We start from the raw sequence: 114,380 nt of genomic DNA, 5'->3' as shown, positions 1-114,380 counted from the left end.
CTGGCCCAGCTCGCGCACGTGAGCGTCGACTACGTCGTCCGGCTGGAACAGGGCCGCACCAACCGGGTGTCCCGCACCGTCCTCGACGCACTGGCCGACGCGCTCCAGCTCGCCGCGGACGAACGCGACTACCTGTTCACGCTCGCGGACGTCACCCCGGCCAGGCAGCCCGCCGCTCCCGAGGTAGCCGGGCGGTTGCAGCAGTTGCTGGACGGCATGCCGGACATTCCGGCGATGGTCCTGCACCGCCGCATGGACGTGCTCGCCTGGAACACCGCGGCGTCCGCGCTGCTGACGGATTTCGGCGCTCTTGAGGCGCCGGAACGCAACCTGATCCGGCTGACGTTCCTCGACCCGGCGTTCCGCGCCCTGTACGGCGACTGGGAACGCTCGGCGCAGGAATGCGTTGCGGTGCTTCGGATGGAGGCGGGTCGCACCCCGCACGATCGCGCTCTCGCGGCACTCGTCGGCGAGCTGAGCGTGAAGGACCTCGACTTCCGCACGTGGTGGGCGACGCATCAGGTGCGCGGGCCGCGTCAGCTCGTGAAGACCTACCACCACCCGGTGGCGGGCACGCTGACCCTCGACGTGCAGCAGTTCACTGTGGACACTCACCCGGACCAGCTGCTCGTCGCCTACACGGCGGCGGATGACGCGTCACGGGAGGGCCTGCGCTTCCTTCTGCTGTCGGCGCAGGCCCTCCCGTCAGATCACTTGCCGGCGCGGTAGGCCGTCCAGGCGCTCTGCATGCGGGTGTTCTGACCAGGGATCCGCATAGTCGTGGATCGGGTCCAGCCCCGTCGCCACGAAAGAGTCACGGCCGGTCGGGCAGCCGACGCGGAGGCGGCCTGCGGTCGCGGCGAGGGGAACCGCCGAGCAGGGTGCTCGCACCGGCCGCACGGTCCTTTGTGGATCTTGACGTATTCACACAGTACGAACGTCGTGGGCCGGAAGGCCGCTCCACCACCGTGCGTAACGTTTGTAGACCTGAGGTTCCCGATCACCGAGGAGCTTGCGCAGCGCTGCGGCCTCCTCCGCCAGTCCGGCCCATTGTTCCTCGTCCAGGGCGTGGAACGCGGTCGCTTCAACGCCTCCGTCCTCGGTGGGACGCCACACTCCGGCCACGTGGCCGTCGACGAGAAGTGTCGGCAGCGTGTCACCGTTGTTGCGGATGACGAGCTTGCGGTATTCGTCCGGAATGATCCGGCTGCGGTCGGCGTAGGCGAGCAACGTGCTGTCCCACATGGCCATCAGCCGCGGCGGTGCCGGGGTGTCTTCGTCCGGGATCGTCCGATCGGGAATGTCGTAGAGGTCGCCGTGCTGAACGAGGTCCAGCAACGCCAGCGCTTCCCGGATCGTGGTGCGCGGCAGCATGCTGAACTGGTTCATGTCGAGGACGGTCGCGGGCCCGAAGCCGGCGAGGTAGCGGCGCAGCATCTCGGCGACGGCCGCCATCCGTTCGCGGGGCTCGGCCGCCACGGCCTGATAGGACGGTCGCAGCCCGAACGACCACGGCCCGCCCGTCGGCGCGTGCACGAGGCCGCCGTAGGTCCGCAGCGCCCACCAGACGCCGGGTTCACCGACGTCGCCGACGTGCGAGTGCAGCAGTTCCTCGATCTCCGGCTTCTGCCGGGGTGTCGCCGCGAACTCCAGCAGGTGTTCCAGCAGTGCGTCGGCCTGCTCGATCGTGACGTTCATGGACTTGAACCGCTTGTCGTACAGCCGTGACGCCCTCAACGCGGGCAGCATCGCGTGGTGGAACACCTCGTGGTCCGCGGCCGTGACGGCGTGCAGGGTGATCCGCATCAGCGATGCCTTGCGGACCACCCCGCTCGTGAACGCCTCGTCCAGATCAGCGGGGTCGAAGCCCTCGATCCGGTTCCACAGCGCGATGTACGGCGACGCGGGTTCCTGCGCCTGGATCGCCACGACCCGCTCCACGGCCGTCAGCAGGTCGACCGGTTCGCGCCGCAGCAGCATCTGCCGGTCGAGCGTGGCGCGGTTGAGCTGACGTGCCGTGAAGGTCATGCCGGGAATCCTGACTCACCGCAGCTTCGACGGCCACCAGATTCGCCCGCCGATGTCCACCGACAGCGCCGGCACGAGCAACGACCGCACCAGCAACGTGTCCAGCAGCACGCCGAACGCCACGATGAACGCGATCTGCGTCAGGAACAGGATCGGCAGCACGGCGAGCGCCGCGAACGTGGCCGCCAGCACCACACCCGCCGACGTGATCACGCCACCGGTCAGGCTGAGTCCTCTGAGCGTGCCTTCGACCGTCCCGAGTTGCTGGGTCTCTTCACGGACGCGGGTCATCAGGAAGATGTTGTAGTCGATGCCCAGCGCCACGAGGAACACGAACCCGAACAGCGGCACCACGGGATCAGCGCCCGGGAAGTCGAAGACGTGGTTGAACACCAGCGCCGACACGCCCATCGTGGCCGCGAACGACAGCACGACCGTCGCGATCAGCAGCAACGGCGCCAGCAGCGACCGCAGCAGCAGGGCCAGGATCAGGAAGATCACGAGCAGCACGATCGGGATGATCAGCGCTCGGTCGTGCTCGGACGTGGTCCTGGTGTCGAGCAACGTCGCCGTCGGCCCGCCCACCTTCGTGCCGTCGATGCCGTCCACGGCCGCACGAAGCCGTTGCACGGTCTCGACCGCGGCGTCGGAGTCCGGCGCGTCCTTCAGCGTGGCCTCGATCCGCACGAGCCCGTCGGCCGTTCCGGACGGTCGCACGTCCGCGACACCGTCCACCTTGGACTTCTGCACGACCTCGGCGGTCTGGCTCTCGGCCGTGATGATCACGGTCGGCGAGCCGGTGCCGCCGGGGAAGTGCCGCGACAGCACCTCCTGTCCCGCAACGGACTCGACCGGCGTCAGGAACACGTCGGACTGCGCGGTGCCGGAGGCCTTGAGCTGCGGCAGGAACGCGGCGCCGGCGAGCAGCACCAGCGACGTGACAATCCAGATCGCGCGAGGCTTGCGGCGCACGAGGTTCGCGACGCGGCCCCAGAGCCCGCTGGTCTCGGGGTGCTTCGAGCCGAACTTCGGTGCGAACGGCCAGAAAGCGCCCCGTCCGAGCAGTGCCAGCGTCGCCGGCAGGAACGTCATCGTGGTCAGCAGCGCGGCGCCGATGCCGATGGCCGCGACCGGCCCGAGGCCCTTGTTCGAGTCGAGGTCGCTGAACAGCAGGCACAGCACGCCGAGGATCACCGTGCCGGCCGAGGCCGCGATGGGTTCGATCGTGCCGCGCCAGGCCAGGCGGATGGACTCGTACTTGTCCTGCGTGTCGCGCAGTTGCTCGCGGAACCTGGACACGAGCAGCAACGCGTAGTCCGTCGCGGCGCCGAAGACCAGGATCGAGAGGATGCCCTGGCTTTGCCCGTTCAACGCCAGCACGTCATTCTTCGCGAGCAGGTACACGACGAAACTGGCCAGGCCGAGCGCGAACACCGCCGACACGAGCACGACGAGCGGCAGCAGCGGACTTCGGTAGACCACCAGCAGGATCAACGCGACCACGGCGCCCGCGACGATCAGCAGCAGCCCGTCGATCCCGCCGAACGCCTCGACGAGGTCCGCCACCTGCGCGGCTGGGCCCGTGACCAGCACCGTCAGCCCCTGCGGAGCGCCACGCGTGCCGTCGCGGAGCTGGAAGACCGAGTCCTTGACGTCGTTGCCCGGGTCGAGCAGCACGACGATCTGGGCGGCGTCCTTGTCGTTCGGCGCGGAGATGACCGGCGACGCCTGGAAGCCCTTGGCCTGGTCGGCGAGGTACTTCCGGTCCTCTTCGGTCAGTCCGCCGGACCGTTCGATCACGACGATCGCCGGGATCGCGGTCTCGCGCTGGAACTTCTTCTGCAGCTCGGCGACCTGAGTGGACTCGGCGGAGTTCGGGAGGAACGCACTGCTGTCGTTCTCCGCGACCTCCGACAGCTTGCCCGCGTACGGCCCGGTGAAGCCGCCCAGGGCCAACCAGACGACGAGCAGTACCCCGGCGAGGACTCGCATCACGCATTCCTTCGATCGTCGAACGTTTCGATGGCCGAAACAGTAAGCTGTGACCGTGAGCGACGCAAGTGACTACGACCTGAGCATGATGCTGCGCGCTTTGGTGATGGAGTCGAACCGATTCCTGGAGATCTTCAGCGCCGCGCACGCCCTGCACCCGACGGACATGACAGCGCTGAACCTCATCATGACGGGTCCCATGACACCCGGCACGCTGGCGAAGGCCCTGAACCTGAGCGCGTCGGCCACGACGTCCGTGCTGGACCGGTTGGAGAAGGCCGGTCACGTGACGCGCGAGCGCGACCCGGACGACCGCCGCCGGGTCGAACTCCAGGTGCTCGACCGGGCGACGGCGCTGGCGGCGACGTTCTTCCAGCCGCTGGCCCGCGAGTACGCGGCGGTGTGGGGCGAGATGAGCGACGCGGACCGTCAGGTCGTTCTTCGGTTCCTCGTGGCCACGACCGAGGCGACGGCCCGCGTGCGCGACGCGGTCAGCTGAGTCGTCCCGGCGGCAGCGTCCGTCCGCAGACCAGCAGCAACAGGTCCTGGGCCAGCCCTCGGACGGGTTCTCCCCCGCCGAACGTCCAGTCCAGGTCGGTGGCCTCCAGCCGTTTGCCGTCCAGGTCGGCGCCGAAGTACTTGACGTTGCCGGGCTTCATGCCGTCCAGGACGATTTTCAGCCGTTCGTGCGGGACTTTGCGGTCGATGCCCAGCGCGGTGGTGATGTCGAGGCCGTGGATGACGTCGTGCGAGAGCGCGCCTGCCGGACCGCCGCCCGGTGGCGTCCACGGGTGGTCGATGTTGTTCTTCAGCGCGCCGAGCAACTCCGCGGTGGGGAGCTGAGCGTCCTTGCGGGCCATGCGGTCGGAGGCGTGGTTGAAGCGGCCGGCGGACTTCAGGATTTCCAGGACCACTCGCGTGCCGGAGGAGCGGAACGGCAGTGTCGTGTGCGCGACGACGTGCTTGACGGTCCAGCCTTCGCACAGGCTCGGCGCGTTCCACTGGTCCTCGGTGAGGCCGCTCAGAAGTTCGGCCTGATCTCGTCGTTCCGCCGCCACCGCGGCGCGGATGTCTTCAGTCATGCCTGTTGTACGCACCGGCCGCCGGGAACTCATCGGTGGCGGCTGAACGGTCCGGTGAGAACAAGACTGTTACTGCGCGAATCCGCCGTGCACCCTCGTCGTCACCGATCGCCGAACAGCTGGGAGTTCTGGGGTGCCGACCAGCAACGAGGACGAGCTCGTCGCCGAGCAGGAGTACGTGACCGCGCTGTACGCCAGGCTGGACGCCCTGCGCGAGCAGGCCCGGCGGTCGACCGGCGAGGCGGGGGTCTGGCGGAGAGAACTGGCCCGCCTGGATGCCGCGGAGGACGGACTGTGCTTCGGGCGGCTGGATCTGCGGGACGGGCGCCGCGTCTACATCGGCAGGCTGGGGATGTTCGAGGACGACGAGCCGCTGCTGCTCGACTGGCGCGCACCGGCGGCCCAGCCGTTCTACACCGCGACCATGGCCGACTCGCAGGACGTGCGACGGCGGCGGCGCATCACGACGCGTGGCAGGACCGTCCTGGCGCTGGACGACGACCTGCTCGATGCCGACACTGCCGACCAAGCCGGCCTGGTCGGCGAGGCCGCGTTGCTGGCGGTGCTGACGGCGGAGCGGACCGGGCGGATGCGCGACGTCGTGACGACGCTGCAGGCGGAGCAGGACCGGATCGTCCGCGACGGGCACGGCGGGGTGCTGGTGGTGCAGGGCGGTCCGGGGACGGGCAAGACGGCGGTCGCGCTGCTGCGGCTGGCGTTCCTGCTGTACACGCGTCCGCACCTGCGCACTCGGGGCGTGCTGGTCGTCGGGCCCAGCGAGGTCTTCCTGGACTACATCGGGCAGGTGCTGCCCGGCCTGGGCGAGCACGCCGTGGTGACGGCGACCATCGGCCTGCTGCGCCCGGAGATCCAGGTCGGCCGCACGGACTCGCCCGACGTCGCCGAACGCAAGGGCCGCGCCGGCATGGCGGCCCGGATCGCCGCCGCGGTGCGGGCTTCGGTGCCTGCTCCCGGCGAGCCGGTCGAGGTGGAGTTCGAGCAGCAGGTGGTGCGGCTGGATCCGTCAGGCCACCAGGACGCCCTGGACGTGGCCTTCCGCAGCGGGTTGCCGCACAACCAGGCCAGGCTGGTGTTCCAGCGGCGGGTCGTCGACCTGCTCGCGCGCCGCCTGATCGACGAGATGGAGAACGTGGTGTTCACCGACACCGGCGAGGCCATCGACGGCGGCGATGCCGACGGCCGGCTCAGCGCGGCCGAACTGCGCGCGCTGGCCGCCGCTGGGGTGGTGCTCGGCCAGGACGAGGACCCGGACGGTCCGCGGCACCTGCTCGACGAGGTCGACGCCACCCGGCTGTGCGGCGCGTTGTCGGCGGACGCCGGGGTGGCCCGCGTGCTGGACGGGCTGTGGCCGCCGCTGACCGCGAGGGACGTGGTGACCGGGTTGGTCGGCGGGGCCGGTCGCTGGAGTGCGGCGGACGTCCCGCTGCTGGACGAGGCCGCCGCGCTGATCGGGGAGAACGGCCGGGCGACGTTCGGGCACGTCGTCGTCGACGAGGCGCAGGAGCTGTCCGAGATGGCCTGGCGGATGGTGATGAGGCGGTGTCCCAGCAGGTCGATGACGATCGTCGGCGATCTCGCGCAGACCAGCGACCCGGCCGGTGCGTCGTCGTGGGATCGCGTGCTGCGGCCGCACGTGGACGATCGCTGGCGGCTCGCCCAGCTCACGGTCAACTACCGGACCCCGGCGGAGATCATGGACGCCACCGCCGACCTGTTCGCCGCGCACCACCCCGGCCTGCTCCCTCCCCGTTCCGTACGCGCCACCGGTGAACCGCCCTGGCGCCGAGGCGTCGCGCTCGCCGAACTTCCGGGGGTCGTCGCGGGTCTCGCGGCCGCGTCGGCGGGCGGCCAGTGCGCGATCATCACCCCTGCGGCCCACGTCGCCGTGCTCGGCCAGGCGCTGCGCTTCACCACGCCACCCGCGATCACCGATCCGGTCGTTCTGCTGACGCCGGCGGAGGCCAAGGGACTGGAGTTCGACTCCGTGCTGGTCGTCGACCCGGCCGCGATCCTCGCCGCACCGTTGGGGCACAACGATCTCTACGTCGCCATGACGCGGGCCACCCGGCGGCTCGGGATCGTGCACCCCGGCCCGGTGCCGGACGAACTGGCGCGGATCCGCGTAGGGTCCGGTGCGTGATCGAGACGCTGGAGCCGTTCCGGGTCGAGCTGACCGGCTACTGCTACCGCATGCTCGGCTCGGGCTTCGAGGCCGAGGACGCCGCGCAGGAGACACTCGTGCGCGCGTGGAAGGCGTTCGACAGCTACGACTCCGCACGCGCGTCACTGCGGACCTGGCTCTACCGGATCGCCACGAACATCTGCATCGACATGCAGCGCAGCGCCCAACGCCGCGCCCTGGCCGTCGACCTGGGACCGTCCGGCGGAGATCTCGGGGCTCCCCTGCTGGAGAACGTCTTCGTACAGCCCGTTCCCGACGCGCTGGTGCTGCCGGAAGACCAGGCGATCCGCCGCGAGACCGTGCGGCTGGCGTTCGTGGCGGCGTTGCAGCACCTGCCCGCGCGCCAGCGAGCCGTGCTGATCCTGCGCGATGTGCTGGCGTGGCAGGCATCCGAGGTCGCCGCGCTGCTGGACATCTCGGTGGCGGCGGCGAACAGCGCGTTGCAACGGGCACGCGCGACATTGCCGGTCGTGGACGCCGGCGAGCCTTTCCTGCCCTCCGATCCCGCGCAGAAGTCGCTGCTGAGCCGCTACTGCGAGGCGTTCGAACGGCACGACGTGAAGACGCTTGTGGCTTTGTTGCACGAGGACGCGACGATGTCGATGCCGCCGTTCAGCTGGTGGCTGCGAGGGCGTGGGCCGATCTCGGTGGCGTTGAGCGATCCTGGCGCTGCCTGTGTGGGTGCTTGGCTGGTGCCGGTGCGGGCCAACGGGTCGCCCGCGTACTGGCAGATGCGGCCGGGGATCTCGCAGCCGTTCGGGCTGGTGTTCCTGGACGTGCGGGGTGGGCTGGTGACCGGTTGCACGACGTTCTTGAACGTGGAGGAGTTGCTGCCTTTGTTCGGCGCACCTCCGATGAGTTCCGGGCAGTCGTCCCGTATCCCTGTGGACGACTAGGAGGATTTCATGGCCATCCAGCCCATCATCGTGACGCCCGGCCTCGACCGGATGCAGGCGTTCTACGAGCAGGTCCTCGGAGCGCGCGAGGTGTATTCGTACCCGCCGGACGGTCCGGTGTTCTACCGAACGCTGAAGATCGGCGACGCGGAGCTCGGGCTCGTCGCCGAGCCCGCTGACCTGTCCGCGCCGCCGCGCATCGCGCTGAGCATCGGAGTGGCCGACGTCGATGCGTTGCTGCCGTTGGTCGAGGCCGCGGGCGGGCGCGTGCAGGGGCCGCCGAACGACATGCCCTGGGGGCAGCGTGTGGCGCACGTGTTCGATCCGGACGGGAACCCGGTCAACCTGACCCAGGAGCTCTAGGGACGTTGACCCTGCTGCAGGCGTGGCCTCTGCCTGCGGGTGTGGCCTCTGCTGCAGGCGTGGCTCCTTCTTCAAGCGTGGTCCAGAACGGTGCCGGACACGTCCGGGGTATCGCGCCGTGGTTGTCGCGGTCACCGTGGTTGTCGCGGCATCTGCAAGCACCACCGACACAGATCGAATCTTCTGCGACCACGCCCCTGCCGAGTGGCTCAAGATCTCAAGTTGTCCACAGGCTTGCGGTTCGCTGACCTGCGTCTTCGCTGATCACGGTAGCCTGTGGACAGAGCGGGAACCGGAATCGCGATCTGTTCGTTCCGCATAAGAGGAAGCGCGGGGGGCGAGGAGTCAGGTCGGGCCGGGCCGCCGGGATGGGACCTCGTCATCGGTCGGGTCAGGCCTCGTCGCCGGTCGGGTCAGGCCACACCGCCGGTCGGATCAGGCCTCGTCATCGGTCGGGTAGGGCCGGGCCGCCGGGATGGGACCTCGTCATCGGTCGGGTCGGGCCACCGGATCGGCCAAGTCGGGACAGTGCCCGTCACGACCGCCCGATCGTTCTAGTCTGGCTGACATGATCCGGATCGTGCCGTCGGACGAGGTGCCGTGGGAGGACGTCGAGGCGATCTTCGACAGCTCCGAGCCCGGCAAGTGCCACTGCCAGCGGTACAAGGTGAAGGGCTGGGCGTGGCGCGACTCGACGCTCGACGAACGCGTCGCCGCGCACGAGGAGCAGTCCGCGCGTGGCAGCGGCCTCGTGGCCTATGTGGACGAACAGCCCGCCGGGTGGGTGGCGGTCGAGCCGCGGTGTGACTACGCGAAGCTGCTCGACATGCCCATTCCGTGGAAGGGCCGCGCCGAGGACAAGGACGACGACGGCGTGTGGGCCGTGACGTGTTTTGTGGTGCGCAAAGGGTTCCGCAAGCAAGGGCTCACCTACGAGCTGGCGGCGGCGACCGTGGAGCACGCGCGCAAGCACGGGGCCCGGGCCGTCGAGGCGTATCCGATGGTCGCCGCGCCTGGGCAGAACGTCACGTGGGGCGAGTTGCACGTCGGTGCGCGGCAGGTGTTCGAGGAGGCCGGGTTCGCGCAGGTGACGCACCCGACGAAGCGGCGGTTCGTGATGAGGGTGGACTTCTGATGCGGTTCGACGAGATCGTCATCCAGACTGAGCGGGGCGATGTTCCGGCGCTGGCCGCGGGCGATGGGCCGGTCGTCGTGTGCTGGCATGGGTTCCCAGACCACCCGGCGTCGTTCGGGCCTCTCGCCGAACGGCTGGTCGCCGCCGGGCGCCGGGTGGTCGCGCCCTTCCTGCGCGGGCATCACCCGTCGACGGTGGACCGACTGACGTTCAGCGACGGGCTGACGCTGGCCGCGGACGCCGCCGCGGTGAACTCGGCGCTGGGTGGGGCGGTCGACGTGATCGGGCACGACATCGGGGCCGGAGTGGCCGGGCGGCTCGCGGCCGTCAGGCCCGACCTGGTTCGGCGGGTGGTCACCATGTCGGTGCCGCCGCCGGCGACGCTGGGGCGGATCTTCGACGAACCCGCGCAGCAGCAACGGTTCTTCTACCTGTTCCTGTTCCAGGTGCCCAGGGTCGGTGAGGCGCTGCTGAACGACAAGTTGATCGACTACCTGTGGCGCACCTGGTCACCGGGTCTGGACGTGCCGGACTACGTCAGCGACATGTACGCGGATCCGGCGATCCGGGCCAACGCGCTGAAGCTGTACCGGGCCAACTTCGACCGGTCGTTGCACGATCCCGAGCTCGCCGATCTGGCCAAGCGAGCCGAGAAGCCCGCGGAGGTCCCGATGCTGGTGCTGGCCGGCGCCCAGGACGGGTGCATCACGCCGGACAACTACGCCGACGCCGCCACGGGTCTCGCGCCCGGTTCGCGGGTCGAGATCGTGGCGGGCGGCGGGCACTTCCTGCAGTTAGACAGCACCGACGAGGTCGCGGCGCTGGCCCTTGACTGGCTGGGCTGACTTGCGGATCCGGCCCCACGGCTTGAATACCGACAGGACGTAGGCGAACAGCAGCAGGGTGGGCGCGACTACTACCGGGTGGATGAGTCCCGAAGGGATCACGGCGGTCGGGTCGCCCGCCAGCATGCGCCGGCCGATCCGGGCGGCCTCCGCCACGCCGGGACGGAGTGCGAACGCGATCAGCAGGGACATGCCTACGTTCAGCACCAGCTTGATCGCGACCCACCAGTACCTGACCAGGCCGTACTTGCTGCCGACGCCGAGCACGACGCCGGAGATCATGCAGACGACGCTGGCACCGAACATCGGCCAGATCGCGAAGAGGTCCACCGCCTGGATCGCGACGCCCGCGATGCCGGCGTCCTCAGTGGACAGTGCGATCACGACGAGGATCCCCAGCGCGAGGTCGATGCCGAGCCACGCCGCCGCCGACAGGACGTGCACGAGCAGCACGGCCTTGCGGGCGCGGCCACTGAGCTTGCGGGTGGTAGCCATTGCTCTCCCTCTCTCGTGGTGTCGAGATCCATGCTCGTCACCACGAGGGGCGGCATCATCCGCTCACGTTCTGATCTCGCCTACGTCAGATTGCGTACGAAGAGCATCAGGCCAGGCCGAACTTCTCGGCGTGCACCTGGCCGCGAGGCACGTTCAACTGACGCAATCCGCTCAGCACGGCCGCGGTCATCGCCGGCGGGCCGCAGACGTACACGTCGCGGAGCACGACGTCGGGCACCAGCTGGTGCAGGGCGCCCGGTTCGAACGGCCGGGCTCCCTGGCCGGTGCGGCCGGTGAGCAGGTGCAGCCGGCCTCGGCGGGCCGCGACGAGTTGGCGCAACTCGTTCAGCAGCACGGCCTCGCGCTCGTCACGCACCCGGTAGAGCACGACGAAGTCGCCGGGGACGTGCTCCTGCAGCAGAGCGCGGATAGGGGTGACGCCGACGCCGCCCGCGATCAGCAGCACGCCCGGCCGGGTTCGGTGCAGTGACGTGAACGCCCCGTACGGGCCTTCGACGAACACGCGCGTCCCGACCTGGAGGGTGCGCATGCCCGCGCTGCCCTTGCCGACGGACTTGGCGGTCAGCCGCAGCGTGCGGCCGTCGGGCTCGGCCGACAGCGAGAACGGGTTCGCGAGCCACCAGTGGCGGTGTCCGGGGAACCGCCAGATGCAGAACTGGCCGGACTTCGCGGCCAGCCGGTCGAGGTGTTGTCCGGTCACGTACACCGACACCGCGTCGGGCGACTCCGGCACGACGGCCGCGACCCGGAACCGGTGGCGGGAGTTGAGGATCAGCGGCGTCACGATCCGGCCCGCGACCAGCGAGCCGAAGGCGAACAGCCACAGCGCCCACCAGTAGACCATCGCGAACACCGACGACTTGAACGTCGTGGTCTCCAGCAACTGGTGGACGAACGCGAGCCCGAGCGCCAGGTACAGCAGCAGGTGCAGGCCGTGCCAGGTCTCGTACTGCAGTCGCCGCCGGATCGCCCGCGTCGAGACGACCCCGATCACCACGATGGTCGTCGCCGCGAGCATGCCGAGCAGCGAGGCGGGAACGCCAGCCAGCGCGAGGAACGTCTTCCCCATCGACGCGTCGTCCAGCGTCGCGTAGCCCAACACGACGATCGTGGCATGCGTGAGCACGGTCCACAGAAGAAGAAAACCGGTCCACCGGTGCCACACCGTCAGGCGGTCCATGCCGATGCGCCGGTCCAGCCACGGCAGCCGGGCGACCAGCAGCAACTGGAACATCATGATCAGCGCGGCGTGCAGGCCGAAGAACTTCGCGACGGTGAGAACCTCGTTCTTGCCCGCGCCCGCGGTCAGGAAGAGGAACTCGACGATCGCCAGGTTCACGACGACGAACGTCCACAGCGCCAATCGCGCCCAGGTGACCGGGGCCAGACCGTTGCGGCGCGAGTTCGTCGTCACCAAGCCCACCTCTCACGGCGATGTGAAGCCGGGACAGTATGAGTTCCCGACGGCTTCAGCCGCCAGGCGTGACGATCCCTCTCTCGTAGGCGAACACGACGGCGTGCGTGCGGTCGCGCAGACCGAGCTTGGTCAGCACGCGGGAGACGTGCGTCTTCACGGTGGTCTCCCCCAGGAACAACGTCGCGGCGATCTCCGCGTTGGACGCGCCCTTGGCCAGTTCCACCAGCACCTCGAACTCACGGTCGGTGAGCTCCGGCGGGCGCGTGCGTTCCCTTGGCGCCGTGCTGAAGCGGGCGATCACCCGTCGTGTCACCTCGGGCGAGAGCAACGCGTCCCCGCGCGCGACGACCCGCACGGACTCCACGAGGTCTTCCGGCGAGGCGTTCTTCAGCAGGAACCCGCTCGCGCCCGCCTGCAGCGCCTCGAAGAGGTAGTCCTCGCGGTCGAACGTGGTCAGGATGACGACTCGGGTGCCTTGACCCGCGGAAAGGATGTGGCGGGTGGCTTCCAGGCCGTCCATGCGCGGCATCTGGACGTCCATCAGGACGACGTCGGGGCGCAGCGACGCGACGAGTTCCACGGCCTGGGCGCCGTCGCCCGCCTCGCCGACGACCTCGATGCCGGGCTCGGTGCCGAGGATGACCCGGAATCCGGCGCGGACCAGGTCCTGGTCGTCGGCCAGCACGACTCGCAAACTCACGCCTTCTCCTCCACCACGGTCGGCAGTGACGCACGGACCAGATAGCCCGCGTCACGCCGTGGACCTACTTCCAGCGAACCGCCGTGCACGGCAAGACGTTCGCGCATACCGACGAGCCCGAATCCCGGATTCGTGGACGCGCCACGGCCACGGCCGTCGTCCGCGATCTCCAGTTCCAGAGCGCTGTCCAGGAACCGCATCCGCACGTCGACGTGGTGCGCGCCGGCGTGCTTGACCACGTTCGTGAGTGCTTCCTGCACGACGCGATAAGCCGACAACGCAACACCGGGTGGCACGTCGCGAGGTGCGCCATAGACGCCGTGCGAGACATCAAGACCGGCCGCGCGGGCGCTGTCGAACAGTTCCGGCAGGTCGTCCAGGCCGGGCGCCGCCTTCAGATCGGGCTCCGCGTCGGCCCGCAGCACTCCCAGCAGGCCGCGCAGTTCGCTGATCGCGGTCCGGGCGGTCTGTTCGACGGTCTGCAACGCGTCGCGGGCCATGACGGGATCGGAGTCGAGGACCCGGCGCGCGGCACCGGCCTGGATGCCCATCACGGACACGTGGTGCGCCACGACGTCGTGCAGGTCGCGGGCGATGCGCATGCGTTCGGCGGCGATGGCGCCGCGGGTGTTCTGTTCCTGCGAGCGGCGCAGCTCCTCGGCCTGGAACTCCAGCTGGGCCCGGCGCCGGGCTCCCGACCAGGCCATCTCCCCCACCACGTAGGCGAGCATGAAGAAGAAGATGTTGAACTCCAGTCCGTAGAGGACGGAGGCGAGCACCGGGTCCATCGGCCCGGCGGCGTCCTTGAAGTCGCCCTTGGGGCCGAGCAGGGACCGCACGAGGTTGAACCCGAGCCACAGGAACATCGCGCCGATCACGCCGATGCGGGACCAGCGGGCGAGACGGCGGTTCCGCTCCCACGCGCCGACCGTGTAGATCGCGAGGAACAGGATCGCGGAGGGCACCAGGGTGTCGCCGGCGCGGTTGATCTGCGCCGCGATGAACAGGGCCGACACCACGAGCATCACGGCCAGCGGGTAGCGGCGGCGCACGACCAGCGGCACGGACAACGCGAGCACCCAGGCGAGCTGCGCGGCCAGACCGGGCGGGTCCCGGAAGACGTACGCACCCATGCTGTTGACCAGCGTGGTGACCTCGACGGCGCACAGCAGCACGATCACGGCGATGCCGATGTCGCGCCGCCGTTGCGCGGGCGTCGGGCCTGGCCGCCGCCACTCGTTCCACACGGGCTCTTCCACCCGATCACGGTACCCGGCACGCGTTTTGCATCGGAAATCGAAGCAGTTCACCCCGCGGGGGTGTTCCGGGCCACAAAATTGGACGACCCCCGTCCCCCTGTTCAATACTGCGGCCCCGCCGCTGATTCATTTCTCCTGCGACAAGGCCTGGAATGTCCATTCGTCAGCTGTTCTTGCCCACTGTCCTCCTACTGGCGGCGCTCACCGGCTGCGCGGGGAATGACCAGATGAATCAGCCGGTCAGGACCGGCCCTGGCATCACCGACGAGGCAATCTCACTCGGCGTCCTGACCGACATGACCGGTCCCTTCAAAGGGACTTCAGTTCTCCGGATTCGCGGATATGAACTTTATCTGGACCAGGTCAACAAACGCGGCGGCGTGTGCGGACGGCGTATCGAACTGAAGCAGAAGGACCACGCCTACGACGTTCAGAAGGCACTGGACGGCTATTTCGAGCTCGAGCCGCAGGTGCTGGGATTCATCGACGTGACCGGCCAGCCGATGACGGCGGCGATCGAGCCCGACCTGATGCAGACGCGGGCGCTCACCGTGCCCGGCTCGTGGGCCGCCTCCCTGCTGGGCAACCCGCACATGATGATCGTCGGCACCACCTACGACCTCGACATCATCAACGGCCTCGACCACCACAAGCGCAAGGGCTCGCTGAAGGACGGCGACACGATCGGTCACCTTCACCTCAAGGGCAGCTTCGGTGAGAACGCGCTGGAGGGCAGCCGGTTCGTCGCAGAGAACTGGGGCATGAAGATCTCGGAGCAGGCGGTCACCGAGACGACGGCGAACCTCACCACCCAGATCGCCGCGCTGAAGGCCGCCGACGCCAAGGTCCTGGTGCTCAGCCTGACGCCGCCGCAGACCGCCGCGGCCGTCGGGATCGCCGCACAACTCGGCTGGACCGTGCCGATCCTGTCGAGCGCGGTCAGCTACGACCCGGCGATCATGGAGTCGCCGGTGGCCGCGGTGTTCGCCAAGCAGGTCCTGCTCACGGCACCGGTCGCGCCGTGGAGCGGCGAGGCGCGGGGCGTCCGGGAGCTACGCGACGCCTACGGGCAACGATGGCCGGGCGAACCGGGTTCGCTCAACACCGTGCACGGCTACACGGTCGCGTTGGCGTACGTCGCGGTGCTGGAGAAGGCGTGTGAGAAGAAGGACCTCACGCGTGACGGCGTGCTGCGGGCGTTCCACGAGACCAACTCCATCGACACCCTGGGACTCACCGGCGAGCTGCGCTTCTCGTTGGTGGGACGGCCTTCCGCGACGCAGTCGTACATGAGCAGGCCGGACGCGGCCGTGCCCGGCACCTTGAAGGTCGAGCAGAACCTGTTCGAGTCGGACCTGGTGAAGCTCAAGGGAACACGGGCCCGTTGATCTACGGTTGACCGATGGACCTCAGCCTGACCGTGCTCGGGTGCGCGACGCCGTACCCGAGCACGGACAACCCGTGTTCGGGCTATCTGGTGTCGCACGGCGACACTCGCGTGTGGATGGACGCCGGCACCGGCACGCTCGGCCCGTTGCAGCGCCACACGCGGCTGGAGGACCTGGACGCGATCTGGATCTCGCACCTGCACGCCGACCACAGCGCGGACCTGCTCACCACCTACTACGCCCTGCTGTTCGCGGACGTCGAACGCGAGCCGGTCCCCCTGTACGGCCCGCCCGGCATCGCCGACCGCCTCGCCGGGTTCCTCACCAACGGACCGGTGCGCAGCCCGATCGAGGACGCGTTCGCGATCACCGAACTGCACGACGGCCACCAGGCCGCGGTCGGCTCGCTGCGGCTGACCACGGCGGCGGTCGAGCACGGCATCCCCGCGTTCGGCGTCCGGATCGAGTCCGAGAGCCGCTCGCTGACCTACTCCGGCGACACCGCGGCGTGCCGGAGCCTCGTCGAACTGGCCCGCGGCACCGACGTGCTGCTGTGCGAGGCCGAGAGCGCGGAGAAGACGCCGGACATGGCCCATCACACGCCGGAAGACGCAGGTGAGACGGCATCCCGGGCGGGTGCGGGACGGTTGGTCGTCACGCACGTGGGCCGCTTCCTGACCCCTCAGGAAGCGGTCGCCCGTGCCTCGGCCCGGTACGCGGGGCAGGTCGACCACGCCGCGCCGGGCACCACGTTCAGAGTTGGTTGACGCGGACCAGGTTGCCGGCCGGGTCGCGGAACGCGCAGTCCCGAACGCCCCACGGCTGGTCCTCGGGCTCCTGCAGCACTTCGCCCGCACCCGACGATTCGACCCATGCGCGCGCACGGTCGAACGTGCCCTGTAGGTCCTTGGTGGCGAGCGAAACCGCCGTGTAGACGCCCTTCGCCATGAGAACGGCGATGGTGCGGCGTTCCTCGTCGCTCACGCCGGGGTCGGCGGCGGGCGGGTGCAGCACGATGCCGGTCCCCGGCTGGTCGGGCGGACCGACGGTGATCCAGCGCATGGTGCCCTGGCCGACGTCCTGGCGGACCTCGAAGCCGAGCGCGTCGCGGAAGAAGCCGAGTGACTTCTCGGGGTCGTCTGCGGGCAGGAAGGCCGCGGCGATGATGACTGACATGCCGGTCAACCTAATCGGACGGACCGGTCGCCGCTTCTCGATTCCTGATCGGCCTCATCACGGCCTTGGCCAGGCAGTTCGGGATGCCCTGCCCGTCCTCTCCGGCGACCTTCTTGTACTGACTCGGCGACATGCCGACCAGTTCGGAGAAGCGGGTGCTGAACGTGCCGAGCGACGTGCAGCCGACCTCGAAGCAGACGTCCGTGACGGACATGTCGCCCCGGCGCAGCAACGTCATGGCCCGCTCGATGCGGCGGGTCATCAGGTAGCTGTAGGGCGACTCGCCGAACGCCGCGCGGAACGCCCGCGAGAGATGCCCCGCGGACAGGTGCACCCCGCGAGCCAGCGCCGCGACGTCCAGCGGTTGCCGGTACTCGCGGTCGATCCGGTCGCGGACCTTGCGGAGCAGCAGGAGTTCCTGCAGGCGCGGGTCTTGGGCGGTCACGATGAACAGCCTAAGCCCCGCGCCTGACAGTTTCCTGACTAGTCAGCAGGCACCCTGGTCACGCCAGACGCCCCACTCGCCGGTGGTTCCGGGCTCCTCGCCGGTCGTCCACCACTGGGCACGCCACTTGCGACCGTTGTGCGCCACCTCGTTGCCACCGGTGTAGACCTTGCCGCGCTCCCACGCGGGCAGCGAGCAGGCCGGCGGGTTCGTGGTGGTCGTGGTCGTGGTGGTCGTCGTAGTAGTGGTGGTCGTGGACGTAGTAGTGGACGTCGGCGGGTTGCCGCCGCCGATGCGCGGGTAGTCCGCGGTGATCGCGTACGACTGGCCGCCGAACGTGAACACGAAGTTCGACGGCGTCGAGATCGGCAGCTGGTAGCTGACGGTCACGTCGATCGACGCGCCCGGTGCCAGCGACTGCCACGACGGCAGCGTGAGCTCCGCCTTCTGGAAGTCACCCTTCAGGCCGCCGACGTTGGACCCGCTGTGTCCCTTCGACACGATCTTCAGCCCGAAGCCGGACTGGTCGGCCATGCTGCCCGGCGCGCTGGTGCCGTAGTCGAACGCGATCTTCGTGCCACCGGGGATGGTGACGGTCGAGCGGTTCGTGAACTTGATCTTCGGCGTGATCGGGTAGTTGTTGTCGCCCAACGCGAAGCCGTAGACGTCCACGTCGACCGCGAGGGACTGGGTCTGCTGCGTCGTGGCCTTCTGGGCGCCGTAGGGAGCGGCGCCGTTCAGGCCGGTGTTGATGGTCGACAGCAGCGTGTCGCCGATGAAGTACTCCTTCTTCACGGAGTCGTACTTGTAGTCGCCGGCGAGCTCCCAGATCATGATGCCGCCGAGGCCCTTGTCCTTGACGTACTTGGCCTTCTCCGCGATCGACTGCTCGGTCTCGGTGGAGAGGAACACCTTCTTGTCGTCGTTCCACAGCCACGGCGACTTCAACGTCGAGTCGTAGTACGGCGCGTACGTGCCGGTGAGGCGGTCGGTCGGGTCGTTGACCGGGTCAAGGCCGTACTGCGAGGAGTACGAACCGGTGATCTTGGCTTCCAGGTTCTTGGTGTGCCACAACGGGTTCACACCGGACGGAACCTCGGCGCCACCCGCGGTGACGTCGTGCCAGATGTTGTCGATGCCGGCCGCGCCGTTACCGCACGGCGTGGTCGAGCCGACCGACGAACCGGTGCCGGGCGGGCACTGCGACTGGTTCGGCAGCGGAGCCTTGCCCCACAACCCGTTCGTGCCACCGGTGACGCCCTGCCAGCCGCGCGAGTAGAACGGCACGCCGATGTTGATGCGTCCGGCCTGCATGGAGCCGCGGAAGTAGTGGTACGCCCAGTCGGTGTTCAGGTATCCCATGCCCTCGTACTGACCCGCGCCGTACACGCCGCCGGCCGCGAGCTCCGCGTCCTTGCCGTCGTCGTAGAGAGCCGCGTTCGGGCCGACGAACTGGTTCCACGAACCGTGCAGGTCGTAGCTCATGACGTTGAGGTAGTCGAGGTACTTGGTGACCTGGTACGCCTCCTGGCCGCGCAGCAGCCAGCCGGACGCGGGCACGGCGGCGGTCAGCATGTAGTGCTTGCCGTCGGCGGCACCGGCGCGGTCGAGCTTCTCGCGCAGCGTCTTCATGATCTTGTCGTAGCCGGCCCACAGCGTGCCGCGGTTGGCGTTGGAGATCCAGAAGTCGTCCGGGTTGCCGGCGTGGTTGTTCGACGTCGCGTACTCGTAGTCGATGTCGGCGCCGTTGAAGCCGTACTTGCGCAGGAACTCCACGGTGCTGTCGGCGAACGTGTCGATCGCCGCCTGGTTCTGGCCGAGCTTGTAGAAGCCGCCCGACGCGTTGCGCGTGCCGTCGGCGTTGAAGAAGCCGCCGGTCTCCGCCCAGCCGCCGACCGAGATCAGCGTCTTGACGTTCGGGTACTGCTTCTTGAACTTCGTGAGCTGGTTGAAGTTCCCCTTGTAGGGCAGCGACGGGTCCATCTCGGCGCCGGCGACGCCCGGCCACTCCATGCCGATGGACGAGTTGTTCGCGTTGCTGTCACCGACCGAGATCTTGTTCTGGCCGTCGATGTGCGCGAACGCGTAGTTCAGGTGCGTGACCTTGTTCCAGGGGATGTCCTTGGCGAGGTACCCCGGCTGACCGTTCTTGCCGGTCCGCCAGCTGGTGAAGTACCCGATGACACGTCTGGACTTGTCCCCCATGTTCTCGCGGCCGGCGGTGTCGTAGACCGTGCAGTACGGCGATTCGACACCCGGCGTCTTGTACAGCCCGTCCGGCCGGCAGTCCTCGTGGGCTGCGGCTGCGGTGGGCGCGTTGGTCACGGCTATCACGGTCCCGGCTAGCAGAGCTAGCACCGGGACCACTCTGGCGAGCAGTCGCAAGGGAAAGGACCTCCTGGCTAGGGCGGCGGCCACTGGCAGGAACGGTAAAATGGTCCAGACCTTTGCGTCAATAGTCGATCACTGACAAAAGGTGTCAGTGAATCGGTTTAGCGTCTTTTCCATGAGTGAGAACGATTTCAACTTCCTGCACGGCCACTGGCGGGTCGCCAACCGCAAGATCGCCGACATCGTCGGGCGCGGCACCGAGTGGGTCGAGTTCGAGACGCGGGCCGAGGCCAGACCCCTGCTGGGCGGCGCGGCGATCATCGACAGCGTCTTCGCGGACGACTGGGAGGGCATGACCCTGCGCCAGTACGACCCGGCCGGCGACGTCTGGCGCATCTGGTGGGCCTCCACCCGCGCCCCAGGGCACCTCGACCCGCCGATGGAGGGGCGGTTCGACGACGGCCACGGGGTGTTCTTCGGTGACGACGTGGTCGGCGGACACGCGGTGAAGGTGCGGTTCGACTGGACGGTGGCCGCCGAACCCGTCTGGCAGCAGCAGTTCTCCTACGACAGCGGCGAGACCTGGGAGACGAACTGGGTGATGACGTTCAGCCGCGCCTGACCAGCACGTTCAAGGTTCCGCCATGACCACGTCGGCATCCTGGGACCTCACGCCGAACTGGGGAGGTTCCATGGTGGGCAGGAAGACCGCGGGCGCACTCGCGCTCGCAGCGGTCGCGCTCGTGCTGGGCATAGGCGCGGCGGCGGCCGCGGAGGACAACCGCGACCTCGGCACGACGGCACGCGGGTGACGTCGGAGCACGCCGACGCCACCAAGCCGCCGACGCTGGTCGCGCAGCCCGAAGGCAAGGGGCAGTGACGGGAAGGCCGGGGCACCCGCCCCGGCCTTTCTCTCAGTGGTGGTGCTGGTGGACGACCGCGTGGCCCTTGCCGCGCGCGATCATCCAGCGGTTCACCGGCACCGTCACCACGAACGCGACGGCGAGCGAGAACACCAGCGCCGCCCAGAACACCCAGTTCGCGAGGCCGGCGTTCATCGCGCCGGGCACGAGCAGCATCACCGCGTTGTCGACGACCTCCATGACCGCGATCGACACGGTGTCCGCGGCCAGCGCCACCCCGAGGGCCGCCTTGAACGCGAGACCCGAGCGCAGCACCGGGCGGATCGTCAGCGAGTAGCCGAACACGAACGCGAGCACCACGGACAGCACGACCGTGGCGAGGTTGCCCCAGCCCAGCGCCGTGCCGATGACCATGCCGAGCACCTCGCCGATCGCGCAGCCGGTGAGGCAGTGCAGCGTCGCGGAGATCGCCTGCCTGGTAAGACTCATGACGGGGAGAATACCCCTAGGGGGTACCCGTATCAAGCCCGGTCGTCGTAGGGTGTGCCCCATGACGAGGCGCCGGTTCACCCAATGGGTGCTGCTGTGCGCGCTCGTCTTCTCCGTCGTGGGAATGCACCACGTCGCGGCGGCGGAGACTCCCCACGCCGCGCACACGATGTCCCACCAACAGGAACAGCCCCACGAGCACGACCTGACGCACCTTTGCCTCGCGGTCCTGGTCGCCGCGGCCGTCGTGCTGCTGGGCTGGTTCCTGGTCCAGACGGCACTCCCCCGGCTCGCCGAGCCCGTGGGCGAAACGCCGCCGAGCACCCCTCAACGTCCGCCTCCGGGCGGAAGACAGCTCCTCACGACTCTCTGCGTGCTGCGGAACTGAGTTCGTCAGTCCACCCAGCACTGTCCACAAACGCAGAGAGAAGAATCCCTTGAAGAAGTCCCTCATCGGGGCTGTCGTCGGCATGCTCATCTTGAGCGCCTGCGGCGGTCCCGCGAACACGGCTGCCGACGTCACGTTCGCGCAAGGCATGGTCCCGCACCACGAGCAGGCGCTGGAGATGGCGAAGCTCGTGCCGTCGCGCAGCAGCGACGACAAGGTCCGCTCCCTCGCCTCCCGCATCGAGAAGGCGCAGGGCCCGGAGATCGCTCAGATGAACGAGTGGCTCCAGCAGTGGGGCGCCGAGCAGGACCACGCCGGCCACGACATGACCGGGATGATGAGCCAGGACGACATGGCGAAGCTGGAGAGGTCCAGCGGCGCCGAGTTCGACCGGCTGTGGCTCGACATGATGATCAAGCACCACGAAGGTGCCGTCAAGATGGCGAAGACCGAGCTCGCCCAGGGCGAGGACGACAAAGCGAAGAAGCTCGCTCAGGCGATCATCGACGGCCAGCAGCAGGAGATCACCGAGATGAAGGCTCTCCTCGGCTAGCCGATCTGGGTCAGCGCGAGCCCGCCGGCCATCAGCACGGCGCACGCCAGGCCGTGCACGACGGGGTTGCGGACCAGGAGCGCCACGAACTCCCGCAGGAACGCGCTCGGCACGAAGTACCAGGCCGTGGGCGCGCCGATGACCTGCAGCCGCAGGCCCTGCTTGCGGGAGAGCACGGCGGTGCGGAACACGTGGTAGTTGTTCGTGACCGCGACGACCCGGCCGTTGAGACCTCGTTCGGCGAGCAAAGCCTTGCTGTAGCGCAGGTTCTCCTCGGTCGTGGTCGCCTGGTCCTCCATCACGACGTCGGCGTCGGGCACGCCGTGCTCGAGGAGGTACTCGCGCATGGCGAAGGCCTCGGAGACCTCCTCGTCAGCACCCTGCCCACCGGACACGACGAGCACGGGTGACCGGCCGGCCTCGCGGTCGCGGTGGTAGAGCCGCATCGCGCGGTCGAGCCGGTTCGCCAGCAGCTTCGGCACGCGGGACCCGATCAGGCCCGCGCCGAGCACCACGATGCCGTCGAACCCGTGGCGGCGGCCCGTGCGGCCGTAGATCACCGAGTACAGCAGGAGGCTCACGAACAAGAACGCGATGTACGCCGACATGAGGAACAGGCCGATGGCGGTGCCGCGGATCCAGTCGTTGGGCTGGGCGATGCCCCAGAAGAAGTAGATCATCTCGCCGAGCAGGGCGATGCCCGCGAGCAACGACAGGAGGTTGCCCAGCGACCGGCCCTCGCGGCGGACCATCACCATGCCGTTGGCCAGCAGGGCGAGCGGGAGCAGCAGCAGGCCGAGCACGGCCAGCATGAACACCAGCAGCAACGGCAGGCTCAGCACCGGGTTGTCCCGCCCGGCCTCCGCCAGCAACAGCAGCAGCATCACCAGCGAGATGCCGAGCCAGACGGCGTTGCTCAGCCTGCGGCGGTCACGCACCATCCCGATGACGAAGAAAAGAGCGGGGATGAGGAAGAGCAGGCCTGCTAGCACCGGCCAAGGGTAGTACCGGTGATCACTCGTCGCTCTCGGGCGCCGGAACCGGCTTCGGGCGCGGCCTCAGACGCACCGCGCCCGCCGTCAGGTCGAGCGGCCCGGTCTCCTCGTAGTCCTCACCGGTGCCCGCGTCCGTCGCCTCGCGGCGGACCTTGGGGCCCGGGAACAACTCACCCAACTGTCCCATGCCTTCGACACTACCCTCAGAACAAGGCGATGAGCAGCACGATCACGGCGATCGCGACGACGATCGGAATCCACATCGAACCCTGCGGCCTGCGGTAGTGGCTGCGGACCGTGGTGCTGCGGAAGAAGCTGTACGGGGCGCTGCGGCGGTGGCGGCGAACCCAAGGCATGTCGTCCTCCTCGATCGGGGCTGTCCGCCACCGGTTACCCGGTTCTCAGCCGTTCGAGTACTCCAGCCAGCCCAACCTTCGTCATTTCCGCGTCGTCGGTGTCGTTGCCGCGCAGGACCTCGTGCCAAGGGCCGAGCCGGTGCCAGAACAACGCACGCTCGCGCAGTTCCGGCGTGACCCCGTAGGTCTCGGCGACGGCCTGGGCGAACTCGGGGGACGTGGAGTGCAGCGCCCACGCGAGGTCGATCGCCGCGTCACCGATGTGCAGGTCGCCGAAGTCGATCACGCCGGTCAGCACGCCGTCGGCGCCGAGCACGTGTTCGGTGCCGAGGTCGCCGTGCACCAGCGTGTCAGCGGGCAACCCGTCGATCCTGGCGAGCAACTCCTCGCCACCGGGCACCCGCACCTCGGCCCGGAAGCGGTCGACGGGCAACGGCATGAGGCCGACGCCTCGCCGCTCCGCCTCCACCACGGGTACCGCGTGCAACGCCAGCAGGAACTCCCCCAGCTGCCGGCCCTGAACGGCGTTGAGGCGGGTCAGCTCCTCGCCCCGCACCAGCTCGTGCCGCACCACCAGCGGCTCCTGCGACACGATCTCCGGCACCGGGACGGGCAGCGGCAGCACGGGCGCGAGCCACGGCATCACCACCGTCTCGCGCACGAGTTGCGGCTCGATCTCGGGACGGCGCGGCCGTCGTTCCACCCAGCGCCCGCCGACCAGGAACGCGGTGCTGTCCCAGCCTTCACCGAGGTACGTCACGTGCCCAGTTCTACCGGAGCGTGCAGAATCCTGGCGTGGCCGCCACCGTCTCCTCCAAGCTGCTGTCGCTGCTCGGCACGTTCGACGGCCGGCATCGCCGCCAGACCCTGAGCGGCATCGCGCGGCGCTGCGGACTGCCGATCAGCACCACGCACCGGCTGCTGGCCGAGCTCACCGAGTGGGGCGCGGTCCGGCGGCTGGACTCAGGCGAGTACGTGATCGGGCGGCGGATCTGGCGGCTCGGGTTGCTGGCGTCCGGCGAGGTGGAGCTGAGCCGGGTCGCCGAGCCGTTCCTGCACGACATCCACGCGGCGACGCGGGCGGTGGTGCACCTGGCCGTGCGGGAGGGCACCGAGGTGCTGTACCTCGATCGGGTGTCGGGGCACGCGTCCGTGCCGATCGTGAGCTCCACCGGCAGCCGGTTGCCGTTGCACTCGACGGGGGTCGGGAAGGTGTTGCTCGCGCACGCGCCCGCGGAGGTGCAGGACGAGGTGCTCGCGCACGGGCTGACGCGGATCACGGCGTTCACGGTCACGGAACCCGGCCGGATGCGGGCGCAGCTGCACCGGATCCGGCGCGACGGGTACGCGCAGACGTTCGAGGAGATGACGCTCGGGGCGTGCAGCGTGGCGGTGCCGGTCGAGGTGGAGGGGCACGTCGTCGCGGCGCTCGGGATCGTGGTGCCGGACCTGCGCAACGTGCGGGCGCGGCTGGTGGCCGCGTTGCAGGTGGCGGCACGGGGCATCGCCCGGATGCTGGAGCCCAGTTTCCATCCACCGGAAGCCGGGCTTGGATGATCACCCCGTTAGACGGTTGAATCGTCAACTGTGGCAAGCGACATGCGTGAGCTCCTCATCGGCGGCGAAAGCGTTCCTGCGCTGGACGGCCGCACCACCGACGATCTCAACCCCTTCACCGGCGAGGTGTACGCCGTGGTGGCCGCGGGTGGGCCCGCGGACGTCACGCGGGCCGTCGACGCGGCCTCGGAGGCTTTCGCGGGCTGGGCGGCGACGGCTCCGTCCGTGAAGCGCGGGATCCTGCTGCGGGCGGCGGACGTGCTGGAGACCAGGACCGCCGAGGTCGTGGCGCTGATGGCCGCCGAGGTCGGTGGTGTCGGCGGGTGGGCCGGGTTCAACGTCATGCTGGCGGCCAACATCCTGCGCGAGGCCGCCGCTGCCGTCACCCAGCCCATCGGCGAGGTCCTGACGACGGACGTGCCCGGTCAGCTGTCGCTCGCCGTCCGGGAACCGCTCGGCGTGGTGGCGGCGTTCGCGCCGTGGAACGCGCCGGTCATCCTGAGCGCACGGGCCGTCGCGGCGCCGCTCGCCGCCGGGAACACCGTGGTGCTCAAGCCCAGCGAGGACGCGCCGATCGCGGCCGGGCTGTTCATCGCCGACGTGCTGCGCGAGGCCGGGTTGCCGGCGGGCGTGCTCAACGTCGTGACGAACGCTCCGGCCGACGCCGCCGCAGTCGCCGAGGCGTTGATCACCGACTCGCGGGTGCGCGCCGTGAACTTCACCGGCTCGACCGAGGTCGGCCGGATCGTCGGAACCCTTGCCGCACAACACCTCAAGCCCGCCGTGCTGGAGCTCGGCGGCAAGAACTCGTTGCTCGTGCTCGACGACGCCGACCTCGACCACGCGGTCGACGCGGCGACGTTCGGCGCGTTCCACAACGCCGGCCAGATCTGCATGTCGACCGACCGCATCCTGGTGCACCGGTCGGTCGCCGAGGAGTTCACCGCGAAGCTCGCGGCCAAGGTCGGGTCGCTGCCGCACGGTGATCCCGCCGACCCAGGCACCGTGATCGGCCCGGTGATCAACCCGCAGTCCGCCTCCCGCGTAGCCGCACTGGTGGCTGATGCGGTCGAGGCCGGTGCCACGGTGCGTGCCGGTGGCAACGGCGGTGCGACCGTGCTGGACGGCGTGACCCCGTCGATGCGCGTGTTCCAGGAGGAGATCTTCGGCCCAGCCGTCATCGTCGTGCCCGTCGCCGACGACGACGAGGCCGTGGCCGTCGCGAACGACACCGAGCACGGCCTCACCGCGGGCATCCTCACCGAGGACTCGCGGCGTGGTCTCGCTCTGGCGCAACGGATCCGGACCGGCATCGTGCACGTCGGCAACCAGACGGTGGACGACGAGCCGCAGGCGCCGTTCGGTGGCGTGAAGTCCAGTGGCTACGGCAGGTTCGGTGGCCGGTGGGGTCTCGAGGCGTTCTCCGCGACCCGCTGGGTCACCGTAGCCAGCCAGCACGGCCACTTCCCGTTCTAGAGGCCCGCTTCGTGGGCCACGATCGCCGCCTGGACCCGGTTCTCCGCGCCCAGGCGGCTCAGGATCGCGCTCACGTGCCCCTTCACCGTGCCCTCGACCAGGTCGAGGCGGCGGGCGATCTGCGCGTTCGACAGGCCCTGGCCGAGCAGCGCGAGCACGTCGCGTTCCCGCACGGTCAGCGACTCGACCTGGGCCCGTGCCTGCCCGATCCGGCCGCCGCGGAACCGGCTGATCATCCTGGCCGCGACCTTCGGCGCCAGGTAGGCGCCGCCGGACGCGAGCGCGTGCACGCCCGCGATCAGTTCGCGCGGATCGCCTGACTTCAGCAGGAATCCCCGCGCGCCGGCGTCCAGCGCCCGTTCCAGGTAGCCGTCGTCGTTGAACGTCGTGAGCATCGCGACGCCGAAACCGTGGCGCACCAGTTCTTTGGCCGCTTCCAGCCCGTCGAGGCGGGGCATGCGGATGTCCAGCAGCACGACGTCGGGCCGGTGCTTCAACGCGAGGTCGATCGCCTCACGTCCGTCCGACGCCTCCGCGACGACCTCCAGTTCGGGGTCGGCGCCGAGGATGGCGCGCACGCCCGCGCGCACCATCGTCTCGTCGTCGGCGAGCAGTACGCGAATCACGAGTCCCCCGAGTGCGGTAGCACGGCGACCAGCTCGAACCGGCCGCCGCCACGACTGACGCGCAGGCTACCCCCGGCGAGCCGCACCCGTTCGCGCAACGCGACCAGCCCCAACCGGCTGCCCGCACCGCGCCGCCGTCCGGCGTCGTTGCCCGCCTCGACCACCGTCGTGGCTTCGCCGGTGGTGATGTTCAGTCGCAGCAACGACTTCGGCGCGTGCTTGGCGGCGTTCGTCAGCGCCTCCTGCACGACCCTGTGCACCGTCCGTTCCACTGTGGACGGGATCGGGCCGTCGGTGGAGAACTCGACGCGCATGCCGGCCTTCGTGGCGCGGTCGACGAGGTCGTGGAGGTCGTGGTCGGGCGGCGGATCGCCGTCGCGCAGCAGGAAGACCAGTTCCGAGAGACGTTCCGTGGCGTCGGCCGCCGTCTCCCGGAGCTGCGCGGCGGCACCCTGGTGTTCGGCGGGCAACGTCATCTCCAGCGCGCCCGCCCGCAGCGCGAGCAGGCTCAGTTCGTGCCCGAGCGAGTCGTGCACCTCATGCGCGATCCGGGTGCGCTCGCGCAGGTGAGCGGCTTCGACGGAGGCAGCGGCCAGCGCGGCCTGCTGGTGCGCGACCCGCCCGAGGAACCACGGCAACGCGACCGACAGCCCCACCACGGCCAACGCCATCAGCCCGCCGGCGACCGCTCCCAGGAGCACCAGCGCCGTCCACCCGGACTCGGTGCGGCGCCCGAGCAGGAACGAGATCACGAACAACGGCCCCCACACCGCGACCGTCCACGGTGGAACGCTGGTCTGCATGGCGAACGACACCGCGACCGCCGCCGCCACACACCCCGCGAGCGCCGCCGTCCTCATCGCCGCCACCTCGCGACCGCGACACTCAGGTTCATCACGCTGGACACGCCCAACCACACCACAAGCGGCAGCGAATAGTGCGCCAGTTGGAAGAACGTGATGTCGCGCCCGCCGCCGTACAGCAGCCCGAGCAACGTGGGCAACGCCAGCAGCACGGCCAGCGGCACGAACCTGAGCACCTGCCACGCCTTGTGGAACCTCCGGGGCCTCCTCAGCGCTCGAATGCCCAGTCCTACGGAGAGGAGCGTCAGCGCGGCCAGCACGAGATCGGTCAGCAGCCGGTACGACTCCGGCTCCGGCGGCGTCCTGCCTTCGAGGACGTCGGCGATCCCGTTCTCCAGCCCGTACGTCCCCTCGTTGCCGAGGGTGATCCCGCTGTTGGCCATGACCGCGATCCCGTACCCGGACGACGTCAGCAGCTGCCCTGCCGTGCCGGTGAACCAGATGCCGCTGTGCCGCAAGCGTCCCTGCTGGTCGGCCTCCCAGCCCATGCCGTCCTTGGGGGCGAGCTTCTTCTGGGCGGACAGCCACTTCGCCATGTCCGCCGCCGTCGTGATGACGCCGTCCGAACCGGTGACGAACCGGTCCGGTTCGGTCAGTGGGATCGAGAACCCGTAGGCGTAGCCGTAGCCCTTGCGGTAGTCCGGTGGCAGATCGCGCGGCGTCACGTCGATCGCCACGGTGTCCTTCATGTTCAGCGGCTCGAAGACGTGGTGGCGCAGGTAGGCGTTGAAGTTCTCGCCCGACGCCAGCTCGACCAGCCGCGCGGCCAGGTGGTAGTTGGTGTTGGTGTAGCGGAACTCGTTGTCCGGCACGGCTTGCTGGAGCGCTTCCCGCGCCCGTTCCACCGCCTCTGCCGGACTGCCGGGCTGCTTGAGGCTCTTCTCCGGCAACGTCCGGTCGCTGATCCCCGACTTGTGCGCCAGCAGTTGCCTCGGGGTCACGCGCGAATCGAACACCGGCCGGTCGAGGTCGATCTTGCCGGCGTCCGCGAGCTGCCGGACCGCCAGCGCCGTGAACGACTTGCTGACCGAGGCGATGGCCATCTTCGTGTTCTCGGTGATCGGGGCGCCGGCCGAGTCGTGCCCGAAGCCCTGGACCGCGACCACCTGGTCGCCCTTGGTGATCGCGACGGCGACGCCCGGATAGGCGGCCTCGCCCATGTACGTGGAAACGAGCAGCGTGAGCGCCGCACCCCAGATGTTCATGGGAGAGAACGTATGGAGCCACGAGAGCGGAGGCCCGACCTGAAAGTCAGAGCGGACCCCCGACGAAAGTAAGGGATCACCTGTCGGACCGAACCGCCGGTCGCGTCACTCCACGTCCTCCAAGGCGGCGAGCTCCCCAACGAGTTCATCTGCCGCCAGTCCGGAACGTCTGACAGGCGGGCGAGGACGACCCCTGGGACGGCTACGCCTCCGACGGCGACGAGCGGTGGACACCGGACGCCGTCCGCGCCTGGTGGAACAACCGAGCCGAGGTCGTGAAGCACGTCAACGACCTGATCGCCGAGTGGTCCGCCTCGTCCAGCACAGAAGTCCTGGACGCCGCCGAAGGCGGCCGCGACTTCCTCTCCTACCTGGCCGGCGACCTCGAATCCGACCTGCGCGCCTACCTCTTCCGCCTCGAACACGGCCGCTACCCCGACGCCCACGATCAGCTCCCGGAGCTCTGAACGCGTCGAGGCCCCCGATCACGAAGGTCGGGGGCCTCGGCAGATCGAGCGAATCAGTGACCCGCGGCCATCTCCGCAGCCAGCCGGTCGTCGCCACTCGTCTCCTTGAGCGGCTTCTCCTTGATGAACGCCACCGCCAGCAGCGCGAGCACCGCGAACGGTGCGCCCACCAGGAAGATCTCCGCGGTCGCCGTCGCGTAGATGTCGGCGATCACGGCCTTGATCTCCGGCGGCAGCACCGAGATGTCCGGCACCTTGTTCTCGCCGCCGGTGCCGCCCATCGCGCCGAACTTCTCGGCGGCCAGGGACGAGACCTTGCTGGCCAGCACGGCACCCAGCGCCGAGACGCCGATCGCGCCGCCCAGCGAGCGGAAGAACGTCAGGGTCGACGTGGTGGCGCCGAGGTCGCGAGCCGGCACGTCGTTCTGCGCGGCCAGGACGAGGTTCTGCATCATCAGGCCGACGCCGACGCCGAGCACGAACATGTGCACGGACACCATGAACACGGTGGTCTGCGCGGTGATCGTGGACAGCAGCAGCATGCCGCCGACCATGAACACGCCACCGGCGACCAGGAACGCCTTCCACTTGCCGAACTTCGTGATCAGCTGGCCGGCCACGGTGGACGAGACGAGCAGGCCGAAGATCAGCGGCAGACCCAGCAGACCGGCCTGGGTCGGCGTCTTGCCCAGCGAGAGCTGGAAGTACTGCGAGAGGAACACCGTGCCGCCGAACATCGCGATGCCGACCAGGGCGCTGGCGACGGTCGCGAGAGACACCGTCCGGTTGCGGAAGATCGACAGCGGCACGATCGGGTCGTGCGCGGTGGCCTCTACGCGGACGGCGGCCACGAGCAGCAGCACGCCCAGCGTCACGAGGCCCGCGGTCCAGCCCGACGCCCACTCGAACTTCTGGCCGGCCAGCGAGGACCAGATCAGCAGCGTCGAGACGCCGGACACGATCAGGAACGCGCCCAGGTAGTCGATCTTCGTCTCGGCCTTGCGCACGACCGGCAGGTGCAGGGTGCGCTGGAGCATGTAGATCGCGGCCAGGGTGAACGGGATGCCGATGAAGAAGCACCAGCGCCAGCCGAGCCACGAGGTGTCGACCAGGACGCCGCCGATCAGCGGGCCCGCGACGGTGCCGACGCCGAAGACCGCGCCGAACATGCCGGAGTACTTGCCGAGCTCGCGCGGCGGGATCATCGCGGCCATCACGATCGTCGCGAGTGCCGTGACGCCACCGGCGCCCAGGCCCTGCACCACGCGGCTGACGATGAGCATCTCGATGTTCTGCGAGAAGCCCGCGATCAGCGAGCCGACGACGAACAGGCTCAGCGACGCCTGGATCAGCAGCTTGCGGCTGTACAGGTCGGCGAGCTTGCCCCACAACGGCACGGTCGCGGTCATCGCGAGGAGTTCGGTCGTCACGATCCACGCGAAGATCGACTGCGAGCCTTCGAGCTCGGAGACGATGCGCGGCAACGCGTTCGAGACGACGGTGCCGGCGAGGATGGCCACGAACATGCCGAGCATCAGGCCCCACATGGCCTGGACGACTTCCCGTTTGCTGTGGACCGGTGTTGCTTCTGCCTCGGTGCTCATGATCCCCCTTCGTGGTGGTGCGGTACGTGGGCCAGCCCGGTGCCGAACAGGCCGAGCGCCTCACCGACGAGTTCGCCCAGCGCGACGCTGTCGTCCAGGGCCCACCTCGTGACGGCGCAACGGAAAGCGGCGCTCCCGGCGGCGACCAGCAGCCGCGGGTACACGTGGGACTCGGGCAGCCCCGCCCGCTGTCCCACCGCGTTCGCGAGCAGCTGCTCGGACTCGGCGCTGTTGGCGAACGCGCGGACCAGCAGGTCCGGCCGCTGCATCAGGACTTCCTTGCGCAGCAGCCACAGGTCACGCGCGTTGTTCAGCTCGTCGGTGATCTCCGCGAGGATCGAGAGGCGGTACGCGTCGAACGGCGAGACGTCCTCGGGAAAGGCGAGGATGCGCTCGGCGATGCGCGGGCCCGCCTCGGGGTCCGCGCCGATGAGCGCCTCGTCCTTGCTCGCGAAGTAGTTGAAGAACGTGCGCACCGAGACGTCGGCCTCGGCGGCGATCTCCTCCACGGTGACGTGGTCGTAGCCCCTCTCGGCGGCGAGACGCACGGTCGCCCGCTCGAGCGCGGCACGCGTGCGGCGCTTCTTGCGGTCGCGCAGGCTCTCCCCCGGCTGGTTCACGAGGGCAAGAGTACGGATTGTTTTGCAGTCACTGCAAGTTTGCAGTGTGTGAACTAAGTCTCGCGGACAGTAGCTATGACCAGGGCGTCTTCGGCTTCTCCTGGAGCTCGCCGTCGACGAAGAGGTCGACCTTCTCGCTGAAGAAGCACGCCATCCCCGCGACCTTCTGGCTCTCCGGCAGCGTCTCCCGGTAGATCCAGACCAGGTCCTCGTGGGTCACGCCGTTCACCTCGACCGACCAGTACGCGGCGGTCCCCTTGTACGGGCACTGCGTCCGCGTGTCCGACGGCCTGAGCAGATCGAATCGAACGTCGCTCAACGGCAGGTAGTAGCGCGGTGGAAGGCTCGTCTCGAACAGGATCCGCGGCTGCGACGACGCCGCCAGCGTCACCCCGTCCACCGCGACCCGCACGTGCCGCGAGCTGCTCAGGACGTCGACCCGCTTGTACGGGTCACGCGGGTGGACGTAGATCGGCTCGTCCTCCTCGAGCCACTCGTCCATGGCCGCGAACTCGAACCGGACGAGGTCCCGCAGCTCCTCGATCGGCGAGTCCGGATAGGTCAGCACCGCACCCGAGGCCGTGCCACCAGCCGTGACGACGTCGTGCAGCACGCCCTCGCCCCTGCTCGGCGAGTGCTTCGTCTCCCCCGTCGGCTTCAGCTCGACGCGCACGGAGGACAGCGGCAGGTAGTAGGCCGGGTAGTACGGGACCTCCCAGACCAGGCGCGGCGCGGTCGCGTCCACGACCAGTTCGCCACCGAAGTACGCACGGACCCGCTTCGCCGACTGCTCGACCCGCACCCGGCCACGCTCGTTGTCGCCCATGCCCCATACCAACACGGGACGGCGGCGCGAGCTTCCCGAAAGTCAGGCGTTGCCGTCGAACAACGAAGTCACGGAGCCGTCCTCGAAGACCTCGCCGATCGCCCGCGCCAGCAGCGGCGCGATGCTCAGCACGGTCAGGCCGGGGAACCGCTTCTCGTACGGGATCGGCAGCGTGTCGGTGAGGATCACCTCGCGGGCCTTGCTCGCGATGAGCCGGTCGTGGGCATCGCCGGACAACACGCCGTGCGTGGCCACCAGGACGACGTCCTTCGCGCCCTGTTCCAGCAACTGCCGGGCGGCCGTCGTGCTCGTCATCGCCGTGTCGATCATGTCGTCGACCACGACGCAGGTGCGGCCCTCGACGTCGCCGACGACGCGGTTGGACGTGATCTCGTTGGGACGCAACGGGTCGCGGGTCTTGTGGATGAACGCGATCGGGCAGCCGCCGAGCAGGTCGGCCCACTTCTCGGCGAGCCTGGTGCGGCCGGCGTCCGGGGAGACGATCGTCAGGTCCTCGCCCTGGTAGCGGCCGCGGACGTGCTCGCAGAGCAGCCACATCGCGTGCAGGTGGTCGACCGGGCCGTCGAAGAAGCCCTGGGCCTGCGCGGTGTGCAGGTCGACCGTCACGATCCGGTCGGCGCCCGCGGTCTTGAACATGTCCGCGACCAGGCGGGCCGACACGGGTTCGCGTCCGGCGTACTTGCGGTCCTGGCGCGCGTACGGGTACGACGGCACGACGGCGGTGATGCGCTTGGCAGAGGCGCGTTTCAGCGCGTCCACCATCAGCAACTGCTCCATCAGCCAGTCGTTGACCGGCGCGCTGTGGCTCTGCATGACGAACGCGTCCGCGCCGCGCACCGACTCCTCGAAGCGCACGAAGATCTCGCCGTTGGCGAAGTCGTAGGCGGCCTGCGGGGTGATGGCGACGCCGAGGTGCTTGGCCACGGCGTCCGCCAGCTCCGGGTGCGCCCTGCCGGTGAGCAGGATGAGCTGCCTCTTGGCGACGCCCGGCTTACCGCTGACCATCGCCCACGCTCCACGCTCGCCCGACTCTGAACCCGATCGTTCAGCATCGTCGCGAGATCACGCAAACCCCGTGTCCGGCCGATGAGATTCCACGTTGCTGGGCAATTCGGGTTAACCCGATCGGAGGCACCCACAGGGGGTCCGATACCAGGGATCGGGTTGCACGCTGGGTATAGATCGGGCGAACCGGATTCACCTCTTGGTGTACGACCATGGTGATTTCTTGATCAGCGTCCTTGAGGCGTCAATGACCATGCTTACGCTCCCCGCATGCCGGAGACCCAGGAAGCACCTGGAACGACAACAACGCAGGCTCCGCCGACGAATCCGATCGTGATGAGCACGCCCATCCACGATCAGATCGCGGACCACCTGGGAGTTCGCCAAAAGCATCGACGCCCTGACTGAGCCCGGTTATGAACGCCCCATGCGTCTCTCCGTGCTCGGCGCCGTGGTGGCGCTCGTCGTCACCCTCACCCCGGCGGCCCAGGCCGCGCCACCCGCTCCGCCGATCGCCTGGGCGGCGTGCGCACCCGCGCGCCCCGGTTTCGAGTGCGCGACGATCACCGTGCCGCTCGACCACGACGATCCGCGCGGCGCGACCACGACGGTGGCGCTGACCCGCAAACCCGCCACCGACCAGGCCGGACGCATCGGCTCCCTGCTCTTCAACCCCGGCGGGCCCGGCGCGTCGGGGATCGACTACGTCTGGGCGTGGGGCGAGAAGATGTCGGCCGGGACGCAGGGCCGTTTCGACGTCGTCGGCTTCGACCCGCGTGGCATCGGCCGGTCGAACCCGCTGCGCTGCTTCGCGTCCGAGCAGGAGCGAGCGGAGTTCCTGGCCGCGGGCCCGATCTTCCCGTACGAACGGGCGCAGGAACGGCCCTTCTTCGACCGCTACCGCTCGCTGGCGGCCAAGTGCGACCAGCCGATCGCACGGCACATGAGCACCGCCGACGTCGTGCGCGACCTCGACCTGCTGCGACGCGCGCTGGGCGACCGCAAGCTCACCTACTTCGGCACCTCGTACGGCTCGTACATCGGCACGACCTACGCGAACATGTTCCCCGGCAACGTCCGTGCCCTCGCGATCGACGGCGTGCTGAACCCCGAGCTCTGGTCGAGCGGGCGGCAGATCGAGTCCGACCGGATCGCCACCGCAGAGGTGCTCGACGAGTTCTTCCGGCTCTGCGACGAGGCCTCCTGCGCGTTCGGGCCGCGGTCGAAGCAGCGGTGGCAGGCGCTGCTGGATTCGGTGCGCGCCAAGCCGATCACGCTCGGCACCGAGGTGTGGACCTACGACGTGGTGATCCAGTGGGCGTTGTTCGCCGGGTTCGCCTCGGAGAGCTGGACGGACGTCGCCGCGGTGCTGGACCAGCTCTCCGACGCGTCCGCGAGCCTGACGACGGCGTCGGCTCCGGTCTACGACAACTTCTTCGACGCCAACCTGGGCACGATGTGCGCGGACACCGAGTTCCCGCGCACGTTCGGCGAGTACCGGGCGGTGTCGCGCTACGCGGAGGCGGGGTCGGAGTTCGGGCCCTACTGGTGGTGGAGCACCAGCGCCTGCGCGGACTGGCCGGCCAACCCCGACCGCTACACCGGGCCGTGGCGAGCCCGCACGTCCGCGCCGGTTCTGGTGGTGGGCAACCGGTTCGACGGCTCCACGGACCTCCGGGGCGCGCAGGCGGTGGCGAGGCAGCTGCCGAACAGCCGGCTGCTGGAGTACGCGGGCTGGGGGCACATCGCGTACCGGCGCAGTCAGTGCGCGATCGACCACATCCACTCGTATCTGCTCAGCGGCACGTTGCCCGCCGTGGGAACGGTGTGCCCGGCGAACCGGAACCCGTTCCTCGACACCGCGTCCCAACTGGCCGGTCACGACTTTCGGCGGTCGACGGGGCCGGTCGTGAGCCGGTAGGAAGAGCCCTTCTTCGGACAGGAGGGGAGCTTGTCGATGCGATTCACCGTGCTGGCCGCCGCGGCCGCACTCATGATCACCGGCACACCCGCCGTGCAGGCCTCGGGAGGTGGCGCGCAGGTCCCGAAGATCGACTGGGCGGCCTGCGGACCCGAGCACCCCGGCTTCGAGTGCGCCTCCGTGAAGGTGCCACTGGACTACGACAACCCGCGCGGCGCCAAGACCAGCATCGCGCTGGCGCGCAAGCCCGCGACGGACAAGGCCCGCCGGATCGGGTCGCTGTTCCTCAACCCCGGCGGGCCCGGCGGGTCGGGCGTGGACTTCGCGCTCGGCGCCGGGAACAAGCTGTCGGCGAACCTGCAGGGCCGGTTCGACATCGTCGGGTTCGACCCGCGCGGCATCGGCAAGTCCGATCCGCTGCACTGCTTCAAGAGCGAGGAGGACCTGGGCAAGTTCTTCGAGGGCATCCCCGGCTTCCCCTACCAGGCGGCGCAGGAGCGGCCGTACTTCGACCGCTACCGCTCGCTCGGCCCGGAGTGCCTCGACGACCAGCCGATCGCGCGGCACATGAGCACCGCCGACGTGGCGCGGGACATGGACCTGCTGCGCCGCGCCGTCGGTGACCGCAAGATCAGCTACCTGGGCTTCTCGTACGGCTCGTTCCTCGGCGCGACCTACGCGAACCTGTTCCCGAACAACATCCGCGCGCTCGTCATCGACGGCGTGCTGAACCCCGCGCTGTGGTCGAGCGGGCAGCAGATCAAGTCTGACCGGATCGCGACCAAGGAGGAGTTCCGCGAGTTCCTGCGCACCTGCGACGAGGCCCAGTGCGTCTTCGGGCCGCAGTCGGAGAAGCGCTGGGACGCGTTGCTGAAGTCGGTGCGCGCCAAGCCGATCGAGCTGGGCGGCCAGGTGTTCACCTACGACGCGGTGATCAACTCCGCGCTCGGCGCGATGTACTCGCCGAGCGACTGGCCGGACGCCGCCGCGCTGTTCGACCAGCTGTCCGACGCGGCCGCCGGTCTGTCGGTCACCTCTGTCACCGCGGAACCGGACTACGACAACGGGTTCGACGCCTACAACGGCAACGTGTGCGCGGACATCGAGTTCCCGCGCGACTTCAACTCCTACCGGTCGACCGCCCGTTACGCCGAGGCCGGTTCGGAGTTCGGCCCTGCCTGGTGGTGGGGCAACGCGGCGTGCGCGAACTGGCCGACCAACCCCGACCGCTTCACCGGGCCGTGGCGCACCCGCACCAACGCTCCGGTTCTGGTGGTGGGCAACTACTTCGACGGTGTCACGGACTTCCGCGGCGCCCAGGCGGCCAACCGCCAGATCGGCGGCAGCCGCTTGCTGGCGTACGCGGGTTGGGGTCACACGGCGTACCAGGTGAGCAAGTGCGCGACCGACCACACGAACGCGTACCTGCTGAACGGCACGTTGCCGCCGGTCGGGACGGTGTGCCCGGCGAACCCGAACCCGTTCCTGCCGTCGGTCGCGTCAGCGGAGCCGTTGTTCAAGCCCAGCCGCAGGTAGTTCCTGGGCCAGCTCGACAGCGGCGCGGGCCGGGTCGTCACCGAACCGGCTGCCGAACGCGTCGTGCACGCGCCACCCCGCGTGGGTGAGCGCACGCCAGCGGGCGAGATGTGCCCGTACCCCTTCCGGGTGCGGGCGCGTCTCCACCGCGACGGCGTCGTCCTTCTCCCCCACCACCAGGTCGACTCGCCACTGCCCCACCGGATAACCGGTGCGCACGGTCAGTCCGGCGGTGCGCAGTTCGGTCGCGAGGTTCGCGGTCCAGGCGTCCTCGGGTTCGGCACCGGCGGTCTCGGTCGGCGCGACGTCCGCGTGCCGCAGGTACTCGCCGATCAGGCCGGGCGGTTCGGCCGCCGACGTGATCACGTGCACCTGACGGCGGGCACGGGTGGTGAGAACGGCCAGCAGGTTGCGGTCGTTCACGAACCGCCACGCGCCCGGTTTCTCGTCGGCGGCGAGGCTGATCACGACCTCGTCGAACTCGCTGCCCTGCACGCCGTGGACGGTGCCCGCCCGGACGCCGCCGGTGGTGATCTCGTCCAGCGTCAGCTCGCTGAGCAGGGCCTCCTCCAGGGCGTCCGCCTGGGCGCGGAACGGGGTCACGACACCGATCGAGCGCACGCCGGCGGCCACCCGTTTGCGGACGTGGGCGAGCACCGCGTCCACCTCGGCCTGGTTGGCGCCCTTCGTGGTGCGCTCGCCGGAGACGTGTTCGGTGTCGATGCAGTCGACGTCGGCGATCGACGGGTGTGTGGTGAGCAGGGCGATCTTGCCGTCGTAGAACTTGTCCGCCGCGAACCCGATCAGGTGCGGCGCGCAGCGGTGGTGCTCGTCCAGCCAGTGCACGCCCGCCGTCGCGGCACCCGCGTCGAACAGGCTCACCTTCGGCACGTCCAGGCGGTCGCGCAGGTCCTGCGTCCCCTCCGCGTCGACCGCCGCCTGCACGGCCTGGTCGCTGACGAACGAAACGTGCCGCAGCTGCCGGGGATCGCCGCCGATCACCGCGGAACGGCCGCGCAGCAACGCGGGCGCGGCCAGCGGCTGGTCGACGTGGCTCGCCTCGTCGATGATCACCAGGTCGAACATGCCGGGCACCGGCGGGAGGATGTCCTCCACATCGGACAGCGTGCCGACCCACAACGGCAACGCCGCCACCAGGTCCGCGCTGTCGATCTCGGCCAGTCCACGTCTGCGCGCGGCCCGCCCGGACCGCAACGCCTTCGCCAGCGCCGCCACCGCACGGTGCGCGCCCGCTCCTCTGCGGCTGACCGAGTACTCCTTGAGCCAGGCGGCCGTAGCGGTCCGGCTCGCGGCGTCCTGCTCGGCCAGCAACGGCCGCAACTCACCGAACGCCGTGCCGCCGCTCGTCCCGATCCGGATGGACGCCGCGGTCTGCTCGGCCGCCTCGATCGCCGCGGTCAGGTCCTCGACCGAGACCTCGTCGGCACCGGCCAGGCCGCGTGCCTTCCTCAGCGCCCATCCGGTGCGCAGACCGCCGAGGAAGCCGGTGCGCGGCCGGAGAAGGCCGTGCAGTGCGGCGAAGTCCACGCCCGCGTCGAACACCTTCGGCGCCACCGCGCGGTGTGCCGGCATCAACGCCTGGTGCTTCTTGCCTTCTGCCGCAAGCTTTTCGTCCGTGAGCGAGCCATCCGCCGTGCGTTCGACCCGCTGCACCGCCGCGGCGGCCGCGCGCCGGACCCGGTCGAGCTCGCCGAGCCGGCCGGGATCGCTCGTCGCGGACAGCCCGTCGCTCAGTTCGCGCGCCATCTCCTGCCGCAGTTCGGAGTCGCCGAACAGCACCGGCACCGGCCCGCCCGCCTTGCGCAGCGCGGCACCGAGCACGTCGGCGGCGTTGCGGGTGCGGCTCGCGAGAAGCACGGACTTGCCCGCCGCCACGGCATCCAACGCCAGTGCCGCGAGAGTGTGCGTCTTGCCTGCGCCAGGAGGCCCGCCCACGACCGTGATCCGGGCACGGCGTGCGTGCTCGACGGCGCGCATCTGGCTGTGACTGAGCGGCAACGCCGAACTGATCGGCTCGTCGTGCGCGTCCGGTTCGGTGGCGGCCCCGTAGAGCGCCGCGAACGCCGTGCCGTCGAGGCCCTTCTTGCCCGCCCAGTCGAACAACGCCGTGCCTTGCTCGGTCTTCACGACGGGCTCGCCCGCGTGCAGTCCGGCACCCATCGCCACGACGAGTTCGTTGCCGGAGATGAACCGCTTGGGGTCGTCGTGCACGATCGGCACGTTCTCGAACCCTGCCTGCCGCAGCGTCTCGGCGATCCACTCCTCGGTGGGCGCGAGCGAGGCCTCCCGTTCGGCGGTTTTCGCCCAGTCGTCGATCAGCGGGAACACCCCGGCGTCACCGGCGACGTGATAGGCGTAGCCGAGCCCGATCCCGTGGTGCAGCCGAACCGGGCGAGACACCAGCGGCAGGCAGACGCGCCGCCGTTGCCCACCTATCTGCGCCGGTCCGACGAGGAACGCCCAGCCCAGTCGCAGCAGGCGGTCTTCCTGGTGCAGCGCGTCGTACGCGGCCAGGTGCGTGACCTCGGCGCGGGCCTGCTTCGGCGCGGTCCACGAGACCGGCGTCCAATGCGGCCCCTCCTGCACCAGCGTGATCGCCTGCCACGACGGCCGGTGGTCACCGAGCCACAGCAGACCGGCCGCCTTGGTGAGGTCGAGCACGAGCTTCTGCGGCTGCTCAGCGGCACTCAACCGGGCCAGGGTGCGCAACACAGCCGAAACGTTCACGCGGGACATCGTGCCATTCGGGACGGTAGCTTCGTCGACCGTGGAAGATCTTCCGGCTGGATTGCCCGACCACGACCTGCGCACCGGCCTGGCCAGGTTCGGCATCACCGGCCCGGTGGCCTACGCCCCGGTCGGCTTCGGCGACTACCACTGGACCGTCTACGACCGGTGGTTCACATCGGTGTCCGACCTGACGACCAAGCCGCTGGCCGGACTGCGTCAGGCGATGGAGACGGCGGCGAGCCTGGGCGAGCAACTGCCGTTCGTGGTGGCGCCGGTGCGGGCGGACGACGGTGACACCGTGGTCCTGCTGAACGACCGCTACGCGCTGAGCGTCTTCCCCTACGTCACGGGGAAGTCCGGCTCCTTCGGCGATCCGGTCCACGCCGGGGTGCGCGAACTGCTGGCCGCGCTGCACCGCTGCGACCCACCGGCGGGCTGCCCGGTGGCGGCGATCGACGTGCCTGGCCGGGACACGCTGACGGCGTTGCTCGACGAGCCCGGCGAGTGGTTCTCGGCCGACGCCCGCGAGGTCTTCGTGGCGCACACCGACGTCGTTCGCGCCGCACTGACCGAACTGGACGAGCTCGCCCTGCTGCTCCCCGACGAACGAGTCGTCACCCACGGAGAACCCCACGCGGGCAACGTGATCCACACTCCGCAGGGCCTGGTCCTGGTCGACTGGGACACGGTCGGACTGGCCCCGCCGGAACGCGATCTCTGGCTGCTCGACGACGAGCGCGGCTTCTACTCGCTGCGCTGGGCGATCAACGACATCGCGGATTTCAGCGAGAAGCTCCGCGCCCCGCACGAACAGTCGCGGGACGCGGAGCTCACGTTGCACTACTTCACTGAGACGCTCAGAAGTCTTTAGAGCGTCAGGCTCCACGTGTCGATGGTGCCGATGTCGGCGGTGGCCGCGTCACGGACCCGGAGAGTCCAGGTGCCGTTGCGCGTCTCCGACGACAGGTTCGTCGTGAAGGTCTGGTCGATGTTGTCGGCGCTGCCGCCCGCACGGTTGTGCAGGTTGTAGACCGAACCGTCCGGCGCGACCAGGTCGACGATCAGGTCACCCTTGTAGGTGTGCTTGATGTGCACCTCGACCTGGCTGGTCGCCGACGCCGTGCCGGTGCAGCCGCTGAACACGAGCGTGCTGGTCACGGTCGTGTTGTCCGGGATCGCGACGTCCGTGCCGTTGGTCTGCTTGGCACAGGTGGCCGTGCCGACCGTCCAGGTGAAGGAGGTGCTGCCCGAACCGCCCGCGGACGCCGTGGCCGTGGCGGTCACGTTGTACGTGCCCGCGACCGTGGCCGTGCCCGAGATGAGACCGGACGACGAACCGATCGACAGCCCGGTCGGCAGGCCGGTGGCCGACCACGTGTACGGCGCGGTGCCGCCCGACGCGGACAGCTGCAGGTTCGCCGTGCCGTTCAGCGCGGTGGTCTGGTTGCCCGGGTTGGTCACCGAGACGCCGGGAACGCCGCCGGTGTTGGTGCGCAGCAACAGGTTCGCCGAACCGGTACCGGGGTTGGTGATCTTGCCAGGAGTGGCCTGCGCGAGGATCGCCGCGTGCACCTCGGCCGGGGTCTTCGACGGGTTGTCCGCGAGGTACAGCGCCGCCGCGCCCGCGACGTGCGGGGACGCCATGGACGTGCCGCTCATCGTGGCCGAGCCGGTGTTGTTGTTGTACGAGGCGGAGATGATGTTCTCGCCGGGTGCGAACAAGTCGCTGCACGTGCCGTAGGACGAGAACGACGCGCGGGCGTCAGTGCGACCCGACGCCATCACGTTGATGGTCTCCGTGACGCGCTGCGGCGAGTACTTGCAGGAGTCGTCGTTGAAGTTGCCTGCTGCCACAACGTACGTGACGCCGCGGCCGATCGACGCACGCACGGCGTCGTCGAGCACGCGGCTCGGCTCGTTCGCCGTGCCGGTGTAGAGGCTCATGTTCGCGACGGCCGGAAGGACGGCGTTCGCGGTGACCCAGTCGACGCCCGCCGCCTCGGTCGCGACGGAGCCGCCACCGGCGCAGTTGAGCACGCGGACGGCCTTGAGCTTGACTTCCTTCGCCACGCCGTAGGTCGCGCCGCCGACGGTGCCGGACACGTGCGTGCCGTGGCCCTGGCAGTCCTTGCCGTTCTGACCGTCGGTGAACGCGTCGAAGCCGAACGACGCGCGGCCGCCGAAGTCGGCGTGGTTGTAGTTGATGCCGGTGTCGATCACGTACGCCGTCACGTTCGACGCGCCCGTGCTGTAGCTGTACTTGCTGTCCAGCGGCAGGCTCGCCTGGTCGACGCGGTCGATGCCCCACGACGGCGGGTTGAGTTGGTCGGTCAGCACCTGCACGGTGCGGTCCTGCTCCACGTAGGACACGGCCGGGTCGGCGGCCAGGCGCTTGGCCTGCTGCTTCGACAGCGTGGCCGAGAAGCCCTTGAACGCGGCCTTGTAGGTGAAGCCGATCTTGGCACCGTAGCGGGACGCCAGGCCGTCAGCGCGGCCGCTGACCTCCGAGCGCGCCATGCCGTTGTCCCTCAGGACCACGATGTAGCTGTCCTGGACCGCGTTCGGCGCGCTTTCCGCGACGATCGGGCCCTCCGGCTGCGCGGCCGCAGCCTGTGGGAGCGCCAGCACGGTTCCAGCGACGGCAATGGCCGCCACACCGAACGTGCGCAGGGTGTGTTGTCTCATCACTGCTCCTCATTCGCAGGGAACCGCGTGCGAACGCTGGGCCGGCCCTCGACGGCCCTACAGATGCGTTCACACGCGGTTGCGAAACAGCTTCAGTCCGTTATCGGACGTGATGAGTCTTTAGTTGCGACAAGGAGTAGAACAAGCGACTTTCGTACGATTGTCAGCCCGCGAGCGCGAAAAGATCGTCCCGGTCGCCCGACTGCTTGAGCTGGGCGAGCGACTGCTTCTCGAGCTGACGGATCCGCTCACGGGTCAGGCCGAGCTCCTCCGCGACCTCCTGAAGGGTGCGGGCACGCCCGTCCTCCAGGCCGAAGCGCAGGCGCATGATCCGGCCCTGCCGTTCGGGCAGGACGTTCAGCAGAGAACGCACGCCCTCGGTGAACTCCTGCTGTTCCAACAGATCCGGAGCCGACACACCATCGGTGTCCTGGATCAGGTCGCCCAGCACCGAGTCGCCCTCGTCGCCGACCGGCGTCTCCAGCGACACGCAGGTGCGGGCCGCGTCGCGCAGGTCCTGCACGCGCGCGGGCGAGCACTTGGCCTCGGCGGCGATCTCCTCGATCGTCGCCTCGCGGCCGAGCGCCGTGGACAGCTTCTGCCCGATCTTCTTGAGCTTGTTGACCTCTTCCACCACGTGCACCGGCAGGCGGACAGTGCGGGTCTGCTCGGCGAGTCCCCGTTCGATCGCCTGGCGGATCCACCACATGGCGTAGGTGGAGAACTTGTAGCCCTTGGCGTAGTCGAACTTCTCGACCGCGCGGATCAGGCCGAGGTTGCCCTCCTGGATCACGTCCCCGAACGGCAGTCCGCGGAACGAGTGCTTCTTCGCGACCGACACGACCAGGCGCAGGTTCGCGCGGATCATGTGGTCCTTGGCGCGCTCGCCCTCGGCGACGATCCGGCGCAGCAGCCGCGGCTCCCGCGTCTTGTCGCCGGTCTGGAGCAGGTGAGCGGCGTAGACACCGGCCTCGATGCGCCGGGACAGGTCGACCTCCTCGGAGGCGGTGAGCAGCGGTGTGCGCCCGACCTCACGCAGGTACTGGCCCACCAGGTCCGCGTCCTGCTGCCCGGACGCGCGGTTCTTCAGATCTGCAGGCATGACAAATCCCCCCGTTTCCGTCGGCAGGTGTGACAGCCAGAAGTGGCTGCACTCGTGTGTAACGGTTCAGAGGTCCACTTCATTCCGCGGTTTCGCCTGTGACCTCAGCCTCACCTGCGTGATCGCGTGATGGTCGACCTCCAGAACCTCGATCTTCCAGCCGGAGACTTCCACCACGTCACCGGGTTCTTCAGGGATGCGGCCGAGGATCTGGAGCACCAACCCGGCGATCGTCGCGTACTGGCCCGCGGGTGCGTCCCGCAGTTCGACGCCGACGTCCACCAGGTCGTGCACCGGGAACGTGCCGGGCAGCTCGATCGAGCCGTCCGCCTCGGTGCGCACCGCGACCACGTCCGAGTCGGTCTCGTCGTAGATCTCGCCGACGATCTCCTCGAGGAGGTCCTCCAGCGTCACGATGCCGTCGACGGCGCCGTGCTCGTCCACCACCAGCGCCAGTTGCTCGTGCTCTGCCTTCATGCGCCGCAACGCGTCGGTGACGCGCAGCGAGTCCGGCAGCACCATCGGAGCTCGTGCCACGTCCGCGAGGGACTTGGTGTCGTCGAGCAGGTCGCGCAGGTGCACCACGCCGACCACGTCATCCAGGTGACCGTCCTTGGTCACTGGCGCCCGGGAGTGTCCGGACCTAGCGAGGACTTCCCTCGCGGCGGCCATGCTCAAACCTGACTCGAGGATCGTCACCTGCCGCCGGGGTACCAGGACCTCGCGCAGCCGCCGTTCGTGGATCTCCAGTGCGCCGGTCATGATCGTGCGCTGCTCCTGGTTCAAATGCTGTTGCACCTCAACGAGATCACGCAGCTCCTCGGCCGACATCTGCTCCTCGTCGGCGTTCGGGTCGCCGCCGAAGACCCGCACCACGAGGTCGGTCGACTTGCTGAGCAGCCACACCGCGGGCCGGGAGATGGTCGAGAGCAGGTCGAGCGTGCCGGCGACGATCTTCGACCAGCGGACGGCGTACTGCATCGCGAGGCGTTTGGGCGCCAGTTCCCCGAAGACCAGTGTGACGAACGTCAGCACCACGGTCACGAGGGCGATCGCCACACCGTTCGCGGCGCCTCCCAGGAAGCTCAGCAGCGGCACGATCGGCGCGGCGAGAGAGACCGCGGCGGTCGCTGACGCCAGGAATCCCGACAGCGTGATGCCGATCTGGACGGTCGCGAAATACCTGTTCGGATCGCGTGCCAGCCGGACGAGCCGGTGGTACCCCTCGCGTTCCAGCGAGCGCAGTTGACCTTCGCGCAGCGACACGAACGCCATCTCGCTGCCCGCGAAAGCCGCGTTGAGCAACACCAGTACCGCGACCAGGGCGAGGTTGAAGCCATAACCGTCCACGCGTTTGGGGTAGCACGCGCGGTGGTATTTCGCACCCTGACGGCCGTCTTGAGCAGCCAGGAAGGCTTCAGCCGAACGAGGTGGGATGAGATGGACACCCCAGAGGTGCTGAGCGCCTCCGCGAGGACCTTGCACACCCTGCCGGAGGACGAGCCCGATCTCGCCGCGATGCGCACGTGGATCGGGAGTCTGTTGGGAGACCTGCCGGAGGACGTCAGGCTCGACGTTCTCCTCGTGTGCACTGAACTTGCCAGCAACGCGTACGAACACGCGGAAGGTCCGCGTGCCGTACGGGTACAACGACATACCGACTTCGTCCGGGTGGAGGTCGACGACCACACACCGGCCGAGCTTCCGAACCTGGGTACCTCACGGCTCGGCGACACAAGAGGCCGTGGACTGATCTTGATCGCCCAGCTCTCCCGCTGCTGGGGCACGATGGAGTTCGCCGGCGGGAAGACCATCTGGGCCGAGGTGGACGCATAGGTCGTCCGTGCGTTTCGCACAGACAAGTCGTGACATCGCACGGATGGGGCTTGCGCCGAGTTTCTTCGACTCTCGATGCATGACTACTGCGGTTTCGCCGGCGGTTCGGCCGCTGTTGCGCCACGGAGCAGAGATGCTCGTGGCGATGCTGGTGGGGATGGCCCTGCTCGGGCCGCTGTGGACGCCGGAACGGGTCGACCTGGCCGCCCTGTGGATGGCGGCGTCGATGTCCGTGCCGATGGCGTTGTGGATGCGCTACCGGGGTCACGACCGGATCTTCGAGATGTGCGCGGCGATGTTCGTGCCGTATCTCGTGCTGCTGGTGCCGTACTGGCTGGGTGTGCTGGACGGCGGCGTGGTCGAGATGGGCGGGCACCTGCTGATGCTGCCCGCGATGGCGCTCGTGCTGGTCCTGGGGCGGCACGAGCACGGAACGCCCAGCACGAACCCGGTGCTCCGGGCGCTGGGTGACCGTTGGCCCGCGGTGATCGCGCTGGCGATCTCGTTCGACTTCTGGCAGGCGCACGTGGTGCCTCCCGTGTGGACCCTGCTGCTGTGCCAGGCCGCGTATCTCTTCTGGGGACGGCGGGCGCCTCGGGTGCAGCTCGCGGTGTTCAGCCTGTACGCGGTGCTGGCCGTGGTGGTGATCATGGTGTCGCCGTCGGCCGGGGTGCTGCTGATCGCGTCCGGGTGGGGCGCGCACGCCGTCTGGGATCTCGTGCACCACGTGCGCAACGCGGTCGTGCCGCGCTGGTGGTCGGAGTTCTGCGGCGTATTCGACCTGGTCATCGCCGTCACGATCCTGATCGCGTGGTTCTAGGCTGATGGCGATGAACGACCTTCCGCACACCGCGTTGCGCGGCACCCTCCACCTGTTGTGGATGGGGTCGCTCGTCGTGCCGCTGATCTCGGTGCTGCGTGAACCGTCCGCGATGCGCTGGCTCGGCGTGCTGGGGCTGCTGGTGCTGGCCGTGGCCTACGCGGTGACGTTGCGGGGCGGGCCGCTGTGGGTGCTCGTGGTCGCGACCGTGGTGACGATTCCGCTGGTGGCGCCGGTCGGACCGGACGAGCTGTCGACGTGGGCGTGGATCGGCGGCGCGGCGGCCGGGTTCGCGCCGCTGCTGCTCACCGGTCCGTGGCGGTGGCTGGCGGGCATCGGCGCCGTGGTGGCCGCGGGCCTGGTCGGGTTCTTCGTCACCCGCGACCAGACGACATACCAGATGATCGCGGTCTCGGTCGGGCTGACGATCCTCGCGATGGCCGGGCTGCCGATGTGGTTCGCCGGGCTGCTGGGGCAGGCGCGGGCGGGGCGTGAGGCGCAGGCGGAGCTCGCGGTGAGCGAGGAGCGGCTGCGGTTCGCCCGCGACGTGCACGACCTGCTGGGACACCGGCTGACGGTGATCGCGCTGAAGTCCGAACTGGCCGGACGGCTCGCGTCGACCGATCCCGAGCGCTCGGCCGCGGAGGCGTTCGAGGCGCAACGGCTGGCGTCCTCGGCGTTGGAAGAGGTGCGTGACGCCGTGCACGGCTATCGCGCCGTGAGCCTGCCCGAACAGCTTGAGGCCGTGCGGAACGTGTTGCAGGAAGCCGGTATTCGCTGCACGGTCTCGGACGTTGTGGTGGAGGGCGAACACGCGACGCAGCTCGCACTGGCGTTGCGGGAGGCCTGCACCAACGTGCTGCGGCACAGCCACGCGACGTGGTGCATGATCGACGTCGCTGTCGCCGAGGAGGAGGTGCGGATGACCGTCACGAACGACGGCGCCGAGAAGCCTTCGAGCGAGGGCAACGGGCTTCGAGGTCTGCGCGAACGACTCGCGGCCGTGGGCGGTCAGGTGTCGGTGGAGAAGTCGGGCGACGTGTTCACGTTGCAGGTCGTGGTGCCCGCGTGATCAGAGTGCTGCTGGCCGACGACGAGGAGCTGATCCGCGACGCCCTCGCGGCGCTCCTCGACCTGGAGCCGGACCTGGAGGTGGTGGCCCGCGCGGGGGACGGCCGGGCCGCCGTCGAGGCCGCGCGGGCGCACCGCCCGGACGTGGCCGTGGTGGACCTGCAGATGCCCGAACTGGACGGTCTGGAGGTCACCGAGGAACTGGCGCGCGTGCTGCCGTCGTGCGCTGTCGTGATCCTGACCGGCCGTGGCCGCCCGCCGCACCTGCAGCAGGCCCTGCACGCGGGTGCGAAGGGCTTCCTGCCCAAGGGATCGCCCGGCGGCACGCTCGCGGACGTGATCCGCCGCGTGCACGCCGGTTCGCGCTGGGTCGACCCCGCGCTGGCCGCCGACGCGCTCGCCGCTCCCCCGTGCCCGCTGACGCAGCGCGAGCTGGAAGTGTTGCGGCTCAGCGAGTTCGGCACCCCGGTCGCCGAGATCGCCTCGCGCACGTCGTTGTCCGCCGGGACGGTGCGCAACCACCTGTCGGCCGCGGTCGCGAAGCTCGGGGTGGGGAGCCGCACCGAGGCTTTTCAGCTCGCCCACGAGCACGGCTGGCTTTAGGTCCGCAGGCACGCGGGCACGGTGAGGGTGGTCGGCTGACCGTCCCTGAGGGTGCGGACGCTCGCGCCGAGCAGCAGGTCACCGGCCTTGTCGAGCACTGCCCGTGCGACCCGGCTGCGGTCCTCGCCGCGTTCGAACACGCGCATGACCCTGGCGCCGGCGTTGACCGTCCGCGTCCAGCCTCTCGAGTGCGGCACCTCCAGCCAGTCCGCGACCTCGGCGTCGACGACCTGCCGCACCATCGCCGCGACCACACCGTCGAACGCCTTGCCGGGCACGAACTTCTCGTACAGCCCGACCAGGTTCCTGGTCAGTTCGACGCCTTCGGCCGACGGCGCGTAGGACGCCCGGACCATCGTGTTGCTGAGTTCTTCGGCTTCCTGCAACGTTTCCGGCATCGCGTCAGGGCGGATGCCGAGCACCGCGCCCGCGACGCGCCAGACGTGGTAGTAGTCCTCGGCCTCCGTGCCGGTGACCGAGACACCGATGCGGCGCATGCCGTCGATCACCTGCACCGAGAAGATCAGCAGGGCGCCGAGCAGATCCTGCTGGCACACCGGAACGCCGTCCTTCTCGTGGTCCCACTCCGGTGAGCGGCCGACGAAGTAGCGCACAGCCGCGTGGATGAGCCGGGTCTTCTGGATCGTCGGCACGAACGAGCCACCCGTCCCGAAAGCGTTGGGCTCCATCATGTTCAGCACGAACTGCGACGTCTCCGACAACCTGCGGTGCGGCTGGTTGAGCCGGTGCGTGAGCGTGAGGACCTTCGACGGCCGGGGTTGCGCGTAGCAGTTGACCATCGCGCCGAACGACAGCACCGACGCCACGTGCACGCCGTCGTCGATGAAGAAGTCGTGCGCGCGGGCGACGCGTTTCTCGTCCATCCACTCCGGCGGGTCGTCGGTGGCGACGAGGTAGTCGCGGACCACGGGCGGCAGGTGCTCCGGGATCGGCTCGTCGTTGCCCCGGAACTCCGCGAGGACCTGGTTGACCTCGTCCAGGCTGCCGCTCTCGACCAGGTGCGCGATCACGGCGTCGGCGAGCGGGTCGCCCTCGTACTTCAGCGCGTGCAGATCCACATCGGCGAGCGTATGGGCCCGTTCGGGCCGCAGATCGCCGTCTTCACCTCTTCGGCCCAGTGAATCCACGCGTTCGTGCGGGAGTCTGGGCAACGTCCTGGCTGTGGCCGCGCTCCCTGCGGGTCAGAAACGAGTTCCGCGTTGCCTGACCAGGTCCCGCGGTCAGGGACCTGAGGTGAGCACGTCGAACGCGTGCCTGCGGTGCTCCGCGAACAGCTTCAGCGCCCCTTCCACGTTCCCCAGCCGCAGCGCCGCCACCAGATCCCGGTGCTCCTCCCGGATCTGCTCCAGGTACCCGTCCGTGCTCAGCCGCACCCGCGTGATCAGGAACAGGTGCACCTGCGACCGGATCGCCTCCCAGGCCTGGGTCAGTCGCGAGTGGCCGGCGGCCGCGTACACGGCGTCGTGGAACGCGATGTCGCACCGCACCATCTCGTGCGGCGTCGAGGCGCGCTCCATCTCCACCGCCGCCGCGGCGATCTCGTCCAGCGAAGCGCCCGTGGCCACCACGCGCTGGACGGCCAGCACTTCCAGGGCACCGCGCAGACTGTCCAGTTCGGCCACGTCCTGAAGGGACAGTTCGGCCACCGTGGCGCCCCGGTGCCACTCGGCGCGCACGAGGCCCTCGCGTTCCAGCGAACGCAGCGCGTCGCGGACCGGACCGCGGCTCACCCGCAGCGCCTCGGACAGCTCCACCTCGCGCAGGGCGCTGCCCGGCGGATAGCCGCCGTCGAAGATGGCCTCGCGGATCATGTCCGCGACCTCGCTGCCCAGACCTCGGCGTCGTGCCGGACCCACTGTCATGTGAGCAATGTTAACAAGGAGACATCTTGTCGGAATGTTAACATCTGGACATGCCGAACATCCCTCGTTTCCACCTCGCCATGCCCGTCGACGACCTCGCCGCCGCCCGCCGCTTCTACGGCGAGACGCTCGGCCTGGAGCAGGGCCGCAGCTCCGACACCTGGGTCGACTGGAACCTGCACGGCCACCAGTTCGTCACCCACCTGGCGCCGCGGACCGAGCGCGTCAGCAACCCGGTCGACGGCCACGACGTGCCGGTCCCCCACTTCGGCCTGGTCCTGACCGTCGACGAGTTCCAGATGCTCGCCGGCAGGCTCACCGACGCCGGCACGAAGTTCGTCATCGAGCCGTACGTGCGGTTCAAGGGCGAGCCTGGCGAGCAGTGGACGATGTTCCTGCTGGACCCGGCGGGCAACGCGCTCGAGTTCAAGGCGTTCGCGGACGACGCGCAGGTGTTCGCCGTCTAAAGAACTCCAAAAAATCTTGCACAACGCGCAAGTTTCGGTAGCGTGGGAGTGACGCCGAGCCACGACCCGGTCACACCGGGTCAGACAGGGAGAGGCCATGACCACGGCCGAGCGGCAGCGCAGCGCTCAACAGCTCATCCGCCCTCAGTTGCCCGCCGAACTCACTCAACGCGACGGGTGCCCGTTCGACCCGTCGAAGGGGCTGACCGAGCTCAGCGAGCAGGGGCGGATCCACAAGGTCGAGCACAACGGCGACACCGTCTGGCTCGTCACCGGGCACGACGAGGCACGGGCGGTGCTCGCCGCGCCGGAGATGAGCTCCGACCGGATCAACAGCCCGCGGGCGAGGGCCCTGATCTCGCCGGAACTGCACGCGGAGCTGTTCCCGCCGGAGCGCCAGGCCGGGTCGTTCATCTTCATGGACGCCCCCGAGCACACCCGCTTCCGCAGGCTGCTCACCGGGCAGTTCACCGTGCGCAGGATGCGCGACCTCACGCCGCGCATCCACGAGATCGTCACCGACCGGCTCGACGCGATGATCGAGAAGGGACCGCCGGCCGATCTCGTGCACGACTTCGCGCTGCCGGTGCCGTCGCTCGTGATCTGCGAACTGCTGGGCGTCGACTACGGCGACCGCGACGAGTTCCAGCGCCGCACGGCCAAGCTGCTCAGCCTGAACACCACGATCGACGAGCAGATCAAGAACACGGTCGAGCTGCGCAGGTTCATGCGCGGGCTGGTCGACGCCAAGCGGCTCAGCCCCGGCGACGACCTGCTGTCCGGGCTGGTCAAGGACACCGACCTGAGCGACGACGAGCTCACCGGCATCGCGAACCTGCTGCTCATCGCGGGCCACGAGACGACGGCGAACATGCTGGCGCTCGGCACGTTCGCGCTGCTGGAGCACCCCGACCAGTTCGCGAAGCTGCGCGACAACCCGGAGCTGACCGAGAACGCGGTCGAGGAGCTGCTGCGGTACCTGTCGATCATCAGCATGGGCGTCTCCCGGCACGCCAAGGAGGACGTCGTGATCGGCGGCGCCACCATCCGCGCCGGCGAGACCGTCGTGGTGTCGGTGCCGGCGGTCAACCGGGACGACAGCCAGTACGACGACCCGCACGCCCTGCTGGTCGACCGGCCGCGCGGCCACCACGTCGCGTTCGGACACGGCATCCACCAGTGCCTCGGTCAGCAGCTGGCGCGCGTGGAGATGATGGTCGGCTTCACCGAGCTGCTGAAGAGGTTCCCGACCTTGAAGCTCGCGGTTCCGGCCGACGAGGTGCCGTTGCGGACCGACATGTCGATCTACGGCGTGCACTCGCTCCCGGTCACCTGGTGAACCCGGCACCGAGCTGGTCGATCATCTGACCGACCAGCTCGGTGACCTCGAACCTGTCCGTGGCCTGGGGGGTGTCGAGCCACCACTGCACGACCGCGCGCATCGACGCGAGGATCGTCGACGCCGTCACCGCCGGATAGGGGTCCGTCTGGGGGTCCACCCCGCAGCGCACCGCGATCGCCGCCGTCAACGCCTGTTCACGGGCGGAGTAGGCGGCGAAGACGTGCGGCAGCAGCGCGGGGTCCTGCCGGAGCTGCCGCAACTGGCGAAGCCGGTCGAGGTCGACGTAGCGCGGGTAGATCGACCGCAGCGCCTCGCGCAACGCGACCAGCACCAGTTCGCTCGCGGGCCGTGCGGCGAACTCCTCCACCAGCGCGAGCGCCGTGGCCGTGTCGCCGGCGACGACCGCTTCCTCCTTCGAGGAGAAGTAGTTGAAGAACGTCCGCAGGGACACCCCGGCGGCCCGCGCGATCTGCTCCACGGTGACCCGGTCGAGGCCGTGCTCCACGCACAGGCTCCAGGCGGCGTCACCCAGCGCTTCCCTGGTCGCCGCCTTCTTGCGTTCACGCAGGCCCGTCATGGCGCAAAGATTAAAGCGTCCCGGAAATTGGTGTAGACCTTGTCACCCAGGTGAGCACCTCACTACGGTCCGTGAGATCGCTCTCACAAGACCTTCGGAGGACCAGGTGCGCCTACTCGGAGTCGTCGTACTGGCCGGGGCCCTGCTCACCGCGGGCCAGGCCCATGCCTCTCCCCCACGCGCCTCGTCGTCGGCGCCGACCGTCACGCTGATCACCGGGGACCAGGTCCTCACCGGGCAACGGGCGATCAGACCGGCGCCCGGCCGTGAACGCGTCCTGTTCACCAACTACACCGCGCAGGGCCACGAGTACGTGGTGCCGCACGACGCCATTCCGATGATCGCGGACGGCCGTCTCGACGAACGGCTCTTCGACGTCACCGAGCTCGCCACGTACGGCGGCGCCCTGCCGGTGATCGCCACCTACCCCGAAGGCACCCTGAGCGCGCAGTCCGGCGTTCAGCTGCGCAGCATCAACGGCGTGGCGTTCGACGCGGCCAAGACGCCGCTCGTCGGCACCCTGTCCACGTCCGGCGCGAAGAAGATCTGGCTCGACGCCAGGCGCAAGGCGAACCTCGACCGCAGCGTCGCCCAGATCAACGCCCCCGCGGCCTACGCGGCGGGCCTCACCGGCAAGGGCACCACGGTCGCCGTCCTCGACACGGGCGTCGACAACACGCACCCGGACCTCGCCGACCGCGAGATCGGGGAGCGCAACTTCTCGAACTCCGCGGACAACGGCGACCACTACGGCCACGGCACGCACGTCGCGTCGATCATCGCGGGCACCGGTGCGAAGAGCGGCGGGAAGTACCACGGTGTGGCACCGGACGCGAGCATCCTCGACGTGAAGGTGCTGGGCGACAACGGTTCCGGCCAGGACAGCGGGATCATCGCCGGCATGGAGTGGGCGGTCGAGCAGGGCGCCCAGATCATCAACATGAGCCTCGGCGGCTACGACACGCCCGAGATCGAGCCCCTCGAAGAGGCCGTGAACCGCCTCAGCGCCGACAAGGGCACGCTGTTCGTGATCGCCGCCGGCAACAGCGGCCCCAACGCGCGCACGGTCGGCTCACCCGGCACCGCCGACGCGGCACTGACCGTCGGCGCGGTCGACGACCAGAACGAGATCGCGGAGTTCTCGAGCCGCGGCCCGACGCAGGCCGGAACGTTGAAGCCCGACCTCACCGCGCCCGGCGTCGGCATCGTCGCCGCCCTGCACTCCGACGGCAGGATCGGCGCCCCCGTCGTCGACGGCTACACCTCGCTCGACGGCACCTCGATGGCCACCCCGCACGTCGCAGGCGCGGCGGCACTCCTGCGCCAGCAGCACCCGGAACTGGGCGGCGCCGCGCTGAAGGCCCGTCTCACCGGCACCACCACGCCCACCGCGAAGCTGACCCCGTTCGAACAGGGCTCCGGCCGGGTCGACGTCGCCAAGCTGATCAAGCAGAACGTGACGTCCAGCCCGACCAGCATCAGCTTCGGCACGCACCAGTGGCCGCACACCGGCGAACCCGTGCTGTCCAAGGAGGTCACCTACTCCAACGCGGGCTCCGAGCCGGTCACGCTCGACCTGACCACGGACACGACCGGCACCCTGTTCAGCGTCTCCCCCGCCAAGCTCACGGTTCCGGCGGGCGGCACCGCGACGGCCACGGTCACCGCGGACATCGCGAAGCAGCCCGCGGGCGGCGTGTTCGGCGGCGCGATCGTCGCGAGCGGCGTGCGCACGGCCGTCGTCGCCGACCTGGAGGTGGAGAGCTACGACGTCAAGGTCACCGGCGTCGAGCGGACCGGCGTCACGACGGCGTCGACCTTCGCGTTCCTGATCAACGTCGACACCGGCGCCCGCGTCTGGCCGGACAGCACGACCGGCGTCGCACGCGTGGCCAAGGGCCGCTACATCCTGTCCGGCAGCGTGCTGTCGTCCAGCGGCGCCTGGACCCACGACGTCATCAACTACCCGAACCTGACCGTCTCCGGCGCCACGACGATCAACCTCGACGCCCGCCAGGCTAAGCCCGTCAAGGTGACGCTGCCCGTCACCGCGCAACTCTCGTTGCTGCAGACCGGTTTCGAACGGGTCGTCAACGGCACCGCCTACACCATCGGCAACTTCTCGGTCGGCGGTTCCATCGACCACCTCGGCGTCGCGAGCCTCGGCCCGGACTCGAACGAGGTCACCGGCAAGATCGCCACGTTCTGGAACGCGGGCCAGGACTTCTACGGACTCGCCTGGTACCAGAAGGGACACGCTCCCAACGGCCTGACCAGGACGGTCGTCAAGAAGGACCTCGCGACGGTCAAGGTCGACATGCCCGCGTTGAAGCCGGGCCAGAGCGCCTCGATCGGCCACACGTCCTCCCCCGAGGGCCGCGCCGACTGGACCTACGGCTCGCTGGACAACTTCACCTCCGGCCCGCGCACCGAGTACTACGGCGGTGAAGGCGGCGACTGGTCGCACAGGTTCAACCTGTTCGACGAGACCGGCAACATCGGCGCGCTGGTCACCCCGCTGCGGCACTACCGGCCGGGCTGCACCTACGTGGAACCGTTCAACCGCCCGGTGTTCGGCCCGGCGCTGCCCGAGACGCGGGACATCCCGCACTCGTTCCGCACGGGCGACTTCGTCCGCGTCACCATCCCGCTCTACGGCGACAACGCGGGCAACGAGGGCTACAGCCCTGTGACCGAAGCACGCACGACCGTCTACCGCGACAACGTCAAGGCCGCGGAAACGGCCGAGGCGGGCTGGGCGATGCTCGACGTCCAGCCGGGCGCCGCGAGCTACCGCGTGGAGACCTCCGCCGTGCGAGACACCGCCCTGAGCTCCAAGGTGTCCGGCGTGTGGACGTTCCGCAGCAACACCACCGCGAAGCAGACCGCGCTCCCCCTGTCGGTCGTCCGCTTCACCCCACAGCTGGACGACGACGGCTACGGCCGGGCCGGCCAGATGCTCGCCGTGCCGATCTCGACCCAGTCGCAGGTGGACTCGGTGCGCGTGACGTCCGTCGAGGTCTCCTACGACGGTGGCACCACGTGGAAGCGCACGCAGATCACGGCCAACCGCGTCCTGCTGGCCCACCCGAAGGACGCCAAGTCGGTCTCCTTGCGCGCCAAGGCGTCCGGCAGCGGCCAGACCGTCGAGCAGACCATCATCGACGCGTACCTGCTGCGCTAGCGAACGCGCCAGTAGGCTGGAAACCGTGCGGGAACTGACCGACGAGATCGTGGCCGGCCACAGCCCGCCGCCTGCCAAGGCCGTGCCGACCGGGGTGAGCATCCCCGGTCGGCACGTCGCCGAGGTCGCGCGACACCCGGACGGCCGGCTCGCGGTCATCACCTGGTCGTCGCCGAAGATCGACCCCGGTCTGCTCAACCCGGCGCTGCACGTCGTGGAGACCGACGGCACCGTCACGGACCTGGGCGCGACACCCGCGGACGCCGGTTCGCCGGTCTGGTGGGGCGACGAGGTCTGCTACCTGGCGCTGACGCCGCCGCACCTGCAGGCCGGCAACGCCGTCTTCGACCAGCGCCACCGCAACCTCACCGAAGGCATGCGCGCCTGCCCGATCGATCTCGTCCAGGACGACGGCGCAGCGCCGGTCATGATCGTCGCGACCGGCCTCGACACCGAGTTCCGCCGCCTCGACGGCACTTTCCTCGCCCACATCAGGGGATCGCACCTACCGCCGCGCTACCGCGACCTCGACGGCATCCTCTGGGGCGCTCAGGAACGCCTCCACTACCAGGCCCGCGACGGGCTCGACCTCGACGGCCTGCTGGTGCTGCCGCCGGGCAAGACCAGGCGGGACGGACCGTTCAGGCTGGTCACGATCGTCCACGGCGGTCCGTACGACCGCTGGACCGACGACCTGCAACTGCACTGGGTGCCGTCGGCGCAGTGGTTCGCACACCTCGGGATCGCGACCTTCCTGCCCAACCCCCGGGGCGGGCAGGGGCACGGCCACGAGTTCGCCAACGCCGTCGCGCACGAGGTCGGCCAGGAGGAGTGGCACGACGTCGAGACCGGCATCGATCTCCTCGTCGGCCAGGGGATCGCCGACCCCGACCGGCTCGGCATCGCGGGCTGGAGCCACGGCGGGTTCATGGCCGCCTGGGCCACCACCAGGACCGACCGGTTCAAGGCGGCGCTGGTCGGCGCGGGCATCTCGGACTGGCCGCGCCTCGTCGCCACCGGCGAGTGGGGCGCGTTCGAAGCCGCTTTGAGCGACAGCGCCGAACACAGCCCTCTCACGTACGCGGACCGGATCCGCACGCCGATGTTGATCGTGCACGGCGCGGACGACACCAACGTGCCGGTGGAGCAAGCCGAGCTCCTGCACCGCGCGGTGCGGCACTCCGAACTCGTCGTCTATCCAGGCGAGGGGCACTCGCTGCGGAAGCGTGAGCACAGGCTGGATCTGCTGAACCGAACCAGAAGGTTGTTCGCCAAGCTCTGAGACTTGCGCAAACCTTACGCAACATCCGCAAGGCCGAAGCAAACCCGCGCAAGCGCGCGTATCGAGATCAAATCAATTTCTCCGGCAGGTTCGGGCCCGAACCTCCCAAGACGCCGGATCTCCTGCCGCTGGTGATCGCCCTTGCGCACGCTGAGAGACCGGCCGGATACTGGAACGAGCACTCGTCTTTCCTGTTCAGAGCGCTATGTCGCAAATTTGCGCAATCACGTCGAGATATTGCGGTAATCTGCTGGACACTTCTACGGTGAGGCGCGCCACACCCCCTCGCGTCCCCACCGAGAAGGGCCAAGCACGCCATGCACGCCTTGTCACTGACGACACGCCGCCGCTCCCTGCTAGCCCCGCTGACAGCTTTGATCACCGCCGCGGCCACCCTGACGTTCTCCCCCGCCGCGCAGGCCGCGCCGGTCAGCCTGGACCTCGCCAAGCAGACCCGCATCGACCAGGTCACCCTCACGGCTCCCAAGAACGGCACGGAAACCTTCGCCCTGCAGACGAGTCTCGACGGCAGAGGCTGGTCGACGCTGGTCGCGGAACAGCCGCACACGTTCAAGGACCGCAAGGTCACCTTCACAGTCGACCCGACGCTGGTCCGGCACGTCCGCGCCACCAAGACCACGGCGAAGCTCGAGGTCCACGAGGCAGCCGCCAGCGCGCTGCTCCAGGCCACCTACAGCGCGAGCAGCACGAACCAGAACTACGGCCCGGGCAACGCCGGCGACGGCAACCAGGGGACGTACTGGGAGAGCGCGAACAACGCGTTCCCGCAATGGATCCAGGCCGATCTCGGCGCCGCGCTGAAGGCCGACCGGGTCGTGCTGAAGCTCCCGACGGACGGCTGGGGCGCCCGCACCCAGACCCTCTCGGTCCAGGGCAGCACGGACGGGAGCAACTTCACCGATCTCGTGGCGTCCAGGGGATACGACTTCAACCCCTCCGCGGCCAACACCGTCACCATCGACTTCACCGCGGCCACCACGCGGTACGTCCGGTTGCGGATCACCGGGAACACCGGCTGGCCGGCGGCCCAGCTCAGCGAGTTCGAGGTGCAGGGTCCGACCGGCGGTGACACGCAGGCTCCGGCGGCTCCGTCGAACCTCGCCTTCACCCAGCCGCAGGCCGGGCAGATCCGGCTCACCTGGAACGCGAGCACGGACAACGTCGGCGTCACCGGCTACGACGTCTACGCCAACGGCACCCTGCGCACCACGGTGACCGCGACGAACTACACCGACAGCCAGCCCGACGGCCTGCGCGTGACCTACCACGTGATCGCGAAGGACGCGGCCGGCAACCAGTCCCCCGCCAGCAACACCGTGACGCGCGAAGGCGCCACCGGCACGAACCTGGCGCAGGGCAAGCCCGTCACGGCGAACAACAACGTGCACAACTTCGTCGCCGCCAACGCGAACGACGGAAACCTGGCCACCTACTGGGAGTCCAACGGGTTCCCCGGCACGCTGACCGTCCAGCTGGGATCGAACGCGGACGTCAGCTCGGTCGCGGTCAAGCTCAACCCCGACAGCGCGTGGGGTGCTCGCACGCAGAACATCGAGGTCCTCGGCCGCGAACAGAACGCCACCGGCTTCACCAGCCTCGTCGCCGGACGGGACTACCGCTTCGACCCGGCGTCCGGCAACAGCATCACCATCAACGCCGCCGGACGGGTCGCGGACCTGCAGTTGCGCGGCACGACCAACACCGGTGCCCCCGGCACCCAGGTGGCGGAGATCCAGGTGTTCGGCACCCCTGCCCCGAACCCCGACCTCACCGTCACCGCGACGTCGTTCACGCCGGCGAGCCCCGTCGAGACCGACCAGATCACGCTGAACGCGACCGTCCGCAACGCCGGAACCGCGGCGTCCGTCGCCACCGACGTGACGTTCTTCCTCGGCACCACCAGCGTCGGCACCGCCACCGTCGGCGCGCTGGCCGCCGGTGCGCAGGCGAACGTCAGCACGACGATCGCCGCCCGCCCGTCGGGCAGCTACGAATACACCGCCAAGGTCGACGAGACCAAGAAGGTGGCGGAGCAGAACGAGACCAACAACGCCCGCATCCACCCGGACCCGCTGGTCGTGACGCCGGTCCCGAGCTCCGACCTGGTCGCCGTGCCGTCCTGGTCGCCGAGCAACCCCAGCAACGGCCAGAGCACCACGTTCTCCGTCGCGATCAAGAACCAGGGCACCATCGCGTCCGCGGCAGGCGCCCACGGCATCACGGTCACGATCCTGAACAGCAGCGGTGCCACGGTCCGCACGCTGACCGGCAGCCACAACGGCACGATCAACGCCGGTGCGACGACCGCCGCGGTCAACCTGGGCACGTGGCCCGCCGCCGACGGCCGCTACACCGTCCGCACGGTGATCGCCAACGACGGCAACGAGATCCCCGCCAAGCAGGGCAACAACACCAGCGAGCAGTCGCTGTTCATCGGCCGCGGCGCGAGCGTTCCGTGGCAGCACGTCGAGGCCGAGGACGCGACCGTCGGCGGCGGCGCGCAGGTCCTCAGTCCGAACAGGACGATCGGCGACCTCGCCGGTGAGGCGTCCGGCCGTCGTGCCGTCACGCTGAACGGCAACGGCCAGTCGGTCGAGTTCACGACGTCCGGACCGACCAACACCCTCGTCACCCGGTTCTCCATCCCGGACAGCTCCGGTGGCGGCGGCATCACCTCGAACCTCAACGTCTACGTCAACGGCCAGTTCCACAAGGCGATCGACCTGACGTCGAAGTACATGTGGCTCTACGGCAACGAAGCCGGTCCCGGCAACTCCCCGGGAGCGGGCGGGCCGCGCCACATCTACGACGAGGCGAACGTGATGCTCAACTCGACGTTCCCGGCGGGCACGAAGATCAAGCTGCAGAAGGACGCGGCCAACACCACGAACTACGCGATCGACTTCGTGAACTTCGAACAGGTGACGGCTGCCGGAAACCCTGACGCAGCACGCTATGCCGTGCCCGCCGGGTTCACCCACCAGGACGTGCAGAACGCGCTCGACCGCGTCCGGATGGACACGACCGGCACCCTGACCGGCGTCTACCTGCCCGCGGGCACCTACCAGACGCAGCAGAAGTTCAACGTCTACGGCAAGGCGATCCGGGTGGTCGGCGCCGGTCCCTGGTTCACCAGGTTCCAGGCCCCGCTCACGCAGGAGAACACCGACATCGGCTTCGACGCGCAGTCGTCCGCGAGCGGCTCGACGTTCAGCGGGTTCGCCGTGTTCGGCAACTACACGCAGCGCAACGACGGGCCGGGCAAGGTGTTCAACTTCGCCGGCGTCCAGAACATGACCATCGAGAACATCTGGGTCGAGCACATGATGTGCCTGTTCTGGGGCAACAACGTCGACAACAACGTCATCAAGGACAGCCGCATCCGCGACATGTACGCGGACGGCCTCAACATGACGAACGGCTCGTCGGGCAACCGGATCTCCAACATCGAGGCCCGGTCGACCGGTGACGACGCGTTCGCGTTGTTCGCCGCCACCGACAACGGCGGCAGCGGCCAGCAGAACAACGTCTTCGAGAACCTGAGCGTCACGACGCCTTGGCGTGCGGCGGGTCTCGCGGTCTACGGCGGCAAGCTCAACACGTTCCGCAACATCTACATCGCGGACACGCTCACCTACTCCGCCGTGACGATCAGCTCGCTCGACTTCGGTTACCCGATGGAGGACTTCGGGCCCGAGCCGACGACGTTCAGCGGCCTCACCCTGGTGCGCTCCGGCGGCCACTTCTGGGGCGAGCAGACGTTCGGCGCGATCTGGATGTTCTCCGCCTCCAAGAAGTACACGGGGATCCGGGTGAGCGACGTCGAGATCATCGATCCGACGTACAGCGGAATCATGTTCCAGACCAAGTACAACGGTGCGGCCGAGAACAGCTTCCAGGACACGGTGCTGTCCAACGTGAGCATCTCGGGTGCGCGCAAGAGCGGCGACGCCTTCGACGCCAAGTCCGGGTTCGGCTTGTGGGCCAACGAGATGCCCGAACCGAACCAGGGCCCGCCCGTGGGTTCCGTGACGTTCAACGGCCTGCGGTTCAGCAACAACTTCCAGGACATCAAGAACACGACGTCCACCTTCACGATCAACATCAACTGATATCCCTGCCGCGAAGGACAATTCAATGAAAAACACGCTATTGAGGCGTGCGGTGAGTGCTGCCCTTGTCAGCGCCCTCGCACTGTTCGGATTGACACCCACGGCGGGAGCAGCGGTCGTCAGGCTGTCCGCGAACCTGACCGCGTCCAGCACCAACGGCCCGTACCGCGCCGGAAACGCCGGTGACGGCAACCAGGGCAGCTACTGGGAGAGCACGAACGGCGTGTTCCCGCAGTGGATCCAGGCCGACCTGGGGGCCGAGAAGAGCGTCAGCAAGGTCGTGCTGCGCCTGCCCTCGACCTGGGAGCAGCGCACGCAAACGCTTGCTGTGCAAGGAAGTGCGAACGGCTCGCAGTTCAGCGACATCGTCGGCTCCGGCGGCCGGGTGTTCGCGCCCGGCTCCAACAACACGGTGACGCTGGACTTCACGGCGACCAGCGCCCGGTACGTGCGCGTCACGATCACCGCGAACAACGGCTGGGCCGCGGCCCAGCTCGGCGAGTTCGAGGTGCACGGCGAGTCCGGGCCGGTCGACCCGCCGCCCGCCGGGGACAACCTGGCGGCAGGCAAACCGGTCGAGGAATCCGGGCACGTGCACAACTTCGTCGCCGCCAACGCGGTCGACGGCAACACCGGCACGTACTGGGAGTCCAACGGCCTGCCCGGTCACCTGACCGCGAAGCTGGGCTCCAACGCGGACGTCACGTCGGTCGTCGTCAAACTCAACCCCGGCGGCGACTGGGGTGCCAGGACGCAGAACTTCGAGGTGCTGGGCCGGGAAGCGAGCGCCACGGCGTTCGCGACCCTGAAGGCGCGTGCCGACTACCGGTTCGACCCGGCCACCGGCAACACCGTCACCATCGCGGTCTCCGGCCGCGCGTCGGACGTGCGGCTGCACTTCTACTCGAACACCGGCGCGCCCGGCGGCCAGGTCGCCGAGTTCCAGGTGTTCGGCGCCGCCGCACCGGCTCCGGACCTGACCGTCACGAACCTGACGTGGACGCCGGCCAGCCCGAGCGAGGCCGACGCGATCAGGCTCACCGCCACCGTGCGCAACGGCGGCACCGTGGCGTCCGGCGCGACCACGCTGAACGTCACGCTCGGCGGCACCGTCGCGGGTTCCGCCGCGGTCGGCGCGCTCGCCCCTGGAGCCACGGCCACCGTCAACGTCGACGCGGGCCGTCGTGGCGCCGGGTCCTACGCGGCCGCGGCCACGGTGGACCCGGCCAACCAGGTCGCGGAGACCAACGAGGGCAACAACACCTTCACCTCCGGCTCTCCCCTGGTCGTCGGCCAGGCACCGGGACCGGACCTGCAGATCACCGGCGTCACGCCCAACCCGTCGTCTCCGGCCGCGGGCCAGCAGGTGACGTTCGCCGTCCAGGTCAACAACCGCGGCACGTCGGCGGCGGCCGCTTCGGTGACCCGCGTGGTCGTCGGCGGCAGCACGCTGAACGCCAACACCGGCGCGATCAACGCCGGTCAGACCGTCACGGTCAACGTCGGCTCCTGGACCGCCACCAACGGCGGCGCCACGGCCACGGCGACCGCGGACGCGACGAACGTGGTCGCGGAGACCAACGAGACCAACAACACCGCGACCCAGTCCATTGTGGTCGGACGCGGTGCCTCGGTGCCGTTCACCTCGTACGAAGCCGAAGCGGGCCGCTACCAGGGCACGCTGGTGCAGGCCGACGCGGAGCGCACGTTCGGGCACACCAACTTCGGCTCCGAGTCCTCGGGCCGCAAGTCGGTGCGACTGGACGCGCAGGGCCAGTTCGTGGAGGTCACGTCGACGGTCAGCACGAACTCGATCGTCGTGCGCAACTCGATCCCGGACGCCGCCGCGGGCGGTGGCCAGGAGGCGACGATCAGCCTCTACGCGAACGACCAGTTCGTGCAGAAGCTGACCCTGTCCTCGCGGCACAGCTGGCTCTACGGCACGACGGACGACCCCGAGGGCCTCACGAACCGTCCTGGCGGCGACGCCCGCAGGCTGTTCGACGAGACCTCGCAACTGCTCGCCAACTCCTACCCGGCGGGCACGAAGTTCAAGCTGCAGCGCGACTCCGGTGACAACGCCCAGTTCTACTACATCGACCTGATCGACCTGGAGCAGGTCGCGCCGGCCGCGCAGAAGCCCGCCGACTGCGTGTCGATCACGCAGTACGGCGCCACCGCGAACGACCAGACGGACGACACGGACGCCTTGCAGCGCGCCGTGACGGCCGACCAGAACGGGGAGATCCCCTGCGTCTGGATCCCGGAGGGCAAGTTCCGCCAGGAGAAGAAGATCCTCACCGTGTTCAACAGCGGCGGGGACAACCAGGTCGGCATCCGCAACGTCACGATCCGCGGCGCCGGGATGTGGCACTCGCAGCTGTTCTCGCTGATCCAGCCGCAGGACGCCGACACGATCAACCACCCGCACGAGGGCAACTTCGGGTTCGACATCGACGACAACACGCAGATCTCCGACATCGCGATCTTCGGCTCCGGCCGGATCCGCGGCGGTGACGGCGGCGCGGAGGGCGGCGTCGGGCTCAACGGCCGGTTCGGCAAGAACACCAAGGTCACCAACGTGTGGATCGAGCACGCCAACGTCGGTGTCTGGGTCGGCCGCGACTACACCAACCTGCCCGACCGCTGGAACCCCGGTGACGGCCTGCAGTTCAACGGCATGCGCATCCGCGACACCTACGCCGACGGCATCAACTTCACCAACGGCACGCGCAACTCCACGGTGTTCAACTCGTCGTTCCGCACCACGGGCGACGACGCGCTGGCGGTGTGGGCGTCGAAGTACGTGAAGGACCAGAACGTGGATGTCGGCAGCGGCAACGCGTTCCTCAACAACACGATCGCACTCCCGTGGCGTGCCAACGGAATCGCGATCTACGGTGGTTCGAACAACCGTGCGGAGAACAACATCATCTCCGACACGGCGAACTACCCGGGCATCATGCTGGCGACCGACCACGACCCGCTGCCGTTCGGTGGCACGACGTTGCTCGCCAACAACGCCCTGTACCGCACGGGCGGCGCGTTCTGGGGTGAGGCGCAGGAGTTCGGCGCCATCACGTTGTTCTCCCAGAACCTGGCGATCCCCGGCGTCGTCATCCGCGACACCGAGATCCTGGACTCCACCTACGACGGAATCCAGTTCAAGGGCGGCGGCAGCGGCATGCCGGACGTGCAGATCACCAACGTCCGCATCGACAAGTCGAACAACGGCTCCGGCATCCTCGCGATGGCCCAGGCCCGCGGTTCGGCGAAGCTGACGAACGTGACGATCACCAACTCGAGGGACGGCAACATCACCATCGAGCCGGGTTCGCAGTTCGTCATCAACTAGATCTGGATCACCTTTAGAACCACCTCCGATCGGGTATGTCCCGGTCGGAGGTGGTTTTTCATGTCCACGGTCGTTGTGGGATTCGACGGTTCAGACCTGGCGCGGCGCGCGGTGCTCTTCGGTGCCGAGGAAGCTTTCCGGTGCGGCGCCGACTTGCAGGTCGTCCACGCCGTGCGCGCTCCCCTGCCCGAGCCCGTGTTCACGCCGATGTCCATCCCGGTGCCGGAGTTCGTCACCGAGGAGACGATGTCCCGCGCGGCCGAGGACCACCTCGCCGAACTGGCCGCCGAACTCAGGGAGGGCTGGCCCGACCTCCAGGTCGCCACCCACGTGCGCATCGGCCGCCCGGTCGACGTCCTCGCCGCAGAACCCGGCGACCTGCTCGTGCTCGGCTCGTCGGGCCGCACCGGCATCGCGGAGATGTTCCTGGGCTCCACCGCCGTAGAACTCGTGTCGACCGGCGGCCGCCCGGTGATCGTGACGCGGTCCGGCCCTGTCGACGGCCGCGTGGTCGTCGGCGTGGACGGCTCGGACACCTCCACGGACGCGATCGCGTTCGCCTTCGAGTACGCCGCCCGCCACGGCCGCGACCTGCTGGCCATCTACGCGTGGAACGACGTCGGCTGGGCCGAACTCCCGGAGCAGGACTTCGACCACGTCCGCGCAGACCTCTCCAAGGTGCTGGACGAACAACTGGCACCCCACGCCGCGCGGTGGCCGGACGTCCACGTCGCACAGGAGGTCGCGTTCGAAGCACCCGCACGCGCGTTGCTCCAGGCAGCCGATGGCGCGGCCCTCATCGCCGTCGGCAGTCACGGCCGTGGAGCGGTGACGCGTGCAATTCTGGGTTCAGTGAGCCACGCTGTGCTCCACCACGCGCCGTGCCCGGTCGCCGTGGTCCATCGGAGGTGACGCGAGATGCGCGGGTTAGCGGCCGTGTTGCTGTGTCTGATGCTCGCTTCGTGCGGCCAGGTGCCGCCAGCGCAGGTTCCTGCGTCCAGCACGCCCACCACCGACTCGGTCACCACAGGCACGACCACGCCGAGCGTCCCGGCGCCGCTGCCCCCGTCGTCCGCTCCGCCGCCACCCACGCTGCCCACTCCCTCGCGGGCCCTCGACCCGAGCCTGACGACGGTCCGGGGCACGGTGTCGGGCGGCGTCGAGTCCGGCTGCACGATCCTCACCGCACCCGGTGAGCAGTACCTGCTGCTCGGCGCCGACCCCGCGATCGCGGTGGCCGGCGCCGTGGTGGAGGTGAGCGGGAAGGCTGATCCCGGTGCGATGACCACATGCCAGCAGGGCACGCCTTTCCACGTCAGCAGCACCAAGCGGGGTTAGCTCTCCAAAGCCTTGCGCAGGAACGCGATCGCCTGGCTGATCGCGCCCTCGGCGGCGTGCGTGCCGCGCAGCGCGTTCAGCATCACGAAGTCGTGGATCGCGCCCGCGTACCGGACGGCGGTGACGGGCACGCCGGCCTCGCGCAGCTTGTCGGCGTAGGCCTCGCCCTCGTCGCGCAGGACGTCGGCCTCCGCGGTGATCACGAGTGCCTGGGGCAGGCCGGCGAGCTGTTCCTTGGTCGCCCGGAGAGGCGACGCGGTGATCTCGGCGCGCTCCAGCGGGTTTGTCGTGTACTGGTCCCAGAACCACTGCATGCCGTCGCGGCGCAGGAAGTAGCCCTCGGCGAACTGCAGGTACGAGTCGGTGTCGAACGACGCGTCGGTCACCGGGTAGAAGAGGACCTGGGCCTTCAACACGACATCGCCGCGTTCCTTGGCCTGCAACGTCAGCGCTGCCGCCATGTTGCCGCCCACCGAGTCGCCGGCGACCGCCACGCGGGACGGGTCGAGGCCGTGCGCGGCGCCTGAAGTCTGGATCCATTGCGCGGTGGCGTAGTTCTGGTTGATCGCGACCGGGTAGCGGGCCTCGGGCGAGAGCGAGTAGTCGGGGAAGACGACGGCCGCGCCAGCTCCGACGGCGAGTTCGCGGACCAGGCGGTCGTGGGTGTGGGCGTTGCCGAACACCCAGCCTGCGCCGTGGATGTAGAGGATCACCGGGAGCGGGCCCGCGACGCCGGCCGGCTTGAGCACGCGGACCTTGAAGCCGTCGAGCTCTACCCACTGCTCGTCGACCTCGGGCTTGTCGACCGGGCCCGACTGCACCTCGTCGACGGCCTTGCGGCCCTCTTCCGGCGCGATCTCGAACAGGAACGGCGGCGTGGCGGTGGCGGCGGCGAACTCGGCTGCGGCGGGCTCGAGGACTGGGCGCTTCATGGCTGCTCCTTCGGGTCGGGTGCCATAAAGCTATTGCGCGATTAAATCGTGCACAACGTAATCACGGACTCACTCGCGGCGGGAATAGTTCCGTCGTCGAGCGAACCGACGCCACGACCTCGTCGAGGCAGGACTCGAAGTCCTCGCCCGTGTCGATCCAGCGCTCCAGCGCCTCCTGGAAGCAGACCGCGACGAGCCGGGCCACGAGCCGGGCGTCTTCCGATGCCGCTCCGCGTTCCACCAGCGCGTCGCAGAGGGCAGTGGTGATCGCGGCGGCCTTGGTGCGTTCGCGTTCCTGCAGTTCCGGGCTCGACGCGATCACCGCGCGGCGCTCGGCCGTGCGGTCCACGCGTTCTACAAGCAGGGCGCCGACCCGGCGGGCGGCGTCGAGCGCGATGGCCGGCGGCGACTGTTCGGCCGAGGCGCGCACCGCTGCGGTGATCGCGAGTGGCAGCTGTTCCGAACCGGCGAAGAGCACCTCGCGCTTGTCCGGGAAGTAGCGGAAGTACGAGCGGCGGGTGATGCCGGCACGCTCGGCGATCTGCGTGACGGTCACGGCGTCGTACCCGTGCTCGGTGAACAGGTCGAGCGCCGCTCGCCTGAGACGATCTTCGGTTCCGGGATCCCACCTGGCCACAGCCCCATCCTAGCAAGTGATGTCTCAGTGTGCCGTCACCGTGCTAGCCTCGGTGATGACACACTGAGACATCACAGGGGAGCCGTCATGAGCATCTGGGTTCTGGGCGCCACGGGACGCGTCGGCCGCGCCGTCACCGGCCGTCTGCTCGACCGGGGCGAGAGCGTGGTGCTGGTGGGCAGGGAAAGCGCACGGCTGCGGGAGATCGCGGCCAGCGCCGGTCTGCGGGTCGTCATCGCCGACACGGCCGAGCGCATCGCGGCGGCGATCACGAAGGAACGGCCTGCCGTCGTCATCAACACCATCGGCGACTACGCCGAGTCCGCGACCCCCATCGTCCGCGCCTGCCTGCCCGGCGGGCACTACCTCGACCAGGCGGCCGACCTGACCTCGGTTCCCCGGCTGCTCGCCCTGCACGACGAGGCCGTGGCGGCGGGCAGCACTCTCGTCACCGGGGCCGGTTTCGGTGTGCTGGCAACGGAAGCCGTCGTAGCGGCGTTGTGCGAAGGCCGGCCGGTCCCGTCCGAGGTGCGGGTCGACGCGGTCGCCTCGGTGGCGGTCGAGGACGGCCTGCTGGGCACCGCCCTGGCCGCCTCGATCATCGACGTCCTGGTGACCGGCGGACGCCGCTATCGCGCGGGCGGCCTGACGAAGTCGCGCATCGGCGCCGAGGCCAGGCGGCTGGCCCTGCCTGACGGCGAGCACGCCGCGGTCTCCGAGGCACCGTCCGCCGAACTACTCGCCGCTCAACGAACGAGCGCCGCGCCGAACGTCTCCGCCGCCACCGCCATGATGCCGAGCGCACCCGCCGCGCGCGCCGTGCTCCCGTTCGCGGGACGGCTGCTCAGGCTGGAACCGTTGCGCCGCTTCGCGATCCGCCAACTGGCCGGCGTCAGGGGGAAGGCCGCCCCGAGGCCCCGCGAGCACTCCTGGGGTCACGCGGTGGTCACCTGGCCGGACGGCACGACCCGCGAGGGATGGCTGAAAACGGGCGAGGCCATGGACTTCACGGCGGCCGTGTCCGCGGAGATCGCGGCACGGCTCGCCAGGGGCGAAGGCAAGCCCGGCGCGTACACGCCCGCGGCCGCCTTCGGCCCCGATCTCGCCACCGCGGCGGGCGGCGAGATCATCAGCTGACGGTGAAGCCCGCCGTGGCGCCGGTGAACGCGCTGATCTTGCCGGTCCAGCCGGACTTCTCGTCACCGTTGTGCACGATCCGGTAGGTGCCGGCGGGGGTGTCCGCCGGGATCTGCCAGGTGATCGTGGCGTTGGAGTTGGCGACGCCGACCCGTGCCCACTGGTAGCGCGTCGACCAGTCGCCGTCGTCGGCCACACGCACCCAGGCGCCGTTCACCTGCCGCTGCACCTCGAGGAAAGTCCCGTTGCGGTGCAGGTTGTTCTTCGGGTGGCCGGTGACGAACACGGACGTCACGGTCTCGCCGCGGCCATAAGAAGCCTTGGGCGCGATCAGAACGTCGCCGTACTTCTTGTCCAACGGCTTGTCGTCGAGCACGACACCGGTCTGCAGGTTGATCTCGGTGAACGGCGGCTTGCCGGGGTTCGGGCCGGCGGGCAACGACGAACCGGCCTTCATCGACGCGGCGAGCTTGCCGAACTCCTGCTGGTACGCGGGCGTGGTGTTGCGGCCGAACAGGGTGGAGCCGCCCTCGTACTGCTGCGAGTCGTACTCCTCCGGCGTGGTGACGTACTGGCTGTAGTCGTTGGCGTAGCCCTGGATCAGCACGTTCTGCACGGGCACCGACAGCTCGGCGGCGACGGCCTTGCGGATGCGCAGACCCGCGGTGATCGTGACCTCACCGGGCACGGCCACGAGGTGCAACTGTCCGATTCGGACGATCTGGAGCGGCACGATGTTCGGGGTGGCGCCGATCAGACCCGTCGGCACCAGGGAGGCCTTGGGGAACTGGCAGTCCCGCAGCCACTGCGGAACCTCCATCTGCAACGGCTCGAACAACTTCTTCCACGGCGACTGCATGCCCTCGGAGAAGCCGGGGATCGCCGGGCCGTCCTCGACGCTGCCGGCGATCGTCGACGCGCCGACGACGCCCGAGCAGGTGGTGCCGGGCTGACCGGTCGAGGTGTAACGACCCTCGACCTGCACGGCCGACATGTCCACGAACCGCATGCGCGAGTCGACGCCGCCGGAGACCGAGGCCTGCGGGCCGTTGAAGATCTCCTGCGCCTTGCGGTTCTGGCGCTCGCCGATGATGCGCGCGTTCTCCCACTCGTTCTCGGTGGGGCCGGAACCGGGCTTCAGGTTGAGGTTCGGCGACATGTCGCCCGCGTTGGTGTTCGGGAACGCCGCCACGAAACCGGCGGTGTTGTCCAGGTACCGCACGCCTTCGTCGTCGTGCTCCCACTGGTACGCCGCGTAACCCTTGTTGTCCGGGCTGATCAGCGTGTTGGCGTTGGTGATCGACGTGTTGTGCGTCGCGAACCAGCTGATCGCGCCGACGTTGTTCCCGCCCTGCCTGAACTTCAGCACGGTCATCTGCGGGTCGATGCCGGCCGGGAAGGCGGCCTTGTCGGGGTTGCGGTCGAACGCGACGCGCGACCGGTTGACCGAAGCGTTGGTGAGCTCGCCGATGCCGAGGCTGATCGAACCGGGCTTCACGTCCTCGTGCGCCTCGACGACCGACTCGGTGATGCCGTCGACCACGGCCGCCAGTGCCTGCGGCTGCATGCCGAGGATCGACAGGTTGTAGGCGAGGTTGTGCGACTGGCCGCCGGGACCGCTGTGCGTGTGCGTGGCGGACAGCAGCAGGTTCTCGCGGGTGTAGGTGGTGCCGTACTTGGCCTGGAGCTTCGCGAGGACGCCCTCCTGGACCGCGCGGAAGATCATCGCGAGGTCGGCGTTGACGTACGCGACGCGCTTGTTCGTGGCGCGGTCGACCACGACGTAGGCCCGCGACCGCAGCCGCTGGTGGATGCCCGTCGTCTTCTGGTCGAACTTCGAGTAGCCCATCATGCCGTTCTCGGCGGCCGGGCCGGTGACGTCGGAGATGCCCCGGCCCACCAGGTACGGCTCGGGTTCCGCCCACGCGAACGGGCCGCTGACCAGCGCCGCACCGACGAGTGCGGCGACCACCGTCAAGACTTTCGTCCGCATGAACACCCCGCTAAGTGAATTGGATTCACATTTCGGGCTTGACGGTAGGTGATCCAGACCACTTCGAGCAAGTCACGGCCAGTGCGTTGGCGGTGACCACGAGCAAGATTCCAGCCCAATGGTGGAGTGCGAGCGTCTCCCCCAGCACCACGAGCCCCGCCAGCGCCGCCAGCACCGGGTGCACGCTCATCGCCAGTCCGAACAGGCGCGCGGGCACCTTCCGCAACGCGATCACGTCGACCGCGTAGGGCACGACGCTGCAGAACACGCCCGCGCCGACCGCGTACAGGATCGACATCCCGGTCAGCTTCCCGTGCAGGACCAGCAGCACCGCGACCGGGACGTAGAGCGTCGCGGACATCGCGGTCGCGACGGCGGGCGCCTGCAGGCCGGGCAGCCGGGCCCCGACCAGGCGGTTGAGCAGGATGTACGCGGCCCAGCAGCCCGCCGCGAGCAGGCCGAGCCCGACCCCGAGGTAGTCGCTGCTGGGACCGGGCAGCACCAGCACGTACACACCGACCGCCGCGACCAGCACGAACAGGAAGTCCTGACGGGTTCGCGAGCCGGCCAGCGCGACACCGAGCGGCCCGAGCACCTCCAGCGTGACGGCGAGACCGAGACCGATGCGGTCGATCGCCATGTAGAGGCTGAGGTTCATCGTGGCGAACACGAGACCGAGCGCGATCGTCGGCCACCACTGCGCCCAGGTGAATCTTCGCAGGTTCGGCCGGGCCATCGGGAGCAGCACCGCGGCGGCCACGAACTGGCGCACCGCCACGACACCGGCCGGGCCGATGGCGGCGAACGCGTGGGCGCCCACGGCGGCGCCGATCTGGTTGCTGGCCGCGCTCGCGGTCATCGTCGCGAATCCACCGATGCTCTTCATGACCGAAGCCTGCGTCCTCTCCTTTGATACGGGAAATGCATTGGCCGCGTCACCTATACGCTGAACGCATGGATCTGCGGCATCTGCGGGCGTTCGTGGCGGTGGTCGACGCGGGCACGTTCACCGACGCGGCAAGGGAACTCGACCTGACCCAGGCGTCGGTGTCCCGTTCGGTCGCCGCGTTGGAGGCCTCGCTCGGCGTGCGCCTGCTGCAACGGTCCACCCGGCACGTCGCCCTCACGGCCGTGGGCACGCAGGTGCTCGACGGGGCGCGCAGGGTGCTGGACGAGGTCGCGCACCTGCACCGGATCGCGTCGCAGTCGCTGACCGAGCTGCGGATCGGTTATGCCTGGTCGGCGCTGGGCAAGCACACCCGGCGCGTGCAGAAGTCCTGGGCCTCGAAGCATTCCGGGCTGCCGCTGGTGTTCGTCCAGTCGAACTCGCTGACCGCCGGACTAGCCGAGGGCATGGCCGACGTCGCCGTGCTGCGCAAGGCCCTCGACGATCCGCGGTTCGAGACGGCGTTGCTCGGCACCGAACGGCGCTACGGCGTGGTCGCGACGGACAACCCGTTGGCGCGCAAGCGTTCGCTGAAGCTCGCCGACCTCGCCCGGTACTCGCTGGCCGTGGACGACCGGACCGGAACGACCACTTTGGACCTGTGGCAACCGGGCAAAGCGCCTGCCGTCGTCCGCAACACGCACAGCGTCGACGAGTGGCTGACGCTGATCGCCGCAGGTCAGGCCGTCGGTATGACCTCGGAGGCCACCGCGAGCCTGAACCCACGCCCCGGCGTGGCTTATCGAGCCGTGGTGGACGCACCGCCGATCGCTGTGTGGCTCGCGTGGTGGAAGGACCAGCCGCCGCAGCACCTCACCGACCTGGTCACGCTGGCGTGCGACGCCTACCGCGCGGTGTGAGAAATCGCTGCCAGAACACGAGAATGAGTGGAAGCTTCTGCCCTCTCGCCCACCAGGAAGCTCACTTAGGGTGATCTTCCATGGACGGGCTGATGCAACCCCGGCCGCTCACCCTCGCCCACGTTCTGGAGCGAGCCGAGCGGCTGTACGCGCACAAGCAGGTCGTGACGGCCGGGGAGCGGGCCACCTACGCCGAGGTGGCCGAGCAGACCCGGCGCCTCGCCACCGCGCTCGACTCGCTCGGTGTACCCGCCGGTGCCCGCGTCGCCACGTTCGCGACCAACACGCGGCGGCACCTCGAGCTGTACCTCGCGGTGCCGATCACCAAGCGGGTGCTGCACTCCATCAACATCAGGCTCTCGGCGGAGCACCTGGAGTACATCGTCAACCACGCCGAGGACGACGTGGTGTTCGTCGATCGCGCTCTGCTCCCCCGAATATGGCCCAGTGCCGGACGGATGCGGACGGTCCGGCACTGGGTCGTCCTGCCCGACGACAGCGACGTGGAGATCCCCGCCGATCCCCGCGTCCTGCACTACGACGAACTGGTCGCGGGAGCCGCACCGTTCGCGGGCTCGTTCGAGGACTCGTTCACGCTCGCGGACGAGAACCTGGCCTCCGGGCTCTGCTACACCTCCGGCACGACCGGACCGCCCAAAGGCGTGCTGTACAGCCATCGCTCGACGATCCTGCACTGCCTCGGCACGCTCGCGGCCGGTTTCATCGGCCTCAGCGAGAGCGATGTCGTGATGCCGATCGTGCCCATGTTCCACGCCAACGCCTGGGGTCTCCCCTACGGAGCGATGATGACCGGCGCCTCGCTGGTCCTGCCCGGCCCGTCGTCGGAGCCCGGCCACCTGCTGCGGTTGATGGCGACCGAACGGGTCACCGTCGCGGGTGCGGTGCCGACGGTGTGGACGAGCCTGGTCACCGAACTGCGGTCCCACGACCTGAGCGCCACGCGGTTCCTGCTCGGCGGCGGCTCGGTGATCGCCCCGGCGCTGTCCGAGATCTACCGCGCCGCGATCGGCGTGCCCATCACGCACTCCTGGGGCATGACGGAGATCAGTCCGGTCGGGACGATCAGCGGCACCCGCAGTCAGCACCAGGACGCACCCGCGGACGAACAGGTGGCGGTGCGGGCGTCCCAGGGCCAGCCGCTGCCGCTCGTGAACCTGCGGATCGCCGACGTCGAGACCGGCGCGGAACTACCGCGTGACGGCAAGGCCATCGGCGAACTCCAGGTGGCGGGCCCGTGGGTCGCGGGCGGCTACTTCCAGGTGGACGCACCGGACAGCTTCACGAGCGACGGCTGGCTGCGGACCGGCGACCTCGCCACCATCGACGCCGACGGCTACGTGCGGCTCGTGGACCGGATGAAGGACCTGATCAAGTCCGGTGGCGAGTGGATCTCGTCCGTCGAACTGGAGAGCGCCCTCACCTCGCACCCCGACGTGGTCGAGGTCGCCGTGGTCGCACGCCCGGACCCGAAGTGGGGCGAACGCCCGGTCGCCTACGTCGTGCTGCGCGACGGCAGCGCCGCCACCGGCGACGACCTGCTGCGGCACATCACGCCCGCGGTCGCCAAGTGGTGGCTGCCCGACGAGGTCGTCTTCCGGACCGCACTGCCCAAGACGGGCACCGGCAAGCTGTCCAAGAGCGCTCTGCGCGCCGCTAACTGAGGCCCCGCAACCGGTGCAGCTGCAACCCGAGTTGCAGCTCCAGGTCGTTCTCGGTGCGCCAGTCGGCACCGAGAACGTCGCTGACCCGGTCCAGTCGCTTCAGGAGCGTGTTGACGTGCACGTGCAACACGCGCGCCGTCGCCGCGACGTTCGCACGGTGGTCGTAGTAGGCGCCAAGAGTTCCGACGAGATCGGTGCCACGTCTCGCGTCGTACTCGACGAGCGGGCCCACAGTGGTGTCGAGAAAGCGGTCGAGTTCGCCGGCCCGGTCCACGTCGAAGATCAACGCGTAGAGGGAGTACCGGCCGGTCGTGGCACCGCGGTCGGTGTGCCCGAGTGCCCGCATGACCGCGCCGCACCGGCCGGCCAGGGAGAACGCGCGCGACCAGTCGTGGTTGACCGCCCGCTCCCCCACCACGACGACGGGAGCGCCTGACGCGCGCCGCAGCCGGCGGTGGACCTCCTCGACGGTGCGGTCGTCGTCCGCGCTCGGCACGATCAGCGTCGCCCGGCCGAGGTGTTCGCCCGCCAGCCCGGACCGGTCCCTGGCGATGTCGTGCAGGTGACGCACGAGGTCGGTGGAGGACGCCGGGGAGTCCGCGACGAGGACGAGGTTCAGCCGGTCGGCGTTGATGTGCCGGGCCTGGGCGCGCGAGCGCTGGGAGGGGCTGATCCCGGGGCCGCCGACCATCAGCTCGGTCAGCAGTTCGCCGCTGAGCCGTTCGCTCGCGTCGGCGACCGCGCGTTCCTTGAGGATCAACAGGCCGAGGATGTGCGTGGCCCGTTCGAGCGTGCGCAGGTCCATGTCGTCCGAGACACCGTGCCCCTGCAACGCTTCGCGGCTCCACGACAGCGCGCCGAGGTAGCTGTCCCCCGCCCTGATCGGGGCCACGCTGTGCGCGACCCCCTCGGCGTCGACCGAGGTCGTGACCCGGCCGGAGTGATGTCCGGCGGCCCGGTCGAGCACGACCACGCTCCCGCCGAGCTGGCCGGCGAGGACCTGCGCGACGTCGTCCGGCGTGCCGCCCTCCAGCACCACGCCCGTCAGGGTCTCGTGGATCGCCTGCGCCCGTTCGACGACGGTCATGTGTTCTTGCAGGTCCTGCAACGCTTTCCGGCTCTTCTCGTAGAGCCGGGCGTTGTCCAGGGCCACGGCGGCGTGGTCGGCGAACGCGCTCAGCAACGCGATCTCGCCCGCGTGGAACGACCGCTCGGAGCGGTACGCGGCGAACAGCGCGCCCACCACCTCGTCCCGGATCACCAGTGGCACGCCGAGCAGCGCGACCAGGTCCTCGGTGCCGACCAGCACGTCGAACCCGGCGTCGTGGTCGATGTGGGTCGAGGCGGCGTAGTTCGGCACCCACTGCGGGCGCCGGGTGGCCAGCACCTTGCCGCCGAGGCCGACGCCGGCCGGGATCGTGGCGCTCAGGAACGCGGCGGAGATCGTTCCCTCGGCCGCCTTGGCCGACAGCCTGCCGTCCGCGACCAGCGACAGGTACGTGAAGTCCGTGCCCATCAGGTCGTGGGCGTGACGGACGATCGACTGCAGCACGGCGTCGAGCTCGCCGAGAGCCGTGAGCGACTTCGCCGTCGCGTACAACGACGCCAGTTCGCGCTGGCGGCGCACGAGTTCGTGCGACTCACTCGGGTCGATGGTCACGTTGCCATTGTTACTCAGACGCTGGTGGTGGAAAGGTCCACCGAACCAACGTGAGGGGTGTGTGATCCAGACCTCAGCCACCGGGTGCCGCCGCCCTAGCATTGGCCGTCATCACCTGCCGGTTCACCGACGAAGGCGGCATGTATGGCAACCCCTCTGGCCCAGCCCGAAGAGCAGTCCGCGACCCGGCGCCGAGGCTTCCGCAAGCTGCTGACCGCGGGGCTGATCGGCAGTTCGATCGAGTGGTACGACTTCTTCCTCTACGGCACCGCGGCCGCGCTGGTGTTCCCCAAGGTGTTCTTCCCGCAGTCCTCGGCGCTGACCGGGACGCTGCTCGCGTTCAGCACGTTCTGGGCGGGCTTCGTGGCGCGTCCGATCGGCGGGGTGCTCGCCGGGCACTTCGGTGACAAGTACGGGCGCAAGCCGGTCGTCGTGGCCTGCCTGGCGCTCATGGGGGCGGCGACGTTCCTGATCGGCTGCCTGCCCAGCGCGTCGGCCGTGGGGGCGTTGGCGCCGATCCTGTTGGTGACGTTGCGCTTCCTTCAAGGGCTCGCGGCAGGCGGCCAGTGGGGCGGCATCATGCTGCTGCTCACTGAGTCGGCGAGCCCGAAACGGCGCGGGTTCGCTGGAACCTTCGGGCAGACCAGCGTTCCCGTCGCCGTGATCATCTCGAACCTGATCTTCCTGGCCGCCAGCGGCCTGATGCCGAACGACGCGTTCCTCAGCTGGGGCTGGCGGATCCCGTTCCTGCTCAGCGTCCTGATGTTCGCGGTGGTCCTGTACATCCAGTCCAAAGTGGAGGACACACCGGAGTTCCGGGAGCTGCAGAAGGAGGTGACGCAACCGGAACGCGCCGTCGTCAGGGCACCGCTCGCGCAGGTCATCCGGAGCAGGTGGGGCACGATCCTGCTCGCCTGCGGGATCCTCTCCGCCACCAACAGCCTCTTCTACGTCAGCATCGCCGGCCTGCTGAACTACGGCACCACGTCCCTCGAGCTCGACCGCGTCCCGCTGCTGACGGTCGTGCTGCTCAGTTCCGTGGCGATGCTCGCGGTCCTGCCCTGGGCCGGGCACGTCTCGGACCGGATCGGGCGCCGGCCGCTGATCCTCATCGGCGGCCTCGGAGTCGCGTTGTGGGGCTTCCCGTACTTCGGGCTCGTCAACACCGCTTCGCTGCCACTGATCTTCGTCGCCGTGGTGGTGGGATTCATCTTCCAGAGCCTCACCTACGGCCCGATCGCGAGCTTCCTCGGCGAGCTGTTCGCGCCCAACGTCCGCTACTCCGGCGCGTCGCTGTCCTACCAGCTCTCCGCGATCATCATCAGCGGTGGCACGCCGTTCCTGATGACCGCGCTCATCGCCCAGACCGGCAGCACGATCCCGGTCGCCGCCTACATCACGCTCATGGGGCTGATCACGTTCGTCAGCGCGTGGTTCCTCCCCGAGACGAACCCCGCCGAGGTCCGCGAGGACCCGCTGGCCGTCCCCGGCACGCACCTCTACCGCTGAGAAGGAGTCCGGTGTGAAGCTAGCCCTGCTCTCGACCGCGCTTCTGTTGCCGGGAATGACCTTTCTCGGCGCCGTACCGGCCAGTGCGACGACCTCGTGCGCCGACCTGAACCAGGTGCGGATCCCCGCCTCGGTCATCAGCCTGCCGACCACCGGCGGTCGCGTCACCGCGGCCGCCATCACGTCCGCTGTCGTGAGTGGACAGACGATCGAGTACTGCCAGGTCGACGCCGACCTGCACCCGGTCGACCCGTCCGCTCCCGCCATCAAGATGCGCGTCGCCCTGCCGACCGGCTGGAACGGCAAGGCGTTGATGTTCGGCGGCGGTGGCTACAACGGAACGATTCCCGCCCTGACGGGGAACGTGCCGTTCGCCGCCCCGGACACGGTGGCACCCTTGGCGCGGCGGTACGCGACGTTCGCGAGCGACTCCGGCCACCAGCAGGGCGCGGGCACCGTTCCGTCGCTGGACGGCTCGTTCGGCGTGAACGACGAGGCGGTGCGGAACTTCACCGCCGGTGACGCGCTGAAGAAGACGCACGACGCGAGCCTGTTCCTGATCCGGCGCGCCTTCGGGAAGAACCCTGCCCAGACGTTCTTCGCGGGCGGCTCGACGGGTGGCCGCGAAGCCCTCGTCGTCGCCCAGCGCTGGCCGCGGGCGTTCGACGGCGTGATCTCGGGCTTTCCCGCGTGGAACAACCTCGCCGAGGGCCTGTACCTGGGACATCTGACGCAGGTCCTGTCCCGTCCCGGCGCGTTCCCCGGACCCGCGAAGCAGACCCTGTTGTACGACAGCGTGATAAACGCGTGCGACGGCCAGGACGGCGTGCTGGACCGGATCGTGTCGAACCAGCGCTGCCAGTTCGACCCGCGCGTCCTGCGCTGCCCCGACGGCGCCGACACCGGCCCCACCTGCCTGTCCGATCCGCAGATCGGGGCCGTGACCGCCATGTCCACGGCCTTCCGGTGGCCGTACCGGGTCGCCAGCGGTGAGACCCAGTACCCCGGTTTCCCGTTCCTCTCGGGCGCGGACATGCGGACGCCGTTCCTCGGGTTCGGCACGACCGCGCCGGCGAATCCCATGCCGGTCACCAGCGGCTACGGCATGCAGTACTGGGACCAGTGGGTGAAGTACTTCCTGACCCGCGACCCCGGCTTCAACTCCCTCGACCTGGACCCGTCGCGTCCCGGGAAGTGGCTCGACCGGATCAGCAAGCTCTCCACGATCCAGGACCGCAACAACGTGGACCTGCGCCCGTTCGAACGGGCCGGCGGCAAGCTGCTCCTGCTCCACGGCTCCGCGGACGAGTTGGTGTCGCACCGCTCGACGAACGACTATTACGAACGCGTGCGCGACCTCCTCGGGCCCAAGACCACAGACAGGTTCCTGCGCTACTACCTCGTGCAGGGCGCCAACCACGCGAACTTCGGCACGCCGGCGTTCGCCGCAGGGTGGGACTCGCTGTCGGCGCTCGAACGCTGGGTCCAGAAAGGACAGTCGCCGGTGAACCCGGTCGTGACCGACTTCGCCCACAACCGCACCCGACCGCTCTGCGAGTACCCGGGCTGGCCCCGGTACCGCGGCGGAGACCCGAACGCGGCGTCGAGCTTCTCCTGCGCCCGTTGAACCGCGTTCAGCCCGTGAAGAACTCGTGCACCACCGCGATCAACGCCCTGGTCGCGGCGCTGGGCCTGCGCCCGGCGGGCCACGCGAGTCCGAGCGGCCAGCGCAGGTCCGCGCCGGTCACGGTCAGGGTCTTGATGTCCGCCGCGGCGCCGATCACATAGTTGGGCAACAGCACGACGCCGAGGCCGTGCCGGACGAAGTCGACACCCGTGTAGATGTCCGACATCTCCACGGTCACCCGGCGCGGCACGGCGTTGGCTGCGAACGCCCGGTCCGCCACCGCCCGGTTGCCGTAGCCCAGCGGCGAGTCGATGAAGTCCAGCCCGGCGAGGTCGCCGATCGGCACCTCGTCCCTGGCGGCCAGCGGGTGGTCGCGAGGGACGACCAGGTCCATCACCGAGTGGGACAGCTCGTCCAGCACGATCCCGGCCGGCGCCTCACCGGGCAGCGACACGAACGAGAGGTCGAGCCTGCGGTCCAGGAGCTGCTCGACGAGTCCCAGCGACCCCGTGGTCGACGCGTTGGTGCGCACCAGCACACCGGGATGACGCCGGTGGAACTCGCCGAGCAGCGCGGGCAGGTCGATCAGGGCGACCGAGGTCAGCGTGCCGAGCCGGACCGTGCCGGTCAACCCGCCCTCGACCTGCGCGACGGCGTCCCTGGCCTCGGTGGCGGCGTCCAGCACGGCCTGGGCCTTCGGCAGGAGCGCCTCCCCCGCGTCGGTCAGCAGGACGCGCTTGGCGTTGCGGTCGAGCAGCACGGCGCCGAGCTCGCGTTCGAGCGTCTTGATCGCGGCCGAGACGGCGGACTGCACGACGTGCACGCGGGCGGCGGCACGGGTGAAGCTGCCCTCTTCCGCGACCGCAACGAAGTATTCGAGCTGCCGGAGGTCCACACCAGCGAGTATCTCAGAAAGTGATGATCGCCAGCTTGAACTTTCGTTGGACGTGATGCATCGAGGCACGCAAGGTGGAGCCATGTCCTTGGTCCTCGATTCACCGGTCACCGAACGACCTGCCGCCAGCGCGCACCACGGCAGGGGTTTCTGGGCCGTCGCCGGCACGTTTCTCGTCTCAATGGCGTATTCGACCGTTCCCGCGCCGCTGTTCCCCCTCTACGTCGCGCGCGAGGGCTTCTCGACGTTCGCGATCACCGTCGTGTTCGCCGCCTTCGCGGTCGGCGTGGTGATCAGCCTGGTGCTGGCGGGCCACGTCTCGGACTGGGTCGGACGCAAGGCGATCCTCATCCCCGCGCTGAGCCTGGAGATCGTCTCCGCGCTGCTCTTCCTGACCAGCACCTCGCTGCCGGTCCTGATCGTCGCGCGGGTGGTCAACGGGCTGGGCGTCGGCATGATCGCCGCGACCGCCACCGCCTACCTCTACGACCTGCACACCCGGCACCGCCCCGGTGCGTCGCCGCGCCGCTTCGAGATCGTCTCGACCGCGGCGAACATCGGCGGACTCGGCGTCGGCGCGCTGGTCGCGGGCGCGCTCGCGCAGTACGCGCCCTCGCCGCTGAGCACGCCGTACGTCGTGCTGGCCGTGCTGCTCGTCGTGAGCATCGCCGCGGTCGCCCTCACGCCGGAAACCGTGGTGCGCAAGCGGGTCTCGTACCGTCCACAGCGGATCAGCGCCGACCACGGCGACCGCACCGGCTACTTCGCGGCGGCCGCCGGGGCCGTCTCGGCGTTCGCGGTGTTCGGCGTGTTCACGTCCGTCGCACCGGGCTTCGTGGCGGGCCAGCTGCACCACCCGTCCCGGCTGCTGGCCGGGCTCCTGGTGTTCCTCGTGTTCGGTGGAGCGGCGCTCGCCCAGACCGTGACCGGCGGCCTCTCCCTGTCCGTCCGGCGCGCTGTGGGCCTGGGCGGGCAGGCGATCGGCGTGCTGCTGGTCGTGGCCGGGATGTACGCGACGAGCTTCCCGTTGTTCCTGGTCGGCGGCGCGCTCGCGGGCGTGGGCGCCGGCGTGCAGTTCAAGGCGTCGATCGGGGTGGTCTCCGCGATGGCGGCGCCGGAGAGGCGCGGGGAGGCGCTGGCGACGCTGTTCTTCATCGCCTACCTCGGGCTGAGCGTGCCGGCGGTGTCGATCGGGCTCGCCACCCGGTACCTCGCGCCCACCACGGTGATGGCGTGGTTCGCCGGGATCCTGCTCGTGCTGCTGGCCGGGGTGGCCGCGCTCAGTCGACGTGCAGCCGGATCGGGTGCAGGACGTCCTTCTCGCACGTGAGGACGTTCAGGTTGCCCTCACGGCCGAACTCCCACTCCACGTCGTCGCCGGACGGCTCGTGGGTGGCCAGTGAGAGCGTCTGGCGTTGCGCCGCACCGCACTCCGGGCACTCGAACTCGATCGGGCCGGTCTGCCACCACGGGGTCCAGCCACCGATCTTGGTGCCGCCGGAGGTCTTCGTCTCGTGCTCGGTGAAGCGGATCGGTTCGAGCACGTTGACCGTGGGAACGTAGATCTCCTCCTGCACGGACGGTTCGGGCTCCTCCTCGACCAGCTCGAACACCGTCGTGGAGTCACGCCACACGAGCCGCACGTCGGGCCCGTAGGCGTGCGGGAGGTCGTGGTGGAGCGTGCAGAGGAAGACCTGCAGGAGATCGGCGCCGTCCGGAAACGGCAGCTCCGGGAAGTCGCGCTGGTAGAGCTGCACGGCGCCGACGAACGGTTCGCCGGAACCCGCGGGATCGTGCGCGGCGCCGTCGCAGTGCGGCCACGGCTCGTCGATCGGCCACAGCATCGGGCCACCGATGTGACTGTCGGCGTCCGTCGGGTCACCCTCGAGTGGGTTCAGCAGCACCGCGGGCCTGGCCTGCTCAGCCTTGATCGACACAGCGCAAGGCTAGCGGGGTAACGACTGTGCGCGCGATGCCGACCTCGGGGGCATGAGGTTCTCGATCACAGCTGTGCTCCTCGCCGTCCTCGTGGCGGGCTGCACCCCGGAGATCACCGGGTCCGGTTCCCGTTCGGACTCCGAGTCGCCCACGACTCCCACCACCGCACCGGCCACCACGACCCAGGCCGCGGCCACCGCGCTGAACGGCGTGCCGCCCGAGCAGTACGAGAGCCTGCCCTCGAAGTACTGCGACCGGGTGTTCCTCGGAGCCCTCAGCAAGCCGATGCTGGCCGTCGTGATGGAGACCCCGAAGGGCAGGCTGAACTGCGACCAGGCCGGCGCGGTGCTGTTCGACTACTACGCGGAACGCCTGGAGCCGAAGACGGGACTGCCACCGGTCAAGGTCGGATCGATGTCGTGCAACCAGGTGGCCGAAGGCATCCTGCCCCAGGTCGTGTGCGCCGACGAGGACAACGTCATCTACTCGATGTGGCCCCAGACCTGACGAGAACGGGGCCGGCGGAGTGATCTCCACCGGCCCCGTGTTCTCGGGAAAGTCCGTGCTAGTCCGTGCCGAACTCCATGGCCGCCGCGTCGAGCAGCTCGTCGGCCGCCGAGACCTCACCGCGCGAGGCGATGGCCTCCGCGCCGCCGTCCGGCACCTCGCCGATCAGCTGCGTCGGCTCGGGCAGGGCCGGGATGAGCGCCGACTGGCGGGTGCCGACCATGCCGAGGCCCGCGAAGAGCTCCAGCTTGGCGCGGGAGTCCGCGATGTCGAGGTTGCGCATGGTCAGCTGGCCGATGCGGTCGACCGGGCCGAACGCCGAGTCCTCGGTGCGTTCCATCGACAGCTTGTCCGGGTGGTAGCTGAACGCCGGGCCGGACGTGTCGAGGATCGAGTAGTCGTCGCCCCTGCGCAGCCGCAGCGTGACCTCGCCGGTGATCGCGGAACCGACCCAGCGCTGCAGCGACTCGCGCACCATCAGCGACTGCGGGTCGAGCCAGCGGCCCTCGTACAGCAGCCGGCCGAGCTTGCGGCCCTCGTTGTGGTACGCCGCGACGGTGTCCTCGTTGTGGATCGCGTTCACGAGCCGGTCGTAGGCGATGTAGAGCAACGCCATGCCGGGCGCCTCGTAGATGCCGCGGCTCTTGGCCTCGATGATGCGGTTCTCGATCTGGTCGGACATGCCGAGACCGTGGCGGCCGCCGATGGCGTTCGCCTCCAGCACGAGGTCGACGGCGTCGTGGAACTCCTTGCCGTTGATCGTGACCGGGCGGCCCTGGTCGAAGCCGATGGTGACGTCCTCGGTCGCGATCTCGACCGACGGGTCCCAGAACTTGACGCCCATGATCGGCTCGACGATCTCGATGCCCTCGTTGAGCAGTTCGAGCGACTTGGCCTCGTGCGTCGCGCCCCAGATGTTCGCGTCCGTCGAGTACGCCTTCTCCACCGACGAGCGGTAGGGCAGGTCGCGCTCGAGCAGCCACTCGGACATCTCCTTGCGGCCGCCGAGCTCGTTCACGAACGCGGCGTCGAGCCACGGCTTGTAGATCCGCAGCGACGGGTTCGCGAGCAGGCCGTAGCGGTAGAACCGCTCGATGTCGTTGCCCTTGTAGGTGGAGCCGTCACCCCAGATCTGCACGTCGTCGTCGAGCATGGCGCGCACGAGCATGGTGCCCGTGACGGCCCGCCCGAGCGGGGTCGTGTTGAAGTAGGCGCGGCCACCGGAGCGGATGTGGAACGCGCCGCAGGCCAGCGCCGCGAGACCTTCCTCGACCAGCGCGGCACGGCAGTCGACGAGACGCGCGATCTCGGCACCGTACGTCCCGGCACGGCCGGGGACCGTGTCGATCTCGGGCTCGTCGTACTGCCCGATGTCCGCGGTGTACGTGCAGGGCACAGCGCCCTTCTCACGCATCCACGCGACCGCGACGGAGGTGTCGAGACCACCGGAGAAGGCGATGCCGACGCGTTCGCCGGCGGGAAGTGAAGTGAGCACCTTGGACACGTTGAGAATTATGCACGACGATGTATGGGCATGCACGTCGGGGTGCCTGTTAGTTACACCTCAGCACTATCACCGCAGCTCAGGGGCGTCGACTAGGCCGGATCGAGCTCGTCGGCCTTCGCCTGCATGCGTTGGATGCTGCCCTCGTGATCCATGGAGCGCATCGCCGTGATGGCCGCATACAGATGCGCGCCCACGTACGGGTCCTGCTCCTTGCGTTCGTTGACCTCGCCGAGCGTGGCGTTGTACATCGCGTCCGTCATCGCAGCGAGCAACGCACGTGCGCGCGGGGCAACACCTTGGGGCGCGGCGGCGTCGATGATCGGGGTGACGCGCTCCCACACCTCGTCCGGCGAGCCGGGCGGGTACAGCTGGTTGAGGCCGAGCAGGCCGTTCTCCAGCGCGCCCATGACCAGCCAGATCTCACCCTCGTCGGCGGGCAGCGTCCGTGCGACGGCCTCGGCGTCCCGTTGCCGGTAAGCGATGGCGAGTCGCAGGCCGATGGCCTGACTCCGGTTCTTGCTGGCGGGCTCTTCGAACCACCACTGCTGTTGCGCGGTCCTCGGGAACATGTTCGCAGTCTGCGGTACCAGCCTCAGTTTCGCTCGAGAGCTTAGGTAAGCCTAACCAAAGGTGTACCTTGCTGACATGTCGCGCTACTCCGCCTTCGACAGGTTCACGCTCAAAGCCGCCACCAAGGCCGCCGAGCTGCTGATGGCCCCCGCGAACCGCCGCGAGGTCTTCGACCAGTTCGTCATGACCGTCAGGGCGGTGACCGAGCTCAGCGAGCACATGCGCCGGATCACCTTCCACGCGCCGGAACTCGCCTCGTTCGAGGTGACCGGCCCGGACGAGTACTTCGGCCTGCTGATGGCGACCGGCCGCGACCTCGTCATGCCGGCCGACGACCGCATCAACGTCCGCTCGTCGTTGCGCGCGATGCCCGAGGACACACGACCGGACCTGCGCTGGTACACGGTCCGCGCGCACCGCCCCGACGTCGCCGAGATCGACGTCGACTTCGTGGTGCACGGCGACGCGGGCCCCGGCACGCGCTGGGCCCGCCGCGCGATCGCGGGCGACCAGGCCGGGTTCCGCGCGGGAGGTTCGGCCTACCGGCCGCCGTCGGAGGGCTCGGTGCTGCTGGCGGCCGACGAGACCGCGTTGCCCGCCCTCGCGGCGATCCTGGAGGTGGAGACGCGGCCGGTGCACGTGTTCGTCGAGGTGCCGGACGAGTCGTACCGGCTCGACCTCGAGGCGGAGTGGGTGTTCCGCGGCGACGCCGAGCCCGGTTCCGCCGTGCTGAAGGCGATCCAGGGCAGGGTGCTGTCCGCTGTGGACTACGCGTGGGCGTGCGGAGAGTCGGCGCTCGCGACCGGGGTGCGGCGGCACCTCACCAAGGATCGCGGAGTGGATCGCAAGGCGATCATGTTCAGCGGGTACTGGAAGGCCGGCTCAGCCCGCATGTGAGACGCCGCTCAGCCGCAACGTCCGCTCCACCACGGGATCGGTCGCCGCGATCCCGTACCGGTGCTCGTACACGGCGACCGTGATGCGGGCCAGGTCGTCGGCGGCGGCCGGGGTCTGGGCGACGTAGTCCGCGGCCATCAGCAGCATCGGGTAGCCGGCGCTGCCCTGCGGTGGCAGGTAGCCGTTGACGGGCAGCAGCACGGCGCCGAGGCGGCGGTAGAACGCGATGCGGCGGTGGCGGACGCGTTCCTCTGCCGGGTCTATGCCGTGCTGGGCCGGGTCTTCGACGTCGTAGATGATCCGGGTGTGGCCCGCGTCGGTCATGGCTGTGCGCAGGTGTGTCCAGAGGTGTTCGCCGAGGCCGCGGCCCTTCTCCCCCACGGTGAAGTAGCGCAGGTAGACCCAGCCGGTGTCGCCGAGGGTGCGCAGGACGGCGAGGCCGAGCGGTTTGTCGTCCATCAGGACCAGGGCGGTGTCGGCGAGCAGGTTGTCGAACGGCGCGCGCAGGTGTGGTTCGAAGCCGTCGAAGTAGATCTGCTGGACGTGCGCCAGCTCGTCTGACGTCAGCGTTGAAGCGGCGACGAGCCTCATCGGAACTGTCCTCCCACCATCGTGCGCAGCACCTGGATGTCCTTGATCCGGTCGGCGGTGACCGGGTTGTCCGAGAGCACGACGAGGTCCGCGAGTTTGCCCACGGACAGCGTGCCCTTGAGGTGTTCTTGTTTGCAGGCGTAGGCGGAGCCGTAGGTGTAGGCGCGCAACGCTTCCAGGCCCGTCACGGCCTCGGCCGGGCTGAACGGCGTGCCGGACGACGTTAGCTGTTCGACCATGTCGTGCATGCCCAGCAACGGGGCGCCGTTCACGACCGGGCGGTCCGAGCTGCCGGGGACGATCATGCCCGCGTCGAGCAGCGAACGTTGGCGGTAGGCCCACGCGGCACGTTCCGGGCCGAGTGCTTTCAGCATGCCGTCGCCGATCTCGTTCACGAAACGGCCCTGTGGCACGGCGATCACGCCCAGCGCCACCGCGCGCTCGACCTGATCTGGCCGCGCTACGCCGAAGTGTTCGACGCGGTGGCGGACGTCCGGGCGCGGGTCGAGGCGGTGAGCTTCCTCGTAGGCGTCCAGGACCAGGTCGATGGCCGCGTCGCCGATCGCGTGGGTGGCGACGCGCCAACCGCCTCGGTGGGCAGCGATGATCTTTGACCGCAACGCGTCCGAGGAGTCCTGCAGGTAGCCGTGGTTGCCAGGGGTGTCGGCGAAGTCGTGGCACATCGCTGCGGTGTGGCCGATCAGCGAGCCGTCGGAGAAGATCTTGGTCGGGCCGATGCGCAGCCAGTCGTCGCCGAAACCGGTGCGGACGCCCAGATCGAGGCCCAGGCCTAGTTCGGTGACGGGGTGCAGGGCGTCGGCGGCGATCATGAGTTCGACGCGGACGTGCAGCTTTCCCTGGTCGCGGGCGCGGTGGTAGGCCTCCAGCTCTACCGGGGACTTGCCGATCCAGCCTCCGCCGATGCCCGCCTCGACGCAGCTCGTGATGCCCTCGCTCAGGTACACGCGGCCGGCCCGGTCGATCGCGTCGACCAGGGTGTCCACCGGGTAGGGCAGCACGAGCGGGTTGACCAGTTGCTGCGCCTGTTCCTGCAACAGGCCCGTCGGGCGGCCGTTCTCGGTGACGACCAGCCCACCCGAGACGTCGACCGCGCGATCCGAAATCCCCAGAGCCTCCAGGACAGGCGTGTTCACCACGCACATGTGGCCGGACGTGTGCTTGATCCACACCTTGCGGCCGCGGGCGACGCGGTCGAGGCCGTCGCGCGTCGGGTGGCCGCCGCACTTGTTCTGGTCGTAGCCGAAGCCGACGACCCACTCGCCGTCCGGCGCGGCCTCGACCGCCGCGTACAGCGCGTCGAGACTCGTGACCCGGCAGTCCACTTCGGACAGAGTGAGGCCGAACCACGCCATGTGGTTGTGCGCGTCGTGGAAGCCCGGCGTGACGGTCGCGCCCTGGAGATCGACCACCTCGCGGGCCGGGACCTCCTCCAGCGCCACGATCCGATCGCCCAGCACGGCGAGCGCGGTCGCCGGACCGTCCAGCGTCACGAACTCGGCGTTCGTCAGCAGCAGGTCGGCCTTGATCATGAGAGCCCTTCGAAAGCCATGCGGTACCAGTCGCTCCACGGCGCGGGACGGCCGTCCGCGCCGACCTTGACGATCACCCGGTAGCCGGAGGCGTAACGGCCGCAACGAAAGCCGTAGCGGGCGCTGGTGGTGCCGATGCGGTCGGCGGTGATCTCGACCGGGAGCACACCGGGCGCGGTGAAGGCGGCGTTGAACTCGACGTGCAGTTCCTTGACCACGTAGTTCAGGTCGGGATGGCGGTCGGCGTAGGTGGACCAGCCGAAGCCCATCGACTCGAACAGCGCGGACTGGGCTCGTTCGACGTGCAGTGCGAACCGCGAGTTGTGCAGGGTGCCGTTCAGGTCCAGCTCATCGAAGAAGACCGGGCTCTCCCAGTGAAAGCTCACCGCAGCAGCTCCTTGGCGACGCGTTCGGACGGGGTGCGCGGTAGATCCTCGCGGAACTCCCAGAAACGCGGAACCTTGAACGACGCCAGTCTTTCCGCGCAGAACTCGGCGAGCTCCTGATCAGTCACTTCCCCGACGACGAACGCTTTCACCTCCTCACCGCGAATGTCGTCCGGAACGCCGATCACGGCCGCCAGCCGCACCGACGGATGCGACATCAGCACTTCCTCGACCTCGTGCGCGGCCACGTTCTCGCCGCTGCGCCGGATCATGTCCTTGCTGCGACCGAGGTGGTAAACGCGGCCGTCCTCGATCCGTGCCAGGTCGCCGGTGCGGAACCAGCCGTCCGCGAACGGCGAGGGCAGGCCCAGGTAGCCGTCCATCATGCCGGGGCCGCGCAGCCACAGTTCGCCGTCGACGATCTTGGCCTCGCGATGCGGTGCGGGCAGGCCGAGGCAGCCCGTGCCGACGAACCTGTCGTGGTCCTCGGCGGTGATGCGGAGATCCGCGCCTGTCTCGGTCATGCCGAACGCCTCGTACCAGCCGACGCCCCAGCGCTCTTCCAGTTCGGCGTGCAGGGCGGGCGGGATCGCCGAGGCCTGCACGACTCGTACCGAGTGCTCGCGGTCCAACGGATCGGCGGGCATGCGCAGCAACAGCGCCGGCATCGCGCCGAGGCAGTAGAAGTAGGTGACGCCGTGCTCGCGGACCTTCTCCCAGAACGACGACGGGTGAAAGCCGTCCAGCACCACGAGATGCGCGCCCGCCAGCAGTGCCGCGACGACGTTCCACTGTGGATCGATGTAGTGGAACGGTTGCGCTGTCAGCATCACGTCGTCGGAGTTCAGCTGCGGGAAGTGCTCGACCAGACTGCCACCGAGCGTCAGCCAGTAGGTGTGCGACAGCACGCACGCTTTCGGCTTCCCCGTGGTGCCCGAGGTGAACTGCAGGCTGACCGGCGCGGACACCTCGCCCTGCACGAACCCTTCGACAGGCTCCAGCTCTTCGACGTAGTGCACCAAGTGATCAGCGAGCAGCGGCCGGAACTCCTCGGTGCTGACCACGGCAACCGCTTCCGAGGTGGTCAGCACGTGCGAGGCGTCGACCGAGCGGTACTTGACGTTGAGCGGCACGGCCGTGGCACCGAGCTTGATCAGCGCGAACCACACCAGCGGGAACTCCGGCACGTTGCGCAGCATGATCGCGACCCGGTCGCCCGCGCGGATCCCCTTGTCCCGCAACGCCTGCGCGTACCCGTCCGACAGCGCGTCGATCTCGGCGAAGGTGAACGAGCCGCCGGGATCGAACGTCCACGCGGTCTTGTCCGGCCACCGCGTCACGGCCGTCCGCAGCGCGCCGATGAGGTCAGCCACGGCCGAACTCCTCCCGCGGCTCGTCCCCCTCGCCGGACAGGCTCGTGACGATCGCGTGGTCGACCTCAGTCGCCATCGCCTGCTCCAGCGTCGAGTCCAGGCCCAGGTCGAGCGCCCGTTTCGCGAGCCCGGCGGCGACCGGCGGCTGGGCGGCGATGCGGCGCGCGAGCTTCATCGCGTGCTTCTCGTGGTTCAGCGCGTAGGAGTTGATCAGCCCCAGCTCGTACGCGCGCGGAGGGTGGATCCGTTCGCCGAGCAGGAGCATCTCCTTGGCACGCGCCAAACCGACGATCCGAGGCAGCAGGCTGGAGATCCCGCCGGTCACGCTGAGCCCGACGCCGACCTCGGGAAATCCGAACTGCGCGCTGGTCTGCGCCACGACCAGGTCGCAGCCCAGCGCGAACTCGGCGCCCGCGCCCAGCGCGTAGCCGTGGACCGCCGCGATCACGATGCCGGGGAAGTCGCGGATCGCGCGAGTCACGTCCTGGATGCGCTCCAACCGGGCCCGCGTCTGCTCCTCGGTCTCGACCGGCACCGGCTCCTTCAGGTCGTGGCCGGCGCAGAACGACTTGCCGCGGCCCGCCAGCACGATCACCCGCGCCTGGTCCTCGCGCGCCCGTGCGAACGCGGCCAGCAGGTCCTCGACCAGCGCCGGGACCACGGCGTTGAGCCGTTCCGGACGGTTCAGGTGCACCTGCGCGATGCCCTCGGCACAGGAGTAGTCGACGGTCATCTCTCCCCTTCGATCGATCGATCGATCGGGCCTGACGCTAGAGTGAGCGAGTCGGGCCGGTCAAGGGAGGCAGCATGACGACGGAGGAACGGGTCCGCGAGGCGGCCGTGCGGTTGTTCGCCGAGCGCGGCTTCCACGGCACCGGCATCCGCGACCTCGCGCAGGCCGCCGGGCTGTCGTCGGCGACGCTCTACCACTACATGGGCACCAAGGAAGACCTGCTGGTCGAGATCATGCGCACGAGCCTGACCGAGCTGATCGGCAAGGCCGAGCAGATCACCGGTGACGAGACGGACCGTCTCGTCTCGTTGGTCAAGATGCACGTGCGGGCGCACGCCGAGAAGCCGCGCGAGACGGCGGTGGTGGACGGCGAGATGCGCGCGCTGACCGGCGAGCGCCGCGAAGAGATCGTGGCGTTGCGCGACCGCTACGAGCGCTTCTGGCAGGACGCGATCGACGACGGCGTGAAGGCGCGCAAGCTGACGGTCGCCGATCCGAGCGTCGCGCGGCTCGCGTTGCTGGAGATGTGCAGCGGCGTCTCCCGGTGGTACTCCCCTGCGGGGCCGGTCAAGTTGAGTGATCTCACCATTCAGTACGCGGCTATGGCGCTGGGCATGCTCGGCGCGGCCCGCTAGGGTCGGTGCTGCCAGCGGTTCACCCGGGCTCGTTCCGGGTGGAGCAAAAGGGAACCCGGTGCGAGTCCGGGACTGCCCCGCAGCGGTGAGTGGGAACGAAAGCCGTCAGAAGCACTGGGTCTGCCAGATCTGGGAAGCGACGGCCGGTAGGAGCGAGCAACACGCCCACGAGTCCGAAGACCTGCCGCCGGTCCGCGCGCCGACCCGGTGCGCGGTGCTCCGGAGCCTCTCGGGCGGGCTGACGGGCGCGGCTGCGTGCCGTCCTGCTCGCGTGTCTCCGGTGCTTCCGCACGCTCGCGAGGAGAGAGCTTGTGACCATCGGCAGCACTGTCTTTGGTTATCCCCGAATCGGACCGAAGCGCGAACTGAAGCGCGCGGTCGAGCAGTACTGGGCCGGGAAGATCGACGAGGCCGCCCTCCGGGAGACGGCGAGGCAGCTCAGGGCGCAGACCTGGGCCGAACTGTCCGAACTGGACTCCGTTCCGTCGAACACCTTCTCGTTCTACGACCAGGTGCTCGACACGTCGTTGCTGTTCGACGCGATCCCGCAGCGGTTCCGCGACCTCGGACTGTCCGAACTGGACACCTACTTCGCGGCGGCACGAGGCCGCGACGGCGCCGCGGCCCTGGAACTGACGAAGTGGTTCGACACGAACTACCACTACCTGGTGCCGGAACTGGGCCCGGACACCGAGTTCCGGCTCGCCTGCGACAAGCCGATCGCCGAGTACCGCGAGGCGCTCGAACTCGGCGTCACGACCCGGCCGGTGCTGCTCGGCCCGGTGACGTACCTGTTGCTGGCCAAGAGCACGGTGCCCGGCTTCGAACCGCTGGCGCTGCTCGACCGCCTGCTGGAGGCGTACGTCGAACTGCTCGGCCGCCTGCGCGTCGAGGGCGTCGAGTGGGTGCAGATCGACGAACCGGCGTTCGCCGCCGACCGCACCCCGGCCGACCTGAACGCGTTGCGCCGCGCGTACCGAACGCTCAGCGGACTGCCCGGCCGGCCGAAGCTCCTGGTCACCGGCTACTACGGCGACCTCGGCGAGGCGCTGCCGATCCTGGCCGAGTCGCAGGTCGAGGCGATCGGCATCGACCTGGTCAGCGCACCGGACACGTCGGTCGCGATCCCCGCGTTGCGCGACAAGATCCTGGTGGCCGGCCTGGTCGACGGACGCAACGTGTGGCGCACCGACCTGCACGCCGCGCTGGCGAAGGCCGCGACGTTGCTGGGCTTCGCGAACGAGGTCGTCGTGTCGTCGTCCTCCACGCTGCTGCACGTGCCGTACGACCTGGACGCCGAGGACCTGGAGCCGGACGTGCAGGCGCGGCTCGCGTTCGCGCGGCAGAAGGTCCGCGAGATCGTGGTGCTGGGCAGGGCTTTGCGCGGCGGGGCCGACGGCGCCTGGGCCGACGAGGCGAAGCGCCAGGTGCCCAGCCCGCGCCGCGACGACCACGTCCGGGCGCGCATCGAGTCGTTGCGGCCGGAGCACAGTCTCCGGGCGCCGTACGAGGACCGAGCCGCCGCCCAGCAGGCCCGGCTCGGGTTGCCGCCGCTCGCGACCACGACGATCGGGTCGTTCCCGCAGACCGGCGACATCCGCAAGGCGCGCGCGGCCGTGCGCAGCGGTGAGATCACCGAGGACGAGTACGAGCAGCGGATGCGGGACGAGATCGGTCGCGTGATCGATCTGCAGGAGGACATCGGCCTGGACGTGCTGGTGCACGGCGAACCCGAGCGCAACGACATGGTCCAGTACTTCGCCGAGCACCTGGAAGGCTTCGCCAGCACGCAGTTCGCGTGGGTGCAGTCGTACGGGTCGCGGTGCGTGCGGCCGCCGATCATCCACGGTGACGTGTCCCGGCCGAAGCCGATGACGGTGCCGTGGAGCACCTACGCGCAGTCGCTGACGTCCAAGCCGGTCAAGGGAATGCTGACCGGTCCGGTGACGATCCTCGCGTGGTCGTTCGTCCGCGACGACCAGCCGCTGGCCGACACCGCGGCTCAGGTGGCGCTGGCGTTGCGCGACGAGATCCGCGACCTGGAGGCCGCCGGGATCCGGGTGGTGCAGGTCGACGAACCGGCGTTGCGCGAACTGCTTCCGTTGCGCCGGAAGGACCAACCGGCGTACCTGGAGTGGTCGGTCGGCGCGTTCCGGCTCGCCACCGCGGGCGCGACGCCGGGCACCCAGATCCACACCCACCTGTGCTACTCGGAGTTCGGCGAGGTGCTCGGCGCGATCTCCGACCTCGACGCCGACGTCACGACGATCGAGGCCGCGCGGTCCAAGATGGAGATCCTGGAGGGCCTGGAGTTCCCGCGCGGCATCGGTCCCGGCGTCTACGACATCCACTCACCGCTGGTGCCGAGCGAGGACGACATCGTTTCGCTGATCACCGAAGCGGTGCGCGCGGTGCCAGGTGAACGTTTGTGGATCAACCCCGACTGCGGGTTGAAGACGCGCGGTTACGCCGAGGTGGAGCCCGCGTTGCGAAACCTGGTCGCGGCGACCCGTCGCATGAGGGCTCAGCTGGGCTGATGAGAGCGCGACCCCGGGACGTGATCGATTCCGTCCCGGGGTTGTTAATTTCCCGGTATGGCAAAGATTTGGCGAAGTACCTAGACGTGAACGTGGTTCATGTACCACCTTCGGCCTCGCAAGCCTCGCTCCCCTGCACCCCGGAGGCCTCTGTTGAGGAAGAAGCTCCTGTCCGCGCTCGCCGGCGCACTGCTGATCACGGCACTGTTCCCCGGCATCGCGCTCGCTGACCCGCCCCGGGCCATCCCCGCCAACTACGAGGAGGCCGACGGCAAGTGGCAGCCGGCGTTCGACTACGACGGCGACGGCTGCTACCCCACCCCGGCGATCTCGCCGACCGGTGACATCGCGCCCGGCCTGAAGAACTCGGGCGCGCTGAACGGCAACTGCCACGACAGGTCCGACCTGGACAACACCAACTCCTACAGTCGTTCCAAGTGCAACAACGGCTGGTGCGCCTACCTGTACGACCTGTACTTCGAGAAGGACCAGGCCGTTCCGCTGATCGACTGCTGCGGCCACCGCCACGACATCGAGCACGTGGTCGTCTGGGTGCAGAACGACGTGGCCCAGTTCGTCTCGACCTCGGAGCACGGCAAGTACAAGACCCACCCGCGTGCCAACGTGCAGTGGGAAGGCAACCACCCGAAGATCATCTACCACAAGGACGGCGCCAGCACGCACTGCTTCCGGCTCGCGGGTGCGGGCGAGCAGGCGGAGAACCACTACGGGGTCTACCAGTACCCCGCGCTGGTCAGCTGGGACCGCTTCCCCGCCGGCGTGCGCGACAAGCTCGTGAACGCGAACTTCGGCAGCGCGTCCCTGGCGATCAAGGACAGCGCGTTCAACTACAACCTCGGTCAGGCCAAGCCGTCCGGGATCGCGTTCGACCCGAACGCCTAGCTATTTCGCCACACGGTTGAGCCACTCGGCCAGGAGGACCCGTTCCGCTGGAGACAGCATCAGGGGCGGGTCCTCCTCCAGTGCCACCCTCAGCGCGATCGCCCGGCTCGGGATGTCCGTCGGCTCGTCCGGCGCGGCGTCCGTCGTGATCGCCCTGATCACCTGCTCCCGTGAGAACGTGATCAGCTCCAGGTCGCGGTCCTCCTCCGGCGTCGCGATCAACGCCAGCACGACGCCCATGCCGGCCGCGTGCACGAACTGCGCCGCCTGCTCGACGGGGACCGTCAACCGGCCCGCCGACGCGATGCGGCTGATGATCTCGCGGAGCATCGCGTCCGCCGTCAACCGCGCCTCACGCTTGCGCGGCTCGCCGTACATCAGCAGGTAGAACGCGGGCCGCGCCAGGCCGAAGCCGATGTGCAGCTCCCAGCCCCGGCGCAGGTCGTCCACGGGGTCGTCGCTGGCACCCATCGCCTGCTTGGTCGCGAGGTAGTCGGAGAAGCCGAACGCCGCCACGGCGTCGAGCAGCCCGTCCTTGTCGCCGAACAACCGGTACAGCGTCGGCGCCTGCACGCCGGCCGCCGAGGCGACCGCGCGCGTGGAGACCGCTTCCTTGCCGCCCTCGACGAGCAGGTCGGCCGCAGCCTTCACCAGACGCTCTCTCGTGTCCATGTAACGACGATAACACATCAGCGGTAGCGCTGATTCGATATCAGTGATACGTTGATTGAGGTAACAGCGGAAACACCAGCTAGGAGTGCTGACATGACTCGCGTTGCGATCGTCACCGGCGGATCGAGGGGCATCGGGCGGGCAGCCGCCGAGCGTCTCGCCGCCGACGGAACCGCCGTCGTCATCGTGTACGCCGGCAACAAGACAGCGGCCGACGAGGCCGTGGAGAAGATCAAGTCCGATGGGGGTCAGGCCGTCGCCGCACAGGCCGACGTGGGCGACGAGGAAGCCGTCGCCGCCGCGTTCGAACTGGCCGTGGAGACGTTCGGCGGTGTGGACGTCGTCGTGAACTCGGCGGGCATCATGCCGCTCGGCACCGTCGCGGACATGGACCTCGACACGTTCGACCGCATCATGCGCACCAACGCCCGTGGCACGTTCATCGTGTCCCAGCAGGCCGCACGCCGGCTGCGCGACGGTGGCGCGATCATCAACGTCTCGTCGTCCGTGGTGGGCCTGCGCTTCCCCCAGTACGGGGCCTACGCCATGTCCAAGGGCGGCGTCGAGGCGCTGACCCTGATCCTGGCCCGCGAGCTGCGCGGCCGCGACATCACCGTGAACACCGTCGCTCCCGGCCCCACCGCCACGGACCTGTTCCTGGACGGCAAGGACCAGGCGACCATCGACACCCTCGCGAAGCAGCCGCCGCTGGAGCGTCTCGGCTCGACCGGCGACATCGCGGAGGTCATCTCCTTCCTGGCGGGCCCGGCCCGCTGGATCAACGGCCAGACCATTCGTGCGAACGGAGGCATCATCTGATGGGCAAGGTCATCGTCGTCACGGGAGCGTCCAGCGGTTTCGGCGCGCTGGCAGTGCGCAGGCTGGCCCTCGCCGGCCACACCGTCTACGCGGGCATGCGGGAGACCTCCGGCCGCAACGCCGCAGCCGTCTCGGAACTTCAGGCGTTCGGGACCGAGAACGAGGCCGACGTGCACGCCGTCGAGCTCGACGTGCAGTCGCAGGAGTCCGCGGATCTTGCGATTGAGTCGATCATCGCCGAACAAGGGCGTCTGGACGTCGTCGTGCACAACGCCGGCCACATGGTCACCGGCCCTGCCGAGGCCTTCACGCCAGAGCAGTACGCGGCCCTGTACGACGTGAACGTCCTGGGCACCCAGCGCGTGAACCGCGCCGCCCTGCCGCACCTGCGCGGTCAACACTCCGGCCACGTCGTGTGGGTGGGTTCCAGCTCGACGCGCGGCGGCACTCCCCCGTACCTGGCCCCGTACTTCGCGGCCAAGGCGGCGATGGACGCGGTCGCCGTCTCCTACCGCGCCGAGCTGCTGCGGTTCGGCATCGAGACCACGATCGTCGTGCCGGGCGCCTTCACCCACGGCACCAACCACTTCGCGCACTCCGGCACTCCCGCCGACACATCGCGTGCCGCGGAGTACGAGGAGTTCTACCCCGGTCTGATGGACCAGGTGGGCGGCCGCCTCGCCGAGCTGGAGCCGTCGTGGGCGGACGTCGGTGCCGTGGCCGACGCGATCGTGGACGTGGTCGGTTCGCCGAAGCCCCCGTTCCGGGTGCACATCGACCCGTCCGCCGATGGGGCCGAGGTCGTGAACGCGGTGGCGGACCGGGTGCGCAGCGAGTTCCTGCGCCGGGTGGAGCTGGCCGACCTGATCTAACGGCTGTTGAGGAGCGCGGACACCGTGAGGAACCGGTAACCGCGCTCCTTTAGCCCGGTGATGATGGGCTTGAGCGCCTGCCGGGTCTGCTCGCGGCTCGCGTACATGGGGTGGAGCAGGATGATCGAGCCCGGCTTGGTCTCCTTCAGCGTCTGCTCGGCGATCTGGTGCGCGGTGGGCGTGCCTGCGGAGTCCGGTTCCACGTCCCACATGACCGTCGTGCGGTCGTGTTCGTCGAGGTAGTGCGGCAGGGCGAAGAGCTTCTTGCCGTTGGGCGGACGGAAGTGGATGTCGCCGCTGTAGCCGGTCCTGCGGATCTGGGCGTCGGTGTCCTCGATCTCCTTCGCCACCGTGCTCGGCAGGACGCCGATCATGCGCTGGTGGTGGAAGGTGTGGTTGCCGATCTCGTGCTTCGCGTCCGCGATCTGTTTGCCTAGCTCCGGGTGCTTCTCGAGGTCGCGGCCCATGAGGAAGAACGTGGCCGGGATCTGTTCCGCCTTCAGGACGTCCAGGACCTGCTGGGCGCCGGCGGGATCAGGGCCGTCGTCGAACGTCAGCGCGACCAGCTTCTCGTTGGTCTCGACGCGGTCGACCAGGTCACCGAAGAACTGGAACGTGCGCGCGCTGGCGACGTTCCACAGGGAGAACGCGGCGGCGAGAACTAAGGTGAGGCTAACCGCCGTGATGATCGTTGGCTTGCGGCGCAACCACTTCATGCGCTCACTAGACCATGCGGCCGGAGAGCCCGGTTCAGGCTCCCCGGCCGTTGGCCTCATGTCACCGGCGGTAGACGCCGAACTCGTAGAGCGAGTAGCCCCAGCCGGTGCCGCGCTGGGTGGCGTGCAGCCGGACGTAACGGGCGGTCGCCGTCACGTCGATCGAGTCCACTCCACCGTTGCCGGTGGTGGTGCCGTAGACGGACCGGAAGTTGGTGCCGTCGTCGGACACCTGGATCTCATAGGCACGCCCGAAAGCACCCTCCCAGACGAGTTGCACGTGCTGGAACGTCGTCACCGCACCGAGATCGACGCGAATCCACTGCGGATCAGCCCAGTCCGTGGCCCAGCGCGAGGTTCCGTTGCCGTCCACCGCGTTCGACGGCGGGAACGGCGCCCCATCACCCACCTGCTGGTAGGAGGAGGCAAGCGTGGGCTTGCCCTGAGCCACGTTCACACCGGACGGTTGCGGTGCCACGACCCGCACCGAACGGGTCTCGATGCCGATGTTGCCGCGCCCGTCCTCGGCCATCACGTAGACCTTCCACACGCCCAGCCTGTCTGGGGCGGTGACGGTGAGCCGGTTTCCGTTGACCTGGACCGGAGTCGCGGCCAGGCCGCCGCTGTTGTCGATGTACTTGCTGTTGAACGCCGCCGACCATTGGATCGCGTCCCCGTTCGGATCAGACGCCGCCACATCGATGTTCAACGGCGCACCGGCGGCGATGGTCTGCGGCACGTTCATCGCCGAGATCACCGGTGGAGTGTTCGCCGGAGTGGCGCCACCGAACGCCTTCTGCACCGAGTAGAACGACAGCCGCTTCTCACCGGCAGGCGTCAGGTTGAACCAGACAGCACCGAAGTCGTACTCCGTGCCGTAGTGGAACAACGTGCCACCGAACGACACCCCGGTGTGGCCGATGATGCAGTTCCACGCCTGCGTGTAGCCGTCGCGCTTCTGGACGTCGGTCGGTTCCGCGGGCACACCGTTGGCGTCGTTGGGCACTTCCCACTCACCGGCCGGACCGGCCTCGGTCAGGATGTACGGCTTCGTGTAGCCACCGGAGATCCAGTCCTGACGGACCTTGCAGACGTTGCCGTAGGAGTTGACCGAGTACAGGTCCAGGTCGGGCGTGTGCGCCTTGAGGTAGACCCACGCACCGGTCCACGCGTCCGTGTTCGTCACCGGGTGGTTGGTGTCGATGGCGTGGATCGCCCGCGCCGCTTCGTTGATGTACTTCGCGTACTCGACCCGCTGGGTCTCCAGCTCGGCGCCGGAGTAGCAGTTCTGCAAGCCGAGAATCGACTCGTTGCCGACGTTCCACATCAGCACACCGGGATGATCCTTGTAGGTGGTGACCCACTGGCGAATCTGGCCCAGCATGTCCGCTTTGTACTGGCCGTCGGTCACGTAGTTCACGCAACCACCCGAACCAGGACCACCACCAGGCTGTAGCCAGAACCCGTTGATCACGCGGAGACCGTTAGCGGCAGCCGCATCCAACAGCGGACGAGTGGAGGCGTCCGTGCCCCACGTGCGCAACGTGTTGACACCCATGGACTTCAACTCCGGCATGTACCGCGCCGCATCCGCCGCCGGCGGACCCCAGGTCAGGCCCTTCACCACCCACGGCTGACCATCCACCGTCAGCCGCCAATTGCCCTGCGACCCGGTCACACGCACACCGGTGCCAGGCTGCGGGTTCGAGCCCTGCTCGCCGTACACCCGGAACTCCCACAGCGAAACGCCGTAACCGTTGGCGCGCTGGGTCGAGAGGACTCGGACGTACCGGCCGGAGCCGGTCACTTCGAAGCCCTGCCGGCCGCCGGTGCCACCGGTGACGGAGCGGATCGACGTCCAGGAGTCGCCGTTGGCGGAGACCTCGATCTGGAAGGACGTCGCGTAGGCGGACTCCCAGTCGAGTTCCACCCGTGTCACGGTCGAGGTCGCGCCCAGGTCGACCCGCAGCCACTGCGGGTCGCTCCACGCACTGGACCAACGGGTTCCCGGATCACCGTCGACCGCGGCGGAGGCGGGGGTGCCGCCGCCCTCGGTCGACGAGGCGGTGGCGGGCTTGCCTTGGGAAAGCAGCGAGGGCGCGGCGCTGACCGTGCCCGGCAACACTGCTAGTCCCACCAGCACGGCGAGCACCGTGCCGACGGAGCGGAGGCGGAACATTGCGTCTCCTGCAGGGTCTAGTGAGGGATGAAAATGCGGGAGAGCGCTCTCACAACCCTGGCGGCGAATGTTACGAACAGACGTCGTCTCGTGTCAACGACCCCCTTGACAGCATCCCGACACGGGCGGACGCTAGCTGGGAGAGCGCTCTCCCAGCCGGTTTACCCACGTCGGCAGGAGGACGAAGTTGTCCCGAAAACTCAGCGCGCTGGCCCTCGCGGCCAGCCTCATCGCGGCGGTGCTCGCAGTGGCCACGAGCTCGGCGCAGGCCGATGACTACGTGAGCCACCACGAGTTCCAGGCGAACTGCGCGTTCACGACGGACCGTCCGGACGACCCCATCGTCTTCCCCGGTCTGCCGGGTGCGTCGCACCTGCACACCTTCCTCGGCAACAGCTCCACGAACGCGAACAGCACCAACGACTCGCTCAAAGCAGGCCAGACCAACTGCAAGACGCCCGACGACAAGTCGGCGTACTGGTTCCCGTCCGTGCTCAACGGCGACCAGGTCGTGCGCCCCGAAGGCAACCAGGTGATCTACTACAAGTCCGGCATCCTGAGGTACCAGGACGTCGTGCCGTTCCCGCCGGGCATGCGGTTCGTGGTCGGCAGTCCCACCGCGACAGAGGAGCAGTTCCGCACCTCGCCCGGCGCCATCGAGGGCTGGGAGTGCGGCGACAGCGCGCACAACTGGGACATCCCCGCCTACTGCGCACCCGGAAGCCAGCTCAACGTCCGTTACCAGGCCCCGAGCTGCTGGAACGGCCGCGACCTCGACTCCGCCGACCACAAGTCCCACATGGCCTATCCAGACCGCGCGACCCTCGTGTGCCCGGCCAGTCACCCGGTCGCCGTACCGATGATCGAGTTCAAGATGGCGTTCCCCGTCTCCGGTGACATGTCCCGCGTCAGGCTCTCCAGCGGACGCGGCTACACCTGGCACTACGACTTCATGAACGCCTGGGACGCACCCACCCAAGCCGCACTCGTCCGCCACTGCATCAACGGCGGACTGCAGTGCGACCCACGCGGATACGACCAGTACAAGCCCCACCGGGGCGCCGCACTAGGACCGGACTACCGGTTGCCGCGGTGAAGTCGTTCTTCAGCACCCCAGGGCGCACGCGCTCTGGGGTGTTTTCGCTCTAGTGCAGGACTGAGCCCGGTGCGGCCAGAGTTGTTCCCTCGACGAACTCGCACGCCAGCAGCACCTCAGACCGCTTCTGGGGCAGGCGGGCCAGCAGGTGCACCGCACGGCGGCCCGTCTCCCACCTCGGCACGCGCAGCCCGCTGAGGCCCAGCAGGTCGCCTTCAGGCAGGTCGAGCGCCATCACCGAGAGATCTCCCGGCACCGACAGGTGCCGGCGACGTGCCGCACGGACGAGTGCCGCCGCGTCGTCGGAATGTTCCGCGATCACCGCCGTCACACCGATCCGCAGCAGCTGGTCGAGCCAGACCGCGGGCGCGTGCATACCCTTGACGTCCCAGGCCTTCGTGGCGGCGCGGAAGGCGTGCAGGCGCTCGACCGAGGTGGTGCCGCTCGGCAGTCCGATGTAGACGATCTGACGATGGCCGAACGCCGCGGTGCGCGCGACGAGGTCGCGCACGCCCGCGGCGTGGTCTATGTCCACACATGGCACTTGTTCGCCCGCGCAGTCCCGTCTGCCGATCGACACGAACGGGATCGCGTGGTTCGCCAGGCACGTCAGGTCGGCCTCGCCGGCCGTGCGGTCCAGCAGGACGCAGCCGCTCAGGGCCACGTGCCGGGTGTCGACGAAGTCGAGATCGGCGCACAGGAGCAGGCCGTTGCCCATCCTGTGCGCCGCGTGCCCGATGCCCGCCAGAGCGGGCGTGCTCTCACCGGGAATGACGTCCCGGGAGAGCACGCCGATCAGACTCACGGATAGTTCACCAGGTACCGGATCTGGTTGGCGGCGTTCGCGACGCCACCGGTGCCGTTGATGACGTTGGCGATCGTGCCCACCCCGCCGAGCGACACCGTGACCAGGTGCGTGAACCGGACACCCGACCGGTTCGGCGCCTCGAAGCCGTTGTCGGTCACGATGCTCGGATCAGCCTGGTTGAACGCGTACACGCCCACACCGAACGCCTCGTGCGTCGTCACCGAATCAGCCACCTTGTACCCGGCCCAGCCCCGTTTCGACCCGTTCATCCACGCGGCCTGGTTCGGCGGATCGTACGGCAACTCGTTCTGATACAGGTAGACCTTGCCGCCGTTGCCGTTCCACACGAGGTTGTGCTGCTGGTAGTGCTCCACGAACAACCCGTACGCGATCACGTTGTCGCCGTTCACGATCACACCGTTCCGGCCGGGGTTCGCGGTCCAGCTCACGCCCGCGCCGTGGTCCGCGCGCCACACCCACGTGTGGTCGATGATCGTGTTGCGGCTGTTCACCCGCAGGCTCTCGGTGGCCTTGCCGGCCTGCGACCCGCCGACGCGCAGGTACACGTCGTGCATCGAGGTCGGGTTCGCCGCGTGGTCGCGGGACGTCGAGTCGCCGATCTCCAGCAGCACTGGGGAGTTCTGCACGCCTGCGTCGACCAGGAACCCGGCCAGCTTCACACCGTCCACATCGGACGTCGTCAAAGCCGCCTTGCCGGTGGTCGGCGTCAGGGTCGCGAGGCCCAGGCCCAGCACGACCGTGTTCGGACGGGTCACCCGGATCGTGTCATCGAGCTGGTGGATGCCCGGTGTGAGCAGCAGGTGCTTGCCCTGCGCCAACGCCGCGTTGATCGTAGCCACCGGCGTACCCGGCTTGACGATGAAGAAGTCAGCCAGCGACACCGACGACCCCGGGTTGCCGTTCTCCCAGCTCGTGCCGCGCGAGTTCTGCCGCAACGCGGGCAGGAACACGCGGTACTCCCCCGAGCCGTCCAGGTAGAGGTACGGCTTCTCCCGCGTCACCGGTGAGGTGTCCACAGTCGTGTGGGACGGGTTCGGGAAGTTGTTGGGCGGTGCACCCTGCGTACCGGCGAACACCATGTTCCACACCGACCCCGACCAGCCGCCCGCGAGGTTGCTGTTGCGCGTCAGGAACTGCTGCTGCGAACCGGAGATCACCGTGCCGTCGATCTTGCTGTCCACGATCAGGCCACCGCTGGCCCAGCCGTCGTAGCCGTTCCACAGGTGCGCCTGACCGCGCAGGTGCATCCGCCGGTAGGCAGTGGCCTGCGAGACGGCCCACCGCTCGATCTGGTTCGCGGGCAGGGTCACCGACAGGTTCTCCGCACCACGCCAGAAGTTCTGCGTCGCGTTGCCGAGGTTGTTCGGGTCGTCGCCCTGCTGCAACCAGTCGGCCTCGACGCGGATGTGGCCGTTGATGTTCACGTCGTCCGGGTTCAGGCCCAGGCCCGCCACCTGCGTGTAGAAGCGCAGGTTCACGTCCGCGTTGTACGACCCCGGCTTGAACAGCACCGCGTAGCGCTGCGGCCCGAACTGGTTGGTCTTCATCTGCGCGGAGATCGAGTCGAGCCGCGACTGCATCTCCGACTGCGACGAACCCGGCCCGTAGACGAACACGTTCGGCCCGAAGTCCGGGTTGCGCGGATCGGTCGACGGCACACCCGGCGTGTCCGTCGTGGTGTAGACGCCCAACTCCCACAACGAATAGCCGTAACCAGTGCCGCGCTGGGTACCCAACACGCGCAGGTAGCGGCCAGTCCCGGTCACGTCGACCGACTGCGTGCCACCGGTACCGGTCGTGGTCGAGTAGACGCTGCGCCACGAACCGGCGTCAGCGGCGTTGTCGGTCACCTGCACCTGGAACGCCTTGCCGTACGCGCCTTCCCAGCTCAGCGACACGCGGCAGACCTGCTGACTGGAACCCAGATCCACCTGCAACCACTGCGGATCCGAGAACTGCGACGACCAGCGCGTACCCGCGTTCCCGTCCACGGCGGCGGAAGCAGGGGTGCCACCGTTCTCCGTGGAGGACGCGGTCGCGGACTTGTTGAGAGCGACGTTGGTGGAGCCGCACTCGGCGGCACCGGCGGGAAGAGTGGAGATGCTCGCGGTGGTCACGAGACACAGGGCGGCAGCCGCCAAAGCGGCCGTCCTGGACAGGGGAGAGCTCATGATCCTGCCTGACACCTTTGGGGCGAGGGAGCCCGAACGGTGGCGTCCGTGGCACCGGACGCCGGGAGAGCGCTCTCCCGTAGATTAACGCGTGGTGTCGAACAGGTCAATCATGCGGACGCCCGGACCACGAGTTCCGGTTCGAAGATGACCGACCTCGGCCGCTCCTCGGGGTCGTCCAGGGCTGTGATCAGCACTTCGGCCATCTTCGCGGCCATGTGCTCCACCGGCTGGCGCACGGTGGTGAGCGGCGGCCGGCAGGCGAGAGCGGGCGCGCTGTCGTCGAACCCGACCACGGCGACGTCCTCGGGAACGCGTTTCCCGTGCGCCAGCAGCACGTCCACGGCGCCCTGCGCCATCAGGTCGTTCGCCACGAACACGCCGTCCACCTCGGGGTACTCGGCGAGCAGCCGCCGCATCGCCGCCGCGCCGCTGGCCACGGTGAACCCGCCCTCGACGACCGGGACGTACGGGAAACCGTTGCGCGCCATGGCCTCCCGGAACCCGGTGAGCCGGTCCTGGCTGGCGTGCACGTCCAGCGGTCCCGCGATGGTGGCGACGCGGGTGCGGCCGATCCCGGCGAACCGGGCGGCGGCGAGCCTGCCGCCCGCCTGGTGGTCGAGGTCGACGTAGCTGACCGGCATCGGCCGGCCCGGCCGCGCGTAGAGGACCGTGGGCACACCGGCGTCCAGCAGCCTGGCGGGCAACGACTCGGCGGCGTGCGTGGTCACCAGCAACGCGCCGTCCGCGCTCCCCTGCCGCAGGAACTCCACGACCTCCACCCTGGTCCGGTCCGTGTCCGCGAGCATCAGCACCGGGTGCACGCCCCTGGTGCGCAGGAAGTCGACGACACCGGCGGTGACGCGGCCGAAGAACGGGTCCACGAAGACGTCGGATCCGCCGCCGGCACCGGAGATGACCAGCGCGACCGTCCCGGTGCGGCGGGTGACGAGCGAGCGGGCGGCGTGGTTGGGCGTGTAGCCGGTCTGCTCGATCGCGTTGCGCACCGTCTCCTGCAACTGCGGGTCGACGTTGCGCGTGCCGTTCACTACGCGGGACACGGTCGCACGGGACACACCCGCGACCCTTGCCACGTCCTCGAGCGTCGGCGTTTCCTTGATCATGATCCGTTTTACCACGGCCGGAGAGCGTTCTCCGACGCGAGGCGCAGTGGTGTGTCACCGGCGTTCGGGCCGATCAGGACGGTGAACGCGCCCGGCTCGACCTCCCAGGATCCCGCCCAGTGGCTGATGGCTCGCCGCTCTGTCCGGACCAGTGCTTCCACGCTCTGTCCCGGTTCGGCGGTGACGGCCGCGAAGCCCGCCAGCCACCGCTGCGGTCTGGCCACGGCGCTGTCCGGACGGGACAGGTAGACCTGCACGACCTCGCGTCCGGCGCGGTCGCCGGTGTTGCGCACCCGGACCCGGACCACGTCCCGCTCGACTCGTGCTTCCTCGTAGTCCCAAGTGGTGTAGCCGAGCCCGTGGCCGAACCAGTACGCGGGCGCGACACCGCTGGCGGCCCAGGCGCGGTAGCCGATGTCGAGCCCTTCCTCGTACGGCAGGGATCCCGCGACGGGCAGGTAGTCCTTCACCGGCACGTCGGACTCCAGGCCGGGCCAGGTCGTCGGCAGCCGCCCGCCGGGTTCGCGGTCGCCGAACAGCACGTCCGCGAGCCCGTTCCCGCCCTCCTGCCCCGGGAACCAGGTCAGCAGCACCGCGGCGACGTCCTCGCGCCACGGCAGCAGCACCGGCCCGCCGGAGTTGACCACGACGACGGTGTTCGGATTCGCCTCCAACACCGCCCTGACCAGCACGTCCTGCTCCCCCGGCAACGCCAGGGTGTGCCGGTCGCGCCCCTCGCTCTCGATCGCGTCGGTCGTGCTGACCACGACCACCGCGACGTCGGCCTCGCGCGCCGCGACCACGGCGGCGGCGAGTTCCTCGGACGCGGCCGGCGGTGGCGGATCGGCGGCCAGCATCGAGGCCATCCCGCTGTCCTCGCCCAGTTCGCGGCGGGCGACCAGTTCGGCCTCGGTTCCCTCGGTGAGCAGCACCTCCACGCTGTGGTGAGGCGGGCGGAGGTGCTTCACTGCGGGGTCGTCGGTGTCGACGGGCTGGACCACGTCGAGCACTCGGACGCCGTCGACGTCCAGCGTCAGCCGGCCGTAGCCCGCGACCGCGATCCGCCACGGACCGGTCCTGGTGACGGGCAGGCCCGTGCTGATCTCCAGGACGGCGGCGCCCGGCACCTCCTCGGTCTCGAGGATGCGGCCGGTCAGCCGGTGTTCGCGGAACAGCACCTCGTCGTCCTGGCCGAGCACGCGGACCAGGACGGGAGCGTCCACCGGCGTCGGGCGGTCGTCGATGCGCACACCCACCGCGTGGACCACTTCGGCGCGCGTGGAGAGGGCGTCGAACAGGGAGTTCTCGGCGGCCGGGTAGAGGCCGGAACTACCGCCGCCCTGCACGCGTGGAGCGGTGGCACCGGGGCCGATCACCGCGACGCGCAGGCCCGGCGCGAGGGGAAGAACCCCGTTGTTGCGCAACAGGACCGTGCTCGCGGACACGGCCTCACGCAGCAGTCGCTCGTCGGCGACCGGCGGTTCGATCGCGACCGATCCGTCCAGCGCACCGACCCGTTCGGCCAGCCGCAGCAGCCGGAACACCTTGTCGTCCACCAGGCTCTCGGCCACGTCCCCGGCCTCGACCGCCGCGACCAGCAGATCGCCCCACGGTCCCCACGGTCCCGGCATCGAGAGGTCCTGCCCGGACACCGCCGACGCGACCGTGGTGCGCACCGCTCCCCAGTCCGACACCACCAGCCCGGTGAAACCCCACTCGTCCTTCAAAGGCGTGGTGAGCAGCGGGTTCTCCGACATCGGATGGCCGTTCACGCCGTTGTAGGCCGACATCACCGCCCACGCGCCCGCCTCCACGGCGGCCTCGAACGGAGCCAGGTACACCTCGCGCAGGGCGCGGTCACCGACCCGGACGTCGTGCGTGAGCCGGTCGGTCTCGGTCTCGTTGGCGACGAAGTGCTTCGGGGTGGCGGCGACACCACCGGCCTGCACGCCGCGCACGTAGGCGACGCCGAGCCGGGCCGTGAGCAGCGGGTCCTCGGAGAAGCACTCGAAGTGCCGTCCGCCGTAGGGCGTGCGGTGCAGGTTCAGCACCGGCGCGAGCAGCACGTCCACGCCCTTGCGGCGGGACTCGGCGGCCAGCAGGCCACCCAGCCTGCCGACCAGGTCCTCGTCCCACGTCGCGCCCAGCGCGGTCGGCGACGGCAGTGCCAGCGACGTGCGGCGTTCGTCCCAGCCCGGACCGCGCACGCCCGCCGGGCCGTCGGAGAACGTCAAGGCGCGCAGGCCGATCAGCGGCTCGGCGCAGCTGCGCCAGACCGATCCCCCGGCCAGCAGCCGCACCTTCGCGCGCAGGTCGAGCTTGCCTACCAGGCGGGCCAGCTCGTGGTCGTCGTGCACCCGAAACCTCCTTGGAGAGCGCTCTCCAAAAGAGTCGGGGGCGGAACGCCCGGTGTCAATGCCGGATTGGCTCCCCTCAAACGATCTCGCGGACGGGACGGACGTCGGCACCTGCCTCGAGCAGCATCGCGACCGGAAGCGTGGCCGCGCCGACCGCCACCGCGTCGGGCCCCGTCCGGCCCAGTTCGATGCGAACCTGCCCGAACGGGTGCCGCAGCGCGTGTTCGGCCGTCGCGGCGACGATCTCGTCCAGCTTCCGCGCGCCGAGCGCGAGCCCGGCCCAGCCGCCGAGGACGACGCGTTCCGGGTTGAACAGGTTCACGAGGTTCGCGAGACCGGCACCCAGATAGCCCACGGACTCCTCCACCACGCGGCAGGCGACGGCGGACCGCGACGAGAGCAACTCCTCCAGTGCGGACTGCTGGTCGAGCGGTGAGTCCTTGCGGCGCAACGCCTCCCGGTAACGGCCGAGCATGGCGTCCGCTCCGGCGTAGGCCTCCAGGCAGCCGCGCACGCCACAGCGGCAGCGCCGTCCGCCGTAGACGATCGTGGTGTGGCCCCACTCCCCCGCGTTGCTGGTCGCTCCCCTGTGCACGGCACCGTCGGTCACCACCGCGATCCCGACACCCGAGCCGACCAGCGCGATCACCGCGTGGCGGGCGCCGCGGCCGGCACCGAACCACATCTCGGCCTGGCCCTGGGTCTTCGCGCCGTTCTCCACGAACAGCGGCGGCTCGACCCCCGCCGCGCGGATCATGTTCTCGAGCGGCACCGCGTCCCAGCCGAGGGTCTGCGCGTGCACGACCGCGGAGAGTCCCCTCTCGACCGTGCCGGGTACGCCCACACCGACGCCGAGCACCGAGGACGCGGCGACTCCCGCCGCCGACAGGACCTCGGCGACCCCCGAGGCGATCACCGCGCTGACGGAGGCGGGTTCGACGACCGCCAGCAGCCGGTCCACTGCGGACAGTCTGGTCATCGCGAGGTCGAAGAGCTCGACCTTGATCCCCGTCTCGCCGACGTCGACCCCGATGACGTGCCCGAACGCCGGGTTGACCCGCAGCAGCACGCGCGGCCTGCCCCCGTCCGACTCGACCGAGCCGGCCTCGACCAGCAGGCCTTCGTCCAGCAGTTCGCCGGTGATCGTGCTGGCCGTCGCGGCACTCAGGCCGGTGGCCGCGCTGAGCTGCTGACGGCTCAGCGGACCGTCGAGGAACAGGGCCGTCAGCAACACCGACCGGTTCTGGCGGCGAAGGTCCCGCACGGTCGCCCGAGTACGCACCATGGGCGCCGAGGTTAGTTCGAGCCTAAAAATAAGCCTCGGGTCGTGACCTCTTCGTTATTGACTTGCGCTCGATGACAGGCGTCTACTCTACGGCGACCAGAGGTCCTCACCGGCCTCACCCGCGATGGCACGCGCGGTCACCTTCTCTAGCGCTCACTTGATTCTTCTCGCTTTCGTTGGAGAACAAGGAGTTCCCCCATGAGAATCAGGCGTGTTTGCGCTGCCGTCGCCGCGACCGCCCTGGCGTTCACCGGCGCCTGTTCGGCCACGAACCCAGGAAGCACCGGCAACTCCGCCGGCGTGCTGAACGTGGGTATGCCGAACGGACCGCAAACGGAGAACAACAACCCGTTCCTCAACTCGTCCGCGTCCTCGTCGCTGGGCTACCGGCGACTGCTGTTCGAACCGTTGGCCATGGTCAACGAGGTCAAGGTGACCGACCAGCCGAAGCCTTGGCTGGCAACGAAGTTCACGTGGTCGGAGAACTTCCACAAGCTGTCGCTCACGATTCGCGACGGCGTGACGTGGTCCGACGGCAAGCCGCTCACGGCCGAGGACGTGGCGTTCACCTTCGAACTGCTCAAGAAGAACCCCGGGCTGAACATCGAAGGCGTTCCGTACCAGGACATCTCGTTCTCCGGCAGCGAGGTCACCGTCGGCTTCCCGAAGTCGCAGTTCGTCAACCAGAAGAAGATCCTCGAGCAGTTCGTGGTGCCCAAGCACCAGTGGTCGACCTTCTCGAACCCGTCGACCGAGACGTTGAAGGAGCCGATCGGCAGCGGCCCGTACACGCTGAAGTCGTTCACCCCGCAGACGGTGACGCTGGCGATCCGGGACAAGTACTGGCAGGAGCTCCCGAAGGTCAAGGAGCTGCGCTACACCTCCTACAGCGACAACAACGCGCAGACCAACGCGCTGGCCACCGGTGCGGCGGAGTGGAGCTTCGTCTTCATCCCCAACTACCAGGCCGCGTACACCAGCAAGGACCAGCAGAACCACAAGCTGTGGTTCCCGCCGGTGCTCGGCGTGCACGGACTGTGGTTCAACACCAAGGCGAAGCCGTGGGACGACCCCGCCCTGCGCCGCGCGGCGAACATGGTCGTGAACCGCGACGACATCTTCACCCAGGGCGAGGCGGGCTACTTCTACCCGAAGGTCGACAACATCACCGGCATCCCGACGCCGGCCGGTGAGTCGTTCATCGCGCCGCAGTTCAAGGACAAGAAGGTCACCGTCGACGTCGAGGGCGCGAAGAAGGCGCTGACCGAGGCCGGCTACACCTTCGACGGGACCACGTTGAAGGGCAAGGACGGCGCTCCCGTCACGATCACGCTCACGGTGCCGTCCGGCTGGTCGGACTACGTCACCGACCTGGAGATCATCAAGGACAACTTCTCCAAGATCGGCATCGCCGCGACGGTCAACCTGCAGAACGCCGACGCCTGGACCAAGGCGCTGGACACCGGCGACTTCGGTGCCGCGCTGCACTGGACCAACAACGGCCTGACGCTCTACGACATCTATCAGTCCATCATGGACGGTGCGTTGTACAAGCCGATCGGCACGCCCGGCGTCAACGGCAACTACGGCCGTTACGAGAACCCCGCCGCCACGAAGGCGTTAGACGACTTCGCGAACGCCGCCGACGAGTCGGTGCGCAACGCGGCGTTGCAGGAGCTGCAGAAGATCTTCGTCCAGGACATGCCGGTCATCATCACCTCCGCGGCCAACGGCGGCGGGCAGTACAGCACGAAGAACTGGGTGGGCTGGCCGAGCGAGCAGGACCAGTACGCCCCCGTGCAGCCCACGCTCGAAAACGCACTCGACATCGTCATGAAGCTGAGGCCTGCCTCGTGACGGCCGAGGTAGCGCCGGCGGTCTCCGGGGCGGTCTCGACAGAGATCGTCCTGGAAGCCGCGGGCCTCACCAAGCACTTCCCGATCAGCAAGCCGTTCGCGCGCACGAAGAAGGCCGTGCGCGCGGTCGAGGGCGTGTCACTGCAACTGCGCAGGGGCAGGGTCACCGCGCTCGTCGGCGAGTCCGGGTCGGGCAAGTCGACGGTCGCGCGGCTGCTCGCCCAGCTCTACCCGCTGACGTCCGGCGAGATCCGGCTGCACGGCACGAACGTTGCCGTGCAACGAGGTTGGCGACATGGGCGGAGGTTCCGCGCGTACTGCCGCCAGGTCCAGATGATCTTCCAGGACCCGTTCGCGTCGCTCAACCCCGTGCACACCATCCGCTACCACCTGACCCGGTCGCTCACCATCCACGGCAACCGCGGCGACGACCTGGAGACGTCGCTCGCGGAGCTGCTGACCCGAGTGCACCTGACGCCGGCGGAGCGGTACCTCGACCGGTACCCGCACGAGCTGTCCGGCGGGCAACGGCAGCGCGTGGCGATCGCACGGGCCCTGGCCGCGAGCCCGGACGTGCTGCTGGCCGACGAGCCGGTGTCCATGTTGGACGTCTCGATCCGGCTCGGCGTGCTCAACCTGTTGCGCGACCTGAAGGAGCGCCTGCACCTGTCGATCCTGTACATCACGCACGACATCGCGTCCGCGCGCTACTTCGCGGACGAGACGGTCGTGATGTACGCGGGCCAGGTCGTCGAGGGCGGCGAAAGCGAGACCGTCACGCAACGGCCGGCGCACCCGTACACGCAGCTGCTGATCGAATCGGCACCCGACCCCGACCGCCCGGCGGTGCAGGAGAAGGACGGCGGATCCGGCGAACCGCCGTCGCTGATCGAACCCCCGCCGGGCTGTCGGTTCCACCCGCGCTGCCCGTTCGCGATGGACGTCTGCCGCAAAGACGTTCCTCCGCGCTTCGAGCTCGGTGACGGGCACTTCGCGGCGTGCTGGCTGTACCGGGAGGAGTCGTGAGCTACCTCCTCAAGCGGATCGGCTTCTACCTGCTCACCGTCTGGGCGGCCGTCACGATCAACTTCTTCGTGCCGCGGATGATCCCCGGCGACCCGGTGCAGGCGCTGATCACCAAGCAGCGCGGGCAGATGACGAGCGAGGCCGTCCGGTCGCTGTACGTCCTCTTCGGACTGGACAAGAACGAGAGCCTGGCGAGCCAGTACTTCTCCTACCTCGGTCAGCTCCTGCGGGGCGACCTGGGGATGTCCTTCACGTTCTTCCCCAGTCCGGTCGCGGACGTGATCGGGGACGGGTTGCCGTGGACCGTCGGGCTGGTCGGCATCACGACGGTGATCGGGTTCCTGCTGGGCACCGCGGCGGGCGCCGTCGTGGGCTGGCGGCGCGGAACGTGGGCGGACTCGCTGATCCCGGTCACGACGTTCGTCTCGTCGATCCCCTACTTCTGGCTCGGGCTGGTCGCGATCACCCTGCTCACCGGTCCGGGGAGCTTCTTCCCGGCGTCGGGCGCCTACGAGATCGGGCTGGTGCCGAACTGGGACTGGCAGTTCATCGGCAGCACCGTCCAGCACGGCCTGCTGCCCGGCCTGACGATCCTGGTGTCCTCGGTCAGCGGCTGGATCCTGAGCATGCGCAACATGATGGTGACGGTGTCGTCGGACGACTACGTCACCGTCGCGCACGCCAAGGGACTGTCCGAACGCCGGGTGATGCTCGCCTACGCCGCCCGCAACGCGTTGCTGCCCAACGTGTCCGGCTTCGCGCTGGCACTCGGGTTCATCGTCGGCGGCACCCTGCTGGTCGAGATCGTCTTCTCCTACCCCGGTCTCGGTCTGCAGCTGTTCCAGGCGGTCGGCGCCAAGGACTACCCGCTGCTGCAGGGCATCTTCCTCATCATCACGCTGTCGGTGCTGCTGGCGAACCTCCTCGCGGACGTCGCCTATCTCGCACTGGACCCGCGCACCCGCAGGGAGGGCTGATGCGCAACAACCCCAAGGCTCTCACGGGTCTGATCGCGCTCGGCGTGTTCGCCGTGCTGGCTGTCGTCGGCCCGTGGCTGGTGCCGTTCGAACCGTCGATGCGCAGCAACGCGTTGTTGCAGCCACCGTCGTCGGAGCACTGGTTCGGCACGACGCACCTGGGCCAGGACATCTTCAGCCAGGTGCTCGCCGGCACGCGCAGCGTCGTGTTCGTGGGCGCGGTCTCCGGTCTCGTCGCGACCGTGCTGTCGGTGCTGGTCGGCGTCACCGCCGGATACCTCAGCGGCTCGGCGGGAGAGGGCCTTTCCGCGCTGTCGAACGTGTTCCTGGTGATCCCGGCGCTGCCGTTGATCGTCATCATCACCTCGTCGCTGCCCGAGACCAGCAACCTCACGATCGCGCTGGTGATCGGGCTGACGTCGTGGGCCTGGAACGCGCGGGTGCTGCGCGCGCAGACGTTGTCGTTGCGCCGGAGGGACTACGTGGAGGCGGCGCGGGCGAACGGCGAGTCGACGTGGCGGATCATCCTGTTCGAGATCCTGCCGAACCTGACCGCCGTCATCGCGTCCGGGTTCGTCGGCACCGTGCTGTTCGCGGTGATCTCCGAGATCACGCTGGCGTTCATCGGCGTGTCCGACGCGGGCGGCTGGAACTGGGGCACCGTCCTGTACTGGGCCCAGTCGCAGCAGGCGCTCGCCCAGGGCGCGTGGTGGTGGTTCGTACCGGCCGGTCTCGCGATCGCGTTGCTCGGCACCGCGTTGTCGCTGGTCAACTTCGGCATCGACGAGTACGTCAACCCGCGCCTGCGCACCCACTCCCTGCGCGGCGTGCGCATGCGCGTCGGCTTCACCCCGGTGCTCGCCAAGGAGACGACATGAAGGAACGCATTCTCGAGGTGCGCGGGCTGAACGTCGACTACGGCGTCGGCGAGGACGCGGTCCGCGCCGTCCGCGAGGTGGACTTGACCCTGCACCGCGGCGAAGTGCTCGGCCTGGCAGGGGAATCCGGCAGCGGCAAGTCCACTTTGGCCTACGGCATGACCAGACTGCTGCCACCGCCCGGTGTGGTGGCGGGCGGCGAGGTGATCTACCACCTCGACGACGGCACCACCGTCGACCTGCTGCGCATCCGCGACGCGGACCTGCGGCGGCTGCGGTGGGCGGAGATCGCCATCGTCTTCCAGGGCGCGATCAACTCGCTGAACCCCGTGCAGCGGATCTCGGCCCAGCTGCTGGACGTGCTCAAGGCGCACGCGCCCCGCTGGTCCCCGCGGTCCCGGCAGGACCGGGCGCGGGAACTGCTCGGGCTGGTCGGCATCGCCGCGGACCGCCTGAACAGCTATCCGCACGAGCTGTCCGGCGGGATGCGGCAGCGCGTGATGATCGCGATGGCACTGGCGCTCGAACCGCGCGTGGTGATCATGGACGAGCCGACCACCGCGCTGGACGTGGTGGTGCAGCGGCAGATCCTGCGCACCCTCGTCGAACTGCGGGAACGGCTCGGGTTCTCGGTCGTGTTCATCACGCACGACCTCTCGCTGCTGGCCGAGTTCTCGGACCGGATCGCGATCATGTACGCGGGACAGGTCGTCGAGGAGGCCGTGTCGGCGGACCTGTACCGGACTCCCCTGCACCCCTACAGCGACGGGCTGCTGCAGTCGTTCCCGGCGTTGAAGGGACCGCGACGGGAGCTTTCGGGCATCGCCGGCTCACCGCCCGACCTGCGGACGATGCCGAGCGGATGTGCGTTCCACCCGCGCTGCGCCCGCGCCATGGACGTCTGCGCCGAGCAGACGCCCGTGCTCGGGCAGAGCAGGGACAACCGCTCGGTGGCCTGCTGGTTGCACCCGGTCGCGGTGAGCTGAGCCGGCGGTCATGCACCAGCACGGTTTACGCCGGTATCGCCGCGTTCTGATCGCGGTGGGACATCTCGCCGGGTTTCTCCCGTCCTCGCGGAGGAATCCGGCGAGATGTCACGGACAGACCTAATAACTGGACGCGGTGTTTCGTAATCACTAGAGTTTCTGTACATGATGCATCGAAACTTGCCGGGCACCGCCCTCGTCATCGGCGCCTCCCGCACCCTGGGGCTCGCGCTGGCCACCGAACTGCTGCGGCGCGGCTGGAACGTCATCGGAACCGTGCGTGGCCACCGGCACACCGGCCTGCACGACCTGGCCGAGACCTCCGGTGGCCGGTTGACCATCGAGTCACTGGACATGACCGACCAGTACCAGATCTCCGCGCTGCGCGACCGCCTGGCCGGGCACGAGCTGGATCTCCTGTTCGTCAACGCGGGCATCGCCCACGCGAACGTCCCGGTCGGCGAGGTCGCCACCGAGTCCTTCACCCAGGTCATGGTCACCAACGCGCTGAGCCCCCTGCGCGTGATCGAGACGCTGGGCCCGCTGGTCGCGGAGACCGGGACGATCGCCGTCATGTCCTCCAGGCAGGGCAGCATCACGATGAACACCAACGGCGGCCACGAGGTCTACCGCGCCAGCAAGTCCGCTCTCAACCAGCTCATGCGCAGCTACGCGGCACGCAACGCCGAGAGCTCCCGGACCCTGCTCCTGATCAACCCGGGCTGGGTGCGCACGGACCTCGGTGGCCCCGGCGCCCTGCTGGAGATCGAGGAGAGCATCCCCGGCGTCGTCGACACCCTGGAGGCCCGCACCGGAGAGAAGGGGCTGCACTTCGTGGACCACCAGAACCAGACCCTGCCCTGGTGATTCCGGCCGGCGAGCGAGCGAGGAGGTGCGCCGGTGTTTCCAGCGACGCCGACCTGCGCGGCGGTGTACGAAGGAGGTGTCATGCCACC

At 69.2% G+C, this 114,380-nt stretch carries 102 protein-coding genes and 1 riboswitch (1 of these 103 cut by a window edge); of the genes, 51 read left to right on the top strand and 51 right to left on the bottom strand.

Going from position 1 to position 114,380, the window contains the following annotated elements; all coding sequences use genetic code 11:
• A protein-coding gene (locus tag ACH413_RS01340; protein ID WP_360029620.1) for a helix-turn-helix transcriptional regulator crosses the window boundary here: on the top strand, positions 1 to 729 show its 3' portion. 114 nt of this gene lie to the left of the window's left edge; 729 of the gene's 843 nt are visible here — the last part of the coding sequence; its start codon lies off the left edge, out of view; the stop codon is at positions 727 to 729.
• Between the two features lie 195 nt (positions 730 to 924).
• Here the strand turns inward: ACH413_RS01340 and ACH413_RS01335 are convergent, their stop codons facing one another.
• Positions 925 to 2,028, bottom strand: a complete 1,104-nt coding sequence (locus tag ACH413_RS01335; protein ID WP_360029619.1) for a winged helix DNA-binding domain-containing protein — start codon at positions 2,026 to 2,028, stop codon at positions 925 to 927.
• A gap of 15 nt (positions 2,029 to 2,043) precedes the next feature.
• Positions 2,044 to 4,020, bottom strand: a complete 1,977-nt coding sequence (locus ACH413_RS01330; protein ID WP_360029618.1) for an MMPL family transporter — start codon at positions 4,018 to 4,020, stop codon at positions 2,044 to 2,046.
• Between the two features lie 55 nt (positions 4,021 to 4,075).
• Here ACH413_RS01330 and ACH413_RS01325 point away from each other — a divergent pair, with 55 nt between their 5' ends.
• A complete protein-coding gene (locus ACH413_RS01325) occupies positions 4,076 to 4,519 on the top strand; it encodes a MarR family transcriptional regulator (protein ID WP_360029617.1) in 444 nt (147 codons plus the stop codon).
• Here the strand turns inward: ACH413_RS01325 and ACH413_RS01320 are convergent.
• Entirely contained in the window at positions 4,512 to 5,102 is a 591-nt protein-coding gene (locus tag ACH413_RS01320; protein WP_360029616.1) for a maleylpyruvate isomerase family mycothiol-dependent enzyme, read from the bottom strand. The genes ACH413_RS01325 and ACH413_RS01320 overlap by 8 nt on opposite strands.
• Positions 5,103 to 5,235: 133 nt before the next feature.
• Here ACH413_RS01320 and ACH413_RS01315 point away from each other — a divergent pair, with 133 nt between their 5' ends.
• From ACH413_RS01315 to ACH413_RS01295, 5 genes are all read left to right on the top strand, one after another.
• Positions 5,236 to 7,263, top strand: coding sequence for an ATP-binding domain-containing protein (locus ACH413_RS01315; RefSeq protein WP_360029615.1), 2,028 nt, complete (start codon positions 5,236 to 5,238; stop codon positions 7,261 to 7,263).
• Positions 7,260 to 8,201, top strand: coding sequence for an RNA polymerase subunit sigma-70 (locus ACH413_RS01310; protein ID WP_360029614.1), 942 nt, complete (start codon positions 7,260 to 7,262; stop codon positions 8,199 to 8,201). Before ACH413_RS01315 ends, ACH413_RS01310 begins: the two co-directional genes overlap by 4 nt.
• Before the next feature lie 9 nt (positions 8,202 to 8,210).
• Entirely contained in the window at positions 8,211 to 8,564 is a 354-nt protein-coding gene (locus ACH413_RS01305; protein WP_360029613.1) for a VOC family protein, read from the top strand.
• Between the two features lie 568 nt (positions 8,565 to 9,132).
• Positions 9,133 to 9,699: a GNAT family N-acetyltransferase gene (locus tag ACH413_RS01300; protein ID WP_360029612.1), complete on the top strand. Its 567-nt coding sequence runs from the start codon at positions 9,133 to 9,135 to the stop codon at positions 9,697 to 9,699.
• Complete coding sequence (locus ACH413_RS01295) at positions 9,699 to 10,544, top strand: alpha/beta hydrolase (RefSeq protein WP_360029611.1); 846 nt, start codon at positions 9,699 to 9,701, stop codon at positions 10,542 to 10,544. The genes ACH413_RS01300 and ACH413_RS01295 overlap by 1 nt, the downstream gene beginning before the upstream one ends.
• Here the strand turns inward: ACH413_RS01295 and ACH413_RS01290 are convergent.
• From ACH413_RS01290 to ACH413_RS01275, 4 genes are all read right to left on the bottom strand, one after another.
• Positions 10,494 to 11,039: a hypothetical protein gene (locus ACH413_RS01290; RefSeq protein WP_360029610.1), complete on the bottom strand. Its 546-nt coding sequence runs from the start codon at positions 11,037 to 11,039 to the stop codon at positions 10,494 to 10,496. The genes ACH413_RS01295 and ACH413_RS01290 overlap by 51 nt on opposite strands.
• Before the next feature lie 106 nt (positions 11,040 to 11,145).
• Positions 11,146 to 12,474 (bottom strand): ferredoxin reductase family protein, encoded by a 1,329-nt coding sequence (locus tag ACH413_RS01285; RefSeq protein ID WP_360029609.1) that lies wholly within the window; start codon positions 12,472 to 12,474, stop codon positions 11,146 to 11,148.
• Between the two features lie 55 nt (positions 12,475 to 12,529).
• On the bottom strand, positions 12,530 to 13,177 hold the full coding sequence (locus ACH413_RS01280) for a response regulator transcription factor (protein ID WP_360029608.1): 648 nt from the start codon (positions 13,175 to 13,177) through the stop codon (positions 12,530 to 12,532).
• Positions 13,174 to 14,436 (bottom strand): sensor histidine kinase, encoded by a 1,263-nt coding sequence (locus tag ACH413_RS01275; RefSeq protein ID WP_360029607.1) that lies wholly within the window; start codon positions 14,434 to 14,436, stop codon positions 13,174 to 13,176. The genes ACH413_RS01280 and ACH413_RS01275 overlap by 4 nt, the downstream gene beginning before the upstream one ends.
• 152 nt (positions 14,437 to 14,588) lie before the next feature.
• Here ACH413_RS01275 and ACH413_RS01270 point away from each other — a divergent pair, with 152 nt between their 5' ends.
• Positions 14,589 to 15,824 carry an ABC transporter substrate-binding protein gene (locus ACH413_RS01270; RefSeq protein WP_360029606.1) on the top strand — a complete coding sequence of 412 codons (1,236 nt, stop codon included), beginning with the start codon at positions 14,589 to 14,591 and terminating at the stop codon, positions 15,822 to 15,824.
• 14 nt (positions 15,825 to 15,838) lie between these two features.
• Entirely contained in the window at positions 15,839 to 16,591 is a 753-nt protein-coding gene (locus tag ACH413_RS01265) for an MBL fold metallo-hydrolase (RefSeq protein ID WP_360029605.1), read from the top strand.
• On the opposite strand, the gene ACH413_RS01260 is transcribed toward ACH413_RS01265, so the two are convergent.
• From ACH413_RS01260 to ACH413_RS01250, 3 genes are read right to left on the bottom strand one after another with little or no spacing between them, the layout of a single operon-like run.
• Positions 16,578 to 17,000 carry a VOC family protein gene (locus ACH413_RS01260; RefSeq protein ID WP_360029604.1) on the bottom strand — a complete coding sequence of 141 codons (423 nt, stop codon included), beginning with the start codon at positions 16,998 to 17,000 and terminating at the stop codon, positions 16,578 to 16,580. The genes ACH413_RS01265 and ACH413_RS01260 overlap by 14 nt on opposite strands.
• Before the next feature lie 10 nt (positions 17,001 to 17,010).
• Positions 17,011 to 17,445 (bottom strand): helix-turn-helix transcriptional regulator, encoded by a 435-nt coding sequence (locus ACH413_RS01255; protein ID WP_360029603.1) that lies wholly within the window; start codon positions 17,443 to 17,445, stop codon positions 17,011 to 17,013.
• A gap of 42 nt (positions 17,446 to 17,487) precedes the next feature.
• The gene (locus tag ACH413_RS01250) at positions 17,488 to 19,812 is read right to left on the bottom strand and encodes a glycosyl hydrolase family 18 protein (RefSeq protein ID WP_396424910.1); all 2,325 of its coding nucleotides are present in this window, start codon (positions 19,810 to 19,812) and stop codon (positions 17,488 to 17,490) included.
• A 139-nt stretch (positions 19,813 to 19,951) separates the two neighbouring features.
• Between ACH413_RS01250 and ACH413_RS01245 the strand changes: the two genes are divergently transcribed.
• Positions 19,952 to 20,398 carry a hypothetical protein gene (locus ACH413_RS01245; protein WP_360029601.1) on the top strand — a complete coding sequence of 149 codons (447 nt, stop codon included), beginning with the start codon at positions 19,952 to 19,954 and terminating at the stop codon, positions 20,396 to 20,398.
• A 22-nt stretch (positions 20,399 to 20,420) separates the two neighbouring features.
• The gene (locus tag ACH413_RS01240) at positions 20,421 to 20,588 is read left to right on the top strand and encodes a hypothetical protein (protein WP_360029600.1); all 168 of its coding nucleotides are present in this window, start codon (positions 20,421 to 20,423) and stop codon (positions 20,586 to 20,588) included.
• Positions 20,589 to 20,690: 102 nt separating this feature from the next.
• Here the strand turns inward: ACH413_RS01240 and ACH413_RS01235 are convergent, their stop codons facing one another.
• Positions 20,691 to 21,128: a DUF4396 domain-containing protein gene (locus tag ACH413_RS01235; protein ID WP_360029599.1), complete on the bottom strand. Its 438-nt coding sequence runs from the start codon at positions 21,126 to 21,128 to the stop codon at positions 20,691 to 20,693.
• Positions 21,129 to 21,189: 61 nt separating this feature from the next.
• Here ACH413_RS01235 and ACH413_RS01230 point away from each other — a divergent pair, with 61 nt between their 5' ends.
• Positions 21,190 to 21,516, top strand: coding sequence for a hypothetical protein (locus ACH413_RS01230; protein WP_360029598.1), 327 nt, complete (start codon positions 21,190 to 21,192; stop codon positions 21,514 to 21,516).
• A gap of 49 nt (positions 21,517 to 21,565) precedes the next feature.
• The gene (locus ACH413_RS01225) at positions 21,566 to 22,069 is read left to right on the top strand and encodes a DUF305 domain-containing protein (protein ID WP_360029597.1); all 504 of its coding nucleotides are present in this window, start codon (positions 21,566 to 21,568) and stop codon (positions 22,067 to 22,069) included.
• On the opposite strand, the gene ACH413_RS01220 is transcribed toward ACH413_RS01225, so the two are convergent.
• The 4 genes from ACH413_RS01220 to ACH413_RS01205 are packed head-to-tail and all read right to left on the bottom strand — an operon-like array spanning position 22,066 to position 24,180.
• Positions 22,066 to 23,061: a YdcF family protein gene (locus ACH413_RS01220; protein WP_360029596.1), complete on the bottom strand. Its 996-nt coding sequence runs from the start codon at positions 23,059 to 23,061 to the stop codon at positions 22,066 to 22,068. The two genes, ACH413_RS01225 and ACH413_RS01220, sit on opposite strands and share 4 nt — an antisense overlap.
• 22 nt (positions 23,062 to 23,083) lie before the next feature.
• Positions 23,084 to 23,251, bottom strand: coding sequence for a hypothetical protein (locus tag ACH413_RS01215; RefSeq protein WP_177320962.1), 168 nt, complete (start codon positions 23,249 to 23,251; stop codon positions 23,084 to 23,086).
• 16 nt (positions 23,252 to 23,267) lie between these two features.
• Positions 23,268 to 23,420, bottom strand: coding sequence for a hypothetical protein (locus tag ACH413_RS01210; RefSeq protein WP_360029595.1), 153 nt, complete (start codon positions 23,418 to 23,420; stop codon positions 23,268 to 23,270).
• 34 nt (positions 23,421 to 23,454) lie between these two features.
• The gene (locus ACH413_RS01205) at positions 23,455 to 24,180 is read right to left on the bottom strand and encodes a phosphotransferase (protein ID WP_360029594.1); all 726 of its coding nucleotides are present in this window, start codon (positions 24,178 to 24,180) and stop codon (positions 23,455 to 23,457) included.
• 35 nt (positions 24,181 to 24,215) lie between these two features.
• On the opposite strand from ACH413_RS01205, the gene ACH413_RS01200 reads away from it, so the two are divergent.
• Both ACH413_RS01200 and ACH413_RS01195 read left to right on the top strand, forming a co-directional pair.
• Positions 24,216 to 24,977, top strand: coding sequence for an IclR family transcriptional regulator (locus tag ACH413_RS01200; protein WP_360029593.1), 762 nt, complete (start codon positions 24,216 to 24,218; stop codon positions 24,975 to 24,977).
• Positions 24,978 to 25,019: 42 nt separating this feature from the next.
• Positions 25,020 to 26,453 (top strand): aldehyde dehydrogenase family protein, encoded by a 1,434-nt coding sequence (locus ACH413_RS01195; RefSeq protein WP_360029592.1) that lies wholly within the window; start codon positions 25,020 to 25,022, stop codon positions 26,451 to 26,453.
• Here the strand turns inward: ACH413_RS01195 and ACH413_RS01190 are convergent.
• From ACH413_RS01190 to ACH413_RS01180, 3 genes are read right to left on the bottom strand one after another with little or no spacing between them, the layout of a single operon-like run.
• Entirely contained in the window at positions 26,450 to 27,079 is a 630-nt protein-coding gene (locus tag ACH413_RS01190; protein ID WP_360029591.1) for a response regulator transcription factor, read from the bottom strand. The genes ACH413_RS01195 and ACH413_RS01190 overlap by 4 nt on opposite strands.
• Complete coding sequence (locus ACH413_RS01185) at positions 27,076 to 27,939, bottom strand: histidine kinase (protein WP_360029590.1); 864 nt, start codon at positions 27,937 to 27,939, stop codon at positions 27,076 to 27,078. Before ACH413_RS01185 ends, ACH413_RS01190 begins: the two co-directional genes overlap by 4 nt.
• Positions 27,936 to 29,147 carry a serine hydrolase domain-containing protein gene (locus ACH413_RS01180; protein WP_360029589.1) on the bottom strand — a complete coding sequence of 404 codons (1,212 nt, stop codon included), beginning with the start codon at positions 29,145 to 29,147 and terminating at the stop codon, positions 27,936 to 27,938. Before ACH413_RS01180 ends, ACH413_RS01185 begins: the two co-directional genes overlap by 4 nt.
• Positions 29,148 to 29,422: 275 nt before the next feature.
• On the opposite strand from ACH413_RS01180, the gene ACH413_RS01175 reads away from it, so the two are divergent.
• Positions 29,423 to 29,614 carry a hypothetical protein gene (locus ACH413_RS01175; RefSeq protein ID WP_360029588.1) on the top strand — a complete coding sequence of 64 codons (192 nt, stop codon included), beginning with the start codon at positions 29,423 to 29,425 and terminating at the stop codon, positions 29,612 to 29,614.
• A gap of 53 nt (positions 29,615 to 29,667) precedes the next feature.
• On the opposite strand, the gene ACH413_RS01170 is transcribed toward ACH413_RS01175, so the two are convergent.
• The 4 genes from ACH413_RS01170 to ACH413_RS01155 form a co-directional block, all read right to left on the bottom strand.
• Positions 29,668 to 31,218 carry an MDR family MFS transporter gene (locus ACH413_RS01170; RefSeq protein ID WP_360029587.1) on the bottom strand — a complete coding sequence of 517 codons (1,551 nt, stop codon included), beginning with the start codon at positions 31,216 to 31,218 and terminating at the stop codon, positions 29,668 to 29,670.
• Positions 31,215 to 31,838 (bottom strand): TetR/AcrR family transcriptional regulator, encoded by a 624-nt coding sequence (locus ACH413_RS01165; RefSeq protein WP_360029586.1) that lies wholly within the window; start codon positions 31,836 to 31,838, stop codon positions 31,215 to 31,217. Before ACH413_RS01165 ends, ACH413_RS01170 begins: the two co-directional genes overlap by 4 nt.
• 73 nt (positions 31,839 to 31,911) lie before the next feature.
• Positions 31,912 to 32,664 (bottom strand): DUF427 domain-containing protein, encoded by a 753-nt coding sequence (locus tag ACH413_RS01160; RefSeq protein WP_360029584.1) that lies wholly within the window; start codon positions 32,662 to 32,664, stop codon positions 31,912 to 31,914.
• Between the two features lie 42 nt (positions 32,665 to 32,706).
• Positions 32,707 to 33,690 (bottom strand): ribose-phosphate diphosphokinase, encoded by a 984-nt coding sequence (locus ACH413_RS01155; RefSeq protein ID WP_360029583.1) that lies wholly within the window; start codon positions 33,688 to 33,690, stop codon positions 32,707 to 32,709.
• 427 nt (positions 33,691 to 34,117) lie between these two features.
• Between ACH413_RS01155 and ACH413_RS01150 the strand changes: the two genes are divergently transcribed.
• Together ACH413_RS01150 and ACH413_RS01145 are read left to right on the top strand one after the other, a co-directional pair.
• Complete coding sequence (locus ACH413_RS01150; RefSeq protein WP_360029582.1) at positions 34,118 to 35,611, top strand: alpha/beta hydrolase; 1,494 nt, start codon at positions 34,118 to 34,120, stop codon at positions 35,609 to 35,611.
• A 36-nt stretch (positions 35,612 to 35,647) separates the two neighbouring features.
• On the top strand, positions 35,648 to 37,147 hold the full coding sequence (locus ACH413_RS01145; protein ID WP_360029581.1) for an alpha/beta hydrolase: 1,500 nt from the start codon (positions 35,648 to 35,650) through the stop codon (positions 37,145 to 37,147).
• Here ACH413_RS01145 and ACH413_RS01140 read toward each other — a convergent pair.
• Positions 37,112 to 39,895 (bottom strand): AAA domain-containing protein, encoded by a 2,784-nt coding sequence (locus tag ACH413_RS01140; protein WP_360029580.1) that lies wholly within the window; start codon positions 39,893 to 39,895, stop codon positions 37,112 to 37,114. The genes ACH413_RS01145 and ACH413_RS01140 overlap by 36 nt on opposite strands.
• Before the next feature lie 40 nt (positions 39,896 to 39,935).
• On the opposite strand from ACH413_RS01140, the gene ACH413_RS01135 reads away from it, so the two are divergent.
• Positions 39,936 to 40,769, top strand: coding sequence for an aminoglycoside phosphotransferase family protein (locus tag ACH413_RS01135; protein WP_360029579.1), 834 nt, complete (start codon positions 39,936 to 39,938; stop codon positions 40,767 to 40,769).
• Here the strand turns inward: ACH413_RS01135 and ACH413_RS01130 are convergent.
• The 3 genes from ACH413_RS01130 to ACH413_RS01120 form a co-directional block, all read right to left on the bottom strand.
• Positions 40,766 to 42,583, bottom strand: a complete 1,818-nt coding sequence (locus ACH413_RS01130; RefSeq protein WP_360029578.1) for a S8 family peptidase — start codon at positions 42,581 to 42,583, stop codon at positions 40,766 to 40,768. The two genes, ACH413_RS01135 and ACH413_RS01130, sit on opposite strands and share 4 nt — an antisense overlap.
• A 163-nt stretch (positions 42,584 to 42,746) precedes the next feature.
• Positions 42,747 to 43,685 (bottom strand): sigma-70 family RNA polymerase sigma factor, encoded by a 939-nt coding sequence (locus ACH413_RS01125; protein ID WP_360029577.1) that lies wholly within the window; start codon positions 43,683 to 43,685, stop codon positions 42,747 to 42,749.
• Positions 43,686 to 43,751: 66 nt separating this feature from the next.
• The gene (locus ACH413_RS01120; RefSeq protein WP_360029576.1) at positions 43,752 to 45,035 is read right to left on the bottom strand and encodes a hemolysin family protein; all 1,284 of its coding nucleotides are present in this window, start codon (positions 45,033 to 45,035) and stop codon (positions 43,752 to 43,754) included.
• 90 nt (positions 45,036 to 45,125) lie between these two features.
• Between ACH413_RS01120 and ACH413_RS01115 the strand changes: the two genes are divergently transcribed.
• The 4 genes from ACH413_RS01115 to ACH413_RS01100 all read left to right on the top strand — a co-directional run bounded on the left by ACH413_RS01115 (position 45,126) and on the right by ACH413_RS01100 (position 48,015).
• Complete coding sequence (locus ACH413_RS01115) at positions 45,126 to 45,521, top strand: ATP-binding protein (RefSeq protein WP_360029575.1); 396 nt, start codon at positions 45,126 to 45,128, stop codon at positions 45,519 to 45,521.
• A 79-nt stretch (positions 45,522 to 45,600) separates the two neighbouring features.
• Positions 45,601 to 46,341: a hypothetical protein gene (locus ACH413_RS01110; RefSeq protein WP_360029574.1), complete on the top strand. Its 741-nt coding sequence runs from the start codon at positions 45,601 to 45,603 to the stop codon at positions 46,339 to 46,341.
• A 10-nt stretch (positions 46,342 to 46,351) separates the two neighbouring features.
• Positions 46,352 to 47,413, top strand: coding sequence for a histidine kinase (locus tag ACH413_RS01105; RefSeq protein WP_360029573.1), 1,062 nt, complete (start codon positions 46,352 to 46,354; stop codon positions 47,411 to 47,413).
• Positions 47,410 to 48,015 carry a response regulator transcription factor gene (locus ACH413_RS01100; protein ID WP_360029572.1) on the top strand — a complete coding sequence of 202 codons (606 nt, stop codon included), beginning with the start codon at positions 47,410 to 47,412 and terminating at the stop codon, positions 48,013 to 48,015. Before ACH413_RS01105 ends, ACH413_RS01100 begins: the two co-directional genes overlap by 4 nt.
• On the opposite strand, the gene ACH413_RS01095 is transcribed toward ACH413_RS01100, so the two are convergent.
• Together ACH413_RS01095 and ACH413_RS01090 are read right to left on the bottom strand one after the other, a co-directional pair.
• Positions 48,012 to 49,094, bottom strand: coding sequence for an oxygenase MpaB family protein (locus ACH413_RS01095; protein ID WP_360029571.1), 1,083 nt, complete (start codon positions 49,092 to 49,094; stop codon positions 48,012 to 48,014). The two genes, ACH413_RS01100 and ACH413_RS01095, sit on opposite strands and share 4 nt — an antisense overlap.
• A 162-nt stretch (positions 49,095 to 49,256) precedes the next feature.
• Positions 49,257 to 49,898, bottom strand: a complete 642-nt coding sequence (locus ACH413_RS01090) for a GntR family transcriptional regulator (RefSeq protein ID WP_360029570.1) — start codon at positions 49,896 to 49,898, stop codon at positions 49,257 to 49,259.
• A gap of 50 nt (positions 49,899 to 49,948) precedes the next feature.
• Between ACH413_RS01090 and ACH413_RS01085 the strand changes: the two genes are divergently transcribed.
• Both ACH413_RS01085 and ACH413_RS01080 read left to right on the top strand, forming a co-directional pair.
• Complete coding sequence (locus ACH413_RS01085; RefSeq protein ID WP_360029568.1) at positions 49,949 to 50,365, top strand: VOC family protein; 417 nt, start codon at positions 49,949 to 49,951, stop codon at positions 50,363 to 50,365.
• A gap of 97 nt (positions 50,366 to 50,462) precedes the next feature.
• A complete protein-coding gene (locus ACH413_RS01080) occupies positions 50,463 to 51,704 on the top strand; it encodes a cytochrome P450 (protein ID WP_360029566.1) in 1,242 nt (413 codons plus the stop codon).
• On the opposite strand, the gene ACH413_RS01075 is transcribed toward ACH413_RS01080, so the two are convergent.
• Entirely contained in the window at positions 51,694 to 52,284 is a 591-nt protein-coding gene (locus ACH413_RS01075; RefSeq protein ID WP_360029565.1) for a TetR/AcrR family transcriptional regulator, read from the bottom strand. The genes ACH413_RS01080 and ACH413_RS01075 overlap by 11 nt on opposite strands.
• A gap of 106 nt (positions 52,285 to 52,390) precedes the next feature.
• On the opposite strand from ACH413_RS01075, the gene ACH413_RS01070 reads away from it, so the two are divergent.
• The 6 genes from ACH413_RS01070 (at position 52,391) to ACH413_RS01045 (ending at position 65,576) form a co-directional block, all read left to right on the top strand.
• Entirely contained in the window at positions 52,391 to 55,468 is a 3,078-nt protein-coding gene (locus ACH413_RS01070; RefSeq protein ID WP_360029564.1) for a S8 family peptidase, read from the top strand.
• Positions 55,469 to 55,493: 25 nt separating this feature from the next.
• A complete protein-coding gene (locus ACH413_RS01065; protein WP_360029563.1) occupies positions 55,494 to 56,750 on the top strand; it encodes a prolyl oligopeptidase family serine peptidase in 1,257 nt (418 codons plus the stop codon).
• Positions 56,751 to 57,124: 374 nt separating this feature from the next.
• On the top strand, positions 57,125 to 60,883 hold the full coding sequence (locus ACH413_RS01060) for a discoidin domain-containing protein (protein ID WP_360029562.1): 3,759 nt from the start codon (positions 57,125 to 57,127) through the stop codon (positions 60,881 to 60,883).
• A gap of 52 nt (positions 60,884 to 60,935) precedes the next feature.
• Positions 60,936 to 64,238, top strand: a complete 3,303-nt coding sequence (locus tag ACH413_RS01055) for a CARDB domain-containing protein (RefSeq protein ID WP_360029561.1) — start codon at positions 60,936 to 60,938, stop codon at positions 64,236 to 64,238.
• 60 nt (positions 64,239 to 64,298) lie between these two features.
• Positions 64,299 to 65,150 carry a universal stress protein gene (locus ACH413_RS01050; RefSeq protein ID WP_360029560.1) on the top strand — a complete coding sequence of 284 codons (852 nt, stop codon included), beginning with the start codon at positions 64,299 to 64,301 and terminating at the stop codon, positions 65,148 to 65,150.
• Positions 65,151 to 65,156: 6 nt separating this feature from the next.
• Positions 65,157 to 65,576 (top strand): hypothetical protein, encoded by a 420-nt coding sequence (locus ACH413_RS01045; protein ID WP_360029559.1) that lies wholly within the window; start codon positions 65,157 to 65,159, stop codon positions 65,574 to 65,576.
• Here the strand turns inward: ACH413_RS01045 and ACH413_RS01040 are convergent.
• Positions 65,573 to 66,508 (bottom strand): alpha/beta hydrolase, encoded by a 936-nt coding sequence (locus ACH413_RS01040; protein WP_360029558.1) that lies wholly within the window; start codon positions 66,506 to 66,508, stop codon positions 65,573 to 65,575. The genes ACH413_RS01045 and ACH413_RS01040 overlap by 4 nt on opposite strands.
• Positions 66,509 to 66,569: 61 nt before the next feature.
• A complete protein-coding gene (locus ACH413_RS01035; RefSeq protein WP_360029557.1) occupies positions 66,570 to 67,145 on the bottom strand; it encodes a helix-turn-helix domain-containing protein in 576 nt (191 codons plus the stop codon).
• Between the two features lie 87 nt (positions 67,146 to 67,232).
• On the opposite strand from ACH413_RS01035, the gene ACH413_RS01030 reads away from it, so the two are divergent.
• Positions 67,233 to 68,282, top strand: a complete 1,050-nt coding sequence (locus tag ACH413_RS01030) for a saccharopine dehydrogenase NADP-binding domain-containing protein (protein ID WP_360029556.1) — start codon at positions 67,233 to 67,235, stop codon at positions 68,280 to 68,282.
• Here ACH413_RS01030 and ACH413_RS01025 read toward each other — a convergent pair.
• Both ACH413_RS01025 and ACH413_RS01020 read right to left on the bottom strand, forming a co-directional pair.
• On the bottom strand, positions 68,275 to 70,275 hold the full coding sequence (locus ACH413_RS01025) for a neutral/alkaline ceramidase (RefSeq protein WP_360029555.1): 2,001 nt from the start codon (positions 70,273 to 70,275) through the stop codon (positions 68,275 to 68,277). The genes ACH413_RS01030 and ACH413_RS01025 overlap by 8 nt on opposite strands.
• A 25-nt stretch (positions 70,276 to 70,300) precedes the next feature.
• A complete protein-coding gene (locus ACH413_RS01020; RefSeq protein WP_360029554.1) occupies positions 70,301 to 71,161 on the bottom strand; it encodes an EamA family transporter in 861 nt (286 codons plus the stop codon).
• 68 nt (positions 71,162 to 71,229) lie between these two features.
• On the opposite strand from ACH413_RS01020, the gene ACH413_RS01015 reads away from it, so the two are divergent.
• Together ACH413_RS01015 and ACH413_RS01010 are read left to right on the top strand one after the other, a co-directional pair.
• Positions 71,230 to 72,081 (top strand): LysR family transcriptional regulator, encoded by an 852-nt coding sequence (locus ACH413_RS01015; protein ID WP_360029553.1) that lies wholly within the window; start codon positions 71,230 to 71,232, stop codon positions 72,079 to 72,081.
• Between the two features lie 80 nt (positions 72,082 to 72,161).
• The gene (locus ACH413_RS01010; RefSeq protein WP_360029552.1) at positions 72,162 to 73,763 is read left to right on the top strand and encodes a long-chain fatty acid--CoA ligase; all 1,602 of its coding nucleotides are present in this window, start codon (positions 72,162 to 72,164) and stop codon (positions 73,761 to 73,763) included.
• Here the strand turns inward: ACH413_RS01010 and ACH413_RS01005 are convergent.
• Entirely contained in the window at positions 73,756 to 75,423 is a 1,668-nt protein-coding gene (locus tag ACH413_RS01005; RefSeq protein WP_360029551.1) for a GAF domain-containing protein, read from the bottom strand. The genes ACH413_RS01010 and ACH413_RS01005 overlap by 8 nt on opposite strands.
• 144 nt (positions 75,424 to 75,567) lie before the next feature.
• Between ACH413_RS01005 and ACH413_RS01000 the strand changes: the two genes are divergently transcribed.
• Entirely contained in the window at positions 75,568 to 76,932 is a 1,365-nt protein-coding gene (locus ACH413_RS01000) for an MFS transporter (protein WP_360029550.1), read from the top strand.
• 13 nt (positions 76,933 to 76,945) lie between these two features.
• Positions 76,946 to 78,559: a tannase/feruloyl esterase family alpha/beta hydrolase gene (locus tag ACH413_RS00995; RefSeq protein ID WP_360029549.1), complete on the top strand. Its 1,614-nt coding sequence runs from the start codon at positions 76,946 to 76,948 to the stop codon at positions 78,557 to 78,559.
• 7 nt (positions 78,560 to 78,566) lie between these two features.
• On the opposite strand, the gene ACH413_RS00990 is transcribed toward ACH413_RS00995, so the two are convergent.
• On the bottom strand, positions 78,567 to 79,454 hold the full coding sequence (locus ACH413_RS00990; protein ID WP_360029547.1) for a LysR family transcriptional regulator: 888 nt from the start codon (positions 79,452 to 79,454) through the stop codon (positions 78,567 to 78,569).
• A gap of 82 nt (positions 79,455 to 79,536) precedes the next feature.
• On the opposite strand from ACH413_RS00990, the gene ACH413_RS00985 reads away from it, so the two are divergent.
• Positions 79,537 to 80,784 (top strand): MFS transporter, encoded by a 1,248-nt coding sequence (locus tag ACH413_RS00985; RefSeq protein ID WP_360029546.1) that lies wholly within the window; start codon positions 79,537 to 79,539, stop codon positions 80,782 to 80,784.
• On the opposite strand, the gene ACH413_RS00980 is transcribed toward ACH413_RS00985, so the two are convergent.
• Positions 80,735 to 81,391, bottom strand: coding sequence for a hypothetical protein (locus ACH413_RS00980; protein ID WP_360029545.1), 657 nt, complete (start codon positions 81,389 to 81,391; stop codon positions 80,735 to 80,737). The two genes, ACH413_RS00985 and ACH413_RS00980, sit on opposite strands and share 50 nt — an antisense overlap.
• Before the next feature lie 52 nt (positions 81,392 to 81,443).
• On the opposite strand from ACH413_RS00980, the gene ACH413_RS00975 reads away from it, so the two are divergent.
• Positions 81,444 to 81,899 (top strand): hypothetical protein, encoded by a 456-nt coding sequence (locus ACH413_RS00975; protein ID WP_360029544.1) that lies wholly within the window; start codon positions 81,444 to 81,446, stop codon positions 81,897 to 81,899.
• A gap of 58 nt (positions 81,900 to 81,957) precedes the next feature.
• Here ACH413_RS00975 and argG read toward each other — a convergent pair whose 3' ends face one another.
• Positions 81,958 to 83,403 carry an argininosuccinate synthase gene (argG, locus tag ACH413_RS00970; protein WP_360029543.1) on the bottom strand — a complete coding sequence of 482 codons (1,446 nt, stop codon included), beginning with the start codon at positions 83,401 to 83,403 and terminating at the stop codon, positions 81,958 to 81,960.
• Positions 83,404 to 83,495: 92 nt separating this feature from the next.
• Positions 83,496 to 83,975, bottom strand: coding sequence for a hypothetical protein (locus tag ACH413_RS00965; protein WP_360029542.1), 480 nt, complete (start codon positions 83,973 to 83,975; stop codon positions 83,496 to 83,498).
• A gap of 76 nt (positions 83,976 to 84,051) precedes the next feature.
• Here ACH413_RS00965 and ACH413_RS00960 point away from each other — a divergent pair, with 76 nt between their 5' ends.
• Positions 84,052 to 84,873 carry a siderophore-interacting protein gene (locus tag ACH413_RS00960; RefSeq protein ID WP_360029541.1) on the top strand — a complete coding sequence of 274 codons (822 nt, stop codon included), beginning with the start codon at positions 84,052 to 84,054 and terminating at the stop codon, positions 84,871 to 84,873.
• Here the strand turns inward: ACH413_RS00960 and ACH413_RS00955 are convergent.
• The 5 genes from ACH413_RS00955 to ACH413_RS00935 are packed head-to-tail and all read right to left on the bottom strand — an operon-like array spanning position 84,859 to position 89,506.
• On the bottom strand, positions 84,859 to 85,464 hold the full coding sequence (locus ACH413_RS00955; protein WP_360029540.1) for a hypothetical protein: 606 nt from the start codon (positions 85,462 to 85,464) through the stop codon (positions 84,859 to 84,861). The two genes, ACH413_RS00960 and ACH413_RS00955, sit on opposite strands and share 15 nt — an antisense overlap.
• A complete protein-coding gene (locus ACH413_RS00950) occupies positions 85,461 to 87,014 on the bottom strand; it encodes an amidohydrolase (RefSeq protein WP_360029539.1) in 1,554 nt (517 codons plus the stop codon). Before ACH413_RS00950 ends, ACH413_RS00955 begins: the two co-directional genes overlap by 4 nt.
• The gene (locus ACH413_RS00945) at positions 87,011 to 87,400 is read right to left on the bottom strand and encodes a hotdog domain-containing protein (RefSeq protein ID WP_360029538.1); all 390 of its coding nucleotides are present in this window, start codon (positions 87,398 to 87,400) and stop codon (positions 87,011 to 87,013) included. Before ACH413_RS00945 ends, ACH413_RS00950 begins: the two co-directional genes overlap by 4 nt.
• Complete coding sequence (locus ACH413_RS00940; protein ID WP_360029537.1) at positions 87,397 to 88,773, bottom strand: AMP-binding protein; 1,377 nt, start codon at positions 88,771 to 88,773, stop codon at positions 87,397 to 87,399. Before ACH413_RS00940 ends, ACH413_RS00945 begins: the two co-directional genes overlap by 4 nt.
• Entirely contained in the window at positions 88,766 to 89,506 is a 741-nt protein-coding gene (locus tag ACH413_RS00935; protein ID WP_360029535.1) for an enoyl-CoA hydratase/isomerase family protein, read from the bottom strand. The genes ACH413_RS00940 and ACH413_RS00935 overlap by 8 nt, the downstream gene beginning before the upstream one ends.
• A 74-nt stretch (positions 89,507 to 89,580) precedes the next feature.
• Here ACH413_RS00935 and ACH413_RS00930 point away from each other — a divergent pair, with 74 nt between their 5' ends.
• The 3 genes from ACH413_RS00930 to ACH413_RS00920 all read left to right on the top strand — a co-directional run bounded on the left by ACH413_RS00930 (position 89,581) and on the right by ACH413_RS00920 (position 93,581).
• Positions 89,581 to 90,141 (top strand): TetR/AcrR family transcriptional regulator, encoded by a 561-nt coding sequence (locus ACH413_RS00930; RefSeq protein WP_360029534.1) that lies wholly within the window; start codon positions 89,581 to 89,583, stop codon positions 90,139 to 90,141.
• A riboswitch (cobalamin riboswitch) is annotated at positions 90,140 to 90,345 on the top strand. (Overlaps the previous gene by 2 nt.)
• Positions 90,346 to 90,452: 107 nt before the next feature.
• A complete protein-coding gene (gene metE / locus ACH413_RS00925) occupies positions 90,453 to 92,678 on the top strand; it encodes a 5-methyltetrahydropteroyltriglutamate--homocysteine S-methyltransferase (RefSeq protein WP_360029533.1) in 2,226 nt (741 codons plus the stop codon).
• A gap of 153 nt (positions 92,679 to 92,831) precedes the next feature.
• Entirely contained in the window at positions 92,832 to 93,581 is a 750-nt protein-coding gene (locus tag ACH413_RS00920; RefSeq protein ID WP_360029532.1) for an NPP1 family protein, read from the top strand.
• Here ACH413_RS00920 and ACH413_RS00915 read toward each other — a convergent pair whose 3' ends face one another.
• Positions 93,582 to 94,253, bottom strand: coding sequence for a helix-turn-helix domain-containing protein (locus ACH413_RS00915; protein ID WP_360029531.1), 672 nt, complete (start codon positions 94,251 to 94,253; stop codon positions 93,582 to 93,584).
• 93 nt (positions 94,254 to 94,346) lie between these two features.
• Between ACH413_RS00915 and ACH413_RS00910 the strand changes: the two genes are divergently transcribed.
• Both ACH413_RS00910 and ACH413_RS00905 read left to right on the top strand, forming a co-directional pair.
• Positions 94,347 to 95,072: an SDR family oxidoreductase gene (locus ACH413_RS00910; protein WP_360029530.1), complete on the top strand. Its 726-nt coding sequence runs from the start codon at positions 94,347 to 94,349 to the stop codon at positions 95,070 to 95,072.
• The gene (locus tag ACH413_RS00905) at positions 95,072 to 95,944 is read left to right on the top strand and encodes an SDR family oxidoreductase (RefSeq protein ID WP_360029529.1); all 873 of its coding nucleotides are present in this window, start codon (positions 95,072 to 95,074) and stop codon (positions 95,942 to 95,944) included. The genes ACH413_RS00910 and ACH413_RS00905 overlap by 1 nt, the downstream gene beginning before the upstream one ends.
• On the opposite strand, the gene ACH413_RS00900 is transcribed toward ACH413_RS00905, so the two are convergent.
• Positions 95,941 to 96,660 (bottom strand): polysaccharide deacetylase family protein, encoded by a 720-nt coding sequence (locus ACH413_RS00900; protein WP_360029528.1) that lies wholly within the window; start codon positions 96,658 to 96,660, stop codon positions 95,941 to 95,943. The two genes, ACH413_RS00905 and ACH413_RS00900, sit on opposite strands and share 4 nt — an antisense overlap.
• A 61-nt stretch (positions 96,661 to 96,721) precedes the next feature.
• On the bottom strand, positions 96,722 to 98,839 hold the full coding sequence (locus tag ACH413_RS00895) for a discoidin domain-containing protein (protein WP_360029527.1): 2,118 nt from the start codon (positions 98,837 to 98,839) through the stop codon (positions 96,722 to 96,724).
• Between the two features lie 187 nt (positions 98,840 to 99,026).
• Here ACH413_RS00895 and ACH413_RS00890 point away from each other — a divergent pair, with 187 nt between their 5' ends.
• A complete protein-coding gene (locus ACH413_RS00890) occupies positions 99,027 to 99,935 on the top strand; it encodes a DUF1996 domain-containing protein (protein WP_360029526.1) in 909 nt (302 codons plus the stop codon).
• A gap of 49 nt (positions 99,936 to 99,984) precedes the next feature.
• Here the strand turns inward: ACH413_RS00890 and ACH413_RS00885 are convergent, their stop codons facing one another.
• From ACH413_RS00885 to ACH413_RS00865, 5 genes are all read right to left on the bottom strand, one after another.
• Entirely contained in the window at positions 99,985 to 100,740 is a 756-nt protein-coding gene (locus ACH413_RS00885; RefSeq protein WP_360029525.1) for a substrate-binding domain-containing protein, read from the bottom strand.
• Positions 100,737 to 102,935 (bottom strand): discoidin domain-containing protein, encoded by a 2,199-nt coding sequence (locus ACH413_RS00880; protein ID WP_360029524.1) that lies wholly within the window; start codon positions 102,933 to 102,935, stop codon positions 100,737 to 100,739. Before ACH413_RS00880 ends, ACH413_RS00885 begins: the two co-directional genes overlap by 4 nt.
• 110 nt (positions 102,936 to 103,045) lie before the next feature.
• Positions 103,046 to 104,059 (bottom strand): LacI family DNA-binding transcriptional regulator, encoded by a 1,014-nt coding sequence (locus ACH413_RS00875; RefSeq protein WP_360029523.1) that lies wholly within the window; start codon positions 104,057 to 104,059, stop codon positions 103,046 to 103,048.
• Positions 104,060 to 104,067: 8 nt separating this feature from the next.
• Positions 104,068 to 106,416 carry a glycoside hydrolase family 3 C-terminal domain-containing protein gene (locus ACH413_RS00870; protein ID WP_360029522.1) on the bottom strand — a complete coding sequence of 783 codons (2,349 nt, stop codon included), beginning with the start codon at positions 106,414 to 106,416 and terminating at the stop codon, positions 104,068 to 104,070.
• Positions 106,417 to 106,492: 76 nt separating this feature from the next.
• Positions 106,493 to 107,701, bottom strand: coding sequence for an ROK family protein (locus ACH413_RS00865; RefSeq protein ID WP_360029521.1), 1,209 nt, complete (start codon positions 107,699 to 107,701; stop codon positions 106,493 to 106,495).
• Between the two features lie 198 nt (positions 107,702 to 107,899).
• On the opposite strand from ACH413_RS00865, the gene ACH413_RS00860 reads away from it, so the two are divergent.
• The 6 genes from ACH413_RS00860 (at position 107,900) to ACH413_RS00835 (ending at position 114,291) form a co-directional block, all read left to right on the top strand.
• Positions 107,900 to 109,558 (top strand): ABC transporter substrate-binding protein, encoded by a 1,659-nt coding sequence (locus ACH413_RS00860; RefSeq protein ID WP_360029520.1) that lies wholly within the window; start codon positions 107,900 to 107,902, stop codon positions 109,556 to 109,558.
• On the top strand, positions 109,555 to 110,583 hold the full coding sequence (locus tag ACH413_RS00855) for an ABC transporter ATP-binding protein (RefSeq protein WP_360029519.1): 1,029 nt from the start codon (positions 109,555 to 109,557) through the stop codon (positions 110,581 to 110,583). The genes ACH413_RS00860 and ACH413_RS00855 overlap by 4 nt, the downstream gene beginning before the upstream one ends.
• Entirely contained in the window at positions 110,580 to 111,560 is a 981-nt protein-coding gene (locus ACH413_RS00850) for an ABC transporter permease (protein WP_360029517.1), read from the top strand. The genes ACH413_RS00855 and ACH413_RS00850 overlap by 4 nt, the downstream gene beginning before the upstream one ends.
• The gene (locus ACH413_RS00845; protein WP_360029516.1) at positions 111,560 to 112,438 is read left to right on the top strand and encodes an ABC transporter permease; all 879 of its coding nucleotides are present in this window, start codon (positions 111,560 to 111,562) and stop codon (positions 112,436 to 112,438) included. The genes ACH413_RS00850 and ACH413_RS00845 overlap by 1 nt, the downstream gene beginning before the upstream one ends.
• Positions 112,435 to 113,424: an ABC transporter ATP-binding protein gene (locus tag ACH413_RS00840; protein ID WP_360029515.1), complete on the top strand. Its 990-nt coding sequence runs from the start codon at positions 112,435 to 112,437 to the stop codon at positions 113,422 to 113,424. The genes ACH413_RS00845 and ACH413_RS00840 overlap by 4 nt, the downstream gene beginning before the upstream one ends.
• Positions 113,425 to 113,589: 165 nt before the next feature.
• Positions 113,590 to 114,291, top strand: coding sequence for an SDR family NAD(P)-dependent oxidoreductase (locus tag ACH413_RS00835; RefSeq protein ID WP_360029514.1), 702 nt, complete (start codon positions 113,590 to 113,592; stop codon positions 114,289 to 114,291).
• Positions 114,292 to 114,380 lie beyond the last annotated feature (89 nt).

Origin of the sequence: Lentzea sp. NPDC020367 (genome assembly GCF_044387305.1) — a bacterium.
In the GTDB taxonomy this organism is placed as follows: domain Bacteria; phylum Actinomycetota; class Actinomycetes; order Mycobacteriales; family Pseudonocardiaceae; genus Lentzea.
Note: the sequence above shows the minus strand (reverse complement) of the source record. Positions and strands in the feature narration are given on the sequence as shown.

What these genes read in the sequence shown, in the direction of transcription:
- ACH413_RS01335 (WP_360029619.1), bottom strand. Translation starts at nt 2,028, where the DNA reads ATGACCTTCACGGCACGTCAGCTCAACCGCGCCACGCTCGACCGGCAG.
- ACH413_RS01330 (WP_360029618.1), bottom strand. Translation starts at nt 4,020, where the DNA reads ATGCGAGTCCTCGCCGGGGTACTGCTCGTCGTCTGGTTGGCCCTGGGC.
- ACH413_RS01320 (WP_360029616.1), bottom strand. Translation starts at nt 5,102, where the DNA reads ATGACTGAAGACATCCGCGCCGCGGTGGCGGCGGAACGACGAGATCAG.
- ACH413_RS01305 (WP_360029613.1), top strand. Translation starts at nt 8,211, where the DNA reads ATGGCCATCCAGCCCATCATCGTGACGCCCGGCCTCGACCGGATGCAG.
- ACH413_RS01300 (WP_360029612.1), top strand. Translation starts at nt 9,133, where the DNA reads ATGATCCGGATCGTGCCGTCGGACGAGGTGCCGTGGGAGGACGTCGAG.
- ACH413_RS01295 (WP_360029611.1), top strand. Translation starts at nt 9,699, where the DNA reads ATGCGGTTCGACGAGATCGTCATCCAGACTGAGCGGGGCGATGTTCCG.
- ACH413_RS01290 (WP_360029610.1), bottom strand. Translation starts at nt 11,039, where the DNA reads ATGGCTACCACCCGCAAGCTCAGTGGCCGCGCCCGCAAGGCCGTGCTG.
- ACH413_RS01270 (WP_360029606.1), top strand. Translation starts at nt 14,589, where the DNA reads ATGTCCATTCGTCAGCTGTTCTTGCCCACTGTCCTCCTACTGGCGGCG.
- ACH413_RS01265 (WP_360029605.1), top strand. Translation starts at nt 15,839, where the DNA reads ATGGACCTCAGCCTGACCGTGCTCGGGTGCGCGACGCCGTACCCGAGC.
- ACH413_RS01260 (WP_360029604.1), bottom strand. Translation starts at nt 17,000, where the DNA reads ATGTCAGTCATCATCGCCGCGGCCTTCCTGCCCGCAGACGACCCCGAG.
- ACH413_RS01245 (WP_360029601.1), top strand. Translation starts at nt 19,952, where the DNA reads ATGAGTGAGAACGATTTCAACTTCCTGCACGGCCACTGGCGGGTCGCC.
- ACH413_RS01240 (WP_360029600.1), top strand. Translation starts at nt 20,421, where the DNA reads ATGACCACGTCGGCATCCTGGGACCTCACGCCGAACTGGGGAGGTTCC.
- ACH413_RS01235 (WP_360029599.1), bottom strand. Translation starts at nt 21,128, where the DNA reads ATGAGTCTTACCAGGCAGGCGATCTCCGCGACGCTGCACTGCCTCACC.
- ACH413_RS01230 (WP_360029598.1), top strand. Translation starts at nt 21,190, where the DNA reads ATGACGAGGCGCCGGTTCACCCAATGGGTGCTGCTGTGCGCGCTCGTC.
- ACH413_RS01215 (WP_177320962.1), bottom strand. Translation starts at nt 23,251, where the DNA reads ATGGGACAGTTGGGTGAGTTGTTCCCGGGCCCCAAGGTCCGCCGCGAG.
- ACH413_RS01210 (WP_360029595.1), bottom strand. Translation starts at nt 23,420, where the DNA reads ATGCCTTGGGTTCGCCGCCACCGCCGCAGCGCCCCGTACAGCTTCTTC.
- ACH413_RS01195 (WP_360029592.1), top strand. Translation starts at nt 25,020, where the DNA reads ATGCGTGAGCTCCTCATCGGCGGCGAAAGCGTTCCTGCGCTGGACGGC.
- ACH413_RS01185 (WP_360029590.1), bottom strand. Translation starts at nt 27,939, where the DNA reads ATGAGGACGGCGGCGCTCGCGGGGTGTGTGGCGGCGGCGGTCGCGGTG.
- ACH413_RS01180 (WP_360029589.1), bottom strand. Translation starts at nt 29,147, where the DNA reads ATGAACATCTGGGGTGCGGCGCTCACGCTGCTCGTTTCCACGTACATG.
- ACH413_RS01170 (WP_360029587.1), bottom strand. Translation starts at nt 31,218, where the DNA reads ATGAGCACCGAGGCAGAAGCAACACCGGTCCACAGCAAACGGGAAGTC.
- ACH413_RS01160 (WP_360029584.1), bottom strand. Translation starts at nt 32,664, where the DNA reads ATGGGCGACAACGAGCGTGGCCGGGTGCGGGTCGAGCAGTCGGCGAAG.
- ACH413_RS01155 (WP_360029583.1), bottom strand. Translation starts at nt 33,690, where the DNA reads ATGGTCAGCGGTAAGCCGGGCGTCGCCAAGAGGCAGCTCATCCTGCTC.
- ACH413_RS01150 (WP_360029582.1), top strand. Translation starts at nt 34,118, where the DNA reads ATGCGTCTCTCCGTGCTCGGCGCCGTGGTGGCGCTCGTCGTCACCCTC.
- ACH413_RS01145 (WP_360029581.1), top strand. Translation starts at nt 35,648, where the DNA reads ATGCGATTCACCGTGCTGGCCGCCGCGGCCGCACTCATGATCACCGGC.
- ACH413_RS01130 (WP_360029578.1), bottom strand. Translation starts at nt 42,583, where the DNA reads ATGAGACAACACACCCTGCGCACGTTCGGTGTGGCGGCCATTGCCGTC.
- ACH413_RS01125 (WP_360029577.1), bottom strand. Translation starts at nt 43,685, where the DNA reads ATGCCTGCAGATCTGAAGAACCGCGCGTCCGGGCAGCAGGACGCGGAC.
- ACH413_RS01115 (WP_360029575.1), top strand. Translation starts at nt 45,126, where the DNA reads ATGGACACCCCAGAGGTGCTGAGCGCCTCCGCGAGGACCTTGCACACC.
- ACH413_RS01110 (WP_360029574.1), top strand. Translation starts at nt 45,601, where the DNA reads ATGACTACTGCGGTTTCGCCGGCGGTTCGGCCGCTGTTGCGCCACGGA.
- ACH413_RS01105 (WP_360029573.1), top strand. Translation starts at nt 46,352, where the DNA reads ATGAACGACCTTCCGCACACCGCGTTGCGCGGCACCCTCCACCTGTTG.
- ACH413_RS01090 (WP_360029570.1), bottom strand. Translation starts at nt 49,898, where the DNA reads ATGACAGTGGGTCCGGCACGACGCCGAGGTCTGGGCAGCGAGGTCGCG.
- ACH413_RS01085 (WP_360029568.1), top strand. Translation starts at nt 49,949, where the DNA reads ATGCCGAACATCCCTCGTTTCCACCTCGCCATGCCCGTCGACGACCTC.
- ACH413_RS01080 (WP_360029566.1), top strand. Translation starts at nt 50,463, where the DNA reads ATGACCACGGCCGAGCGGCAGCGCAGCGCTCAACAGCTCATCCGCCCT.
- ACH413_RS01075 (WP_360029565.1), bottom strand. Translation starts at nt 52,284, where the DNA reads ATGACGGGCCTGCGTGAACGCAAGAAGGCGGCGACCAGGGAAGCGCTG.
- ACH413_RS01050 (WP_360029560.1), top strand. Translation starts at nt 64,299, where the DNA reads ATGTCCACGGTCGTTGTGGGATTCGACGGTTCAGACCTGGCGCGGCGC.
- ACH413_RS01045 (WP_360029559.1), top strand. Translation starts at nt 65,157, where the DNA reads ATGCGCGGGTTAGCGGCCGTGTTGCTGTGTCTGATGCTCGCTTCGTGC.
- ACH413_RS01040 (WP_360029558.1), bottom strand. Translation starts at nt 66,508, where the DNA reads ATGAAGCGCCCAGTCCTCGAGCCCGCCGCAGCCGAGTTCGCCGCCGCC.
- ACH413_RS01030 (WP_360029556.1), top strand. Translation starts at nt 67,233, where the DNA reads ATGAGCATCTGGGTTCTGGGCGCCACGGGACGCGTCGGCCGCGCCGTC.
- ACH413_RS01025 (WP_360029555.1), bottom strand. Translation starts at nt 70,275, where the DNA reads ATGCGGACGAAAGTCTTGACGGTGGTCGCCGCACTCGTCGGTGCGGCG.
- ACH413_RS01020 (WP_360029554.1), bottom strand. Translation starts at nt 71,161, where the DNA reads ATGAAGAGCATCGGTGGATTCGCGACGATGACCGCGAGCGCGGCCAGC.
- ACH413_RS01015 (WP_360029553.1), top strand. Translation starts at nt 71,230, where the DNA reads ATGGATCTGCGGCATCTGCGGGCGTTCGTGGCGGTGGTCGACGCGGGC.
- ACH413_RS01010 (WP_360029552.1), top strand. Translation starts at nt 72,162, where the DNA reads ATGGACGGGCTGATGCAACCCCGGCCGCTCACCCTCGCCCACGTTCTG.
- ACH413_RS01000 (WP_360029550.1), top strand. Translation starts at nt 75,568, where the DNA reads ATGGCAACCCCTCTGGCCCAGCCCGAAGAGCAGTCCGCGACCCGGCGC.
- ACH413_RS00985 (WP_360029546.1), top strand. Translation starts at nt 79,537, where the DNA reads ATGTCCTTGGTCCTCGATTCACCGGTCACCGAACGACCTGCCGCCAGC.
- ACH413_RS00975 (WP_360029544.1), top strand. Translation starts at nt 81,444, where the DNA reads ATGAGGTTCTCGATCACAGCTGTGCTCCTCGCCGTCCTCGTGGCGGGC.
- ACH413_RS00965 (WP_360029542.1), bottom strand. Translation starts at nt 83,975, where the DNA reads ATGTTCCCGAGGACCGCGCAACAGCAGTGGTGGTTCGAAGAGCCCGCC.
- ACH413_RS00960 (WP_360029541.1), top strand. Translation starts at nt 84,052, where the DNA reads ATGTCGCGCTACTCCGCCTTCGACAGGTTCACGCTCAAAGCCGCCACC.
- ACH413_RS00955 (WP_360029540.1), bottom strand. Translation starts at nt 85,464, where the DNA reads ATGAGGCTCGTCGCCGCTTCAACGCTGACGTCAGACGAGCTGGCGCAC.
- ACH413_RS00950 (WP_360029539.1), bottom strand. Translation starts at nt 87,014, where the DNA reads ATGATCAAGGCCGACCTGCTGCTGACGAACGCCGAGTTCGTGACGCTG.
- ACH413_RS00935 (WP_360029535.1), bottom strand. Translation starts at nt 89,506, where the DNA reads ATGACCGTCGACTACTCCTGTGCCGAGGGCATCGCGCAGGTGCACCTG.
- ACH413_RS00930 (WP_360029534.1), top strand. Translation starts at nt 89,581, where the DNA reads ATGACGACGGAGGAACGGGTCCGCGAGGCGGCCGTGCGGTTGTTCGCC.
- ACH413_RS00915 (WP_360029531.1), bottom strand. Translation starts at nt 94,253, where the DNA reads ATGGACACGAGAGAGCGTCTGGTGAAGGCTGCGGCCGACCTGCTCGTC.
- ACH413_RS00910 (WP_360029530.1), top strand. Translation starts at nt 94,347, where the DNA reads ATGACTCGCGTTGCGATCGTCACCGGCGGATCGAGGGGCATCGGGCGG.
- ACH413_RS00905 (WP_360029529.1), top strand. Translation starts at nt 95,072, where the DNA reads ATGGGCAAGGTCATCGTCGTCACGGGAGCGTCCAGCGGTTTCGGCGCG.
- ACH413_RS00900 (WP_360029528.1), bottom strand. Translation starts at nt 96,660, where the DNA reads ATGAAGTGGTTGCGCCGCAAGCCAACGATCATCACGGCGGTTAGCCTC.
- ACH413_RS00895 (WP_360029527.1), bottom strand. Translation starts at nt 98,839, where the DNA reads ATGTTCCGCCTCCGCTCCGTCGGCACGGTGCTCGCCGTGCTGGTGGGA.
- ACH413_RS00880 (WP_360029524.1), bottom strand. Translation starts at nt 102,935, where the DNA reads ATGAGCTCTCCCCTGTCCAGGACGGCCGCTTTGGCGGCTGCCGCCCTG.
- ACH413_RS00875 (WP_360029523.1), bottom strand. Translation starts at nt 104,059, where the DNA reads ATGATCAAGGAAACGCCGACGCTCGAGGACGTGGCAAGGGTCGCGGGT.
- ACH413_RS00865 (WP_360029521.1), bottom strand. Translation starts at nt 107,701, where the DNA reads ATGGTGCGTACTCGGGCGACCGTGCGGGACCTTCGCCGCCAGAACCGG.
- ACH413_RS00860 (WP_360029520.1), top strand. Translation starts at nt 107,900, where the DNA reads ATGAGAATCAGGCGTGTTTGCGCTGCCGTCGCCGCGACCGCCCTGGCG.
- ACH413_RS00845 (WP_360029516.1), top strand. Translation starts at nt 111,560, where the DNA reads ATGCGCAACAACCCCAAGGCTCTCACGGGTCTGATCGCGCTCGGCGTG.
- ACH413_RS00840 (WP_360029515.1), top strand. Translation starts at nt 112,435, where the DNA reads ATGAAGGAACGCATTCTCGAGGTGCGCGGGCTGAACGTCGACTACGGC.
- ACH413_RS00835 (WP_360029514.1), top strand. Translation starts at nt 113,590, where the DNA reads ATGATGCATCGAAACTTGCCGGGCACCGCCCTCGTCATCGGCGCCTCC.